Origin of the sequence: Novosphingobium marinum, from assembly GCF_013408095.1 — a bacterium.
Classification (GTDB): domain Bacteria; phylum Pseudomonadota; class Alphaproteobacteria; order Sphingomonadales; family Sphingomonadaceae; genus Novosphingobium; species Novosphingobium marinum.
Map to the genome: position 1 here is coordinate 109108 of NZ_JACBZF010000004.1, position 113073 is coordinate 222180.

Sequence of the window (113073 nt, forward strand, 5' to 3'; positions counted from 1 at the left end):
AGGAAATGGCGCGAAACAAGCGTTAGTTAAGCGCAAGCGCGCGGCGGAGGGGCATTGCCCGCTCCGCCAGGCTGTCCCTCCGGGTCAGTTCGCTACTTCGTCGACCGTCCGGTACCAGACCATCTCCGACTTCCAGCCACGCCGCTCGGCCAGCGTCTCGAACTGGTCGGCCCAGTTCGAACTGCGGTTACCGCCATCGCTGGTCAGCAGTTCGCCGGGAAACGGTCCCTGGCCGGTCAGCATCAGGATTCCCGACCAGCCCGAATGCGTCGTGTTGAGCGTGAACCGGTAGCTGTCGTTGCCCAGCGCCTCGACGTTCTGGAGGATCACGTCCTTGTTCGGCGCGAACTGGATCATCTCGCCCGATTCGTTGAGGCCGATCAGCGTCATGTCCTCTTCGAGCCCGCCGAGGTCGAGCGTGAATACAGCCTGCGCGCCGAGCTTGCCCGCATCTGCTCCGGCATTTCCGGGCAGGACGCTCATCTCGAACTTGCGCTGCTTGACCGAAAGCCGCTGGGAGCCTTCCGCGCGGATGTCGTCGAACACTTCGACCGGGCGGCAGAAGTTCGCCGGGATCGGAGACACGTCGCTGAAGTCGATGACCGGCGCTTCGAGACCGACGCGGCGAAGCGCCTGCTCGATGCTGTCCATCGCCGACGCCGAACGGCCCGAAACGCCACGCAGCGACAAGGAAATCTGGTTGCCGTCGGCGTTGACCTGCGATGTGTCGAGCCAGCTGCACGGAATGTCGTGCACCATGCCCTCGATCGTCTCGTTGGCGGCCTGCAGCGGGTTTTCCGGTGGCGGGGGCGGCGGCCCCTCGGCCACGGGCCCGCCCGCACCGGCGCCTGCGGTCGCGGCGTCGTCGCCGCCGGTGAAGAAGACGAGGCCAAGTACGGCGAGCAGCGCGATCACGCCGCCGCCAATGACGAGACCCTTGTTCTGGTCGAACCAGTTGCCTTGCGCGCCGCCGGGCATCGGCCCCGGCGGGACCGAGCGGCCGGACGCAGTGAATTGCCGCCCCGTAGCCTCGCCGAGCAGGTGGAGGACTTCCTCCATCGACTGCGGACGATCCTTGGGATCGGGCTGCAGCATCTTCTGCAGGACCGGCTGCAATTCGGCGGGCGCTTCGGAGACATCGACGCCGGCGCGCCGCTTGTCCACCGCCTCGACGAGCGTCGCGCCCATCTTGACGTCCTTGCCGGTCGCCACGGCAAGCAGCGTGAGCGCCAGCGAATAGACGTCGGTCCAGGGGCCCACGTTGCGATTGAAGTCGCCGAGCTGTTCGGGCGCGACGTAGTTGAGCTTGCCCGCGAAGCCGTCGCCGACGATCGTCTGGCCCGCCGCGTCGAGATCCTTGGCGATGCCGAAATCGATGACCTTCGCGCGTTCGAGGCTGTTGCCTTCGAGCATGACGTTGTCGGGCGAGATGTCGCGATGGATCGCGCCCAGGTTGTGCGCGGCGCCGAGGCCCTCGGACAGCTTGCACAGCAGGCCGATCATGTCCTCGGTCGAGGCATCGAGGCTGGCCAGCTGGTCGGAAAGGTTGGTGCCGTCGATGTAGTCGGTGACGATGTACAGGACGCCCAGGTTCGGCTCCTGCGCCAGCACGCGGTACTGGACGAGGCCGGGGTGGCTGAGCCGCGTGAGCGTGCGCGCTTCCTTGCGGAACATCGCCTGCACCTGCTCGTCCGCGGCGAGATGCGGCAGGATGACCTTGATCGCGACGCGCTCGTCGGTGTTGACGTTGACGCCCTCGAACACCTCGCCCATGCCGCCGCGCGCGATGAAGCGACGAACCTCGAAGATGGAGTTGAGGCAGTCGCCGATCTGGATCTGGCGCGCCGCCCCGGCAAGCTGCGGGTCGATGCTGGGCACGGCCGAAGTGCCGGTACCGTGCGAGCCAAGCGGCACCGCCGATACGCCCGGCGCCGGAGCGGCCTGCGGCGGCATGGACGTTTGCGGCGGCATCGATGTCTCGGGCGGGGTCGATGTCTGCGGCGGCGCGTCGGCCGGCGGGGCGTCGGGCGTCGCCGGCGGCTGGGCGACCGGCCCGTCGTCCGCGCCTGCGGGAGTGTCGGCCGGCGTCGGCTGATCGGGTTCGGGCGGCGTCGGTTCGCCATCCTCGCCGGCCGGGGTCTTCGCCGGTCCGCCGGGGAGCGATCCCGGAAGGGGACTGAACACCGTCCGGTCCTCGCCGGGCGGCGGCTTGCCGTTCTTGTCGTCGCCGCTCACGAAGCTTCTCCGTTAGTCGAAAGGAGGGTGGGTTCGCGCAGGCCAACAACCGTCACGGTGACGTTGTCCGGCGCGCCATGTTCAAGGCATTCCTCTACCAGCGCCTCGCTGGCGTCGTGGCCCCTGGTCCGCAAGAGCTCGACTATCCGGGAAGAGTCGAGCACGCCGTGCAGGCCGTCGCTGCACAGGAGAAACAGGTCGCGCGATTCCACGACGTCGCGGATCGCATCGATCTGGAGGTGCTCCTCGACCCCGACGGCGCGCGCAAGCACGTGCTTCATCGGGTGGTCGACCGCTTCCTCGGGAGTAAGCAGCCCGCGTTCGAGCAGCGCCTCTATCTGGGTGTGGTCGCGGGTGAGCTGGATGAGATTGCCGTCGCGAAACAGGTAGACGCGGCTGTCGCCCGCCCAGAGCACCGCGAATTCGTGCCCGCGCACGACCAGCGCCACGAACGTGGAGCCCATCTGGCTGCCCATTTCCTGAGACTTGTCGAAAATGATGCCGTTGGCGGTATGCACGGCGTCGGCCACGGCATCGCAGGCGCCTTCGAAATCCTCGGGCACGTCCGCCGCCGCGAGCGTTTCCGCGATCGTCTGCGAGGCGAACTGGCCGTTGGTGTGACCGCCCATTCCGTCCGCCACTAGCCAGACGCCCAGACTGGGTTCGCTGAAGTGGCTGTCCTCGTTCTTGCTGCGCACGTTGCCGACATGGGTGGCCGCCGAATCGTCGATTATCATCTGCTGCGTCACCCGGCCATCTCCAGCATGGCGGCGACGATACCGGTGGGATAGCGATCCGCCTCGACGTGGGCCGGCCCCTCCTCGCCCAGCAATGCCCATGCCGGGGAATCGGGAGCCCACGGGAGTTCGGCGGGCACGAGTTCCGCCTCGTGCAGGTCGGACGCTTCCCAGCCATGCTCGAAAGCCTCGTGCAACGCGGCAAGGCAGGCGCCCGAAACGGCCGTGGCCTCTTCGGCATCGCGCGCAGGTGCCGCAAGGATTATCGGAAATTGTCGCCCCACGCGGTCTACTGAAGCACATAATGCTCCGCCGCTCCATAGTCCTTCCGGGTCGCGGTCGACAAAATTGCAGGCAGGTGCGGCCATGTAACGGTCGTTGAAATCGTCGAATGCCGACTGGGCCGTTTCCATCTGAACGGACAGCCAGGCGTCCAGCTGGTCGCGGAACGCGTGATCTATTCCACGCGAAACGAAGTCACCCTGCGATGGCAATTTGCCGAAAAGCCAACGGCTTACAGGACGACCGGACATCGAAAGCTCCATACGCCACCGCCTCGGATGAACGGGTTGTGCTTGTCGGGCAGGCTCACGCGGAAGACGACCGACTTCGCCCCCTGTCCGAACGTCGCGTCGATAGATTGCGGTCCCGTGTTCTCCAGCCGGGCATTGTCCATGAGGCGGAAAAGCGCCCAGGGCCCGCTTTCACGAATCCGGTCGACGACCTCGGGCTTGGCCGCTTCGGCCTCGGGCGGCGCGTACATGGTGAGCGATGCCTCGGGCACGCCCCCCTGCGCCGACCAGACGAGCGGGCGCTCCTCCATCTCGTCCTTTTCGAAGCGGTAGCGCGTGCCGCCCGCATTGAGGTCGACGAGGGTCACGTCCGCACCGAAGGTCTTCGGCTCGATCTTCACGGCGATCCCGGCAACGAGGAGATCCCGCAACTTGCGCGCCTTGGCGAATTCGTCGGGACTGGACGGGGAGAGGTTCGCGGTCTGCGGCGATTCCTCGTTCCACCGCCAGATCGGTCCGCTCATGTCGAGCAGGGGCACGATGCGCTGCTGAACGAAGGCATCGAGCACGCCGTTCATCGCGAACACGCGCTGCACGTCCAGCAGCGACGCGTCCTCCTCGGCAGCCCCGAAGAACGGGTACTTATCGGCCGTCGCGGTCTGGCATTCGGGCAGGATCTTTTCCGAATAGGCTTCGGTCAGCGCGCCCTGCGCGGTGCTGACCGTGGCGGTCGCCCCGCCTTCCGCGGCCGAGGCCACGAAATCCTGCAGCAGCGGCGGCGCACCGCCGGCGGCCGTCGCCACGCCGCCCATCGCCATCGCCATCTGGCCCTGCGCCGATTCGGACCCCATGCTGCCGCCCGCGATCTTGGCGGAAGTCACCGCCGAGCCGGCCTGCCGGATCGACTTGACGAACTCGTCGAGCGGACCGGGGTTCTTGCTGCTGCCGACGTACTGGTGGATGTCCCCGAAGTAGGTCGAAATCTCGGTGCCGGCGTCGAAGCCTTCGGCGCCGCCAGCCGAGCCGACACGCTGCGCGCGGCGGATCGACCGGCCCATGCGCGTGTAGTCGAGCCGCTCCTGGACGATCTGGCCGACCGCGTTCGCCGCGCCGCTTTCTCCGAAAGTCGTATGCTTGCGCAGGTCGAGCAGCAGGATCTTGAGCGGCGACGGCTGCTTGGTGAAGGCACCCAGCGCCGCCGGGTTGTTGAAGTAGTCCGCCGGCTTTGGCGTGGTGATCACCTTCTCCCACGCCTCGATGTAGTCGCGGGCGTAGAGCCGCGCGACGTTCGGGCGTATCTCGGAGATTTGCAGCATCGTGCCCTCGGTCTGCGAATCCTCGCCGAGCACCCAAAGGTCGTTGCGGAAATCCATCGAGACCGTCGTCAGGCCGATCCGGTAGGCCTTGGTGAAACCGTCCTTCGTGAAGAAATACGGCACCTCGAGCTGCATTACCTCGTCGCCGTTGGCGAAGGCCTGCGCATCGCCCGCAGCCAGCGCCGACGTCGCGCGCCAGGGCGCGCCGCCCGAGGCCAGCGCCTTTTGTTTCATCACCGCATAGGCGCGGTCCGCCATGCTGAGCGTCTGCAATGCTGCGCGCGCCGAGGCGATCGTCTGCCCGTCGAGCGGCGCCTTGCGTCCGCCCTCCCAAGAGCTGGCAAGGCCATCCTCGTCCTCGAGCAGCGCGTTGAGATGCTCCTCGAGCTGCTTGCGCACCGGCGCCTGGTCGGCACCGGGGTACATCTCGAATTCCCAGTCGGCCGTGACCCACGACTTGACCGTGCCCTTGTCCATCGGCCCGAGGCCGCCGAGCATCATGTAGGCCTTGAGCGGCTGGTAGAGCTGCATCGGATCGGACGCGTTTGCCGCCATGTATTGTTCGATACGCAGGAGGATGCGCGGCAGCAGGATCCGGCGCAGCGCGTCGCGATAGCTTTCCTGCGCCTGATCGGCGTGGCTGCTCTGGAACAGGCCGAAGCGCATCATCAGGCCCGGCGCGCCCTTACGCTTGTCGGTATAGCCCTGCGGCAGGTTGCGCAGCTCGTTCAGGATCGGAAGCACCTGGTCGAGCTCGGGATCGGTATCGCGCACCTCGACGAGATCGACACCGGTCGACCGGATCGTCCCGGCAAGCGAGTGCGTCTTCTCGTTGAGCTCGGACAGGAATGCGCGGTTGTTGAAGAAGCTGATCGTCCACAGTGTCAGCACCAGCGCGGCTATCGTGGCGATGGCCGCGGACCCGACGATGAGCTGGCGCTGCTGTCGCCGCCGTGCCGAGGGATCGGCGGTGACGAGGCCGGCCTCACCGAAGGCGACCTCGGTCATCAACCGGTTGAGGAAATAGGTGCGTCCCGACTTCGCCGAAGCCTGCGTCGTCGACTGGAAGGCATCGGCGACGCCCGCCAGGATGCGGTCTAAAGGCGCGCCTTCCTGTACGCCGCTGGTGAAATAGAATCCGCGCAGGGTCGCTGTCGGCGTGTCGCCCTCGACGAAGGCGCCGTCGATAAACCGCGCCAGGCGGCTGCGCAGCGCGGCTAGCTGTGCCGGGTAGCCGAGGATCAGGCTGCGGCGCGCGTGGTCCACCTCCTCGAACAGGCGCTTGGCCTGCCGTTCGCTTTGCGCGTTCACGAGCTGGTCGAATTCGGAGACGATGTCGTCGATGGAGGGATTCTTGTTCTCTACCGGCAGGGTCGCCCCCAGCACCGCGCGCCGTCCCTCGACGTCGAGATCGTCGTAGTATTCGCAGAAGCCCGCGATGAGGTCGGCCTTGGTGACGAGCAGGTAGACGGGGACCGACACTTCCAGCTCGGAGCGCATCTCGATGAGCCGCCGCCTGACGAGCGAGGCGTGCCGGTCGAGTTCGGCGCGGTCGGACTTGACGAGTTCGTCGACGCCGATGGCGACGATGACGCCGTTGATCGGAGACAGCGGCCGGTGCTTTTTCAGGAGCGAGAGGAAACTCTTCCACCCCTGCGTATCGACCGATGTGTCCGAATCCTGCGTGGTGTACCGACCGGCGGTATCGACCATCGCGGCTTCCTCGGCGAACCAGAAGTCGAGGTTGCGCGTTCCGCCGACGCCCTTCACCGACTGGTCGGCGAACGGGAAGCGAAGCCCGGAATTGAGGAGCGCGGTGGTCTTGCCCGCACCCGGCGGGCCGATGATGACGTACCAGGGGCGGCTATAGAGATAGTCGCGCTTCTTGCCCGACTTCTCCTTCAGCGAGGCGAGCGCTTCCTTCATGCGCTCGGCAACGGCGGCGGATTCCTCGTCCTCGGCGGTGGGGGTGGCCAGTTCCTTCTCGATCGCCTCGGCCGCCTTGCGCGCCTTGCGGCGGCGCCACCAGGCCCAGAACAGCCAGAGCGCGACGATCGAGACGCCGATCGTGATGCGGATCCACATGGGCCGCATCGACAGCACGAAGAAGGGCAGGCCGACGCACAGGGTCAGCACCAGCAGCACGACGGCGAGCCCGGTCAGGAACCACCAGCTCTTGAAGAAACGCTTCATCTCTTCTTCTCCCGGTCCCGTTTACCTGCGCCGCGGCACGACGACTTCGACGCGGCGGTTCTTGCTCTTGCCCTCCGCCGTCTCGTTGGTGGCGATCGGTCGTGCATCGCCGTAGCCTTCGACCGAGACGCGGCCCGGCTGCGACACCTCGCTCCTGATGATGCCCGCCACGGTTTCGGCGCGTGCCTTCGAAAGCGCGGTGTTGTCGGGGAAGGCCAGCGTCGCGATCTGGTCGCTGTCGGCATGGCCTTCGACCTTCACGTAGCCTTCCTCTTCCTCGACCGCCTTGCCGATGCGCGTGAACAGCGCGGCGCGCCCGGGTTCGAGCTGGTCTGAGCCCGATTCGAACAGCTGGCCGATCGTCGTGCGCACGCGGACGGTGGAGGCGTCTTCCTCGACCACCACGAGACCCTCGTTGATCTCGGGTTCGAGGAAGCCCTTCAGGCGCGATGCCTGCGCGCTGTCAGCCGACGGCGGCGGCGCGGTGCCTTCGCGCGAGAGGCGCAGCGGCTCGCTGGGCGTGATGTTGTTGATGCCGTCCCACGGATCGGACCCGCTCGCCATCAGCAGCAGGCGAAGGATGATGTAGATCAGCAGCAGCCCCGCAACCGTCGCGGCGGCGATCAGCATCACCTTGTTCCACAGGCCGACCTTGTTGAGCGGCGCGTCCGCGCCCTTCCAGTGCGGCGAGATGACCTGCTGCGACAGCGAGCGAGGGTGTTCGAGCGCGCCGTAGAGGTTGTGAATGATCTGCTGCAGTCGCGCGCGCCCGTCGGGCATGACGCGGAAGCGGCCCTCGAACCCGGCGGCAAGGCAATCGGCGAACAGCTCGATCAGCTCGGCATTTTCGGCGGGCCGGGCGAGAAGCTGGTCGACGAGCTGCCAGAACCGGTCGCCGCCGATGTTCTCGCGGAAGAACATGACGACGAGGCTTCGCCGCGCCCACTCTGCCCCGTCCTGGCCGATGTTGGGCAGGTTCTGCGCGATGTCGTCGACCGTGGCGCAGAGCGCGTAGCGCGCGCGCATGCGCACTTCCTCGGGATAGGCGGGAGCAATGGCCCGGTCGTAGGCGGCGATGCGCTCGCTCGCTTCCTTGTGGAACGCGGGCATCGAGATACGCGCCCGGCCCGAGCGGACGCTGGCCGCCAGCGCAAGCACCGCCGACGCTTCCATGACCAGCAGGCTGCGCGATTCGCGCGCCAGCTTGGGCGTGGGAATGTCCTCGTCGTTGAGGCGATGCTGCGACTGGACGAAGGCGGCCTCGTTCTGGCCCGCGCCGACGAAGCCCGGCGGCGGGTTGTCGTAGAACATCGGCGTCTGCGGAGGTGCGGCCTGCGGCGGCGGGGGCTGCGGCGTGCCGAACTGCGGCGGCGGCTCGTACCCGCCGGTCCCCCAGTTTTGCGGGGGAGGAGGTGGCGGCGGAGGCGCGGCGCCGGCGCCGCCCTGCTGCCCCTGTCGCATTCCCGAAAGCGGCGATGGCCGGAAGACCGTGCGGTTGCCGCCGCCCGAATTATTGTCGCCGCTCATCGTGACGTTCCCTTAACGCACCACAATTCCATCTTGAGCTCAGGCCAGTCGCCCGCGACGTGCAGGCCCATCGCCGTCGACGTCGCGAAATCGCGCCAGTCCGGCACGCCGCGGTCGAGCTCGAAATAGACGAAGCCCGGCAGCACGCGCAGTTGCGGCGGCGGCGTCGGCGTGTGGCGCAGCGGGACGCCGGGAAGCGCCGAATCGACGATCTGGTTCATCTTCTCGACCGCGCCCAGCTTGGCGACCGAGGGGAACAGCCCGCGCACCTCGTCCGCCGACGCGGCCGCGCGAACCGCGAGGAAGAAATACCCGTGCTGGTAGAGATTGCGGTCGACGATGGGCGAGACCCACGCGCCCGGCCCCGCCTGGTCGAGCGGAAGCTGGACGGTCGAGCGGTCGAACACCGCCGACAGCATCGACTGGAGCAGGTCGAACAGCGGCTCGAAGGTGCCGCGCAGGTCCTCGTGATCGTAGGGCGGGAGCGTCGGTGCCTTGCGCTCGGGCTTGATGCCCGTCGCGATTTCCCCGGCAAGGCTCGCCAGTTCCTCGTAAAGACGCTCGGGATGGACGACCGGCAGGCTCTGCAAGTGGCGCAGCACGGGAATCCAGCGGTTGAGCGCCTGCAGCAGCAGGAAGCTCTTGAAGGTGTCGGACCCGCCATCGGTTGCTTCGGCGGCGCGCAGCGCGAGCTCGTCGGCGCGCTGCGTGCACCGGCCCAGGATGTCGTCGAGCCCGTGCTCGAGCGGGTAGGCGGCCGCGATGTCCTGGACGGGCGGGATGTAGCGATCATCGAACATCACCTTGGTGCCCTGTAACTCGCGGACATGGACGAGGCCGCACAGGACGCGTCCGTAGGTCTGGTCGCGGGTGACGCCGTAGGTGAGGTTGGGCCAGGCTAGTTCGAGCGGCTCGCTGTCGCGATCGGCGGAGAAATTGTCGACCACGCTGGCTTCGCCGACGACGTAGCGAATCTCCGGCCGGACATCCTCGGCTTCGGCGAATTCCTGTGCGCCGCCCTGGGCCGTGGGCAGGGTGAGGTAGATTGTCGCGTCGCGGGTGTCGCCGGGAACCTCCAGCGGCGGCGGCGGCGGCTGGTCACCGGGTATGGAGAACACGGTGCCATCGGGCATCACGCCCCGCGCGCGCGTGATCGTGAACTTGCCCATCTGGGCCAGTTCCTCGTCGAACTGGACCTCGGTAAGGCCCCAGGAATAGGGCCGGATCATCTCGGCGCGCGCGCGCAGCCGCGAATCGAAGGAACGGTCGGCCTGCTGGAAATGCTGGGGGCGCAGGAACTGCCCCTCTCTCCAGGCGACGCGATTGTTCCCCGACATGTAAGTCCCCCGAGCCTCGTTCCAATTAGTAAAGCACAGCTTCACCGGAAGCGAAAGGAACGTTATAGCCTATTCGACTGGTCTGCTTGGCGATTTGGGGCAACGGGGAGAAATTATGGACGAGATTTCGTTCGACCCCCGCAGTTGGGCCGGTCGCGATCCCTCGAAAAAGGATGCGACGAAAAAGCCGGACGCAGAAGACTCGACCGATTCGCGTGAGAGCCTGCCCGAGATGTGGCGGGGTGTCGCGTCTTCGCCTGCCCAGCCTTCGAGCGCCACCTCCGCCGCGCCCGCCGAGCCCGCTGCACGGCCCGCAACCCCTCCCGACGACGCGGCGGCTGTTGGCGCCGACGCCGGAAAGTCCGCCTCGCTCGGCCGGATGCCGATCATGCTGGGCGCATCGGCGGCGCTGCTTGCCGGTGCCGCGGCGCTGGCCTGGTTCACGCGCGAGCCTCCCACGCTCGAAGCGGTCCCGGTCGTCGCGGACGCGGGCGCACCGGTCGAGGCCCTCCCCGCCGCCGCACCACAGGAAGACGGTCCGATTCCGGTCGAGCGCGCGCTCAACCTCGCCGATCCGGGCGACCTGTTCGCCGCTCTCGCCTCGATGCACATTCCGCCCGAGGAGGCCGATGCCGCTGCCCGCGCCGCCGCAAGCCTGCTGAGCGCACCCGGCAACATCAAGGCCCGCATCACGCTGCTGCCGGCAGGCGAAGGCTTCACGCTCGACAGCATCCATGCATCCTATGCCGACGGGTCGGGCGCCGCGATCATGCGCGATGCCTCAGGAACGTTCACGGGGCAGGCGATCGCCGCCGAGCTGACCAGCCGCGTCACCGTCCTTCGTGGCGAGCTCGACAGCGAGAGCTTCTACAGTTCGGCGGTTTCGGCCGGTGTCATCGACACGCTCATTCCCGAATTCATCAATGCCTTCGCCTACGACTTCAACCTCGCGTCCGAAATCGAGGCCGGCGACACTTTCGAGGTCGCCTACGAGCAGGCGGTCAACCAGGAAGGCGATGCGGTCGGCCAGCCGCAGCTGCTGTTCGCCTCGCTCACCACCAAGGACAAGAGCCTCGACCTTTATCGCTTCCAGCTGCCCGGCGGGAAAGTGGGCTGGTACGATGGCAACGGCGCGCTGACCCAGCGCGGCTTCATGCGCACCCCGATCGACGGCGCGCGCATCAGTTCCAAGTTCGGGATGCGGTTTCATCCGGTGCTGAAGTACAACCGGCTCCACGGCGGGGTCGACTTCGCTGCCCCCACGGGCACGCCGATCTACGCCGCAGCGGCGGGGACGGTCGTTTCGGCGACGCCCAGCCGGTGCGCGGGTAACATGGCGATCCTCTCGCACGACAAGGGTTACCAGACCCGCTATTTCCACCTCAGCCGCTATGCCGACGGGCTGTCGGCGGGCTCACCGGTCCAGCAGGGCCAGACGATAGGCTTCGTCGGCAACACCGGGACATGCACCACCGGCCCGCACCTGCACTACGAAGTGCATGTCGAGGGCAAGAAGATCGATCCGCTTTCGGTCAAGACCGCCGACAGCGAGCGCAAGCGCATCGACGGCGACGCTCTCGCCGCCTTCCGCAAGGAGCGCGACCGCGTTGACGTCGCCCGCGCGCAGCAGAGCTACTAGGCCGGCGCGGCCTGCGGGTCCCGAACCCCGCCGGGCCTGGGCAATGCGAACAGCGGCACTATCAGCGCGACGAGCACCAGCGTCGTGCCGATGCTGGTGTTGAGCCCCTCGCCCCCGCCGCCCCACAGGACCGCGCCCGCAAGCTCGAAATCGGCGACCGACCCGAACGGTCCCGAACCGGGATTGGGGACAAGCCCGAGGCCGAGGTCCTCGGTCGCGTTCCATGCGACGTGCGCGCCGACAGGAGCGGCCAGCCCGCCGCTGCGGTCCGCCAGCGATCCGAACAGGACGCCTGCAAGCACGATGTTGACGAACGACTGCCAGTGCACCGGCCCGCTGACGAGATGGAGGACGGCGAAGAGGAAGGCGGCGAGCAGGATGCCGGCAAAGGGCGTGACCAGCTTGCCGAGCACGCGCTGGAGCCAGCCGCGCACCAGCACTTCCTCGGCGCCGGCCTGGACGACGATTACGCCGAGGCCGCCAAGCAACGCTGCTATGCCCGCGCCTCCCGCCGGCCCCGTGACGACTCGCCCGTTGAGCCAGGAAAGCGCGAATGCGAGCAGCAGTCCCGCGACGCCGATGGCAAAGCCAGCAGCACTCCAGCCGACCGGCGCATCGCCCGCGCGAAGGACGCGAACGCGGCACAGCCAGCCCAGTCCCAGCGCCAGCAGCGCGAGCGGAAAGAACAACAGGAGGTAGAAGACCGCCGCTGCCGCGAACTCGCCTTCGACCGGGACGTAGGCGAAAGCGTAGGGAGCGCCCTTGATCCAGCCCCAGGTGGCAGCGAGCCCCAGCGGTATCGAAATCCAGCGACGGATTGCCAGCGAACCGCTTTCCGGCCCGACCGGCGCTTCGCCCGGAACTGTTTCGGCAGTGTCGGCCATCGTGCCCCTCCCCGACATCGGGGAGGATTATGCCAGCCCCGCGCCGACAGGCAAGGTCAGAGCGACGGCGTCATCGCCTTTCGGGGAAAAAGTCGGGGCTGGCGCGCGGCTTACTTGCCGACGCCGGCCGGCACGAGATAGCCGCCGCACGAACCGGTGTTGGCGCAATAGCGGTCCTGCAGGTAGGCGCGGTCTTCCTCGTACTTCTTCTTCGCCTCGCGATAGTCCGAGAAATGCACGCCATCGGGGTTCGAGGCAGCATGCTCGGCCATCATTTCCTTGTAGAACTTCTGCTGGCTCTGCGGCGAGAAGCGCTGCTGACCGGCAACCTGCTGGTTGTACAGGTTAGTAATCGCTTCCTGGTGACCGACCATCGAACGGGCAAAGCCGTTCATCTTGTTCTCGTAATAGCTGGCAAGCGCCGAGAGGCACTCGTTGATCTTCACGACGCGGCCGAGGCTGTCGGGCACCGCCTGGAAATCCTCACGGCAGGAAGGATATCCTTCGGCCGGGAACTTCGGCGTGGCGGGCATCTGCGGCAGCGCGGCGCGATCGTGCACGGTGTTGGCCGAAGCGGAGATAAAGGCCAGCGAGTTGGGATCCTCGTCGTTGCCCGGGAAGGAGGGCCCGGCCTGCGACGACGGCGCGGGTCCGGCTGCCGGAGCGGGCTTGGGCTGGACCATCGCGGTGCTTTCCGGCAGCGGCTTGGGCGCCGGCGCGGCGGCCATCGGAGGCGGCGTCACCGCCTTGGGCGCTGGCGAAGGAGCTGGCGTTGGAGCAGGAGCGGCAGCGGCGACCGACGTCGAAGACTGCGAGCCGGAGAGCTGGACGATGCGCTCGTTGGCGATCTTCGCAAAGACACCGTTGGGGAAGCGGTTGAGATAGTCCTGGTAGTCCTCGACCGTGTTCTTCGCATCGGCGTACTTCCAAGCGTAGGCGTCCGCCAGGCCGGCGGCCGCCGACGAGGCGTTGCCCTGTTGCTGCGCGGCCGATTGCGGCGGGTTCACGAGGAAGAATTCCTGCCCGCCGATGCTCATGTTCGTCCACGGGGTCTGCTTGCCGCCCGTCTCGTTGAGGACGTCCTCGCGAACGACCGAGCCGAGGCGATGGATCGACAGGCCCGGTTCGGGGAGACGTTCGGAAAGGGCGCGGGCAAACGGCGAGTTGTCGCCAAGACCGTCGGTCGCGACCTGACCGCTGGCTGCGGCGAAGAGGACCAGTGCGCCCTCCACCTCGGTTTCGGCAAGGCCGCGCGGAACCGAGCGAACCGCCGATTGCCAGTTGCTGCCGAAAGGATTGTTGCGGCACGCGTCGAGGACCACGATGCGGTACTGGGCACCGGCCAGAGTCTCGAGAAGGCCGTCGAGCTCGATCGCCTCGAAGCGCAGGTCGCGCGATTCCATCAGCGAGGCGTCGACGGGCAGAACCCAGTTGCGCCCGGCGCTCTCCATGCCGTGACCGGCATAGTAGATCATCGCGACCTCGGCGCCGTCCGCCTGCGAGCGGAAGTCGCGCAGAGTCTGGTCGAAATTGTCCTTCGTCAGGTTCTCGACGAGAGTGACCTTGAACCCGGCCTTCGCCGCCGACGTCGCCATCAGCTTGGCATCGGCCACCGGGTTGGGAAGGTAGCTGGTGTTGGCGTACGCGGAATTGCCGATGATCAGCGCGGCACGGCGCGCGTTGGCCGGTGCCGAGATCAACAGGGCGACGACCAGCGCGAGGCCGGCAAGAACCATGAGGCGATAGGTCGGACCAAGAGGACCGGAACGGGCGAAAACTGACATTTCAATACAGCAGCCTCTGCAGAAGAGGCCGTCCCTCAAATCGGTTAAGTCGCGATTCACTCCCTAATAGCGCAATTTCGCTTTCAGGTTAACTGCCTTTTTCTGTCGGGGGCCGGCGCGTCTCCCGCCGGGACAACCCCGATGCGGGGACTTAACGAAGTCGTCGCAAGTTGCGCCACGGGTCCGGCAGTGTCCTCCGAAGTACCGGATCATGACATTGCACGGCCCTTGTCGCTATGTACCTATGGCCCAATTGGATTTTTGTGGTTATGAACCCGACGCACAATAGGGTCGTACAGCGGGCAGGGAGTCACGAATGCGCGGAATTATCGCGAGCATGGCGCTGGCTGTTGCCGGCGCGGCCGGTATTGCCGCATCGCCTGCAGAAGCCCGCTCGCGCGCCGAGATCGAGCGGTGCGCGGCGCTCCAGCCGATCGACGAACGCCAGATCGTCCGCCAGACGGGCGTCGAGATACCGCGCAATCCCCGCGGTCTGCGCCGTGCGCTCGAACGCACCATCGATTCGAATCGCCAGGTGCTCGCGGTCGAAACACTGAGCGGCAAGACCTATTGCCTCGACATTCGCCGGATGGCCTCGATCTCGAAGCTCGACATGAAGCAGGACGGGCGCTTCGTCACCTTCGACTGGGAAGGCTACGCGCCGAACGGCTATCGTTCCGATGGAGCGATACTGATCGACCGCTGGGGCGACGGGCGGCATGTCGACGTTGGCGGAACACCGGGTTTTTCGCCTTCCGGACAGCTCGTGGCGGCGGTGCACCAGTCGAATTACGCCTTCACCGCGCTCGAGGGCCTCGGTATCTGGCGGATTTCGCCCGGCGGCATCGAGGAAGTCGCGCACGTTATCAACATGCCGCAACTGTTGGACTGGCGGGTCGACGGGTGGCGCGGCGAGAATTGCCTCATCCTTTCGGGGGTACGGTTCAGTTCGGTCCCGCTCGAAGTCGGCGATCTCTCGCAATATCAGCGACTTCAGTACGTGGCGCGCCAGAACGGTGCCAGCTGGGAAGTCACCTATGCCCAGACCGGCGGCTGCCCCGGCTGAGTTCGCTTCCGGGCAGTAGTGACCTTGCCTTAAATCAATTTACGTAAGACAATAAGTGTGTAAACGGATCGCTCCGGCGGCCCGCGCGTGCCCGCGCGGCCGCGTCGCGACCGGCACGGAGGAAACTTGGAAGATCAGCGCGAGAAACCGCCGTTGCGCATCGGAGACAGGGTCCCCGGCTTTGCCGCGCGCAGCACGCAAGGACCCGTCGAGCTTGCCCAGTTCCGGGGGCGATGGCTCATCCTGTTTTCGCACCCTGCCGATTTCACGCCGGTATGCACGAGCGAGTTCGTCGCGCTCGCGAGCGCCGCGGACCGGTTCCGCGCGCTCGATTGCGCGCTGATGGGACTGTCGGTCGACAGCCTTTACGCCCACATCGCCTGGATTCGCCTGATCTGGGACAGGTTCGGGGTTCGCGTAGACTTCCCGATCATCGAGGACCCGACGCTGGAGATCGCCCGCGCCTACGGGATGCTAGGGCGCGAGGCCTACGACGCGGCATCGGTGCGCGCGACCTACTACATCGACCCGGACGGCATCCTGCGCGCGACGGCCTGCTACCCGGTGACGGTCGGTCGCTCGATCGACGAGATGCTGCGCATCCTCGCCGCGCTCCAGCGCGTGCAGGACGGAACCGCGCTCGCGCCTGCCGACTGGAAGCCCGGTTGCGACTTGCTGAGGACACCCGAGGAGCAGATCGAAAAGGCGCTTTCGCCCGAGGGATCGGCGGACTGGTTCTATTCCACCATCCCGGACACGTCCGGGTCGGGGAGCGAGCGATGACCGGCGACGACGCCGCGCAACTCGAGGAGCGCGCCGAACTGTTGCGCGCGCTCGGCCATGCGACCCGACTCCAGATCCTCGGCACGCTTGCCGGTCGCGAGCTTTCGGTGGGCGACATCGAGGGCGAGACGGGGATCGGACAGCCCGGCCTGTCGCAGCAGCTTGCCGTCCTGCGCAAGGTGGACCTCGTCTCCACCCGGCGCGACGGCAAGCAGGTGATCTACAGCCTGGAGGCGGACAGGTTGCGCGAAGTAGCCCGGTCGCTGGCCGGACTGGCCGGTATCGAGCAGGGCGAGCGCGGGGAAAGCCATGCCGAACGCCTGCGGCGCGGCGGCGGGGCGGCAGTGTTCGCCAAAGTGGGCCAGGACCGGTTCAGCCCTTGAGCCAGAACCGCAGGAGGTAGGCGACCGCGCCGAGCACGGTCACGCTCGCGCCCCAGATCGCCGCCATCCAGGCAAGTCGCTTCCACAGCGGCGCGCGGTCCGCATCGAAAGCGTCCGCCTCCGGGGCGTCGACCTCGACGCGCGGCGGCGGCGTCTTGCTCAATGGTAACCCTCGTCGCCGACCTTGCCGCGAAACACCCAGTAGGCCCACGCGGTGTAGGCGATGATCAGCGGCATCGTGATCGCGACGCCGACCAGCATGAAAACCTGGCTGCGCTCGGGCGCGGCGGCGTCCCAGATGGTCACGTCCGGCGGCACGACGTAAGGCCACATGGTGAAGCCCAGCCCCGCCATGCCGAAGAAGAACAGCAGCAGGGACAGCCAGAACGGCTTGCTGTTCCGGTCCTTCGCCACCGCGCGCAGCATCGATACGGCAACGATCGCGGTCAGGATCGGCACCGGGGCGGCGAAGTAGATTTCCGGCTCGGTCAGCCAACGCTCGGCGTATTCCGCGTTGAGGAAGACGTTGTAGAGGCTGACCGTGCCCATCAGCACGAGCGTCGCCCACGCCGTACGCTTGGCGAGCTTTCGCGCATGCGCCTGCGGCGGCCCTTCGAGTTTCCAGATCAGCCACGCCGCGCCGAGCAGCGCATAGCCGGCAACGGTGCCGAGCCCGGTCAGCAGCGTGTAGGGCGTGAGCCAGTCGAACCAGCTGCCGGCGTAGGCGCGATCCTCGACGGTGATGCCCTGCAACAGCGCGCCCAGCGTCATCCCCTGCGCCAGCGCCGCGGCGAGCGAGCCGAGCGTGAACGCGCCGTCCCAGAACGGCCGGTGGGCCGGATCGCGCCAGCGGTACTCGAACGCGACACCCCGGAAGACGAGGCCGAGAAGCATCGCGATGATCAGCGGATAGGTGGCTGGCAGGACGATCGCGTAAGCAAGTGGAAACGCTGCGAACAACCCGCCCCCGCCCAGCACCAGCCAGGTCTCGTTCCCGTCCCAGACGGGCGCTATCGAATTCATCGCCTTGTCGCGCTCCGGCCCCGGATCGAATGTCGGGAACAGGATGCCGATGCCGAGGTCGAACCCGTCCATGACCACGTAGGCAAACACCGCGAAGGCGATGATGAAGGCCCAGATGACCGTCAGGTCGAAATTTACCGCCATCAGCGCAGCTCCCTGTCGGCGACGGCTTCGCCCTTGCTTTCGCGGGTCGGGTCCTGCGTCGGTCCGGGCGTGATGCCCGCGGTGCGGATCGGACCCGTATCGCCCCGCTTGACGCCGACTTCGCCGGTGTGGGGAACCTTGCCCATCAGCCGCAGGATGTACCATGTGCCGATGCCGAAGACGGTGAAATAGACGACGACGAAGGCCAGCAGCGAAGTCGCCACCGCCGGCGCTGCAAGCGGCGCGACCGCGTCCTCTGTCCGCAGCAGGTTGTAGACGACGAAGGGCTGGCGTCCGACTTCGGTGGTGATCCAGCCGGCAATGACCGCGACGAAGCCCGATGGCGCCATGACGAGAGCGGCGCGGTGCAGCAACGGCCAGTCATAGAGCTTGCGCCGCAGCCGTGCGAGCAGGCTCCAGGCCCCGAGACCGAGCATGGCGAAGCCGATCGCGACCATGATCCGGAACGACCAGAACACGATCCCTACCGGCGGCTCCTCGTCGTCGGGTATCGTGTCGAGCCCGGCCAGCGGCGCATCGAGATCGTGCTTGAGAATGAGCGAGGAGAGCTTCGGAATCTCCAGCGCGTACTTCACTTCCTTCGCCTCGCTGTCGGGAATGCCGAACAGGATGAGCGGCGCGCCGTCCGGATGGCTTTCGAAATGCCCCTCCATCGCCATGACCTTCTGCGGCTGGTGCTCGAGCGTGTTGAGCCCGTGCATGTCGCCCGCGAAGATCTGGACCGGCGCGACCAGCGCGGCCATCCACATCGCCATCGAGAACATCTTGCGCGCGTGAACGCTCGTCCGGTCGCGCAGCAGGTGCCATGCGCCCACCCCGCCGACGACGAAGGCGGTGGTCAGGTACGCGGCGATCACGGTGTGGACGAGGCGGTACGGAAAGCTGGGGTTGAAGACGATCTCCAGCCAGGAATCGCCGGGAAGGTACTGGCCGTTGCCGCCCATGACATGGCCGACCGGCGTCTGCATCCAGCTGTTGACGGACAGGATCCAGAAGGCCGAGATGAACGTGCCCGCCGCGACCATGCAGGTCGCCGCGAAGTGCAGCTTGCGTCCCACCCGGTTCATCCCGAACAGCATCACGCCGAGAAAGCCCGCCTCGAGGAAGAACGCGGTCAGCACCTCGTAGGCCATAAGCGGACCGATCACCGGCCCCGCCTTGTCGGAGAAGACCGACCAGTTGGTCCCGAACTGGTAGGACATGACGATGCCCGAGACGACGCCCATCGCGAACGCGATCGCGAAGATCTTCAACCAGTACCTGAACAGGTCGAGGTAGACCGACTTGCCGGTTTTCAGCCACAGGCCTTCGAGCACCGCGAGATAGCTCGCCAGCCCGATCGAGAACGCCGGGAAGATGAAATGGAAGCTGACGGTGAACGCGAACTGGATTCGCGCCAGCAGCACGGCGTCTAGGGCTTCGAACATTGCGAGCCGTTCCTTAGCCGATCAGCGGACAAAGCGACACTGCACAGGATGCAAGTCAGCTTGCCTTCCTGCATCCTGCGACTTGCGCCAGCGATAGAACGTCTTTTCTGAGATGCCGACTTCGCGGCAGCTTTCGACCACGCCCTTGCCGCCGGCCACGAGGCGGACGATGCGGCGGCACTTTTCCTGCTTGTCGGGAATGGCGTTCACAGCACCGCGCTCCCGCTCTGCCAGAGCATGTACGCAGCGACCACGAAGATGAGGGCGGCGAAGACGGTGGTCAGCTGCCCCTGCCCCGAAAGCCGCTTGGCAAGCATCGTGCCGCCATAGCCGCCGGCGACGCCGCCCGCGATGAAAACGGCGGCGAGTACCCAGTCGACAAGGCCCGAAAGCGCGTAGTTGAACGCTGTCGTCAGCCCGAAGGCGGTGACCGCGACGAGGCTCGTGCCGACCGCGTTGATCACCGGCATCGAAGTCGAGGCGACGAGGCCCGGAACGATGAGGAAGCCGCCGCCGATCCCGAAAAAGCCGGAGAACACGCCAGTGCCCAGTCCGTAGCCGAGAACCCTGGGCGCATTCGTGCGGTTGCACTGCGCACCCGGAATGCCCGGGTTGTTGCGTCCGCGCAGCATGAGCACGCCTACCGCGATCATCACCAGCGCGAACAGGAACAGCAGCTTCTGCCCGTCGAAATTCTTGCCGAGCGTCGAACCGGCAAGCGCGCCGACAATCCCCGCGCTCGCGTACATTGCCCCGCAGCGCCACTTGACCGTGTGCTCGCGCGCGTGGCTGAGGAGGCCGGAGGCGGCGTTGACCGCGACGGCGAGCGCGCTGGTCCCGATGGCGACATGCGGGCTGCGCACGCCGACGAGGTAGACCATCAGCGGCACGGCAAGGATCGAACCGCCGCCGCCGACAAGGCCGAGCGTGAAGCCGACGAGCACGCCCGAAAGGCCGCCGAGCGCCAGATGGAGGGTGTCGATCACCGTCGTTGTCCGGTCAGTAGAGCGGCATGGGGTTCACGAGCCATTCGCGCCCCTTCAGCATGCCGTGCCAGTAGATCGGCGGAAGAGCGTCGGCCTTGAGGTGCCAGGCAAGCCGCGAGGGCTTCGTCCCGTTGATCAGCCATTTCGGCAAAGTGGGCGAAACCTTGCCGCCATAGGCGAACTCGGCGAGCACGATCTTGCCTCGCTCGACGGTCAGCGGGCAGCTTCCGTAGCCGTCGTAGCCTGCTTCCGGCTCACGCCCGGCAAGCGCGGCAAGGACGTTGACGGCGACGACCGGCGCCTGCTTGCGCGCGGCGGCGGCGGTCTTGGCATTGGCCGTATTGCCGCAATCGCCCAGCGCGAAGACATCCGGGTAGCGCGTGTGGCGCATGGTCGCCTGGTCGATGTCGACGTAGCCTGCCTCGTCTGCGAGGTCGCTCGCGGCGACGAGGGGATGTCCCTTCTGCGGCGGGCAGACGTGGAGCATGTCGAAGCGGCGGGTCACTTCGCCGCTTTCGGTGCGGAAGGTCGCTTCGCGCGCCGGCCCGTCGACCGCGACGAGGTTCGAGCCGAAGTTGAGGCCGATGCCGTAGCGATCGACCGTTTCCATCAGCGCCGGGACGTAGTCGGGCACGCCGAACAGTACGCTGCCCGCATTGTGAAACTCGACTTCGATGCTGCCGAGGTGTCCCGCCTTCTCCCACTCGGAGCACGACAGGTACATCGCCTTCTGCGGCGCGCCGGCACACTTGATCGGCATCGGCGGCTGCGTGAACAGCGCGCGGCCCGACTTTATCTGCTGGACGAGACGCCAGGTATAGGGTGCCAGGTCGTAGCGGTAGTTCGACGTCACGCCGTTCCTGCCGAGCGCCTCCTCGAGCCCAGTGATTTCCTCCCAGGCGAGGCGATTGCCGACCGCGACGACGAGGACATCGTAGCCGACCTCCCCTCCGCCATCGAGGTGCACCGTCTTGTTCTCGGGGTCGAAGCCGGCCGCGCCCGACCGGATCCACTTCACGCCCCCGGGCATGACTTCGGCCATGGGGCGAGCGGTCTGGTCGAGCGTGAAGACGCCGCCGCCCACCATGGTCCAGCCGGGCTGGTAGAAATGCACCGCGCTCGGCTCGACGATGGCGATGTCGAGGCCGGGCCTGCGCCTGATCATCGAGGCTGCCGTCGCGATGCCCGCCGAGCCGCCACCGACTATCACGACGGAATGGCGTGCGGTGCCGCCAGGTCCGATCGGCGCGCTGCGCACCAGTTCGGCCAGCTGGCGCGAACGGTTGCCGGTGCGGCAGAAGGCAAGCACCGGCTCGGGAAGCCCGGACAGGGCGTCGGCGAAGGCACCCGCCTGCAACTCGGCCGTCATGCCTCCGCCGACCGGGATGTAGCGCGTCTCCAGCCCCGCCGCCTTCGCTGCGGCCTCGATCGCGGACCATGCGGGCTGGCCGGGTTCCTCGTCGTCGGGGCGGTTGCAGATCAGCGAGCGGAAGCCGTTTTCCTCCAACGCGGCAATGTCGTCGAGGCCTAGCTGCCCCGCCACCGCAAGGCGGGGCGTCACGAAATCGATCTGCATGTCTTCGGTCCTTTCAGCCCTGCCCGCGGCTTTCGGTCATGCGGAAGATGGCCATGCCCGCGAGCATCGCCGTCACGAAGACGAGCGCGGGCAGCGGGTTCACCGCCAGCGAGGAGATGGCCGGTCCGGGACAAAGGCCGGAGAGTCCCCAGCCGATGCCGAAGAGCACCGCGCCGCCGATCAGCCTGCCGTCGAGCCGGGTCGTGCCGGGAAGCGCGAAGGCGTCTTCGCAGACGGGCGCGCGCATCCGGCTCTGGATCGCCCAGGCCACCGCCATGATGATGACCGCGCCGCCCATGACGAAGGCCAGCGTCGGGTCCCAGCTTCCGAAGAAATCGAGGAAACCGCGCACGCGTGCCGGGTTCATCATGCCGGAAATCGCAAGGCCCGCTCCGAAGAGCGTACCGCTGACGAGCGAGACGATGGACGTGCGCATCACCAGCCTCCCCCCGCCGCGTTGACGATGGCGACCGTCGCCACGCCGCTTGCAATGAACGTCAGGGTCGCGACGATCGACCGGCGGCTGAGCCGCGACATGCCGCACACGCCATGTCCGCTCGTGCAGCCGCTGCCGAGCCGCGTGCCGAAGCCGACTGCGATGCCGCCTGCGACCAGCCACCATAGCGACGGCGGGAAGGTCGCCTCGATCGTGCTCACCGCCCCGACGACGATCGCACCGGCGATCAGGCCGAGCACGAACAGGGCGGCGGTGAAGCGCGAAGGCCCGCTGTCCGAAAGGCCCGTCGCGCGCGCCGTCAGGCCGCTGACGCCCGCGATGCGGCCCGCGCCGAGCAGCATCAGCGCGGCGGCGAGGCCGATCATGATGCCGCCGATGAAGCCTTCGAGCGGCTGCGCCTGGGGAAATGCGGCGAGCATCAGACCGCGTTCACCGGGATCTTGATGTAGCTGACGCCGTTGTCCTCCGGATCGGGCAGGCGTCCGCCGCGCATGTTTACCTGGACCGACGGCATGATGAGGTTCGGCATGGCGAGCGTCGCGTCGCGCTCGGTCCGCATCTTGACGAACTCGTCCTCGCTCACCCCGTCGCGCACGTGCACGTTCTCGTCGCGCTGCTGGCCGACCGTCGTCTCCCATGCGTAGACGTCGCGGCCCGGCGCCTTGTAGTCGTGGCACAGGAACAGCCGCGTCTCGCGCGGGAGCGAGAGAAGCCGCCGGATCGACTGGAAAAGCTGCCGCGCATCGCCGCCCGGAAAGTCGGCCCGCGCAGTGCCGAAATCGGGCATGAAGATCGTGTCGCCGACAAAGGCTGCATCGCCGATGACGTAGGCCATGTCGGCGGGCGTGTGCCCCGGCACGTGCATGGCTATGGCATCGAGCTCGCCGATCGCGAAGGTATCGCCGTCGACGAAAAGATGGTCGAATTGCGAGCCATCGCGGGCGAATTCGGTCCCGGCGTTGAACATCTTGCCGAAGACGTCCTGCACCCGGATGATGTCGCGCCCGATGGCGAGCTTTCCACCGAGTTTCTGCTGCAGGTACGGCGCTGCCGACAAGTGATCGGCGTGGGCATGCGTCTCGAGCAGCCACTTCACTTTCAAATTCTTGCTATTGATATATTCGATGATGAGGTCGGCGGACGAGAAGGTCGTACGGCCCGACGCGGAGTCATAATCGAGCACCGAATCGATAATCGCCGCCTCGCACGTGGCGGGGTCGTGCACGACATAACTGACAGTATACGTGGCCTCATCGAAAAAGCCTGCAATCGTGGGCTTCTTGGCCCTGATTTCATTGGCCTGGCCAACGATCGCGGTCGCTTGTCCGACCACGTCGTCACCGGTCTGCTTGCTGGACATCGCATTTCCTCTCGCGAAATCACTTTACGAAACTATGTATATGTATATTTTGCGAGGCGTCAAGTGTGCAAGGTGCGCTCCGGCTGCGCCGGGCGGGTCAGAGAAAGCGGCGCACCTCGGCCACGAAGCGTTCGGTCCGGTCGTGATGAACCCAATGGCCGGCACCGTCGAACAGCACGGTCCGCGCATCGCGGAAGTGCGCCGCGCGCCCGTCCTCTTGGGGGTTGGAAGCCCAGCTTTCGGCGCCATAGACCAGCAGGACCGGGCATTCGACCGCACGCCAGAACGCCTCGCGGTCGTGAAGTGGCGTCTCCCCGGGAGAGGGGTCGCGCGCCCGGTCGTCGAATTTCCAGCCGAAAGTGCCGTCGGGATTTTCGCGCACGCCATGTTCCGCCAGATGCCGCGCGGTCTCCACGGGCAACCGGGGATGCATCGCCTTCATGCGCGCCACCGCCTCCGCGATCGAGCCGTAGCGACGCGGCGTTCGGGCCAGGTTGCGCGCGCGCCGGTCGAACCAGTTCCGCCAGCGCCGCGCCACCGGCTCCGCCTCGCGCTTGCGCGAAATCGCCGGAGAGGAGCCCAGCCCCTCTATGGCGACGATCCGGCGCGCTTTCTCGGGATATAGCGCCGCGTAGCGCAGCAAGATCGCCGCGCCGAGCGAATGGCCGACGAACGTCACGTCGCCGCCACCCAGGTGCTCGATGAACCGGGCAAGGTCGAACACATACTGAGCAAATCCGTAAGCGCCATCGGGCGACCAGGCGCTGTCGCCGTGTCCCCGCAGGTCGATCGCCACCACGTGCCACTCTTCCCGCAACACGCGCGCGACGTCGTCCCAGCTGCGCGCATGGTCGAGCTGGCCGTGGACCAGCACCAGCAGCGGCGCGTCCCGGTTGCCCCAATCGACGTAGTTCAGCGCTAGGCCTTGCGAGGTGAAACTGAAGCGCGCGGGATCGTGCTCGGCCATCGCATCGTTCTAGGGCGGAATTGCCGACAGGCAAGCAAACGGACTGGCGCGCGGGCCACGGCGCGGTATCAAGGTGGCATGACCGATTTCGTAGGCCCGACCTCGCACAGCTTCGTCTCGCAGCGCACCCGGCTCCATTACCTCGACTGGGGCAACCACGAAGCGCCGCCGCTGATCCTTGTCCACGGCGGGCAGGACCACGCGCGTACCTGGGACTGGACGGCAGAGGCGATGCGCCGCGACTATCACGTCATCGCGCCCGACCTGCGCGGCCACGGCGACAGCGAGTGGTCCTCGGACGGCAGCTACGGCATCCTGTCGTGGGTATTCGACCTCGCCCAGCTAATCGACGACCTTGGGCTTGCGCCCGTCAACATCGTCGCCCATTCGCTCGGCGGCGCGATTTCGCTGCGCTACACCGGGCTGTTCCCCGACAAGGTGCGCAAGCTCGTCTCGATCGAGGGCAGCGGCGCGGTCCCGCGAAAGATTCACGAATACATGTCGGCCCCGGTCGAGGAACGGCTGACCCGCTGGATTGCCGAGCGCCGGCGACTGGCGAAACCGTCGTATCGCTATCCCGATGTGCCCAGCGCCATCGCGCGCATGCGCGAGGCCAATCCGACGCTGACCGCCGAACAGGTCCGCCACCTCGCGCTCCATGCCGTGCGCCGCAACGAGGACGGGACGTTCAGCTGGAAGTACGACCGCTACACCCGCAACCTGGCGTCCTTTGCCCTCTCCGATGCCGACAGCATCCGGTTGTGGCAGCAGATCGAGTGCCCCGTGCTGCTGTGCTGGGGAAACAAGAGCTGGGTCGACGATCCGAACAGCGACGGCACCGCAAGGCATTTCAGGGACGTGCGAACAGCCGAATTCGACGCCGGCCACTGGCTGCACCACGATTGCTTCGACGATTTCGTGGCCCTCGTCCGCCGCTTCCTTGCCGAGGGCTGAGGCCATGCGCGCCAAGCCAGATTGACCGCCCCGCACCGCTGTGGCAATCGCCGGCCACGCCGCCGCTGCGCGCGGGTGTAGCTCAATGGTAGAGCAGCAGCTTCCCAAGCTGACGACGAGGGTTCGATTCCCTTCACCCGCTCCAATAAAATCAATGCCTTACGGCGTTGAGCCCATCAGATCCTTCCAACATTTCGCGAAAATCGGGCAAAAATCCTTCCAACATGGGCGATTGTTGGAAGACCTAGATTAAGCCCTTGAAAGCTTTACTAAACAACTAAATCAGCAGAAGCCTCCTAAGCTTAGCTGCCTTACCGATGGGTTCGGATAGTGTTTTTCTGAATCACAACGAACATCCTTCGATCGTTGTCGCCATTGCCGCACTCCCATTCGTGCAAGATGAGCGAAAGCGCCTTTCGCAATCGCTCGACCGCCCGAGATTCGCGACACTTTTCAAACCGCAGAATGCTTAGTGTTTTGAATCGCCGTTGTCCGACACCGGCCCGCTGGGCGATAGACTTGAAGTCGGAGTCAAAGGTAACCAAGATCGCATGGTTCGCTTGGGCTACAGCCGCAACGAGAGTGTCTTTCGAACCCTTCGCAATGCGGTCTTCGAGAAAGATGACTTCGTAGCCCTCTTCTTGAAGAAACCTGCCGACGCTTCGAGGGACACCCTCGTCCAGAAAAAAGCGCATTACTGGCGCGGCGTTCACGCTGCCTTTTCGAGCTTATGCTTTAAAGCTGCGCGAACATCCTTCGCCGTCAAGCGAGGATACTCATCGATAATCGCTTCAATCGAGAACCCATCCTCGTGCAACCTCTGGATCGAGATCACCGGTATCCTTGTTCCGGAGATGATTGGCGCTCCACGATGGACGCCCTTCTCCACGACTACCTTCCCGAAATCTCCACGGTCGCGAGACTTCATCGCACGAATTTCATCTCCAGTCTCAGCGATTATCTCTACGAGTTCATATTCTTCTACATACTGCCCAGACACGACCTCTCGTGCTCGACCAGTTTCAGGTTCATCGAAGACGACCTTCCTATCCCAAACACGCAATTTTGTTTGGGTCCAAAGATCATCTCGGAGGTGTGAAAGCCGTTCTGCAACCTTTCGCAGATGCTGTAGCGGCACGCCATTGCGCACTCGCAGCATCTCTAGCGTACGGAGGGCAACGATATCCTTAAACGAGTAAAACTTGCCGTAAGGCCCAGGAGCATTCGCAATAAAGCTTGGTGCGAAAAACCCAGTCTTCGCCCAATAGCGTAGACGCCCTATGGAAAGGCTCGTCAGTTTGCTGGCTTGGTCTTCGCTAAAGGCAGCAATGACGTTGTCGATATCGAGCATCACTCCCTCCTATCAAAGCTTTGGCAAAATCGCCTTTGGGTCGAAGTGCTATCGAATGCACCGCCCCCGGATGAAGCACTGTCTTGGCAGCTACGCAAGCATGATCCTTCCAACAAAGTAGGCAATATTATCGAAAATTGGAAGGTTTTCGTCCCGCAAACCCGCAGAAATGCGTCAACCTGCCACCTTCCCAAGCTGACGACGAGGGTTCGATTCCCTTCACCCGCTCCACGCAAGCACTGGACGAATCCCCCCGAGACATAATATTACGCCGCTTTGAAATCGGAGCGACGGCACATGACCTCGTCGACGGCCTGGGACAGGATCGACCAAAACAAGTTCGCGGACGAGGAGACGGTTGTCGCCGGGCTGCTCGACAAGGTTCCGCTCGACCCCGACGAGCGCCAGCAGGTCTGCGCCGAGGCCGTGAGGCTGGTCGAACGGGCGCGGCAGGCGGGGGCGCACGGAGGGCTTGTCGAGGGATTCCTGCAGGAGTTCTCGCTCGGCTCGGCCGAAGGCACCGCGCTCATGTGCCTTGCCGAGGCGCTGCTGCGCGTTCCCGACAGCAAGACGCGCGACCGGCTGATCGCCGAGAAGATCGGATCGGCGAACTGGGCCAGCCATCTCGGCCAGTCGGAAAGCATTTTCGTCAACGCCTCGACCTGGGGGCTGATGCTGACCGGCCGCCTCGTCCGCCACGACGAAGAGGCCGAGGAGGATACGGCCGGCTATGTGCGCCGGCTTGCGGGGCAGCTTGGCGAACCGGTGATCCGCCGCGCGGTGGCCACTGCCGTGCGCATCATGGGCGAGCAGTTCGTGCTGGGCCGCACCATCGGCGACGCGCTTGCGCGGGCGCGGCGCGAACACATCGTCTGCTCTTTCGACATGCTCGGCGAAGGCGCGCGCACCGATGGCGACGCCGAGCGCTATGCGAAGATCTACGGCGATGCGATCGATGCCGTCGGCAAGGCTTCGGGCGCCAGCGGACCGGAAGCGGGCCACGGCGTCTCGGTAAAGCTGTCGGCGCTCTGCCCCCGTTACGAGGCAGTGCATGAAGAGCGTGTGTTCGACGAGCTTTACCCGCGCCTCCTGACGCTGGCGCAAAAGGCCGCCGCGCACGACCTCAACCTTGCCATCGATGCCGAGGAGGCCGACCGCCTCACCCTGTCGCTCAAGCTGCTCGGACGGCTTGCGCGCGAGGAATCGCTCGATGGCTGGACCGGCCTCGGCTTCGTCGTCCAGGCCTATCAGAAGCGCGGCCTCGAAGTGATCGGCGCGCTCGACGACCTTGCCCGCGAAACCGGGCGGCGGATCATGGTGCGCCTCGTCAAGGGTGCGTACTGGGACAGCGAGATCAAGCTGTCGCAAGTGGCCGGGATGCCCGACTACCCCGTATTCACCACCAAGGCGGCGACCGATGTCTCCTACATCGTGTGCGCGCAGGCGCTGATCGACGCCTCGCCCCGCCTTTACCCGCAATTTGCGACGCACAACGCCCATACCTTCGAGGCGGTGCGCTTCATGGCGCGCCGCGCGGGCGTTCCGATCGAACACCAGCGGCTGCACGGCATGGGCGAATCGCTCTACGAGGGCGCGCAGCAGCTTCACGGCGACCTCATGGTCCGCACCTACGCGCCGGTCGGCGGGCACGAGGAACTGCTGCCTTACCTGGTCCGGCGGCTGCTCGAGAACGGAGCCAACAGCTCGTTCGTGCACCTGCTCCTCGACGACGAGGTGCCCGCCGAGCACGTCGCCAGCGATCCCGTCGCCGAACTGCTTGCAGGGCCGAAACGTCACCCGCGCATCCCGCGCCCCGCCGACATCTACGGCGCCGAGCGGGCCAACCCGCCGGGGCTCGACTGGAGCCAGCGGGCGATGCGCGAGGCCTCGCTCTCGGCGATCGGCGGCCTTGCCAGCCAGGACCTTCGCGCCGGGCCGATCATCGGCGGCAAGCTGCGCGAGGGCGAGACTACCGACATCCGCAATCCGGCCGATACCCGGCAGAAGCTGGGCCAGGTGGCGGCGGCTACTCCCGAACATCTCGACGAGGCGGCGGCGCTGGCAAGAAAGGCGCAAATCAAATGGGACCGCAAAGGCGGCATCGAGCGCGCCGTCACCTTGCGCGCGATGGCCGATGCGCTGGAAGGCGCGCGCGACCGGCTGCTCGCGCTGCTGACGCTGGAGGGCGGCAAGACCGGCCCCGACGCGGTCGCCGAGTGGCGCGAGGCGATCGACTTCCTGCGCTATTACGGAAGGCTGGCCGAACGGCAGTTCGCCGGGCTGGAGCGACTTCCCGGTCCGGCGGGCGAACGCAATTTCTTTCGCCACATGGGGCGCGGCACGTTCGCCTGCATATCGCCGTGGAATTTCCCGCTCGCGATCTTCACCGGGCAGATCGCCGCGGCGCTTGCCGCGGGCAATGCCGTGATCGCCAAGCCTGCCGAGCAGACCCCGCTGATCGCCGCCGAGGCAGTTCGGCTGTTCCACAAGGCGGGGCTCGACCCAAACCTGCTTCACCTGCTGCCGGGCGAGGGAACGGTGATCGGATCGGCGCTCGTCGCGCATCCGGGGATCGACGGCGTCGCCTTCACCGGCGGCACGACCACGGCGCGGGTCATCAACCTGTCGCTGGCCGGGCGCGAGGGGCCGATCCTGCCCTTCATCGCCGAGACCGGCGGCCTCAACGGCATGTTCATCGATACCAGCGCGCTGCGCGAACAGGTGATCGACGACGTGCTGCATTCGGCCTTCGGCTCGGCGGGCCAGCGCTGTTCGGCGCTGCGCGTGCTGTTCGTTCCCGCCAGCAAGGCCGACGCGCTGCTCGAAGGACTGGCCGGCGGGCTTGCCGCGCGCGTCGTCGGCGATCCGGCGCTGGCAAGGACCGATATCGGACCGGTAATCGACGGCGAGGCACTGGAGGCGCTCGAAGCGCACGTCCGGCGGCTGGAACGCGAGGCGCGCATCGTCGCGCGCCACCCGGTCGCGAACGACAAAGGGCATTTCTTCGCCCCGACCATTGCCGAAATCGACGCGCCCGACTTCCTCGACAAGGAGGTGTTCGGGCCGATCCTGCACGTCTGCCGCTATCGCGCCGGGCAACTGGAGGAGACCGCGCGGCGCTTCGCGGCGAGCGGATACGGCCTGACGCTCGGCATCCACAGCAGGCTCGAGGGGTTTGCAAAACGAATCCGGAACTACGTCCCGGCAGGCAACGTCTACGTGAACCGCACGATTACCGGGGCGGTCGTCGGCGTGCAGCCGTTCGGCGGGCTGGGGCTTTCCGGGACCGGCCCCAAGGCGGGCGGGCCGAATGCATTGCTGCGCTACGCCAACGAGCAGGCGATCTCGCGCAACATCATGGCAGAAGGCGGCGATCCCGCCCTGCTCAAGCTGTAAGGGTAGCCGGTCTCAGGCGAAGAAGATGAAGTTCCAGCCCGCATCGGCGTCGCTGGCGACATTTCCGTCGAGGAACAGCGGTTCCTCGAACGCTTCAAACAGCTCGCTGAGCGCGTCGGTACCGACGAGGACGTCGTCCCCGGCCTTCGCCTTGTCGTCTTCGAAGATGAACTCTTCCGCCATTCCCGTCACCGTCAGATTCGCATTGTCGCTTGCGAGGCGCGCCCTTTAGCGCGTTCCGTCACCGATTTCGATAGGCCATTTCGCAAAATCTTGCGGACAGTTGCAATTGCGTCGCTTCGTGCGACGCAATTGCGGCAATCATGTCCATGACTTCGGGAAACTGGAGCGGGCGAAGAGATTCGAACTCTCGACCCCAACCTTGGCAAGGTTGTGCTCTACCCCTGAGCTACGCCCGCTCTGGCGTTTCGCGGTCCGCTGCGTGAAGCTGTCCGGACCGGGGTGAGGCGCGCGGTTAGCATCGGTCCCGGTGCCCTGCAAGCGGAAAATCGCCTGCCCGCAGGGCTTTCGCCCCGATCTTGCCGCTGCCCCGCTTTCACCCTTCACAATTGGCCGGAAAGGCCCAAATTGGTTCCTGAACATACGGCAACCGAACGGAGGAATCGCCTTGGCTAGCGCTGGTCTCAGCATCGACGAACAGAAGGCGGTGGAACGCTTCCGCACGCAAGTCGCAGAACCGTCGATGACGAAGCTCGTCATCCTCGATTTCTGGGCCGAATGGTGCGGGCCGTGCAAAGCGCTGGCACCCGTGCTCGAAAAGGTCGCCGCCGAATATGCCGACAAGGGCGTCGTGCTTGCCAAGGTGAACGTCGACGAGGAACAGTTCATCGCCTCGCAGTTCCAGGTGCGCTCGATCCCGGCGGTGTTCGCACTGTTCCAGGGACAGCCCGTGGCCGACCTGACCAATGCCCGCAGCGAATCGCAACTGAAGGGCGCGCTCGACCAGTTGCTGGAGAAGCTGCCGGTCGAGGCAGGCGCGGCGATGCCCGGTCAGGAACAGCCGCAGCAGGACATCGCGCCGTTGCTCGCAATGGGCGACGAAGTGCTGGCGGGCGGCGATGCGGAACGCGCCGCCTCGATCTTCGCGCAGATCGCCGAGATGGCGCCCGACAACGCCGAGGCACACGGCGGTCTCGCGCGCGCCCTGATCGAGGCCGGCATGTATTCGGAGGCGGAGAGCCGACTTGCCGCCCTTCCCCCGGAAGTCGCCGACGATCCTGCGATCGAGCGCGCGCGGTCCGCGCTTCAACTTGCGCTCGACAAGCCCGACGACACCGAGCTCGAGAACCTGCGCAAGGCCGCCGCCGAGCGTCCCGCCGACATGGACGCGCAGCTTTCGTTCGCGACCGCCGCATTCGCCGCCGGCGAGCGCGACGAGGCCGCCGACACGCTCCTGACCATGATCGAAACCGACCGCGAATGGAACGAGGGCGCGGCGAAGGCGAAGCTCCTCCAGATTTTCGAGGCGGTCGGGCTGGAGGACCCCTGGGTTGCGGCGAAGCGGCGACGGCTTTCCACGATCCTGTTCGGTTAAGGCCGGCGCATGGCCGGCAAGGCGCAACGCATCACGATCTTTCCGCTGTCGGGCGCGGTGCTCTATCCCGGACTGCAATTGCCGCTCCACATCTTCGAGCCGCGCTATCGCGCGATGGTCAGCGACTCGCTCGCGCGCGATCGCCGGATCGGGATGGTCCAGCCGCAGCGGCCCGAGGAGGGTGCGCCGCTCTTCGCGATCGGATGCCTTGGGCGGATCGACGATGTCGAGGCGCTCGAGGACGGACGCTTCAACATCGTGCTCGGGGGAGAGAAGCGTTTTCGCATCGTCGGCGAACTCGATGTCTCCACCCCCTTCCGCCAGGTCGAGGCCGAACTGATCGAGGAACCGGCGGGCGAGCACCTCGCGCCGGTCGAGCGCGCCGGGTTCGAGCGCGAGGCTCGCCGGTTCGCCGACGCGCTGGGCTACGGGGTCGACTGGGAATCGGTCTCGCGGCTCGACGACGTGTCGCTGATCAACGGGGTCAGCCAGGTCGTGCCCTTCGACAACGCGGCCAAGCAGGCCCTGCTCGAGGCACCGGACGTCGCAGCGCGGTGCGAGCTTCTCGTCCAGCTCATGCAGTTCTTCCGGCGCCGCGGCGACGACGACGACAGCGAGACGATGCAGTAGCGAAGAAGCTCAGGCGAGGATCGTGCCGCGCAGGCCGTCGATCACGTATTGCGCGGCGAGCGCGGCGAGGAGCACGCCAAGCAGCCGGGTGATGACCGCCTCCACCTTGTCTCCCAGCAGCCGCATCAGCGGCCCCGCCGCGACCAGCGCCACCAGCGTGACGATCAGCACGGCGGCGAGAGCGCCGAGGATGACGAGCGTCGCCTCGGTCCCCTGTGCGCGGGACATCAGCAGCATGATCGTCGCGATCGATCCGGGTCCGGCCAGCATCGGCATCGCCATGGGGAAGACCGAGACGTCCTCGACCTCGTCGGCGATCAGCTTTTCGGCCCGCTCCTCGCGCCGCTGCGAGCGCTTCTCGAAGACCATTTCCAGCGCGATGAGGAACAGCATGATGCCTCCCGCGATGCGAAAACTGTCGAGCTGGATGTGCAGCGCGGCAAGCAGGGCCTCCCCGAAGATCGCGAAGACGAGCAGGATCGCCGCCGAGATGAAAGTCGCGCGGATCGCCATCGCGCGTGCCGCCCTGGGCGCGGCGTTGCTAGTCAGCCCCGCGAAGATCGGCGCACAGCCGGGCGGGTCGATCACCACGAAAAGCGTGATGAACGCGGAAACGAACAGTTCGATCATTCAGCCGGTGCAGCTTTGCGCCGGTTTGCCGTTGGAACCGAGCGGAGGATCGACACGGCGCGTGACGACGGTTTCCATCGCCTGCCTTTCCGCATCGTAGACGCTGACGGTAACGATGCGGCCGCACCACGGATCGACGCGGGTCGACCAGCGCAGGGTGCCGTCCGTGCTCGCGCCGCCGCGCTGGATGCCCTCGACCGGATCGGCGGCGGCGAGCGCGGGCGGCAGCGGGCCGCAATCGGCAACGGTTCCCGCCAGCATCTCGGGGGTTTCGAGCGGCTTTGCCAGCTTGCCCGTATCGCGCATCACCCACTTGTACTCGCCGTCGGGCTGGAGCTGCCAGACGCCGACGAAGTAGCCCCTCGTGCCGTCGCTGCCCTGCCATGCGCCCTCTGCCGCGCCGAGCGTGCCGTCGCAGCTTACCCACGAGACGTGCGGCCGCCATGCATCGGGCTTGACCGGGTTCGGCCTGCCGTTCAGCCACTGGCGCGCGAGCACCGGCTGCGGCACGAACATCACCGCGCCTTCCGCCGCGAAATCGCCCAGCGCGGTCCATTGCCCGTCGGCCTCGGCCAGCAGGTTGGCGGCGACTTCGGCGCCGATGATCTCGGTGGGATTGGCGTAGGACTTGCCGGCGACCTGCGAGGCGGGCCCGGCGATCTGCTTCTGCGCGGAGCCGGACTGCGGACCGGCGGCGCAGCCGGCGACCAGCAGCGCGAGCGGCAGCGAAAGGGCGGACAGGCGGGACGGGACAGACTGGCGAGACTCGGCAAACCTCATAGCGATCCTTCCTCCAACGCGATCTTCTCGTTGCGGTGCGCTGCGACGATGGTGTTGCGCAGCAGGACCGCGATTGTCATCGGGCCGACTCCGCCCGGCACCGGCGTGATCGCACCGGCCACCTTCGCAGCCTCGTCGAAATCGACGTCGCCGACAAGCCGCGTCTTGCCTTCCCCGGCAGCGGGGACGCGATTGATGCCGACGTCGATCACCGTCGCGCCGGGCTTGATCCAGTCGCCCTTCACCATCTGGGGCCTGCCGACCGCGGCGACGACGATGTCGGCGCGCCGCACGACTTCGGGCAGGTCCCGCGTCCGGCTGTGCGCCACGGTCACGGTGCAGCTGGCGGCGGTGAGGAGCTGCGCCATCGGCTTGCCGACGATGTTCGAGCGCCCGACGACCACGGCATCAAGGCCCGAAAGGTCCCCCAGCCGGTCCTTGAGCAGCATCATGCAGCCGAGCGGCGTGCAGGGCACGAAGCCGGGCTGGCCGACCGCGAGGCGGCCCGCGTTGACGACATTGAAGCCGTCCACGTCCTTGTCGGGATCGATCGCGGCGATGACCTTCAGCTCGTCCATGTGGTGCGGCAGCGGCAGCTGGACGAGGATGCCGTCGACGGCGGGATCGCGGTTCAGCCGCTCGACCAGTTCGAGAAGCTCGGCCTCCTGCGCCCCGGCGGGCAGGCGGTACTCGAAGCTTTCCATGTTGCAGGCGATGGTCTGCCTGCCCTTGTTGCGCACGTAGACCTGGCTCGCGGGGTCTTCTCCCACCAGCACGACGGCAAGCCCGGCCTTTCGTCCGGCAGCCTTCGCGAACGCGGCGGCGACTTCGCCGACCCGCTCGCGAAGGCCGGCGGCAAAGGCCTTGCCGTCGATCAGGTCCGCGCTCACGCCATCGACCTCGCCACGTTGGTGAGGACGATCAGCAGGATTTGCAGGATGATGATGAGCACGAGCGGCGAGAAGTCGATCGAACCTGTGCTGGGCAGCACGCGCCGGATCGGTCTCAGCACCGGTTCGAGCAGCGAGTTGATCGAGGTGTAGACCCCCATGATGAACTGGTTGCTCGTGTTGATCACGTTGAAGGCAAAGAGGAGACCGATCACGAACTGGATGATGATCAGCATGACCAGCACGTTGACCAGGAGATCGACGATCTGGATGAGGGTATAGAGAAACAAGGGGTGGACCTTCGCTATGAAAGGATGGGCGTGTTTTGCCTTCCCCTAGCCGACCGGGTGCGCGCCCGGCAAGCGCATGTGCGTGCGGCTTCAGCGGGCTGGCGTGCTTTCAACGATGCGCCAGGAAAGCTGTTCCTCGCTCGCGCCCGGCACGTCGTTCGCACGGCGCAGCCTGATCGTGCCTTCCTGCACTGTCCGCTCGCCGTCGCGCAGCGTCGCCGGAACCTCGTAAAAGAGCGACCCTGCCGCCCCCTCGACTCTGCCCCTGCCGGTGACGAGAAGAGGCTCCGAAAGACTTGCATACATGTTCTCGAGCCGCTCGGCGGTCATCCCGCGCGAGGCGCGCCATGCCTGAGCGGCGGCGGGCCAGTCGCGCGCCCGGATCGCGCTGGCGTAGAACCGCAGCAGCCGGTCGGGATCGTCGCGCGAACGAAGCGCCGCGAAATCGAGCATCGCTGACGGCACGCGCGGGCTCTCGCTAGCGATGCCCGAGGGCACAGCATCGAAGTTGTCGTGAGGCGAGGATGACACCCACTGACGCTCGGGCGGCGCGGGAAGGTTCGCGGGATCGCCTTCCTCGCTGACGGTCACGAGCTCGTCGGACGGGTCGCCTTGCTGCCCGCATCCTGTGGCCAGTGCCAGCAGCGCGAGCGAAGCCATTGCCGCGCGGATCATGCCGCCCGGATCAGCGTGCCCGCGCCCTGCGACGTGAACATTTCGAGCAGCATCGCATGCGGCACGCGGCCGTCGAGCACCACCGCCGCCTCGCACCCGGCCTCGACCGCGTGGATGCAGGTCTCCAGCTTGGGAATCATGCCGCCCGATATCGTGCCGTCGTCCTTCATCCGCCCGATGTCGGCGGGCGTCAGGTCGGTGAGGAGCGTGCCCTGCTTGTCGAGCACGCCCGACACGTCGGTGAGCAGGAACAGCCGCGCCGCCCCGAGCGCGGCGGCGATCGCGCCCGCCATCGTGTCTGCGTTGATGTTGTAGGTCGCGCCGTCCTCGCCAGCCGCGATGGGAGCGATCACCGGGATCATTCCGGAAGCGGAGATCGTCTCGATGATGCGCGTGTCGACATGGTGCGGCTCCCCGACGAAGCCGAGATCGAGCACCTTCTCGATATTGCTGTCCGGGTCGCGGCTCGTCCGGCTGAGCTTGCGCGCGGTGACGAGACCGCCGTCCTTGCCCGAGATGCCGATCGCCTTGCCGCCCGCGCCCGAAAGCCAGCCGACCAGTTCCTTGTTGATCGATCCCGAAAGGACCATCTCGGCAACCTGCGCGGTCGCCTTGTCGGTGACCCGCAGGCCATCGACGAAGCTCGATTCGACGCCGACCTTCTTGAGCATCGCGCCGATCTGCGGGCCGCCGCCGTGGACGACGACGGGGTTTATGCCCACCGCCTTCAGCAGCACGACGTCCTGCGCGAAATCGTGCGCAAGGTCGGGATCGCCCATCGCGTGGCCGCCGTACTTCACCACGAAGGTCCGCCCTTCGTAGCGCTGGAGGTAGGGCAGCGCGTCGACGAGGGTTTCGGCCTTGGCCAGCATGGCGGGATCGTTGGCAGCGCTCAAAGGAAGATCCTCCGGTCGAGATGGCGGCCGAGGGCGACCGCGAACTGGATGAGAAAGGGCACGAGGACGAGGCTGAGGACGACCTTGGCCATCATCTGCCCGGCAAGCAGCGGCGCAATGGGAAACTCGCCCCAGAATGCCACCGTGATGAAAATGAGGGTGTCGACCACCTGGCTCAGCGCCGAGGCGATACCGCCCCGGATCATCAGCCACAGGCTGCCCCCGTCGCCCGCCCCGCGCAGCCGCGAGAAGATCGCCACGTTGAGCATTTGCGATACGCCGTAGGCAAGCGGGCCAGCCGCCATGATCCGGAGGTTCTGCGACAGCACCTTGTCGAAGGCGGCCAGCCAGTCGGCGGGCATCGTCTGCGCGGCCGGAAGCTGCAGGACGAGCGCGATCAGTGCCATCGAACTCAGGAGCGGCAGGAAACCCCACAGCACGAGCTTGTTGGCGATCTCCCGCCCGTGGAGCTCGGCCACCGCGCTCGACAGGATGACGAGGACGAGGAAGGCGAAGATTCCGGACTCCACCGCAAGCGGGCCGAGCGCGACCTGCTTGAACCCCAGCACCCCGGCGATGACCGTCATTCCCCCGTAAAGCAGCGCATAGACGAACAGCGACCGGGCGATGGCGGGCTTGTCGATCAGATCCATTCGCGCGCGATAGCCGCTGGCGTGCCCGTAGGAAAGTGGGGCAAACCGGCGTGCGCCCCTCGCGCTGATCGCAATCGGGCCTTAAGAACCGTTTGCGAAGGCCAATCCCGGAGTACGCCCGCGCCATGTCCATCCTGTTCAGCCTGGTCGGCATCGCGCTGATCCTGGCTGTCGCCTTCGCGCTGTCATCGGACCGCAGTGCCATAAGGCTGCGCGTGGTCGGCGCCGCGTTCGCACTGCAGGCCGGGTTCGCCGCGCTCGTCCTCTACGTCCCGGCAGGCCGCGCGGTGCTGCGCGGAGCCGCCGCCGGGGTGGAGAGCCTGCTCGGCTATGCGCAGGCCGGCGTGAACTTCCTGTTCGGCCCGCTTGCCTCGCCAGAGATCGGCGGCACGAGCTTCGCCATCGCCGCGCTGCCGGTAATCATCTTCTTCGCGTCGCTCATCTCGATCCTCTACTACCTCGGCATCATGACCCTCGTCATCCGCTGGATCGGCGGCGGGCTCGAGAAGATCACCGGCATCAGCAAGGTCGAAAGCCTGTGCGCTGCGGCCAACATCTTCGTCGGTCAGAGCGAATCGCCGCTGGTGATCCGGCCCTACCTCGCCGCGCTTGCACCCTCGCAGCTCTTCACGGTGATGACCGTTGGCCTTGCCGGCGTCGCGGGGACGATCCTCGCGGCCTACGCCAGCATGGGAATCCGGATAGACTACCTCGTCGCGGCGGCCTTCATGTCGGCGCCGGGGGGCATCCTCATGGCCAAGATGATCATGCCCGATCCGCGCATCGCATCCGATCCGGAGAGCGCCGATGCCGTCGCCGCGGAGGAGCCTCCGCCCGCCGGGATGACCGCCGCCGCGCTCGACCGCGCCGACGTCAACCTCCAGCCCGGCGTCCACCCCGACGAGCCGGTGGCGGTGGAGCACGACGAGGAGCGGCCGGCGAACATCATCATGGCCGCGGCGCAAGGGGCGCAGACGGGGGTGAAGCTTGCCGTTGCGGTGGGTGCGATGGTGCTTTCCTTCGTCGCGCTGATCGCGCTCGCCAACGGCATCGTCGGCTGGATCGGCGGGCTGTTCGGGATCGGGGGCCTCACTTTCCAGCAGATCATCGGCTATGTCTTCGCACCAGCGTTCTGGCTCCTTGCCGTGCCCGACTGGGGCGAGGCGATGCGCGCGGGCGGGCTGTTCGGCACCAAGATCGTGCTCAACGAATTCGTCGCCTTCATCGAGTTCGGCGCGATGGAGGGCCTGTCGGAACGGACCGTGGCAGTGGTGACCTTCGCGCTGTGCGGGTTTGCGAACTTCTCCTCGATCGCGATCCAGATGGCGGTGACCGGGGGGCTTGCCCCCAACCAGCGCCCGATGATCGCCAGGCTCGGCATGAAAGCGCTCGCCGCCGGGAGCCTGTCCAACCTGATGAGCGCGGCGCTGGCCGGGCTGTTCCTCGGGCTGTGACGGCGCTGGACATCTTCTCCGAGCCGGACGGCGCGACGATGGCGCTGGTGGCGCTGTGGTCGCTCGTCATCTTCTGGGCGGGCTACCGCCTCGGCGGCGCGCGCGAGCAGCGGGGCCACCCCTACGACCGCGACAGGATGCAACCGCCGCGCATGCCGCTCGATCCGCCGACGCTCTCGGCCGAGGCGCGCGCGGAGATCGAGGCCGCGATCCTGGCGGGCGAGAAGATCGAGGCAATCCACCTCATGCGCCGCCACACCGGGCTGGGCCTTGCCGAATCGAAAGGCCAGGTCGAAGTGCTGGCCAGCCGCCTCAAGGCCGCCGGCCGGCTCTGAAACCTTATTCGCCCGCGACGCCGGTTGGCTCGACGGGTACCGCTACGTCCTCGACTTCGGAGTCCGGCAGCGTCACGGGCACCTGCTCTTCGGCGGCCATCGACTGGCCGAGCTCGGTATCGCTGGTCTTGCTCATGTCGACGTCGGCGGGATCGGGGCCGGACGCGGTATAGACGATCCACGCGACGACGAGGATCGCAAGCGCCGCGATCATGACGATCCAGAACTTGTTCTTCGGTTGCGGAGCGGGGTCGGCCATGGTTTCCTCCTGTTGGCGTTTCAAGAGCAACGCCGCGTCCTTGCGGCAGGTTCCGTCTCGCTGGACGGGTGACAACCGGCAACACCTGTGTTAGAAAAGCCACATCGCACGCACACTTGCATGTAAGCGCGTGCGACCGGGAGATACGCCGCCGGGCCGCAAGGTCCCGCCGCGCTTCCGCTTACGTTACTTCTGGAGCCTCCTTCTTGGACCTCAACGAACTCTACGCACGACACCAGACCTCGCTGATCCGCGCTGCCGACACCGACGACGACAGCGAGCGCGATCGCCACAATGCCGAGGCCGACGCGATGGCCTCGTGCATCGAGGAACGCCGCATCGCCCGCGGGGCCCGCGCCGCCCCTCTGCTGCCGGCCGAGCAGGTCTGAACCTCCTCGCGCATCGGGGCGTGACGTCCGCGCCCCGATGACGTAGCCTGCTGCCCAGGCAACACGGAGGGCAGGCCATGGACGACAACCGACCCAACCCCGAACCCTATCCCGGCGAGCGAGGCCCCGACCCCCGCCCGGAAAGCGAGACACGGCCAGCAGCCGGCCCGACCTCGGGTTTCGACTTCAACAATCCCACGATCATCAGCCTGCTCTACCTCTCGTCGTTCTTCATCGGGATAACGTCGATCGTGGGCGTCGTGCTCGCCTACGTCTGGAAGGGCGAAGCGAAGTCGGCCTGGGAAGCCTCGCACTACGAATACCTCATCAACACCTTCTGGATCGGCCTTGTCGGAGCGGTCATCGGCGTGGTGCTGATCATCGCGCTCGTCGGCCTCATCATCCTCCCGCTTGTCGCGGCGCTGGTCATCGTGCGCTGCGTGATGAGCATGGTGAACGCCCAGAAGCACCAGCCGATGCCCAACCCGGGCACGTTCCTGATCTAGCTTCCGACACCGGCCCGATTCGATTTCTTGTCGGGGTTTCGGCACCGGCCCTCTCCCCACCCGAAGTTGACGAAGTTTACACCCTGTCGCCCTTCCCTGCAGCGGCGAATCGCCTGTATTTCCGGGCGATTCGCAATCGCGCGCGAAGTTGACAGTGCGTTGGAGCGAAACAACGAAACGCGCGTCCTGCTTTGCGAAACTTGCGCAAATCATAGCCGCGACGCACTGTGTAGGACAGCGCGGCTTGCACATGCCTCTGCCCGTCGCAGGCGCGGCATTCCGCCCTTGCGCGGCGTCATGACAGTCGAAAGGCTTGGGCCCGCGACGTGGGAGTCGCACAAGCATTTGTGAAATCTTAAGTATTCGCCCGCAGCCTCCGACAGAGAGGGGAAACGGGCCGAAGGAAATGGGGTCGTGGGTATCCTGACTATTCGCAAGCACCAGCGTTTCGCTGTGCGCACCGGCGCACACCTGTCCCGCACGTCGGAAGGCGACAACCTCGACGGCCTGCTCGTCGAGCTGTGCCTCGGCGGCTGCCGCATCGGCGGCATCGGCGAGAAGCCGCCCAGTATCGGCGAACAGGTGCGGGTCGAGGTGGACGGCTTCCGCCCGATCGAGGGCGACGTGCGCTGGTCGGGCGAAGGCGCGGTCGGCGTCCGCTTCCCCGTCCCGCTCCACACCTACGAGCTCGACAGCCTGCTGCGCCTGTGCCGCGGGGCGGCCGACGACGAACCGATGCGCGCATACGGGTAAGCCTTCCCCGCTCTCGCTGGTGATCGAGATCGACGGCTTCAGCCACGAGGTTCGCTCCGACGCCGCGCGCGACGCGTGGATGGCCCGGCACGGCTACCGCGTCCTGCGCTTCACCAATGACGACGTGCTCGGCACTACCGAGGGCGTGTTCGTCGCGATTTGCAAGGAAGTGGCGAGGCTGAGGGCGGAAAAGCCCCACCCCTGACCCCTCCCGAAGGCGGGAGGGGGACCCCGACTTCTCCCCTCCCGCTTGCGGAGGGGCGGGGGGTGGGTTGTCGCGACAACCGTCAGCGCGACACTATCGACCGGGTCCAGGTCCGGCCCGGCATTACCGAGATATCGATGGGCAGCACGCTGATCCCCGCGGAGATCGTGTAGGCGACGCCCACCACCTGCGGCGTGTAGCGGCCCGCGGCGGCAAGGGCGGAGAGCATGCTTCCCACCCTGCCGCTGATCCCGCCCGTTGTCGGCGTGGGGGTAAGCCCGCCGGGCGGCGCGGTGAGGAGGAGCGATCCGCCGATACTGACGATGCCGGCATCGACCGTCACCGATATCGCGATCGAATCGCCGGCGAGCACGCTGGGCGCGGGGCCGAACAGGTACCCGATCTGCACTCCGCCCGATCCGCCGATGTTGGTGACGAGGCCGATCGAGATCGAGCCGTAAAGCCCGATGTCGAAGCCGGGATGCTTTCGCCACATGTAGATGCCCCCGCCCAGCGAGTAGGCCACGCCCGCGCCCCCGCCGCCGGTCAGCCCCTCGGTGAAGGTGTAGTCGCGTACAGACGGCATCAGCGCGCCGGGAATGCGGCCGAGCAGTTCGAGGTTCGCGCCGGCGCCGATCCGGTCGCGCGCCTGCTGGGCGATCCGGCCCTTCTGGTTGCCGGCGGCGGAAAGCGCGGTGATCGCGCCGCCCAGCACCGTTTCCTCGCCCATCGAGGGCGGTTTTCGCTGCGGGATGGTTATCTTGCGGGCGGTCGAGAAATCGAGGCCGGTCCAGCCCCGGAATCGGATCTTGAAGTTTTCAGGCACGCGCAGCCTCCTTGCTGATGGCACACGCGACCCCGGTTATGTTTATGGCAGCAGCTTTCGCGCGCGCGTGCGCGAAGGCAAGCGGCGAGCGGCAGGACGCGCGAATTCGCCGACGTGATGGTGTACGTTCCCGTGATCGACCGACTTTTCCTGATCGACTTGCGTCGATTACGGTGAGTTTCCTGATCGACTGACGTCGATGCGGCACCGGCCCTCTCCCCCAACCCGCCAGCGGGAGGGGCCGGGGGTGGGCTGCGGGTCTATCCGTCCCTGTACCGCCCGCAGGTCGTGGGGTTGAGGCTGGCGGCGAGCATCGTGCCGCCGCCCTCGAGCGCGAAGCGGACGTAGATCGTCACCTCGTTGGCTTCGAGCGGGGTGCCGAGGTAGTGTTCGGGGCAGACCTTGCGCAGCACCGTCTCGGCGCGCATGTCCGACCCGAAGGCGGGCGTCTCGTCGTCCCCGAAGCGCGTATCGACGACGATCTCGACCCGCCGCCGCGCGGTATCGTACGTCCGCTCGCGCACGTTCCAGGAAATGCCCTTGCCGCCGGGCAGCGATCCGGTCAGCCCGTCGTAGACCCCCAGGCTCGTCGCCTCCAGATAAGCCTCCCGCTCCCCCTCGCTCGCCGCGTCATAATCGAACGGCGCGGGAGTGCAGGCGGCGAGGGTGGCGAAATAAATGAGAAAAAATGATGATGGGCGGAGCACGCTTCACCCTTTATATTCTAGCAAGCCAATTTCATCAACTCTAGCATCTTGGATTGCATCGGTCTGCATTTGCTCCTTTACTTCTTCTATGATCCTCTGTCTTATATTTTCTCTCACATTGACTATAGAATTATCCAAGTCAGAGGCTGTAGCTTCATAACCCTTGATTAATGGACCAATAATATTGTTGGACTTCGCATATTCTTTTAGTATATTTGAAACCAAACTTTTCGTGAAGGTCCATGTCAATACCTTTGATAAGAAGGTTTGATCTTTGCTTTGTTTCAAGGTAGATATTATGTTATTTAGGTCCCCAATAGCCTTAAAGCTATCTATCTCTCCTGAATTTACGAGAGCAGAAAGACAGCAAATTATCTTATCGTATAATGCATCTATCTTGTAATCACGGGCCGCCTGCTCTATTATCTTATCTGCATCGAAAATTGAGTCTTCAGTGTCTGGGAAGCCCCAGTTTTCATGAACAAGATCATGGTAGTTATCTATTATACATTTCAAATGGGCTAGCCAGATTCCGCTGCCTTTGCTGTGGCTACTCTTGTAAAGTTGACACTTCTTCAAGAAATCCGTCAGCCAAGTTGGGTGATGCTCCCTAGCGATAACATCTTTCAATGCATGCAAAGACTGCAGAAGGTTACTATTAGCAAGATCAATAGTATTTTGATCTGTCCCGACAATAGCAAGTAATAGCTTTTCAAGTCGATCTTTTACATCACTGTGGCGCTCTTTAATCAAAGCCATAATGTAGGCGGCTTGAGATTGGCTAACCATCGTAGGTCACTCCGCCGCTTGCGTGGCGCTCCCTTCGCCGAACATGTCGGGTTCGCTGCCGTCGTCGGTGTCCTCGGTGTCGTTGGCCTTCGCGTTGCGGCGCTGGTCGAAGTTGGCCCAGACGGTGTTCCAGTCGCCGCGGGTGGCGCCCTTGGAATACTCGGTGGCGCGCGTCTCGAAAAAGTTGGCGTGCTCCACGCCGTTGAGCAGCGGGGTGAGCCAGGGCAGCGGGTGCTCCTCGATCATGTAGATCTCGGGCAGGCCGAGCTGGCGCAGCCGCCAGTCGGCGATGTAGCGGATGTAGCGCTTGATGTCCTTGGCGGTCATCCCCGGCACAGGCCCCTGCTCGAACGCAAGGTCGATGAAGGCGTCCTCCAGCCGCACCGTCTTCTGGCAGGCGTCGATGATGTCTTCCTTCACCGTCCTGGTCAGGCAGCCGCGCTCCTTGACGAAGGCGTGGAACAGGCGGGTGATGCCTTCGCAGTGCAGGCTCTCGTCCCGGACAGACCAGCTGACGATCTGGCCCATGCCCTTCATCTTGTTGAAGCGCGGGAAGTTCATCAGCATCGCGAAGCTGGCGAAGAGCTGCAGCCCTTCGGTAAACCCGCCGAACATGGCGAGCGTGCGGGCGATGTCCTCGTCCGAATCGACCCCGAAGTTCTGCAGGTAGTCGTGCTTGTCGCGCATCTCCTGGTATTCGAGGAACATGCCGTACTCGCTTTCGGGCATGCCGATCGTGTCGAGAAGGTGCGAATAGGCCGCGATGTGCACCGTCTCCATGTTGGAGAAGGCGGTGAGCATCATCTTCACCTCGGTCGGCTTGAACACGCGCCCGTACTTGTCGTGGTAGCAATCCTGTACCTCGACGTCGGCCTGCGTGAAGAAGCGGAAGATCTGCGTCAGCAGGTTGCGCTCGTGGCTGGAAAGCTTCTGCGCCCAGTCACGGCAATCCTCGCCCAGCGGCACTTCCTCGGGCAGCCAGTGGACCTGCTGCTGGCGCTTCCAGAACTCGTACGCCCAGGGGTATTCGAAGGGCTTGTAGGTCTTGCGGGCTTCGAGAAGGGGCATCGCGGTCTGGCCTTTCCGGGTGTTCTGGACGCGGGTGGACGGACCTTCCCATGTAATGCCTGAACGCCGCTCTCGCCACTGGCGCGCGCGCGCAATCCACACCTTGGAGCACGGCGGGCGCAAGTGCGCGGGAATGCGGGACAAATCGGGAACTCTCTTGCGCCCTTACCCGTTCAATCCCTGAGGAATTTGACGGAGGAGACCCCCATGACAGCCAAAGGCGAACTCGAACCCACCGATTCGCGGCGCGTCACCGGCACGAAGCCGGGCAAGGAGCGCCCCTGGCACGAACTGGAGGACGTCGCGCGCGGCCGCGGCTCGGAATACGAGCCCGAGGATTCGCGCAACGTCACCGGCACCGCATCGACCCCGAGCGGCAGGTGGACCGACGACGGACGCGACACGCCCGACGCCGAAGGTCGGACCCGCAAGCGTCCGACCGGGGATGAACCGCCCGCGACCGACCCGCAGCGAAAATAGTTTCCGCTTTCATTCAGGAACATGCCGCCATGCGATGCGTAGTAGCATGACAGGCGGCGAAACCCGGTGCATACAGAAGCGGGTCGCTGCCGGAACGGAGCTTTGAAGCACATGGCCTCAGCCGCACGAAAACCCGAGCGTTTCCAGACGCAGGCAGGCACTATCGAGCAGGGCATGGAAGTGGTCGACGCCGACGAAAAGCACGTCGGGATCGTCGACAAGGTCGCCAACGGCCAGATCGCGCTCAGCCGCGCGGACGAAACCGGCGGCGAACAGACATATATCCCGCTTTCGCTGATCGACGGCATCGGCGAAGGCAAGGTCATCCTGGCCGGACGCGGCGACGCCTCGTTCGGCGTGGAGGCCGCGCACTAAGGACGCCCTTCGAAAAGGGTCGCACAAACCCCCGGTGTTGAACAGCCACCGGCGGGGAACGCCCCTCCGCTATCCGGCGAGGGGCGTTTTCCTTTGGGGCGTATGTGTTGCGCCTCAGTCCCAGAACCAGCGCGGCGACTGGCGGCGATGCTTACGGTTGAGCCACATCCGCACGTAAAGCCACAGCCCCGAAAACGCGAAGAACAGGAGCGCGATCCCCGACAGGATCGATATCGCGATGCCGACCGGACCGAAGCTGTCGCCCGAATGCAGGTGGTGGAACAGGCCGACCAGCCCGCGCACGCTGCCCTCGGGCGGTGGCGGGCGGCAGCGCCAGCCCTCCGGACATTCGAAGGCCGGCGGCGGTTCCGAAGCAGCAGCGGTCGCGGCGCTCTCCGCCACGGGCCACAGCGCCGCCCAGTGACTGAGCAGCCCCGTCGCCGCGATCCAGAACAGGAATATACCGAAGAATACCGAAAGCCAGCGATGCCACTTGCGCACGAACCACCCCTTGTTGCGACTTGTTCGCAAGAGCAAGAGCGGTTTTTCGCGAGCAGTTCAAGTATCAAATTGTCGCAAGCGCTGCGCTGACCCCGGCTCACCCGGAACTACCTGCCGCAGACTCCGGTCGGCCCGGCCCTGCCCGGTCAGTTCAGGTCGGGATCGGCAACCTCGACACCGAGCGGGATCTGGCTATGCTGCACCACGTCCCAGTCCTCGTGCGAGAGGCGTCGCAGCGTACTGGTGCACAGCGCGTGGTACTCCTCCTCGCCGCGCTTCGCGTGCGCGCGATAGGCAATCACGATCAGGCCTTCCTGGGGACGTTCGACGCGCTGGTTGCGAAACTCCACGCTTTCCCAGCGCGGCGTTCCCGCGACAGCCTTCGTCGCGGCCTTGCCGTCGAAAATATAGGGCGTTGCGGGCAGCGCCATGACGCAATCGTCGCTGACGCGCTCGCGGTAGACGTCCTCCCCGCCGGTCCACAGGTCGCTTTCGAAATTCCAGATGCGCGCATCTTCCATGAGGTGCTCCTTCGATGAAGTTGGTCCTGTCAGGCAACGCACGAGCGGGGCTCGGGGTCCGGGATTTCCGGCCGTGACCGGGCTCCTCCGGGCGTGGCTCCACGAACCGTTTCCCAGCTGCGACAAGTACTGGAACGAATTGCCGTTCCTAACCGTTATATTAACGTAAGTAATTGAAACAACAACGAAAGGACGCCCCTCATGTTTGAGAAGCTGCGCATCAAGGAACACATGGAAGTCACCGATCACGCCGGCCAGCACGTCGGAACCGTGGACGAAGTCGAGGACGAACGGATCAAGCTGACCCGCACCGACAGTGCCGACGGCGCGCACCACTTCGTCGCGCTCGACAATGTCGAAAAGATCGACGACAACCGCATCTACCTGAAGCAGGGTACGCCCATCCCGATGGGTGCCGGCGCGAACTGATGGCCGCGACATTTTCGTGATATTGGCTGTTCCATCGGACAGTCCGAGACCCCGGTCCCCCCTCGTGGGAGCCGGGGTTTTCACGTTCCGGACCGGTTCCCCGTAAGTGCGGGCTGCCTCGGCGGCACGCAGCGGGGGATGGCAACGAAAGAAACACTTGCCGCAAGATATTTAGGCTGCACTATGGCGCGCTTGTTACCAGCGGGGCGATACCGGACAGGCGATGACCACCACGACAGCAGAACAGGGCGCCTTCGCGGCCGCATTCGAGCGCGCGACGGGACCGATCGTCAATGTCTCCGACTTCGTGTGGGGCGGCACCTGGAACGGGCAGGAAGTCATCCCGGTCCCGCCGATGGTGCTGATCCTGCTCGGCATCGGTCTTTACATGATGGCGGGGCTGCGGTTCTATCCGCTGCGTTTCCTGCCCGCCGCCTTCGCCGGCCTTTTCCGCAAGACCGAGAAGAAATCCGAAGGTGAGATTTCGCCCTTCGCGGCGCTGTCCACCGCGCTTTCGGGGCAGGTCGGCACCGGCAACCTCGCCGGCGTCGCCACCGCGATCACGCTCGGCGGGCCGGGCGCCATCTTCTGGATGTGGATCACCGCCCTCATCGGCATGGCGCTGGCCTTCGCCGAGGGCTCGCTGGCGGTGCGTTTCCGCGAGCGCGGGCCGGACGGCCACGTTCGCGGCGGTCCGATGTCGTACATCATGCTCGGCCTCGGCGGAAAGTGGAAGATCCTCGCGATCCTGTTCTGCCTCGGCGCGCTGTTCTCCGCGCTTGTCACCGGCAACGGCATCCAGGCGAACAGCTTTGCTGACTCGGTCAACGAGCTCACCGGGCTCGACGAATGGATCGGCGGCCTGATCGCCGCGATCGCGGTGTTCATCGTCATCATCGGCGGCATCAAGTCGATCGGCGCCATCGCCGAGAAGGTCGTGCCGATCATGGCGGGCGCCTACATCGTCATGGCGATCATCGCGGTAATCCTCAACATCCAGGACATTCCCGAGACCTTCGGCCGCATCTTCCACGGGGCGTTCAACGCGCAGTCGGCCAGCGGCGGCTTCCTGGGGGCGGCGCTGATCGTCGCGATCCGCGCGGGCGTCGCGCGCGGGCTCTATTCGAACGAGGCCGGACAGGGTTCGACGCCGATGGCTCACGCCGTCGCCGAAACCGACGATCCCGCTTCGCAGGGCCGCTACGCCATGCTCGGCACCTTCATCGACACGATCATCATCTGCACGATGACCGCGCTCGTCATCCTGACCGTCGAGGGCAACTTCGTGCACACCGACGCCGCGACCGGCGCGACCGAGGCGGTGCGCCATGCCTGGCAATCCGACCTTGCGGGCTTTGCCATGACATCGGGCGCGTTCGCCGCGGCCTTCCCACTCGAGATTATCGGCATCCCGTTCGGCACGCTCGTCGCCTCGCTGGCGCTCGTCCTGTTCGTGTTCACCACGCTGCTTACGTGGAGCTACTACGGCGAACGCGCGATCACCTTCCTCTACGACCAGTTTCCGGGATCGAATGCGCGCGGCGAGAAGACGCTGCACCTCATCTGGCGCACCGTGTGGTGCATCGTCATCTGGATCGGATCGTTCGCGCCGCTCGGCTTCATCTGGCGACTGGGCGACATCTCGAACGCGGCCATGGCGCTGCCCAACCTGATCGCGCTCGCCGCACTGTCGGGCTTCGTCTTCGCGCTGGCGCGCGGGGAGAAGGTGACCGGGCGCGGCGAGGCCGAACCGGGCGTTCGATTGGACGCGAAAACAAGCGATTAGGTCGCACTTCCGGTCGGCAGCGGGCACGCGCGAGCGGAACTTTCGCGGCGCTGTCGCATTGTCCGTAAGCAAAGGCGCCGACGCATCTCGCGGCGGGCCAAGGACGATTGCCGCCAAATGACGATGACGACATTGCAGGTTTCCGAAGGCGAGGAAGCGCGCCTCAAGGACGCGTTCGAAAACTGGGTGAAGGACCCGGAGTTCCCGTGCGTGGGCGCGAAATCGGCGCTGGCGCGCGGGACGCTGCGCACCGTGGTCTGCTGGTCGGTCGAAAGCGGCTGGGACGACCTGCGCATGCATCGCGAGCTGATGGCCTGGGCGAAGGAGTACAAGAAGGATCCAGGTCTGTTCCGCAGCCTCGCCTTCCTCTTCGCGCAGGCGCCCGCGATGAACGAGGAGCGCTTCGAAAAGGCGATGTGGGCGCGCATCCAGTCGCTTGCCGACAAGGACGCCTGGCTGGCCCAGCCGCTCGACAGCCGGGTGAGCGGCGATCCGCAGGACCCGCACTTCTCGCTCAGCTTCGGCGGCGAGGCGTTCTTCGTCGTCGGACTCCATCCGGGCGCGAGCAGGCCCGCGCGCCGGTTCGAGCGGCCTGTCATGGTCTTCAACCTCCACGACCAGTTCGAGCAGCTGCGCGAGGAAGGCCGCTATGAGAAAATCCGCGAGACGATCCTCGGTCGCGACGCGGAACTGGCCGGATCGGTCAACCCGATGCTCGCGCGGCACGGCGAGGCGAGCGAGGCGCGGCAGTACAGCGGTCGGCAGGTCGGTGACGACTGGAAATGCCCCTTCCACGATCCGCGCGCGGCAAAGGCAACGTCCGGCGAATGAGCGAGACGACGCGCATCCCGCCCCGTTCCGGAACCGCCTTCGAACTGGCGAAGGGACGACGGCTGACGGTGATCGATCCCGAGGGCGTGCAGGTGTCCGACCTCCTTGCCTTCAGCCGCGCCGACCTGCGCGAGGTAATCAGCAACGGCCGCACCTTCGATTACGAGGAGACGATCCGGCTGGGCCGGGGCAACCGCCTGTGGTCGAACCGGTCGAACCCGATGCTCGCCATCGAGGAGGACAGCGTCGGCTGCCACGACTTCCTGCTCACCCCGTGCAGCAGGGCGACGTTCGAGCACTTCTATCCGGACAAGCCCGTGCATCGGGGCTGTTTGGGCAACCTTGCCGAAGCGCTCTCGCCGTGGGGCATCGGCGAGGACGACATCCCGGTCGCTTTCAACTGCTTCATGAACGTGCCGGTCGCGCCCGACGGATCGGTGCGCGTCGATCCGCCCGTCAGCAGGCCCGGCGACCGGATCGTGCTGCGCGCCGAAATGGACCTGGTGATCGGGCTGACCGCCTGCTCCGCCTACGATTCGAACGGCGGCAGCTTCAAGCCTATCGACTACCGCATCGACTGACGCGGCCGCGCCGGGGGTTGACCTTGCGTGGAAGTCGCTTCATTATTGCTATTGATAATCGTTCGCACTAGTGCGACAGGGTGAGCGATTGCTATATGCCGAGGGAGCCCGGAACCACATGTACGAATTCGTCGACAGACCGCTCGCCCGGATGGACTACGGCGCGCGCTTCCTCGTCTTCTCGATGCGCATGTGGGTGTCCTCGCTGGGCCGAAAGCAGTGCCCCGCCTCGGCGGTCGCGCCGGGCTTCGCGAAATGGGGCATGATGGCAGGTCTGCAGGCATTCCACCGCGCGATGCTGCTGCTCAACCGCGACGGCCTCGAACAGCTCGGCTTCTGCTCGCTGAAGTGCAACCACGTGTCCGAGCACGAGGCGATCCTGCTCACGCTTGCCTGCGACCTCGGCGAAGGCCGCGCAGCCCATGCGCGCGAGACGCTGGCCTTGATCGTCGCCGAAGACAGCGTCGAGGACGTGCTTGCCGGCATCGCCCAGACCGTCGCCGCTATGGGAACCGCCCGCATCGCCCCGCAGCGCCCGGCACTGGCTCCGAGGGACAGCGACAGAGGCTAGGCATTTTCACTTTCCTCCACCGGCGCGACGTCGACCGAGAGGAACATCGTCTGCTGCGCGCTGCCGTGGAATACGCCGCCCAGCGGCGACACGTCCGAATAGTCCCGGCCCATCGCGATGAAGATGTGGCTTTCGTTCGCCAGCTTGTCGTTGGTCGGGTCGAAGCCCACCCAGCCGAGATCCTCGCCGCACCACAGCGCAACCCAGGCGTGCATGGCGTCTGCGCCGACCATGCGCGGCTGGCCCGGCGGCGGGAGCGTGCGAAGGTAGCCGCTGACGTAGGCGGCGGGAATGCCGCAGGCGCGTGCGGCGATGATCATGACGTGCGCGAAATCCTGGCAGACGCCGCGCTTCTTCGCGAAAGCCTCGCCCGGCTGGGTATCGGCGAAGGTCGCGTTGCTGTCGTACTCGAACTGATCGTTTATCGCGTGCATCAGCGCGTGCCCGGCGTCGAGCGCGGGACGGTCGTCCCCGAGCCACTCGCGGCCCCATCGCGCGATTTCGGCGTCGGCACCCGCCATCGGAGAGGCGAAGAGGTACGAGGCCGGGCACGCCTTGCCGAGGTCGGGCAGCTTCAGCGCCCGCTCGCGCACCTCGCGCACAGTCGGGCTGGGCGTGGAGCCCGCATCGATGCCGCTGTCCTCCACCTCGACGGTAAAGGTGCTCGCGATCTTGAGCTGCGTGATCGCATCGCGCACCACCAGCCGCGTTTCGTTGACGACGTACGCGCCCTCCTGGTCGACCCGCGTCCAGGGCAGCGGATCGACGCTGAGCAGGTAGTCGCTCACCGTCTCGCCCGGCCATGCCGCCGGTCGCAGCCGCAGGTTGAGCTGCGCCAGCCGGATCGGCGACGCGTACTGGACGGTCGTGTTGTGCGAGACGCGGTAGATCACGAAAGCAGCCCGCTGCGCACCTGCAGTTCGGGCTTCTCGAACTGCAGAAAATAGCGCGTCGAGATCGCTTCGGAGAGCGCCGTCAGCCGCCCTTCGAGGTCCTGCAGCGTCTGCGGACCGACCTGCCCGGCAGTAGTGGTCTGGAGCGGGGCGAGTGCGCCGCGCGCCTGCCGCAGCGGCTCTTCCGGCAGGGTCTCGGCTCCGAGCTGCGGCAGCGCGACGAGATGCGCGACAAGCTCGCCGAGCTGGAAGGCGAGCGAGCGCGGGTTGTCGGGATCGAGCAGCACGAGGTCGAGCACCGGGTCGCGCAGCGGCACCGTCAGGTATCGTGAACGATAGACGATCTGGCTGTCGGTCAGGTCGAGCAGGATGCCGAGCGCGTCGTCGAGGTCGTTCGCCTGCGTCAGGCGGCTGGCGATGCGGCAGGTGGCCAGCGCGCGCTCGATCCGGCGGCCCATGTCGAGGAAGCGCTGCGCGGGCCCGCGCGTCATGTTCTCGCAGATGAGGCCCGAAAGCGATGCGAACCGCTCGAGCAGGGTGCGCGTTGCGTTGAGCATTGCCGCCGGGCGCGATCCGTCGACGTGGGGCATCGGGCGCTTGGCGATCGCCCAGAAATCGCGCGACAGCCGCTCGCGCAGGACGAGGCCGACCTCGTGCGTGCGGGCGAGCAGGCTGGCGACACCGCCGGGCAGGTTGTCCTCGCGCAGGGCCGCGGCGCAGGCCTGCGGGAAAGGCATGTCCACCGCGTCCCTGCGCACCGCGCCCCAGTCCGCCAGCAGCGCGACGAGGCTGCGGCGAAGCTGCGGATCGCGCGCGTAGTTGCCGTCGACCTCGATCGTCGAGCCGAGGATCGAGCGTACGATGCGCACGGACATTTCCGCGCGTTCGAGGTAGCGCCCGAACCAGAACAGGTTGTCCGCCGACTGGCTGGCAAGGATGCCGCCGCCGCGCGTTACCTGCGCATCCGATTCGAGCACGGTGGGCGACTGGCGCACGGGCGGCGCATCGTCGACGATGCAGACATCGGCGGAAAGCTCGCCCTCGCCCATCAGCGAGTTGGGTAGCGCGTCGCTGGCCGAAAGCCGCGCGAAACCGCCGGGCATCACCCGCCAGTCGCCGCTGCCGGTCCGCGCGACGAACGCGCGCAGCGTGAACGGGCGCGGCTGCAGCGTGCCGTCGATCAGCGCGGGCGTGGTCGAGAGGTGGACGATCTCCTGCCCGACGTAGTCCATCGGCCGGCGCCGCATCGCATCGGCAAGCGCGGCGCGCTCCTCCGCGCCGAGATCGATGCCCGGCACCGGCGCGACACCTTCCAGCGCCTCGACCGGCCTGCCGAACGCGGGTCGCACGGTAAGTTCGTTGAGTCGCTTCATCACCGCGTCGGCCTCGGCGGCCTGACCGCACCACCAAGTCGCGATGTTGGGCAGGATCGGTTCCTCGCCCATCAGCTTGCGGCACAGGCGCGGGAGGAAGGCGGAAAGCGCGGGCGATTCGAGTACTTCGACACCCGGCCAGTTCGCCATCTCGAGCCCACCGCGCGCCCATGCGTCGAACAGGTTGGCAACGCCCAGTTCGGAGCCGGAATCGAAGGTCAGCGGGTCGAGCGAATTGGTGTTCACCCAGCGCCACAGGCCGTCGACGCGTTTCGGCCCGGCGATGGTGCGCACATAGAGCCGGTCTCCGTCGATCACGAGGTCCCGCCCCTCGACCAGCGGCAGGCCGAGGTAGCGGGCAAGGTGCGCCTGCTCCGAATAGGTCTGGTTGAAGCGGCCCGGCGTCATCAGCGCGATGCGCGGACGCTCGCGCTGGCAGTCGCGCGCAAGTCCCTCGCGCAGGTCCTTGAAGAACCCGGCGAGGCGGCGTGCGTGAATCTCGGACAGCAGCAGGTCGGTCATCCGCGCCATCGCCATCCGGTTCTCAAGCGCGTAGCCGATCCCGGTCGCCAGCCGCACCCTGTCGGACAGTACCCGCCATTCGCCGTTGGGGCCGCGCGCGAGGTCGGCGGCGTAGATGTGAAGGTAGTGGCCGCTCTTGGGGCCGACCCCCATCATCTTGCGCGCGAAGAAGGGGCTCCCGGCGACGGCGGCGGCGGGCAGATTCCCTTCGCGCACCAGCGATTGCGAGCCGTAGGCGTCGGCAACGACCTTTTCGAGCAGCGTCGCGCGCTGGACGAGGCCCTTCTCGACGCTCGACCATTCCTGCGCCCCGATGACGAGCGGCATCGGCGTCAGCGGCCAGCTTCGCTCGTCGGTGTCGCCGGTGATGCGGAAGGTGAGGCCGAGGTCGGCGATCTGGCGCGCGACCTGCTCGTCGAGCGACGCGCCGCCGTGCTGCGCAAGCGCCGCCAGCCCGCCCGCCACGCTGCGCCACTTGTCGGCGACGGGCGCGGCGGCGCTGGCATAGAGGTCGCCCCAGGCACCGCTTGCCGGGTATGCGGACAGCCAGTCCTGCGCCGAGCCGGCGTCGACCTTCTCGTCAGCCAGCACGTGGCGGGCGCCTCAGGTCGAGCGAGTGGCGGAATTCGCCGGGCAGTTCCTCGGGCGGGATCGCCTGCGCGCCGGGCGAATGCCCGTGCGGCTGGAACCGCGCCTTGCGCCGCGCTTCCGCCTCGTAGCCGTTGATCGGCACGTCGTCGTAATTGCGCCCGCCCGGATGCGCGACGTTGTAGACGCAGCCGCCCAGCGAGCGTCCGTTCCAGGTGTCGAGGATATCGAAGGTCAGCGGCGCGTGCGCGTCCATCATCGGGTGCAGGCATTCGGCGGGCGCCCAGGCCTTGTAGCGCACGCCGCCCACGCCCTCGCCCGGCGAGACCATGGTGAGCGGCACGCGGCGACCGTTGCACGCGATCACGTGACGCCCCTCGACCAGCCCGGCGGCGCGCACCTGCAGCCGCTCGGTCGAACTGTCGACGTAGCGCACGGTGCCGCCGATCGCGCCGGTCTCTCCCAGCACGTTCCACGGTTCGAGCGCATGGCTGATCTCGAGCGAGACGCCCCCGCCCTCGATCTCGCCGTGGACCGGGAAGCGGAACATGCGCTGCGCCTCGAACCAGGCCGGATCGAAATCGTAGCCGGCGTGGCGCAGGTCCTCAAGGACGTCGAGGAAGTCTGCCCAGACGAAATGGCCGAGCATGAACCTGTCGTGCAGCGCGGTGCCCCAGCGGACCAGCGGCCCGCCCTGCGGCTGCTTCCAGAACCACGCGGTGAGCGCGCGCAGGAGAAGCTGCTGGGCCAGCGACATCTTCGCATCGGGCGGCATCTCGAACCCGCGAAACTCGACGAGGCCGAGCCGGCCGGTCGGGCCGTCGGGCGAGAACAGCTTGTCGATGCAGATTTCGGTGCGATGGGTGTTTCCCGTGACGTCGACGAGCAGGTTGCGGAACAGCCGGTCAACCACCCACGGCGCGGGTTGTTCCTTGTCCGGTCCCGGCACCTGCGCCAGTGCGATCTCCAGCTCGTAGAGGCTGTCGTGCCGCGCCTCGTCGATGCGGGGTGCCTGGCTGGTCGGGCCGATGAACAGGCCGGAGAACAGGTAGCTGAGCGAGGGGTGGCGCTGCCAGTAGGTGACGAAGCTCTTCAGGAGGTCGGGCCGCCGGATGAAGGGAGATTCGAGCAGGCTCGGCCCGCCGAGCACGATATGGTTGCCCCCGCCCGTACCGACCGAGCGCCCGTCGACCATGAACTTGTCGGCGGTCAGCCTGCATTCGCGCGCGCAGTCGTAGAGCGTCTCGGTGATCGCCACCGATTCCTTCCAGCTCGCCGCCGGCTGGATGTTCACTTCGATGACACCGGGATCGGGAGTTACCTTCAGGACGACGAGGCGAGGGTCGGGCGGCGGCGGATAGCCCTCGATCCGCACCGGTGTGCCGCGCTCCTCGGCGACCTTCTCGACCGCCGCGACGAGCTCGAGGTAGTCCTCCAGCCGCTCGGTCGGCGGCAGGAACACGGAGAGGTGGTCGCCCGCCGGTTCGACCGTCATCGCGGTGCGCACCGCGCCCTCGATGATCGTCTGCTCGACGCGCTCCTGCGAGCGGTCGTCGGGCGCGGCGACGCGCTCGGAGCGCTGGCGCGGATCGCCCACGGGTGCGCGTTCGTCGCGCACCTCGTGCCCGCGCTGCACCGCCTGCTCGCGAAAGTCGGCGAGCGGCTCGCGCGGCTCGGCAGTATCGCGCGGGTGGATGTAGGGGTAGTCCGACGGCGGCACGTAGGGCAGCGAACCGAGCGGCAGGCGATAGCCCAGCGCGCTGTCGCCCGGTACCGCATGGAGCGCGCCGCGACGCACCTTCCACTGCTCGCTCTTCCAGCGCGGGATCGACTGGTCCGCCGCGTTCCAGCGCTGGATCGGCAGCGCGAAGCCGACGGGCCGGGACAGCCCGCGCTCGAACGTGCGCATGAAACGCTGGCGAACCTCGGGATCGTCGAGTTTCGGATCGGCGGGATCGGTGTTGTCGGGCAGCTCGGCTTCCTTGACGATCCAGCTGACCGCGTCCTCGTAGACCGGCTGCACGTAGTCGGACTCGACGCCCAGCGTCGCCGCGGCATCGGCGAGGAAGGCGCTCGCCGTTTCGGCATCGGGGCGCGAGGCGTCCTTTGCTTCCGGCTCATCCGACTCGCCCGGCAGCTTCTCGCCCGCGATCAGCAAAGGGTCGCGCCAGATCGGCACGCCGTCCCTGCGCCAGTAGATCGAATAGCCCCAGCGCGGCAGGCTCTCGCCCGGATACCACTTGCCCTGCCCGTGGTGGAGCAGTGAGCCGGGCGCGAACTTCTCGCGCAGCAGGCGGATCAGCTTGTCGGCATAGGCGGCTTTCGTGGGCCCCACCGCCTCGCCGTTCCATTCGGGCGCGTCGAAATCGGAATCTGCGATGAAGGTCGGCTCGCCGCCCATCGTCAGGTTCACCGCGCCGTCATCGAGAACGGCATCGACCTTGTCGCCGAGATCGAGCAGCGCCTGCCAGCGCGCATCGGTGAACGGCTTGGTGATGCGCACCGCCTCGGCGATGCGGCTGACATCCATCGCGAAACTGAAGTCGACTTCGGCGGGCTCGGCGAGGCCCTCGATCGGGGTCGCGGAGCGGTAATGCGGGGCGGCGCATAGCGGGATGTGCCCCTCGCCCGCGAACATGCCCGAGGTGGCGTCGAGCGCGATCCAGCCCGCGCCGGGCACGTAGGCTTCCGCCCAGGCGTGCAGGTCGCAGATGTCCTGCATCACGCCCTTCGGCCCCTCCTTGGGGATGACGTCGGCGACAAGCTGGATCGAGTATCCCGAGACGAAGCGCGCCGCGAAACCGAGGCGGCGGAGCAGCTGCACCAGCAACCACGCCGAATCGCGGCACGATCCGGTGCCGGCCTCCAGCGTTTCCTCGGGCGTCATGACGCCCGGCTCCATGCGGATGACGTAGCCGACGCGCGTCTGCAGCTGCCGGTTGATCTCGACGAGGAAATCGACCGTGCGCCCCTGGTACCCTGCGTGCCCGGCGACGAGCTCCTCGAACAGAGGGCCCTGCTCCTCGGTCTCGAAATAGGCCGAAAGGTCCGACTTCAGCGTGTCCGAGTAGGTGAACGGATATTCCTCGGCATCGGGATCGACGAAGAAATCGAACGGGTTGATCACCGCCAGTTCGGCCAGCAGGTCCACCTCGATCGAGAAATGGTCGACCGGATCGGGAAAGACGATGCGCGCCTGCCAGTTGCCGTGCGGGTCCTGCTGCCAGTTGAGGAAATGCTCGGGCGGGCTGATCTTCAGCGAGTAGTTCGGCACAGCCGTGCGGCTGTGCGGCGCGGGGCGCAGCCGGATCGTCTGCGGGCCGAGCTTTACCTTGCGGCTGTAACTGTAGCGGGTGAGGTGGTGGAGTGCTGCCTTGATCATCGCGCGCGATTGTGCGCCAATCCATGCTGCGCCGCAACGACGTTCGGGATATGCTCCAGTTCGGCGTTCGCCTTTGACGGGGGGCGGCGCGATGCTTCACAACTGTCACCATATTGTAACACGGTTGCCGGATGCGATAACGACCGATGCTTGAAACGACAGAGACAGACGGCGAGGACGGCCCCGCCCGCCCGGCGCCCGAGGGATGCCCGGGCGACGACTGCCGCTACTTCAACCGCGAACTGAGCTGGCTCGCCTTCAACGAACGCGTGCTGGCAGAGGCGAGCAACCGCGATTACCCGCTGCTGGAACGGCTGCGCTTCCTGTCGATCTCGGGCAGCAACCTCGACGAGTTCATGATGGTGCGCGTCGCCGGGCTTGCCGGGCAGGTGCGCCGCCAGATCGAGGAAATCTCGATCGACGGGATGACGCCGTCGCAGCAGCTTACCGCGATCCACGAGAAGGTGCTCGAGCTCGAGATGGAGCAGCAGCGGTCGTGGGCCGAGCTCAAGGACCTGCTCGCCGACCAGGGAATCCGCATCATCGGCGACGAGCGCCTCGATTCGCCGCGCGAGCGGTGGCTTAAGGAATTCTTCCTCGAACACATCATGCCGGTGCTCACCCCGCAGGCGATCGACCCGGCGCACCCGTTCCCGTTCGTCGCCAACCAGGGCATGGGCGTCCTGTTCTCGCTGAGCCGCGTCTCGGACGACGAGCCGGTGATGGAGATGGTGCTGATCCCGCCCGCGCTGCCGCGTTTCGTGCGCGTGCCGGGGGACGAGGCGGTCTACATCAGCGTCGAGGACCTCGTCTGCCGCCACGCCGAATCGATCTTTCCCGGCTTTCGCGTCCACGGCCATGGCGTGTTCCGCATCCTGCGCGACAGCGACATCGAGATCGAGGAAGACGCCGAGGACCTCGTCCGTCACTTCCGCTCGGCGATCCAGCGCCGGCGGCGCGGGATGGTCATCGTGCTGCAACTGCAGGGCAAGTTCGACCCGGCGGCCGAGGAACTGCTGCGCAACCAGCTCGGCCTCGACCGCGCGCTCGTCATCAAGACCGGCGGCCTCATCGGCATGACCGGGCTTTCGGTGATCGTCGACGAGGACCGCCCCGACCTCAAGTTCGAGCCGTACTCGCCCCGCTATCCCGAGCGCATCCTCGAGCATGACGGTGACTGTTTCGCGGCGATCCGCGAGAAGGACATCGTCATCCAGCACCCCTACGAAAGCTTCGAGGTGGTGATCGATTTCCTGCGGCAGGCCGCGTCCGATCCCGACGTCGTCGCGATCAAGCAGACGCTCTACCGCGCGGGCAAGCAGTCCGCCGTCATCGCCGCGCTGATCGCGGCGGCAGAGGAAGGCAAGTCGGTCACCGCCGTCGTCGAGCTCAAGGCCCGCTTCGACGAGGAGCAGAACCTGATGTGGGCAAGCCAGCTCGAACGGGCGGGCGTGCAGGTGATCTACGGCTTCGTCGACTGGAAGACGCATGCGAAGGTCTCGCTCGTCGTGCGGCGCGAGGGCGAGGGATACCGCACCTACTGCCACTTCGGCACCGGCAACTACCACCCTGTCACCGCGCGCATCTATACCGACGTGTCGTTCTTCACCGCCGACCCCAAGGCCGGGCGCGACGCCAGCCGGCTGTTCAACTTCATCACCGGCTATGTCGAGCCGCGCCGCACGGAGATGCTGTCGATCTCCCCCATCGGCCTGCGCGACAAGCTCTACGAACGCATCGACGTCGAGACCGCGAACGCAAGCAACGGCAAGCCAGCGCAGATCTGGGCGAAGATGAATTCGCTGACCGATCCCGACCTGATCGACAGGCTCTATGCCGCCAGCAATGCGGGGGTGGAGATCATCCTCGTCGTGCGCGGCATCTGCTGCCTGCGACCCGGCATTCCCGGCCTGTCCGAAAACATCACGGTCAAGTCGGTCATCGGCCGCTTCCTTGAACACAGCCGCATCTGGGCCTTCGCCAACGGCGCGGACCTGCCCAACCGGCGGGCCAAGGTCTACATCACCTCGGCGGACGGGATGAGCCGCAACCTCGACCGCCGGGTCGAACTGCTCGTGCCGATGCGCAACCGCACGGTTCACGACCAGGTGCTCGGCCAGGTGCTGCTCGCCAACCTGCTCGACAACGAACAGAGCTGGCTGCTGGCGCCCGACGGGCACTACGAGCGCACCGATCCGGACGACAATCCATTCAACGTGCACCGCTATTTCATGACCAACCCCTCGCTCTCCGGACGTGGCGGCGCGCTGTCGAGCGGACGAAAAGTTCCCAAACTTGCACTGAGGCGTGGAAACATCTGACCGCCCGCGCCCGTTCGGATGGACAGGCATACCCGCAAGCAGGCAGGCATACCCGTCATGAACGACAGCCACGCGATCATCGACATCGGATCGAACACGGTGCGCCTCGTTGTCTATGGCGGCCCGCCCCGCGCGCCGGCCGTGCTGCTCAACGAAAAGGTCACGGCAAGGCTCGGCCGCGAACTGTCGCAGACCGGTCGCCTCCCCGAGAAAGGCGTGGAAGTCGCGCTTGAGGCGCTCACCCGCTTTGCCGCGCTCGTCAGGCTCATGGACGTGCGCCACGTCGACGCGGTGGCGACGGCGGCGGTGCGCGATGCCGCGAACGGCCCCGAATTCCTCGCCGCCGTGCGCGATCTAGGCTTCGAGCCGTCGCTCCTGTCGGGGATCGAGGAAGCCTGCATCAGCGCGCTCGGCGTCATTTCCGCTTTCCCCGAAGCCGACGGCGTCGCGGGCGACCTGGGCGGCGGCAGCCTCGAGCTGACCGCGCTGGGCGGCGACGAATGCGAGCATGCGGTCAGCATGCCCTTCGGCACGCTGCGCCTGCCCGACCTTCGCGAGGGCGGTGCGGCGCAGTTCGGCGCGACGGTGCGCAAGGCGCTGAAGAACGCGAAGTTCAGCTACGGCAAGGACCTGCCGTTCTTCATCGTCGGCGGATCGTGGCGCGCGCTTGCCCGCTACGCCATGCAGATCCGCGGCTGGCCGCTCGACGACCCGCACGGCTTCGAACTCACCGCCGGGGAAGCGCTGGCGGTGTGCAAGCCGCTCTCGCGCGGCAAGGTCGAGGAGAGCGTGACCGGCATTTCCTCCTCGCGCATGGCGAGCCTGCCCGACGCGGCGGCGCTGCTCGAGGTGCTGGTGCGTCAGATCGGACCGTCCTCGGTCATCTTCTCGTCCTGGGGCCTGCGCGAGGGCCTGCTGTACCGCCGCCTCGAACCGAGCCTGCGGCGGCAGGACCCGATGCTCGCCGGGGTAAGCGCATTTGCCGGCCAGTTCGGCATCTCGCCCTCGACCGCGACGATGGTGGCGGGATGGACCTCCGACATCAGCGAGAGCAGCAACGAGAAGCTGCGGCTCGCCGCCGTGATGCTGGCGCTGGCATCGATGCGCAACGAGCCGAACCTGCGCGCCGAACTCGCCCGCCGCTGGGCGCTCGGCAAGCGCTGGATCGGCCTCGACGCACGCGGCCGCGCACGGCTCGCGATGGCGGTGCTGGCCAACGCCGGCGAATGCGCGATTCCCGAGGAATTCTCGGTCCTCACCAGCGAAGAGGAACTGCACGAGGCGGTCGGATGGGGCCTCTCCACCCGGCTGTGCCGCAAGCTGACCGGCTGCTCGGCCTCGGCCATCGCCAACACCGCCCTGAGGCGGGAGGACGACCGGATCGTACTCTCGCTGCGCGAACCGGCGCAGGCGCTGTACGGCAACGCGGTCGCCAAGGACCTCAAGCTGCTCGGCGAATGGTTCGGTTGCGATTACGAGGTCGAGACCCTGACCGCCGACGCGCTGCTGGATTAGCGGTACGGGGGACGTTGCCTGTACCGGGTCTGGCACCGGGTTTCCTGTTTGATCGACTTGCGTCGATTGCGGTGTGTTTTTGATCGACTTGCGTCGATGACGGCACCGGCCCTAGTCGAGCAAACTCACCGATTCCGCGATGGCGGCGATGCCGCGCTTTCCCTCGATGCGGTCGAGCTGGACCACGATATCGATGACCGAGGCCGCGTATTCGAGCGTTTCGGCGCGGGTCAGGCCGATGCCGGTCTGCATCGCCATCAGCCCGATCTGGTCGAGCGCGCCGCGCGGTGTGTTGGCGTGGACGGTGGAGAATGATCCGGGGTGCCCGGTGTTGATCGCGCGCAGGAAGCTCACCGTCTCGCCGCCGCGCAGTTCGCCCAGCACGATCCGGTCGGGCCGCAGCCGCAGCGCCGCCTGCAGGAGGTCGTTGGCCGAAACCTTGGCCTCGCCCAGCTCGCCCTTCACCGCGATCAGGCCGACGCCGTTCGCGCCGGGCAGCTTCAGCTCCGCCGTATCCTCGACAAGGACGACGCGCTCGTCACCGGGGATTTCGTGGAGCATGGCGTTCAGGAAGGTGGTCTTGCCGGTCGAGGTGCCGCCCGAGATCAGGATCGTGCGCCGCCGCCGGATCGCCTCGCGCAGGAAGGCGATGGGTTCGGCCATCGCGCTTGGCATCGGCTCTTCGGGTTGCGGCACGATCGGGCCGCGGTCGTAGGCGTCGAGCGGCAGTTCGAGCAGGCGGTGCCGCCGGATGGCGAGCGCCCAGTGCGAGCGCGTCGCGGGCGGGCCGACGAGCTGGATGCGCGCGCCGTCGGGCAAGGTTGCGGCCAGCAGCGGATGTTCGCGGTTGATGCCCTGGTGACTGACCCGCGCGACCTGCTCGGCCAGCCGCTGGAGCAGCCGGTCGTCGAGTTCGGGAAGGTCGATGCGCTGCATGCCGGGATGCGCCGCGTCCTCGACCCACAGCTCGCCGGGACGGTTGACGAGAAGCTCGGTCACGGTCTCGCGCTCCAGCCATTGGCGCAGCGGCGCGAGGTAGGCATCGAGGTAGACGCTGCGCGGCACCTGCGCAGGCGGCGACATCGCCGCGCCCTCGGCCTGCGGCTGCAGGGGCGTGACCGTTCCCGTCATCACGAGACTTTCGAGAAATCGAGGTCCTTGGCAGTGAACACGCGGATCGGCTCGCCCTGACGGACGCGCACGGTCGGGCCCATCTGGCCGTTCTGCTGGACCGCCGCCGCTGCCGCCGACTGGCCGCCGCCCGCGATCACCACCCCGGCGTTGCCGGTAAGCGTGGTCAGGCCGCCGATGACCGAAAGCAGCATCGCCGAGCCGAAGCGCTGGAAGAAGTGGCTGTTGACCTTGCCGGCAAGGCCCGTCTCGCCGCCGAAGCCAATCGCGGGCGAGGCAAGGTCTACCGACACCCCGTCGGGCCGGATCAGCCGCGTCCAGATCACGAACGCGCGCTTCTGCCCAGCCTGCAGCCCGCTCTTGTACTGCCCGATCAGGCGCGAGGAGCGCGGGACGAGGACGCGGGTGCCGTCGAACGAGCGCACGTCGGTGCTGACGACGGCGCGCACGTAGCCGGGCACGTCGGTGTTGATCGCGGTTTCGAGCACCGCCGGGATCAGCGTGCCCTGCGTGACCGTGGTCTTCGGATCGAACGAGGCGCTGGCGGTCGCGGTGGTGCCGGTGCTGACGCCGAGGCGCGCGGCGAAATCCTCGTTGCTGCTGCCCTTGCCGAGTTCTCCGGGCGCGGCTGGCGAGCCTGCCGAGGGACCGGGAAGCGCGCTGGCGTCGAAGACCACGGTGGGCGAGGACAGCGGATTCGCGGCCTGCGCCGGGCCGACCGCGTTCTGCGGCGGGTTCGAATAGACGGGGCTGGGCGCGGGCGCCGCCGGGGACGAGACGCGCGGCGTGTTCGGTATGTTCTGCGGCGCGGCCTGAGGGACCTGCGCCGGGGCCGGGGCGGGAACCGCCGCCGCCTGCTGCGGCTGCGCCTCGCCCGTGTTGCCGTTGCGCGCGGCGTCCATCGACCACAGCGTCACAGCGCCGAGCGCCGCGACGATGAGCACGCCGGCGGCCATGCCCAGCCCGTCGCCCTTCTTGCGCTGGCTGACCTGCGGCAGGACATTGCGGGTCGAAAGGTCGATGACTTCCGCGCCCTCGCCGCCCTGGCCCTCGCGCGGGTCGCGGTCGTTGGCCGGGTCGAGGCGGCCCGTGCGGACCTTGCCGATGGGTTTGGCGTTCAGCATGGCTCAGTTCCCCCTGCCGGGATTGGGTCCGATATCGGCGGCGGCGACTGCCGGTCCGCCGCCGTTGCGCGCGCGTGACGGGCCTGCCGCCGGGCGCGGTCCCGCGTGGCGGAGCTCCGCCCTTGCCTTGCCGGTGCGCAGCACGATTAGGTCGGGCACGTCGTCGATCACGATGGTGCCTTCGCGCACCGCGAAGTTGACCGGCCCTTCCTCGCCCTTGTCGTTGACGACGAGGATCGCGGGCAGCGCGCGGTCCACGCCCCAGACGAGGTACGTTGCGTTGCCGTCGTCGTAGATGCGGTCGGGCACCAGCTTGGCATCGCCCTTCTTGCGCCAGGCGAAGTTCATCTGCGCCGGATCGACCGGCTCGAGTCCCGGCTCCGCTCCGATCGCGCCCGCCTCGGCCGAATTGAGCGCGGCAAGCGAGGGATCGGGCTGCGCGTCGGGCCGCTCGGGCTGGTTCTCGTAGGTGAAGCGCAGCATGTAGACGGGCCTGGCGCTCGCCGAGGCGACGAGGTCGAAGAAATAGGTGTGCCGGTCGGTGATGACTGTCATGTTGGTGCGCGCGTTGGGGCCGAGCGGCTTCACGAACAGCGTGTCGGCGCGCTTGTTGGGCGTGATCTGCCACTTCTCCGAATCGCCGACCGCGACGTTCTCGATGTGCTCGCCGTCGCCGAAGACGACGGTCGCCTGCACGCCCGCCTTGCCCTCGATTCGCACGACCTCGTCCTGGTCGAACTCGTGGTGGACGAGACGCGGGTCGCGGTCCTGTGCAGAGGCGGGCGCGGCAGCGAGCAGTGCTGCGGCGGCGCAGGTTGCGGCAAGGATGTTGCCACGGATCATCGGATCATCTCCCTGGAAGCTCTCGAACCGGCGCCTGCAGAGTGGGCGCGGAAACGGCTGCCGATCCCGCGCGCGCGCTGGCGGGCGATGGGAGGCAGCGAACTCGATTGCGGCGCGGCGGCATGCGTGACGACGGTGCGCCGCTCGGACGTGCGCACCGCGCCCTGCTGGCCCTGCACGGTCTCGACCGCCGGGCCGCTCGCCGATGCAAGCGCGCGTGCGCGCTGTGCCGAACCGCCCGACGCGGCGGCAACGGACTGGCCCTGCGCGGTTTCGGTGACGGTGTGCGTCGAGATCGGCGGGGCGGCGCGGTCCGTTACAGGCTTTTCGCCAAGGCCGAAGACCTGCCAGCCCGAGACGATCGCGGTCGCGACCTTGATGACCATGATCATCAGCGCGCAATGCACCGACGCGATGAGGAACAGCGCCATCGCCGCGCGGCCGTTGATGCCTTCGAGGCCCCCGAGCGCGCTGATCACGGGCGCGGCCATCTCGGTGGTCAGGCCGCCGCCGAGCACCACGAACAGCGGCACGATGGCGGTGAGGACGACGCCGCGCAGCCAGCCGGCGGTCAGCCCGCGCGTGCCCGAGAACAGCGCGAAGACGACGAAGACCGGACCGAGCGCGAGCAGCACGGCAAGCGCGATGCGGGCGGTGACGAGTATGCCGACGGTGCCGAGAAGCAGCAGCAGCGAGGCAAGCCACATGAGGTTCGAGGGCGTGAACGTGCCGCCTTCCCCTTGCGCCTGCCCTTCGGTGCCGCCACCCGCCAGCTTAGATATTTCCTCGATCGCGGCGAAGATGATGTCGATGCGGTCGGCGAAGATCTGCGTCGCCGATCCTTTCGCGCCCATCAGGATGCCCGCGATCTGGTCCGGTCCGCCGACCGCGAGGTTCCAGACGACGCCCTGGTAGGCGATCCAGCTCGTCGCGAAAGTCAGGACGAGGCCGAGCGTCAGCATGCGCGGGGTCAACGCCGAGATGCCGAGCGTGGCGCGCCCGGTCAGCAGCGAGATCGCGAAAAAGGCGATGTAGAGCGTCAGCAGGATGGTGAGCACGGGCGCGAGTGCGCCGCCCGCGCCGAACAGGCGTCCGAAGGCGGCGGCGGTCATCTCGCCCGCCATGCAGTCGACCGCGCGCAGCGCGGGCGCTGCCCCGGCGGATGCGCCGGCGACAAGGGCGTCGCAGCTCACTCTGCAGCCTCGGTCCAGAGCGCGTCGTCGCTTGCCTCGCCCGGCCACATCTCGCCGGTGAGCGCCGGGTACCAGGCGGCGGGCGCCTCGCCGTATTCCTCGCGCAGGCGGTCGAGCTTGCGCACGGTGCTTTCGCGGCCCGACAGGACCTGCAGCACCTCGGGCATGCCCGAAAGGTCGAGCCGGACGACGACCGAGCTGTCGGACTGACGGATGAGGAAGCAGCGCGAATGCGCGGGCAGCGAGCGGATCACGTCGAGTTCGTGCTGCGACAGGCCGAAGCCGTCGCAGTAATCCTCGGCCCTCGCGCGCGAGTTAGGCATGAACAGCATCGTCGCGGTCTGCTCGACCAGCGCGGTCGCGATCTTCGAATCGAGCGCGTCGCGCGCCGACTGCGTGGCGAAGCCGACGAGCGCGTTGCGCTTCCTGAGCGTCTTGAGCCAGTCACGGATGCGCGCGGCGAACACCTCGTCGTCGAGCGCCTTCCAGCCCTCGTCGATCAGGATCATCGTCGGTTCGCCGTCGAGGCGCTCCTCGATCCTGTGGAACAGGTACATCATGACCGGCGTGCGCAGCCGCGGGCTTTCGAGAAGCGCGGTCATGTCGAAGCCGAGCACGCGCGCGGAAAGATCGAGCCGGTCCTCGTCGTTGTCGAACAGCCAGCCATGCTCGCCGCCCTCGATCCAGGCCTCCAGCCGCGAGGCTAGATCGCCCGGCTGCGGGCGGCGCGATCCGGCAAGCAGTTCGCGGAAATGAAGGAGCCGGCGCAGCGAGGCATCGTTGGCATAGGCTGCGTCGACCGCGCCGGCGATCGTCGCGCTCTCCTCCGCTCCGTCGGCCTTGAGCAGGACGCACAGCCAGTCGCGCAGGAAGGCGCGGTTGGCGGGCGTGTCGGGCAGCGCGAGCGGGTTGAAGCCGGTGGGGTGCCCCGCCGCGATGCGGCTGTAGGTGCCGCCGATGCCGCGCAGGAAGACTTCCGCGCCGCGATCCTTGTCGAACAGGATCGTGCGCGGGCTGAACTTCTGCGCCTGCGCGGCAAGGAAGTTCATCACCACCGTCTTGCCCGAACCCGACGGGCCGATGACGGTGAAGTTGCCAAGATCGCCCTGGTGGAAATTGAAGAAATAGGGCGTCGAGCTGGTCGTCTGGAACAGCGTGACCGCATCGCCCCAGTGGTTGTCGGTCGCCTGCCCCATCGCGAAGCCGTGCAGCGAGCCGAAGCACGCCATGTTCGCCGAGGAGATGAGCGCGCGGCGCACGATGTAGCCCTCGTTGCCCGGAAGCTGGCCCCAGAACGAGGGTTCGAGGTTGACGTCCTCGCGCACCGCGACAGCGCCGGCATCGGCCAGCGCGGCGGCGCACGACGCGGTTGCGTCGTCGAGCGCCTCGAGCGTGCCGGTGCGCACGAGGACCGAGAGGTGGTGATCGCCGAACGCGACCGCGCCGGTGCCCAGCGAATCGCGCGCGGCCATCATCTCGCGCCGCTCGGCCATGGCCTCCTCGTCGGCGGACTTCAGGCGGCGGATGGCCAGGTCGATGCGCTCGCGCGAAAGCTGGCGGTCGGACGGCGCGTAGCTTTCGGTCAGCACCAGCTCGCACGGCAGCCGCAGCAGGCTGTCGGTGAGGCCGGGCGCGGTGAAATCGGGATAGTCCTTGAGGCTGACCATCGCCGCGAAGCTCGCCCCCGAACTGCCGCGCAGCTCGAGCGCGTCGAGGCCGAACGACGCGCGGCGGTAGGGCAGCATGTGGCCGATGTCGGTGCCGTCGGACGGACGCCGCACCGGGCGCATCTCACCGTTGTACAGCGCCGAGAGCAGTTCGAGCACTTCGGAGCATTCGCCCGCCGGGGCATCGTAATCGCCGAGCAGGCGCGCGCCATAGGGCGACAGCGCGGCAAGCAGCGAAGTAGCGGCAGCGCGAAGGGCGCGCACGTCGCCGATATCGGCCTCGATCGCGGTGTCGCGCTTGCGCTTCATCCGGCGCGAAAGCTTCTCGGCCCAGCCCGCCTTGCCGCGCGCGGGGCGGCGGACGAGAGTGACGAACTGGTCGTTCACGAACAGCGCGCCGCCCGCCATCTTCTCGCGCCAGCGCGCATCGATGTGGGCCGCGAGCGAATCCTCGAACTCGGCATCGAGCTCGACATCCACGCGGCGGCGGATGACGTGGTGGTACATGACGAAGCGCGAATCGAGCACCGAGCGCAGCAGCACTTCGCGCGTCGCGGCATGGGCGTTGAGTTCCTCGGCATCGGCGGTCTCGAACGCCAGGCCGGGCACCATGAGCGAGAGCATCACCGAACCGTCGCGCAGCAGCACGACGTTCTGGTCGACCAGGGCGAGGTAGGGAAGCCGGTCTCCTGCCAGCGCTTCCTTCTTCGCCCAGCCGCCAAGGTCCCCTATGGCGAGCTTGCCCATGTCCCGTCGCCCTCCTTCAGGCGGAGTAACTGTTGCAGCCCCATCGCTGCCAGTTCTTCACGCGCGGACACTTGCTGACCCTGGTGATCCAGAGGTCGAAGACCCGCGGTTCGCGCAGGCACGCAAGGTAGCCCACGCCGTGAATCGCAAGCGCCGCCGGCAGCGCGAGGAAGCTCTTCGTGATGAGGAAGATCTCGGTGGTGACGGCGGCGTTGATGATGAAGAAGCTGTACGTCACGCCCGCGAACATCTGCGGGCGGGTAAGCGCGCGATGGACCGGGAAGCGTGACAGGTCCACGAAGCCTCAGCCCGCGGTGGCCTGGATGCCCGACACGATCGCGCCGGCACCGAACAGGATGAAGCAGCCGATGATGACGGTCGCGCCGAAGCGCCAGTTCATCCGGCCGGTCAGCATCATGAAGCCGACAGCGGCGACGGCCATGACCGCAACGGCGGTGGCGACGTTGCCGAGCAGCGTGCCCTGCAGCCAGCCGAGCGCCGACACGATCGGGCCGGAACCGGCAGGATCGCCGCCCTGCACCGCCTGCGCAGCGGCAAGCTGCGGAAAAATCGAAAGAAAAATGGCCGCCATCGCGCTCGCGAAACGGCCGAATCCTGTTTTGGTACGAATCATCGCGCCCTCCATTGGGGCGCAATGCTCCGGTTACATGACAGCCTTGTGACGGTCCGGTCGCGCAGCGGCGCGGACCGCGAAAGGCTTTATATTATAGGCCGGCTCAGCGCGCGGCGAAGGTGCGCTGCGTCGCGAGCGAGCGGATCGCCAGCGTGGCGGCGCGCTTCGAGTCCATCCAGCGGCCGTCCGACAGCTCGAGGTCGTAGCGCCTGTCGCTGTTGGCGGCAGCGAGGTAATATTCCATCGCCTTTTCGTTCTGGCCCATCCGCTTGTGCGCGGTGCCGAGGTTGATCAGCGCGGAAGGATCGTCGGCCGCCAGTTCGTCGTTGGCGCGGATCGTCTCGATGGCATCGGCGGCCCGGCCCTGCGTCAGTTCCTCGAAACCGACGTCGGTCTCGGCATAGACCGGCTCGTCGAAGCCCGGGACACTGATCGCCTGCAGCATCATCGCTGCGATCATCGTGGTGGCAGGCATGGCATCATCCTTTTTCTCGTTATCGTTGCAATGTCCGGGAGTTTCCGCCCGAAACACATCGATTACAAGAAAATGCCGCAACTGTCATAAAAGTGCAATGTTGGCGTGAACCGCCCTGATTCGGGCGAGTCCGGACACGTCCCTCGCTCTCGTCATGCGATGGTCGCACGAATGTTACAGTTCGTGTCATTCAACCGAAAACAAACTGTCACGGAGCCTCTCTACACGGCGAAACCGCGACGGCGGAGTCGCCGCGTCGTTCGACCTTCAAGGGGGACTCATCGTGAAGAATATCCATGGCTTGCTGCTCGTCGGTTGCAGCGCCCTAGCGCTCGCCGGCTGCGGTCCGAGCGAAATCGCATCGCCCGGTACCGGCGGTGACGTAATCATCAACAACCCGGCTCCCACGCCGACTCCGACCCCGACGCCGACGCCGACCAGCTCGCTGGTCACGCCCGCGAACGGCTGCCCCACCATTGCCGACGCGCAGGGCCTGACCGACGAGGGAACGATCTCCGGCCCGACCGGCGAGTACCGCGTCTGCGCCATGCCGGCGCGCTTCAATGCTTCCTCGACGCTGCCTTTCGTCGAAGGTCTCGTCTACCGCATGCCGGGTCGCGTCGACGTCGGCACCGACGGCGGCCCGACCGCCGACGATTCGGACGGTCTGAGCGACACCGACGTCACCCTGACGATCGAGCCGGGCGCCATCGTCTATGCCAGCGGCTCCTCGTTCCTGATGGTCAACCGCGGCAACCAGATCCAGGCCAACGGCACCATGTCGCGCCCGATCATCTTCACCAGCCGCGACAACATCCTCGGCCTCAACAACGCGAACTCCTCGGGCCAGTGGGGCGGCGTCGTCCTCGGCGGCCGCGCTCCGGTCACCGACTGTATCGCGCCGAACGCCACGCCGGGCACGATCAACTGCGAACGCCAGGTCGAAGGCGCGGCGCAGCCCGCCCTGTTCGGCGGCGCGACTCCCGACGACAGCTCGGGCAGCATGACCTTCGTCCAGATCCGCTACTCGGGCTTCGTCCTTTCGGGCGACAACGAGCTGCAGTCGCTGACCACCGGCGGCTCGGGCTCGGGAACCACGCTCGAGAACATCATGAGCTACAACAGCTCGGATGACGGCGTCGAATTCTTCGGCGGCCGGGTCAACGTGAAGCGCCTGATCGTCGTCGGCGCCGAGGACGACTCGCTCGACACCGACACCGGCGTCAAGGCCAACATGCAGTACGTGATCGCGATCCAGCGCCCCGGCGCCGGCGACACGATCATCGAGGCCGACTCGTCCAACGCCGCGATCGAGGACACCCCGCGCCAGAACACGCAGATCTCGAACGCGACCTTCGTTCACCAGAACGACGCCGCCTCGCAGGTCGTGCGCATCCGCGGCGGCGCCGACTACGCGCTGGTCAACACGGTCATCGCGGCGCCGAACTCGACCTGCCTGCGCATCGACGATCCGGAAACGATCCGTGCGGCCAACTCCGGCCTCGACGACGTCGGCCCGCCGGTGTTCGAATCGCTGGTCCTGGCCTGTGCCGATCCGTTCCGTTCGGGCGGCGACGTCACCGAGCAGGAAACGACCGACATCTTCAATGCCGGCTCGAACAACAACGCGAGCTTCACCAGCACGCTGACCAACCTGTTCATCAACGGCAGCAACGAAGCGGGCGTCGCGGTCTTCGATCCGACCCAGCTTTCGAGCTACTTCGATGCGGTGAACTACATCGGTGCGGTCCGCGACAGCTCCGACACCTGGTACCAGGGCTGGACCTGTGACTCTGCCACGGTGAACTTCAACGGCGGCAGCGCCTGTACCTCACTGCCGGTCTACTGACCTGACAGTAAATTCGGGGGGAGGCGCCGGCCGCGTGCTGGCCCTCCCCTCTCGTTTTTCCGCCGGCGAAACGGCCGGGTCGTTTTCGGACCTGAAACTTTAGGGGGTCACTTTCATGTCCACTGGCATGTCCACTGGAAAGCAGCTGGCAGGGCTGCTCCTGCTCACCACCGCGCTGACGTTCCCGGGGGCGGCCATCGCCCAGGGTTCCGTCGGAGCGCCGAACACCGGTGCAGAGGGCAGTGCCCCGACCGATCCCAACGCCGACGAGAACCTCGTCGACCAGGTCCAGGGCGTCGACAACGAGCCCGTCGAGGACACCTACGAGGAGCCCGACATCTCGATCCCGGGCGGCGGCGGCGACATCATCGTCACCGGCCGGCGCATCCGCGACGTGACCCGCTCCTCGACGCAGGTCATCTCGGTCCTGACCAACGAGCAGATCGCCCGTACCGGCGAAGGCGACATCGCGGGCGCGCTCGGCCGCGTCACCGGCCTTTCGGTGCAGGGCAACGGCTTCGTCTATGTCCGCGGCCTCGGCGACCGCTATTCGCTCGCGCTGCTCAACGGCCTTCCGCTGCCATCGCCGCAGCCGCTCAGCCGCGTGGTCCCGCTCGACATCTTCCCGACGAACATCGTCGCGTCCTCGCTGGTCCAGAAGACCTACTCGGCCAACTTCCCCGGCGAATTCGGCGGCGGCGTGATCAACCTCACCACCCGCGCGGTTCCGGAGGAATCGTTCGTCAAGATCAGCGCCGGGATCAGCGGCGACACCGAGACGACGGGTGGCGACGGCCTGGCCTACTACGGTTCGGAGCTCGATTTCCTGGGCTTCGACGACGGCACCCGCGACGTGCCGCCCGCGCTGCAGGCGTTCCTCGACAGCGGCGCACGCATGTCGGACCTCGGCGTCGACCAGCAGGCGATCGCCAAGGACCTCATCAACCCGCAACTCGTCGTGATGCAGAAGATCCCGAATCTGCCGCCGAACTGGTCGGCCTCGATCACGGCGGGCACCGCGTTCGACGTGGGCGACGGTCGCCTCGGCGTGATCGCGACGGCATCGGTCAGCAACAAGTGGCGCAATCGCTTCGTCACGCAGCAGACCGCGGCGAACGTCGACCTCGACCTCGACACCGATTTCCGCAACGTGCTGACCGACAACCGCATCCTGGTGAACGCCCTTCTCGGCTTCGGCCTCGAAATCGGCGAGCACAAGTTCCGCTGGACCAACCTCTACATCCGCGACACGCTCAAGCAGTCGTCGCTTTCGGTCGGCGAAGATTTCCAGGACGACCGCTCGAAGCAGATCCAGGACACCGCCTGGTACGAGCGCCAGCTGCTCGACACGCAGTTCGTGGGCGAGATGGAATTCGGCGATTTCGACGTCGACCTGCGCGCCGGTTACGCGCAGACGCAGCGCGAGGCACCCTACGAGTACCAGTTCGAGTACGTTCGCACGAACAACCCGAACGACCCGACCGGCGATCTTTTCCTCAACGTGCTCGATCGCCAGCGCGGCAACGCGAGCGTGACGTTCTCGGAACTGAAGGAAGACCTCTACTACGGCGGCATCGACTTCAGCTACCCGCTGACCGACTGGCTGCGCGCGACGGTGGGCTATGCCTATACCGACACCAGCCGCTATTCGGAACGTCGCCAGTTCTTCTTCGACGCCTCGACCGACTTCGAGGACGGCGTCGGCTCGCTGATGCCGCTCTACCTGCTCGGCGACGCGATCATCGAGTACTACGACATCGGCCTGATCGAGACGACGCAGGCCGACCCGGCGTTCCAGGCCGACCTCGAGATCCATGCCGGCTACGGCCAGGTGCGCATCGAGCCGGGCAGCGGGATCACCGTCGACCTCGGCGTTCGCTACGAGGATGCCAAGCAGTCGGTCGATCCGGTCGAGGTCTTCGCGGTCCCGATCAACTCGGCCAGCTCGACCCAGATTGCCAACGACTACTTCCTGCCCGCCGGTACGCTGACCGTCGAGTTCGGCGACGGCTTCCAGGCGCGTCTTTCGGGATCGAAGACCATCGCGCGGCCCCAGTTCCGCGAGCTGATCTTCCAGACCTACTACGATCCCGACACCAACCGGCAGTTCAACGGTAACCCGCTGCTGCAGGATTCGGAACTGATCAACGGCGAAGCGCGGATCGAGTATTACTGGGGTTCGGGCCAGAAGTTCAGCCTGGCTGGTTTCTACAAGGACATCGACAACCCGATCGAGGCGTACTCGAGCTTCTCGGACAACGAGCGGATCACCAGCTTCGCCAACGCTCCGAAAGCCACGCTCTACGGTGCGGAGGTCGATCTCCAGTACAACTACGATCTCTACGACTGGGGCGGCTGGTTCGACACCAAGCGGCTCGTAGTGGTGGCCAACTACACCTACACCAAGTCCGAGATCAAGGTCGGCGACGGCGACACCACCTTCGTCTTCCCCGGCGGCGAGCGTCCGGCGACCGACTTCTTCATCGACGGCGTCCCGCTCACCGGCCAGTCCGACCACATCGTCAACCTGCAGCTCGGCGTCGAGGACCTCGACCGGCTGCAGCAGTTCACCGTCCTGCTCTCCTACGCCAGCAAGCGCGTGACGAGCCGCGGCACGAGCGGACTGCCCGACATCATCGAGAATCCGGGCCTGCGCCTCGACTTCGTCGCCCGCGAGGAAGTCAATTTCATGGGGCAGCCGATCGAGCTGAAGTTCGAGGCGCGCAACATCACCGGGCGCGACCACTTCGAATACCAGTCGAACGGCACCACCCGGATCGAGATCAACTCCTACGACGTCGGAACGTCCTTCTCGGCTTCGGCCTCGATCGAGTTCTGACCCGGACGGGAGGGACCTGCCCTCCCCAGACACCTTGAGGCCCGGTCACTCCTCGGGAGCGGCCGGGCCTTCCTGTTGGGATGGGTAGCGGAGAGCGCCGGGCAGGCCGCGGCCGCCTTCGCTGTTCAGGCGACGTCGGACCTGGCTTCGGCGACCTGGTCGAACACGTAGCCGAGCGAGCGCACGGTGCGCAGCGGGTTGCCGGCTCCGGCAGAGCGCAGCGCGCGACGCAGGCGGCCGATCCAGACATCGACGGTCCGCTCGTCCACCGGCGGTTCCTGCTTGCCGAGGGCGGCGATCAACTGTGCCCGGGTGAAGACGCGGCCCGGATGCTCCGCGAAGTAGCGCAGGAGGCGGAATTCGTTGGGCATGAGCGAGATCGGCTTGTCCTGCCAGCGCGCCTGGAAGGCGGCGAGGTCGATGGTCAGGTCGCCATGCCGCACCGCCTTGAGCGCGCTGCCCGGCTCGCGGTCGAGCACCTTGACCGAAAGCACCCGGTCGAGGAGCGCCGTCCGGTCGATCGGGCCGATCATGTAATCGTCGGCGCCGGTCCTGAGCGCTCGGCGCTTGTCCTCGGCGTCGTCCTCCTCGAGGATCATGGTGATATGCGCCTGCGCGGTCAGCGGGTCGCTGCGCAGCCGCCGGACGAGTTCGAGGCCCGAAATGTCGGGAAGCACCCAGTCGACGAAAGCCCAGAGCGATCCTTCGAGCAGCGGAAGTTCGGCAAGGCTGTCCCACATGTGAAAGACGAGCTGCATCTCGCCGTGTTCGAACGGCGCGATTCCGCCCTCGGGCTCTCTCGTCAGTAGGATGTCGATATGATGCATCGCCGCCCCGGTCCCCGGTGATGCCCGCTTGTGCATCGGGTACATGACGGAAAGGTGACGGATCGATGACCGATGCGTGAAACATTGCACAAAGGCGTGCTCCTTATCCACAGTTGTCACCGAACCGCCTTCAATTTGTCATCGGTTCGACACCCGCGCCCCGTACCCGCGAGCCTGAGACAGGCAAAAGCGAGTGCGCCATGCTCGACAAGGACCGCGCCGGACTGGCCGAACAGGCCCTCAGGGCCGCATCGGGAAGCGATTTTCCCAAGTGGCTCGACCTTCCGGAACCCAAGTCGTTTCGACCCAAGCGGAAGTACCGGACGGTGTGGATATCGGATGTCCACCTCGGCACGCGCGGCTGCAACGCCGGGATGCTCGTCGATTTCCTGCGATCGATCGAATGCGAGACGCTCTACCTCGTCGGCGACATCGTCGACGGCTGGCGGTTGCGCAAGGGCTGGTACTGGCCCGACGCACACAACGAGGTCGTCCGCCGCATCCTGAAGATGGCCCACCGCGGCACGCGCGTCGTGTTCATCGCCGGCAACCATGACGAGGTGCTGCGCGACTATGCGGGGATGACCTTCGGGGGCGTCGAACTCGCGCTAGAATCGGTCCACGTGACCGCGGACGGACGGCAGCTGCTGGTCACCCACGGCGACGCCTTCGACGGGGTGGTGCTCTACGCGCGCTGGCTCGCCTTCCTGGGCGATGCCGCCTACGGCCTGCTGCTGCGCTCAAACATCTGGTTCAACGCGATCCGCCGCCGGCTGAAAATGCCGTACTGGTCGCTCTCCGCCTACATGAAGAAGCGCGTCAAGAACGCGGTGCAGTTCATCTCCAGCTTCGAGGAAGCCGTCGCGCACGAGGCGGTGACGCGCGGGCTCGACGGAATCGTCTGCGGCCACATCCACAGCGCCGAAATCCGCGAGATCGCTGGCATCACCTATTACAACGACGGCGACTGGGTCGAAAGCTGCACCGCGCTGGTCGAGGATGCGCACGGCGCGATCACGATCGTCGACTGGGCCCGGGTGACCGCCGAGAGCGAAGCGCAGCGCGCCGTCGAGAAAGCCGCCATGGATGCGGCATTGAAGGAACCGGCCGAATGAGACTCGCCCTCGCCACCGATGCGTGGTTCCCGCAGGTCAACGGCGTCGTCCGCAGCCTTTCGGCGACGGTCGCCGAACTCGACCGGCGCGGCTACGAAGTCGAGCTGGTTACCCCGCAGCGGTTCCTGACGGTGCCGATGCCCGGCTATCCCTCGATACGGCTGGCGATGGCGCCGCGTTTCGGGCTGCGCCGCATGCTCGACGCCTACGAGCCCGACATCGTGCACATCGCCACCGAAGGCCCCATCGGCTGGAGCGCGCGCGGCTGGTGCCTGTCGCGCGGCGTGCCCTTTACCAGCGCCTTCCACACCCGTTTCCCCGACTACGCCAGTGTCCGCACCGGGATCAGCGCCGAACGGTTCTGGCCGATCATGCGGCGGTTCCACGGGCCGAGCCGGGCAGTCCTCGTCTCGACCGAGAGCCTGTCGCAGGAACTGGCCGCGCGCGGCATCGCGCATACCAGGCGCTGGAGCCGGGGCATCGATCACTGGCTGTTCCGTCCCGGCGGCGACCTGCACGAGGCGATGGCCAAGCTGCCCCGTCCGATCCTGCTCAACGTCGGCCGCGTCGCGCCCGAGAAGAACATCGAGGCTTTCCTCGATGCCGAGGTCGAGGGCAGCAAGGTCGTGGTGGGCGACGGTCCCGCGCTCGACGAACTGCGCCGGCGGTACCCGGACGTGCATTTCCTCGGCTCGCTCTCTGGCGAGGAGCTGGCGGCGGCCTATCGCACTGCGGACTGCTTCGTCTTCCCGAGCCTCACCGACACCTTCGGCCTGGTGGTCATCGAGGCGCTGGCGAGCGGCGTGCCCGTCGCGGCCTACCCGGTGACGGGTCCGATCGACATCCTCGGCCCCGGGGGACGCGGCGCTGACGGTGCGCTGGCACGGCCCGCCGCAGCGGTGGGCGAGGACCTCGCGACCTCGATCCGCACGGCGCTCACGCTCGACCGCGATGCGGCGGCGGCGCTGGGCAGGCAGTACAGCTGGGAAAACGCGACCGAGCAGTTCCTCGACGCGGTCGAGGGCGCACTGGCCGATCACCGCGCCGGCCAGGTCCTCGAGCCCGCCTGAAGCGCGACCGGCGGGGAAAGCCCCGCCGGCGCTCATCCGAACGTCAGGACACGTCCATCGCGTAACCGGCGGCCCGCACGGTGCGGATGGGATCGACTTCGCCGGGGCGATTGATCGCCTTGCGCAGGCGCCGGATGTGGACATCGACGGTCCGCTCGTCGATGTCCGAATCCATGCCCCAGACGCCGTCGAGGATCTGCTGGCGCGAAAGGACGCGGTTGGGCCGTTCCATGAAATAGGTGAGCAGCCGGAACTCGGTGGGGCCGAGGTGCAGCGCCTCGCCTGCCCGGCGCACGCGGTGCGATGCCGGGTCGAGCTCGATCTCGCCGAAGCGCAGCGAATTGCCCGCCAGCGACGGGCGGCTGCGGCGCAGCAGCGCCTCGACCCGCGCCATCAGCTCGCGCGTCGAGAACGGCTTGGTCACGTAGTCGTCCGCCCCGGTCTTCAGGCCCCGGATGCGGTCTTCCTCCTCGCCGCGGGCGGTGAGGATGAGGATCGGGATGCGTTCGGTTTCCTTGTCCTTGCGGATCTGGCGGCAGACCTCGATGCCGGGAACCTGCTCGATCATCCAGTCGAGGATGATGGCGTCGGGTTCCTGCTCGCGCACCATGACGAGGGCTTCCTCGCCGTCACCGGTACTGCGGACCTCATAGCCTTCGGCACTGAGGTTCCAGGTGAGCAGGTCGCAAAGCGCGCTGTCGTCTTCAACGACCAGTATCGAGGGGTTCATCCGGTTCCTCATCGTAGGTGTCGGGTATATCGCGATCTGAATGATGATATTCCCCGGTGGCGGCGAAGTAGACCATCTCGGCGACATTCGTCGCATGGTCGCCCACACGTTCGAGGTTGCGCGCCACGAACAGGAGTTGCGCCGCGCTGGAGATCGTTGCGGGATTTTCCATCATGTAGGTGACGAGATTGCGGAAGATCGAGTTGTAGAGGTTGTCGACCTTCTCGTCGCGATCGATCACCTCGACCGCGAGCAGCGCATCGCGCGCGCCATAGGCATTGAGCACGTCGCGGACCATCGACTGCGCGATCTCGGCCATCACCGGAATCAGCGCCAGCGGCTTGATCCGCGCCCGCCCCTCGACCTCCCGCACGCGCTTGGCGATGTTCTTCGAATAGTCGCCGATGCGCTCGATGACGCCAGAGATCTTGAGCGCGGCGATGACCTCGCGCAGGTCGTCAGCCATCGGCGCGCGCAGGGCGATGATCTTGACCGCCAGCCTGTCGACCTCGGCCTCGAGCGCGTCGATCCGCGCGTCGTTGTTGACGACCTGCCGGGCAAGGTCGTGATCGTGGCGGGTCAGGGCATCGACCGCGTCGCGGATGGCGACTTCGGCCAGCCCGCCCATCTCGGCGATGAGGCCGCGAAGCTGACTGATCTCGTTTTCGAAAGACTTGACTGTATGATCGACCATTCGCGCGTCCCCCTCAGCCGTAACGGCCGGTGATGTAATCCTTCGTCCGCTCTTGCTGCGGATTGGTGAAGAGATCCGACGTATCACCATACTCGACCATCTTGCCGAGATGGAAGAAGGCGGTCTTCTGGGACACGCGCGCCGCCTGCTGCATGGAGTGGGTGACGATGACGATCGCGTAACGCTCCTTTAGCTCGTCGATCAGTTCCTCGATGCGCGCGGTGGCGATCGGGTCCAGCGCGGAGCACGGCTCGTCCATCAGGATGACTTCGGGGCTGACCGCGATGGCGCGCGCGATGCACAGCCGCTGCTGCTGGCCGCCCGAAAGTGCTGTGCCCGCGTCCGAAAGGCGGTCCCTGACCTCTTCCCAGAGGCCGGCGCGCGACAGCGACTTCTCGACGATTTCGTCCATCTCGGCCTTGCCCGCGGCAACACCGTGGATACGCGGGCCGTAGGCAACATTCTCGTAGATCGACTTGGGAAATGGGTTGGGCTTCTGGAAGACCATCCCGACGCGGGCGCGAAGCTGCACCGGGTCCATCCTCGAGATGTCCTCACCGTCGAGGTCGATCTCGCCGGTCACCCGCGCGATGGGGATCGTGTCGTTCATCCGGTTCAGCGAGCGCAGGAACGTCGACTTCCCGCAGCCCGACGGGCCGATGAAGGCGGTCACGTGGCCGGTGTCGATGTCGATCGACACATCGTCGATGGCCTGCTTCGCGCCGTAATACACGTCGACGTTGCGCGCGCTCATTTTGGGAGTGTCGGTCATGTCCTACCAGCGAACCTCGAACTTGTTGCGCAAATAGATGGCAAGGCCGTTCATGGCCAGAAGGAAGACCAGCAGCACGATGATCGCCGCCGACGTGTTCTGGACGAACGCGCGGTCGATCTCGTCCGACCACAGGAATATCTGCATCGGCAGGACGCTGGCCGGGTCGGTTATGCCATCGGGCGGAGTGGCGATGAAGGCGCGCATGCCGATCATCAGCAGCGGCGCGGTCTCGCCAAGCGCGCGCGCCATGCCGATGATCGTGCCGGTCAGGATGCCGGGCAGCGCCAGCGGAAGCACGTGGTGGAACACGGTCTGCACCGGGCTCGCCCCCACGGCGAGTGCCGCGTCGCGGATCGAGGGCGGCACCGCCTTGATCGCGTTGCGGCCCGAGATGACGATGACCGGCATCGTCATCAGCGCCAGCGTGAGACCGCCGACGAGCGGGGCCGAGCGCGGCAGGCCGAAGGTATTGATGAACACCGCTAGGCCGAGCAGGCCGAAGATGATCGAGGGCACCGCCGCCAGGTTGTTGATCGAAACCTCGACAAGGTCGATCCACCTGTTCTTGGGCGCGAACTCCTCGAGGTAGATCGCCGAGAGCACGCCGAGCGGGAACGACAGAGCCAGCGTCACCGCCATCGTCAGCAACGATCCCTTGAGCGCGCCCCAGATGCCGGCGGTCGACGCGTCGGTCGAGTCCGAACCCGTCAGGAACTCCCAGTCGAGCCCGCCCAGCCCGTTCTTCAGCATGATGACGAGCAGCAGCACGAGAAACGACAGCGACAGCACGATCGCGCCGAGGCCGAGCAGGCGAAAACGCCTTTCCGCCTTGTTCCGGCGCGCGATTCGGCGCGCCATCTGCTCCGTGTCCCAGACGCTATTCATAGGCTTCCCTGAACCGCTTCACGACGCGCAGCGCGATGATGTTGAGGATGAGGGTGACAACGAACAGGACAAGGCCGAGCGCGAAGGCGGAAAGCGTCTTGGCGCTGTCGAATTCCTGGTCGCCGGTCAGAAGCTGCACGATCTGGTAGGTCACCGTCGTCATGCTCTCCAGCGGGTCGACCGAGAGGTTGGCGGCAGCGCCCGCGGCCATGACGACGATCATCGTCTCGCCGATGGCGCGGCTGATCGCCAGCATCACGCCTGCAACGATGCCAGGCAGCGCGGCGGGAATCAGCACCTTCTTGATCGTCTCGGACTGGGTCGCGCCCATCGCCAGCGAGCCGTCGCGCATCGACTGCGGCACCGCCGCGATGCTGTCGTCCGCCATCGAGGAGACGAACGGGATGATCATCACGCCCATCACCAGCCCGGCGGCAAGCGCGCTTTCGGTCGAGGGGTTCTGGTACCCGGCCGACGCGGCGAGGTCGCGGATCATCGGAGCGACGGTCAGCGCGGCGAAATAGCCATAGACGACGGTCGGCACGCCCGCGAGGATCTCGAGAGCGGGCTTGAGCCACTTGCGCACGCGCAGGTCGGCGTACTGGGTCAGGTAGATCGCGCTCATCAGGCCGAGCGGGATGGCGACGATCATCGCGATGACCGCGCCGATGTAGAGCGTGCCCCAGAACAGCGGGATCGCTCCGAAGCTGTCCCCCATGTCCGGCCCGGTGGCGTTGGCCGGCGACCAGTGCGTGCCGAGCAGGAAGTCGATCGGGGAGACCTCGGCGAAAAACAGCCCGGTCTCGTAGACCAGCGAAGCGACGATGCCAAAGGTCGTCAGGATAGCGACGAGCGAGGCGACGAGCAGCACGAGCATGACCCCGCGCTCGACCCGCGTTCGGGCGGGAAAGGCCGCCTTGATCCGCGTGTAGGCATAGGCCCCGCCGATGAACCCGAAGAGCAGCACCACGATCGCGCCATAGATGTCGTAGCGGGTCTGTGCCTCGCGCATCGGTTCGGCCAGCTGGACCGACAGGGGATTGAAGAAGCCGGCGTCGGGGTTGTTGGCAAGGTTGCGCGCTTCGCCCAGGACGGTGGCGCGCTCCATCGGGGATTCGGGAAGCTGCGCCGCTGCCGGATCCTGCAGCACCGCGTTCTCGATCAGGCCCGGTTCGATGGAGAGCCAGACCCCCCAGGCGGCCAGCGCCGGGACGATCGTCCACAGCGCCATGTGCCAGCCGTGGTAGTTGGGCGTGGCGGCCAGCGAACCGCGCCCGGTATACATCAGGCGCGCCCGCCCCCTGGCCACGAACCAGCCGACGAGGCCGAGCGCGACCAGAAGGATCAGGACGAAAGTCATGCCGGGCGCGCGCCGTGCCTCACTTCAGGTCTTCGGCAGAGATCGTCGTCATGTTGGCGATGACTTCGGCGTTGCGCGCGCGAACGTCCTCGGGAGCGATGACCATGCCCTTCTGCTTGAGGTATCCGTCCGGTCCCCAGGCATTGGGCCATTCGCGAACGAACGCCTCGAGACCCTTGATCGGCCCCATGTGCGCCTTCTTGACGTAGATATAGAGCGGACGCGCGCCCGGATAGCTGAAGTCCGAGATCGTTTCGTAGGTCGGCTCGATCCCGGACATCGGAATGCCCTTCAGCGTATCCATGTTCTCCTCGAGGAAGGAGAAGCCGAACACGCCGACCGCCCTGGGGTTCTGCGAGATCTTCTGGACGATCAGGTTGTCGTTCTCGCCCGAATCGACATAGGCACCGTCCTCCCGGATCTGCGTGCAGATCGCTTCGTGACGGTCCTCGTCGCTCTCCTTGAGCCTGACCATTTCGGGATTGGAATCGCAACCCTTGGCGAGGATCAGTTCCTCGAGCGCGTCGCGCGTGCCCGAGGTCGACGGCGGGCCGTAGACGAGAATGGGGATGTTCGGCAGCGACGGATCGACGTCGTTCCAGTTCTTCGCCGTGTTCGGCTCGCCATAGGGATTGGCGGCCAGCGCCTCGTAGACGTGCTGCGGCGTGAGTTCGATGTCGGGTCCGCCCTGCGCTTCGCCGAAGGCGATCCCGTCGATGCCGATCTGGATCTCGACGATATCGTTGACGCCGTTGGCCTGGCACTGTTCGAACTCGGAAAGCTTCATCCGGCGAGAGGCATTCTCGACGTCCGGGTGCGCCGATCCGATGCCCGCGCAGAACAGCTTCATGCCGCCGCCGGTGCCCGTCGATTCGATGACCGGCGATTTTCCGCCCTGCTTGCCGACCTGCTCCGCAACCGCGGTCGCGAAAGGATAGACGGTGGAGGAGCCGACGGCGCGCACGAAATCGCGCGGACCTTCGGACGAGCCGCCGCCCGAACCGCCGCACGCCGCAAGGCTGGCCGACAGCAACGCGGCAACGCCCAGAGACTTAAAGGATTTCATTGAAAGGATACCCCCGTAGGCTTGTGGGCGCATTATTGGCAGTCTGTGACATTGCCATGACACCCCTTTCGCGCGAACCGAAGGGCAGTTTCCACCCCGCGAATCGCGACCCGTTCAGTGCCTGCTCCCGATAGTCGCAGACGGCTCAGAAATCGACCTGCGCGCGCATCCCGAATGCATCGACGGCATAGGATCGCGAACCGGCAGGGTTCGGATAGACGGCACCGTCGTATTCGATGTGGCCGTAATCCAGCATCAGGCGCGTCCATGCGGTCGGCGTCCAGATCAGCGATATCTCGTAACCGTTCTGCGTGCCGCCGGAGATGCCTGCATCGACAAGGTCGAGGTAATCGTAGCGCACATTGACCTGGATCGCGCCGATGCCGCCCTCGCCCACCGGATTTTCGGGCTTCACCCGGTCGAACACGCCCGGCTTGTAGCCACGGCGGTCACCGCGCGTCAGGAAGTAGCCCGCCTCGACATAGGCACCGAAAAAGGTCGGGTCGGCGAAGTCTGCGATACGGTCGGTTCTCTGCCAGGATGCTTCGGAAGCGACATGGAACGGACCGGCGATGGCCGCCGCTTCGAGCCCGTATCCGGTTTCGGCGAGAGCAAGGAGCGCCCCGGTATCGACGAAGCGCGTGCCGGTGAAGTGGACCATCGGTCGCTGGCGATAGCGCACGCTGTTGACGTCGGAGTCCTGGGCGATGTCCGTGTAATGGACGGACGCACCGAAGTGCAGTTGGGCATTACCGAATTTCGGCATCACCACGACGCGGCCGTCCGCACCCCAGTTGCCGTTCGGCAGGTCCTCGAAATTGTCGGTGAAGAGGCCGCCCTGGACGAGCACGATGCCTGCCTCGTACTGCGCCGAAAGACCGACGCGGCGCTCGAACCCGAATGCATCGGTAAAGGCGGCGCGTTCCATGAAGCTGTTCGACAGGCTGCTGGTAAGTTCGTCGAGACCCTGGAAATTGTTGTGCTGGCCGGCGGTCAGCTTCACGTCACCCGATTTGTAGGTCAGGATGCCGTCAGTGATCTGCGCATCGGCACCGGCGAAATCGACCTCGAACTTGTAGCCGAAGCCTCCCGGCATCGTTCCCTCGACTCCAAGCCGGGCGCGGCGCACCTCGTTGGCGAAACCGTCGGCCACCCGTTCGGAATCGAAGGCATCGATGAATCCGGCATCGAACTGCAGGCGACCGCGCGGCTTGAAGCTCCAGCCGTCGCTCGTCGCGATTTTCGGCGCGCCCTTCCACTCGACCTTCTCGGGACGGGCAGGCACGGCGGCAGCCGCCTCGGCGATCGCCTGCGCGCTTGCAGCGGTCTGGGCGGCGCGGGCGGTTTCGGCCTTTGCTGCGCCAAGTTCGCCTTCGAGCTGCTCGATGCGGTCGGCCATCCGCTCCATCTGTGCGCGCATCTGCGCCAGTTCGGCCCGGATCGCCTCTGCATCGGACGCCTGCGCATACGCGGGTGTGCCGATGCCGAGGGAGATGGCGACGATGCCGGTCGAGCGGAAGAGAAACGTAGCCGGGCGCGAAGCTTTGTGAAGGTAATGTGACATTTCGCCGACGCCAGTATGACTGTCAGATGACGTATTTATGACACCCGTATCGAAACCGGTCCGAGGTCAGTTTTTCCGAAGCGGCAGCATCATCGAGGCGGTCGTCCCCTTGCCGGGGCGGCTGGCGATATCGAACCTGCCGCGGTGGCGCTCGACGATGTGCTTGACGATCGACAGGCCGAGGCCGGTGCCGCCCGCCGCGCGGCTGCGGCTGGTATCGGCGCGGTAGAATCGCTCGGTCAGGCGCGGGAGGTGCTCGGGAGCGATTCCCGGCCCTTCGTCGCGGACGGCAACGAGCAGCCAGCCGGTCGCGGTAGCCTCGAGGGTGACGGTGACAGGCCCCCCCGCTTTCCCGTACTTTCGGCCGTTGTCCATGAGGTTGCGCAGAACCTGCGCGAGCTGCCCCCTGTCGCCGGAAATTTCGGCGCTGTCGCAGTTGGCCTCGACCCTGATCTCGGTACCGTCGCGGAATTCGCCCGCCGTCTCGCGCGCGACGACGACCATGTCGACGGTGTCCGAAGGAACCTCGTGCTTGATCGCCTCGATCCGCGACAGCGACATCAGATCCTCGACCAGCGCCTGCATGCGCTGCGCCTCGTGCCGGATGGTCTTGAGGAACTTCTCGCGCGTCGCCTCGTCGCCGCCCGCGCGCGTATCGAGCAGCGTCTCGACATAACCGAACACGGCGGCGAGCGGGGTACGCAGCTCGTGGCTGGCATTGGCGACGAAATCGGCATGTGCGCGCGCCACCGAGACCTGGACCGAAAGATCGTAGAGGCTGATCAGGCGCTCATCGTTACCGAGCACGAAGACATCGATCTCCCACTCGCTGCCGCCGACCGAGAGGCCGCTGACGTTGGCGGTGCCGCCGGTATCGCTCATGATCACGGCAACGGCATCGGGATCGCGGATAGCGATGCGCACGTCCTGCCCCGCGATGTGCGCGCCGAGCAGCGCCTTGGCCGCCGCATTGGCAAAGCTGACCTGCCCGTTGGAAACGGTTAGCGCGGGCGTGCGCAAGTGTTCGAGGAGCTGGACGCCTTCGAGAGCCATGGCCCGCTCATAGGGCGCGGGATTGCAAAGTGAAAGCGTCGTCACGCGACTGTCGGCAGACGGTCACCTTCGCGCGCCGGCACGGCTTGCGGCCAGTCGGGAAAGGGAACTAGCGCCCGTCGCCGCCCGTTGTTATGCTGCATCTGCGAGCATGCCGCCGCAGCCGGATCGGGAGTCCATCCACATGACGCCAGGCGCCATCGCCGCCCGATGATCAGTTTCACAGCCGATCGCCTGCTTCTCTTCGGCGCCACGGGCGACCTGGCCCAGCGCATGCTGCTCCCCTCGCTCGCCGCGCTCGACGTTGACGAGCTGATCCACCCCGACCTCGAGATCATCGGCACCGCGCGGTCGGAACTCGACGACCAGGGTTTCCGCAATTTCGCACGTGAGGCGCTCGAGAAGTTCCTGCCTGCCGACCGGCGCGGCAGCATGGCGACGTTTCTCAACCGCCTGACCTACCAGCCCGTCGATGCCTCGACGCTCGAGGGGTACGAAGCGCTGGCAAGGAAGGTCGGCGAGCCGAAGGAGGGCCTCGCGATCTTCCTGTCGACCGCGCCCAGCCTGTTCGAACCGACGATCCAGGGCCTCAAGCATGGCGGCCTTGCTGGCGAGAAGGTGCGCATCGGCCTCGAAAAGCCGCTCGGCATAGATCTCGGGTCGAGCTGCGTCATCAACGATGCGGTCGCCACCGCCTTCCCGGAGCGTCGCACGTACCGGATCGACCATTACCTCGGCAAGGAAACGGTCCAGAACCTCCTCGCGCTGCGCTTTGCGAACCTGATGTTCGAACCGCTGTGGAATTCGACCCACATCGATCACGTCCAGATCACGGTCGCCGAAACCGTCGGGCTGGAAGGCCGTGTCGGCTTCTACGACGAGGCCGGCGCGCTGCGCGACATGGTGCAGAACCACATGCTCCAGCTTCTCGCGCTCGTCGCGATGGAGCCGCCGGTCAGCTACGATGCCACCGCGGTTCGCGACGAGAAGGTCAAGGTCCTGCGCTCGCTGCGCAAGGTCACCGCCGCAGAGACCGTCACCGGACAGTACCGCGCGGGCGCGATCAAGGGCGAGCCGGTGCCGGGCTACGACGAGGAGCTGGGCCGCGATTCGGACACCGAGACCTTCGTCGCGATCAAGGCGCACATCGACAACTGGCGGTGGAAGGGCGTGCCTTTCTACCTGCGCACCGGCAAGCGGCTGCCCCATCGCACGACCGAGATCGTCGTGCAGTTCCGCTGCGTGCCGCACTCGATCTTCTCCGGGCGCGGCGCGAGGAGCGAGCCCAACCGGCTGGTCATCGGCATCCAGCCGGAGGAGAACATCTCGCTGTCGCTGATGGCCAAGGTGCCGGGGCTCGACCGCGAAGGCATCCGCCTGCGCGCCGTACCGCTCGACATCGCCATGCCCGATGCCTTCGCCGGACCGCAGCGGCGCATCGCCTACGAACGTCTGCTGCTCGACCTGATCGAGGGAGACCAGACGCTGTTCGTCCGCCGCGACGAGGTCGAGGCGCAGTGGGACTGGGTCGATGCGATCCGGGCAAGCTGGGAGGAACAGGGCCAGACACCGAAGACTTACACTGCCGGAAGCTGGGGACCGTCCGCCGCGATCGCGCTTGCCGAGCGCGACGGCGTCACCTGGCACGAATAGCGCCCGCATCTCCCGCAAGCGGACATGCGCGGCGCGGCAGAGGGCACAGGAGTAACGCCGATGAGCAACCTCGATCCACGGATCGCCCGCGTCACCGAGCGCATCGCCGCGCGTTCGCGCGACAGCCGGCAGGCCTACCTCGACCTGATGGACCGCGAGGGCGACCGGCATGCCGACCGCAACGCCGTGCTGCCCTGCTCGAACCTCGCGCACGGATTCGCCGCCGCCGGCGAGGACAAGGAATCGATCGCTTTCCGTCGCGGCCCCAACATCGGCATCATCACCGCCTACAACGACACGATCTCGGCGCACCAGCCCTACGGGCGCTACCCCGAGCCGATGAAGCTCTACGCGCGCGAGATCGGGGCGACCGCGCAGGTCGCCGGCGCGACCCCGGCGATGTGCGACGGGGTGACGCAAGGCGCGGACGGCATGGAACTTTCGCTGTTCAGCCGCGACGTCATCGCGCTTGCCGCCGCTGTCGGCCTGAGCCACGCGATGTACGATGCGGTCGCGCTGCTCGGCATCTGCGACAAGATCGTGCCCGGCCTGCTGATCGGCGCGCTGCGTTTCGGCCACCTGCCCGCGCTGTTCGTGCCCTCCGGCCCGATGCCGTCGGGCATCGCCAACAAGGAGAAGCAGCGCGTCCGCCAGCTCTACGCCGAGGGCAAGGCGACGCGCGACGAGCTGCTGGAAAGCGAATCGAAAAGCTACCACTCGCCCGGCACCTGCACCTTCTACGGCACCGCCAATTCCAACCAGATGATGATGGAGTTGATGGGGCTGCACATTCCCGGCGCCGCCTTCGTCCCGCCCGACACGCCGCTGCGCCGCGAACTGACCCGCGCCGCCGTACATCGCCTCGCCGCGATGGGCCGCGACGGCAATGACTATCGCCCGCTCGCTCGCCTCGTCGACGAAAAGGCCATCGTCAACGCCGCGGTCGGCCTGCTCGCGACCGGCGGATCGACCAACCACGCGATCCACATCCCCGCCTTCGCGCGCGCGGCGGGCGTGCTCATCGACTGGCAGGACATGGCCGAACTGAGCCGGGCCGTGCCGCTCCTTTGCCGCGTCTATCCCAACGGTTCGGGCGACGTGAACCACTTTCACGCCGCCGGCGGCATCGGCTTCGTCGTGCGCGAACTGTCGGGCGCGGGGCTGATCCACGACGATGTCGTGACCGTCTCGGAAGGCGGCATGGGCGACTACGCGAAGGAGCCGGTACTTAAGGACGAGAAGCTTTGCTGGACCCCCTCGCCCGACAGTCCCGGCGACGAAGCGATGCTCGGCTCGGTCGCAAAGCCGTTCATGGCGGACGGCGGCATGCGGCTCGTCGAAGGCAATCTCGGTCGCGCCTGCTTCAAGACCAGCGCGGTCGAACCCGAGCGCTGGACGATCGAGGCGCCGTGCCGCGTGTTCGAGACCCAGGAAGCCGTGGCGCGCGCATTCGCTGCAGGCGAACTCGACCGCGACGTGATTGTCGTCGTGCGCTTCCAGGGGCCGCGCGCCAACGGCATGCCCGAACTTCACAAGCTGACCCCGCCGCTAGGCGTGCTGCAGGACCGGGGCTACAAGGTCGCGCTCGTCACCGATGGCCGCATGTCTGGCGCGAGCGGCAAGGTCCCAGCCGCGATCCACGTCACGCCCGAGGCGCTCGCTGACGCAGACGGAAACTGGGGTCCTCTCGCCTTCCTGCGCGACGGCGACGTCGTGCGCCTTTCCGCCGAGGAAGGCACGCTCGCCACCACCGCCGACCTTGCGGGCCGCGAGCCGTTCCCCGCCCCCGTACCTGCGCAGGGCATGGGACGCGAGCTGTTCGCGATGTTCCGCGCCAACGCGGGCGGCGCCGAGCAGGGCGGGTCCTCGATGCTCGAACTCGCAGGGCTTTGAGGATGGATCTCGTCGCGCTCGATATCGGCGGCACCAACGCGAGGTTTGCCGTCGCCACGATCGGCGGGAACGGGGAAATCGCGCTCGACGAGCCGATTACCCTGCCGACGAGCGATTACGTCAGCCTGCAAACCGCCTGGCAGGAATTCGCCAAACGGCTCGGCAGGGAGCCGCCGAAGCATGCCGCCATCGCCATCGCCGGACCGGTGACGGGCGAAACGGTGCGAATGACCAACAACAGCTGGACGATCCGGACCCACGCGCTCGACGAGCAGCTCGGCCTCGAGACATTCACCGTCCTCAACGATTTCGCCGCCGTCGCGCATGCCGTGGCGCGCGTACCAGACAGCGAGTTCTGCCACCTCGCCGGCCCCGATACACCGCTGCCGAAAGAGGGCACGATCAGCGTGATCGGCCCCGGTACCGGCCTCGGCGTCGCGCATTTCCACCGCTTCGAGGGCGGCTACCACGTTCAGGCGACCGAGGGCGGGCACATCGACTTCGCTCCCGTCGACGCAGTCGACGACGCGATCCTGGCCCGCCTGCGCAGCCGCCACCGCCGCGTTTCGGTGGAGCGCATCGTGTCCGGTCCGGGGATCGTCGACATCTACCACTCCCTCGCCGCGCTCGAGCGCAAGTCGGTCGCCGAACTCGACGACCGCACGATCTGGCAGCAGGGCGTCGGCAACGAGGACCCGCTGGCGGCGGCGGCGGTGGAACGGTTCTGCCTCTCGCTCGGCAGCGCGGCGGGCGACTACGCGCTTGCCCACGGCGCGGGCGGCGTCGCCATCGCCGGCGGCCTCGGCTACCGCATCCGCAACACGCTGCGCCAGTCGGGCTTTGCCGAGCGGTTCCGCTTCAAGGGCCGCTACGAACAGATGATGGCGGGCATTCCCGTCAGGCTCATCACTCACCCGCAGCCGGGCCTGTTCGGCGCGGCCGCCGCCTTCGCGAAGGAGCACGCATCGTGAACGATACCGCAAACGGGATCGAGGCCATCATGCGCATGGCGCCGGTCATCCCGGTCCTCGTCATCGACGACGCCGACCATGCGCTGCCGATCGCACGGGCGCTCGTCGCGGGCGGACTGCGCGTGCTGGAAGTCACGCTGCGCACCGATGCCGCGCTCGACGCGATCAAGGCGATGAAAGAGGTCGATGGCGCGGTTGTCGGCGCGGGCACGGTTCTGTCCCCCGACGACCTCGACGACGTGATCGAGGCCGGGGCCGAATTCGTCGTCTCGCCGGGGCTGACGACTAATCTTGCCCGCGCGGTCCACGACGCCGAACTGCCGTTCCTGCCCGGCGTAGCAACGGCAGGCGACATCATGCGCGGGCTCGACGAGGGGCTCGACCGTTTCAAGTTCTTCCCGGCCGAGGCTTCGGGCGGCATCGCCGCGCTGAAAGCCATCGCCGCGCCTTTCGGCAAGGCGCGCTTCTGCCCCACTGGCGGCATCACCCAGGCCTCCGCGCCCGACTGGCTGGCGCTCGACGCCGTGCTCTGCGTCGGCGGAAGCTGGATCGTGCCCAAGGGGCCGCCGGACACCGCCGCGATCGAGAAAGCGGCGCGCGCCGCTTCGGGGCTGGGCGCATGAGCGGGGTCGCCGCCCTTGTCGAGCGCCTGCAGGACCTGCACGCACGCACCGCCGAAACGCCGCTGTTCAACCCCGTCTTCCAGCTCGCGCTCGAGCTGTCGCGCAAGCTCGAAAGCGGCGAGCTCACGCTTGACGATATCGCCGGATATGTCGACGAGATGGAGGCCGAGGGCCTGCGCGCCCGCGCCGCGCGGCTCGACCGGATGCTCTCTCCGGTGGCGCCCGGCGCGAACGAGGCGAAGCTGCGCGCGCTCGCGACCGAGGAGGATTTCGCCGCCTTCGCCGCGCACTGGCAGCGCCCCCACGCCCACATCGTCTTCACCGCCCACCCGACCTTCCTGCTCAGCCGCGCCCAGCGCGATGCCGTCGCCGCCGCCGCATCGAGCGGAAACGGCGGCAGCGAGACGATCGAGGTTCCCGAACACCAGCGCGACGCGATCACGCTCGACTACGAGCACGATGCCGCAATGGCCGCCATCGAACGCGCGCAGGACGCCCGCGACCGGGTCAACGGCCTGCTTTTCCGGGAAGCGGCGGGCAAGTGGCCGAAGCGATGGAAGAGCCTTCAGCCGATGCCGGTGCGCTTCGCCACCTGGGTCGGCTACGACATGGACGGGCGCACCGACATCGGCTGGTCCACCTCGATCCGCTACCGCCTCGACGAGAAGGCGCGGCGACTTTCGCGCTATGCCGCGGCGCTGAAGGGCATGGAGCCCGAGATTGCCGAGCGGCTCGAGCGAGCGGCAAACCATACCCGCGACATGGCCGATCGCTTCGCCGGTGACCTGACCGCGCCCGACGATCTTTCAGCCGCCGCCAACGCGCTGACCGCCGACCATCCCGACAAGCTGACCAGCCTCGGCCCGACGATCTCGGAGCTGGAGAACGAGGCCAGGCTTGCCGGGCCGGACACCGCCCGCGATCTCCTGACACTGGCCGCCGCGATGCGCGCCGATGGCCTCGGCATGGGCTGGATTCACTTCCGCGTGAACAGCTCGCAGCTCCAGAACGCGATCCGCCGCCGCATCGACCCGGAAGGCAAGCTCTCGCTTTCCAGCCAGGCCGCGCTCGTCAAGATGCGCGAGCTACTGGCCGAAGCGAAGCCGCTGCATTCGAATTTCGCTGCGCTCGCCATCGAGAACAGCACCGCGATCCGGCAATTCCTGGCGATGGCGCAGATCGTCCACCACATCGACGGCGATGCGCCGATCCGCATGCTTGTCGCCGAATGCGAGCAGCCCTCGACCGTGCTGGCCGCGCTCTATTTCGCACGCCTGTTCGGGATCGAGGAGAACGTCGACGTCTCCCCGCTGTTCGAGACCGAGACCGCGCTGGAGCATGGTGGGCGGTTTCTCGACGCGCTGCTGTCCGAGGATGCCTACCGCGACTATGCCAGGAAGCGCGGACGCATCTCGATCCAGACCGGATTTTCGGATGCGGGCCGCTTCGTCGGGCAGATCCCGGCGGCGCTCGCCATCGAGCGGCTGCAGGGCCGCATGGCCGAAGCGATGGTGGCGAACGGCCTGACCGACGTATCGGCGCTCATCTTCAACACCCACGGCGAGAGCATGGGGCGCGGCGCGCATCCATCGTCTTTCGAGGATAGGCTCGCATGGCCGATGTCGCCGTGGGCGCGGCGACGGTTCGTGCGCGCGGGGATCAGGCTCGAACCCGAAGTGTCGTTCCAGGGCGGCGATGGCTACCTCTGGTTCGGCTCGCCCGAACTGGCCTTCGCAACGCTCACCCGCTTTGCCGAGATGCCGCCGTGCGCCGCCGACCCGTCGGTCCCCACCGACCTGTTCTATCGGCGCACCGACCTCAGTCTCGATCTCTACCGCGCGATCCGGGGCGTGCAGCAGGATTTCCTGCACAGCCGCACCTATTCGCGCGCGGTCACCGCGTTCGGCCTCGGCATGCTCAACGATACCGGGAGCCGCAAGTCGCGCCGCCAGTCGGACCTTGCCGCCGACCGCGAGATGAGCCTGCGGCAGATCCGGGCGATCCCCCACAATGCCGTGCTCCAGCAACTGGGCTACCCCGTGAACCTGATCGCCGGGGTCGGCACCGCGGCAGAGGGCAACCAGGAGGAGATCGCCGGCCTGCTGCGCGACAGCGAGCGCGGGCGGCAGATCGTGAGGCTGGTGCGCGCGGCCAACGCGCTCGCCTCGATCAAGACGGTCGCGGCCTACGGCGAACTGTTCAACTCTGCCTACTGGGCGAGCCGCCCCTATCGCGGCAACGAGCAGCACATTTCGGACGCCTGCCTGACGCTGGCCGAATACCTTACCAAGGACGACCGCACCGGCGTCTTCCGCCGCCTCGCCTCCCGCCTTCGCGTCGATGCGCTCAAGCTTCACCGCCTGCTCGCGCTCATTCCCGACGAGGCGCCGATGCCCGAGCGCGAACAGACCAGGCGCAGCCTGGGCGTTCTCCAATCGCTGCGGCTGGCGCTTCTCAAGCACATGTTCCTGCGCGCCGTGATGGTGCCGCCGTTCAGCCGGGCCAACGACATCAGCCGCGACGACGTGCTGGAGATGTTCTTCACGCTGCGCACCGAAGACGCGCTGGCCCAGCTGCGCCGCGCCTTTCCGACGAGCTTCCCGCGTATCGAGGATTTCAGCGTCGACCTGCCCTCGGACTACCCGGACAGCGATGCGGCGGGATATGCCGCGATCCATCGCGACTTCATAGAGCCGATCGACCGCGCCCACGCCTTGGGCCTGCGCATCACCACCGCCATCGCCAACGAGTTCGGCGCGCACGGGTAAACCGGGCCCGATTAGCGCCGTTAACTTTTGCTGGCAGCCAGTCCCGCGATGAAACGGCGGGGCACGGCGCTCTGGCGACTCGCGCCGTTAGGCACGATGTTGTATTCTCGCAATTTACCGGAAACGAGTTCGAGTCTCTGCCATGTCCTTTCCCGTCAACGGAAGAGCCCTTCTCGCCCTGACCTTCACGGGCCTTGCCGCGACCGCCGCCATCATGCTTTCGCAGGATCCGCCCGACCGCTCGGTCGACCTGGCCGGACAGCAGGTCGCGATGGAAAGCGAAGGAACCGCACAGGCGCTTCCCGGCATCAACGAGGCGAATGCCGCCGAGGCCGTTGCCGCGCAGCAGCCGGACCTCAACGACCCCTTCGTGGTCAAGCGCATCCTGCCGATCGACGGACCGATCAGATACGGCGAGTGGCACTGGGACGAGACCGGCGTTCCCGATGGCCCCATCGTCATCACCGTCGATCTCGAGGCGCGGGTCCTCTCGATCTTCCGCGACGGGCACGAGATCGGCGCCACTGCCGTCCTGCTCGGCACCGAGGAAAAGCCTACGCCGACCGGCGTATTCCCGATCACGCAGAAGAAGAAGGATCACGTCTCGAACCTCTACGGTGCGGAGATGCCCTATATGCAGCGGCTGACCGACGACGGCATCTCGCTTCACGGCAGCCAGGTCGAGTGGGGCTATGCCAGCCACGGCTGCATCGGAATGCCCGAACCGTTCGCTGCAAAAGTGTTTGAAAAGACCAAGTTAGGCGACCGGGTGTTTATTACTCGCGGCAAGATGGTCGGTTTGGGCGATTCACTGGTCGATTCCTGATCGTAAATGATGCATGGTGCATTCTGCCGAAGACGGTAATCCCGGCCCCCCTTCGATAAGCACGGGATTTTCTTTCGGAGCGAACGCCGGAAGAGCCGGGGAAGCAATCCAGGGTAAATTACGGGCCACCCTGGATTGCTTCGCCCCAGCTTTCTTAAGTTAAATCACGAACTTGTTCGCCTCTTCGGCGCTCTGGTCATGGCCCAGCCAGCGGGCGTGGGCCGCACCACGAGATCGGCGATGGAGGCAGGTCCACCGGCTACGAGCGCCTCGAAGACTCGGGCGACGGTTCCGCCGCGCGGAGGATCGCCCCCCAGGTCCCCGACCATTCGTGACAGGACGCGCAGCGCCACTGCCTTCGGGGCCTGCGGCCGGTAGACCAGCGCAATGCCGTCGCGGCGGACGCATTCGCGCCACTCGCGCCGCGCGGCCCATTCGATCGCCGCATCGGCATCGGCAAGGTTCGCGGCACAATCCGCCACCGCCGAAACGTCGAGCCAGTCGGCACCGGCCAGCGCCTTGCGCAGCCGCGCCCGGTCGAAGCGGTCATCCGCGTTCGACGGGTCTGCCGCTGCCCGGATTGCGGCGCTCTCGACGATCCCCGCAAGCTCCTCCCGACGCCAGTCGAGGAGCGGACGCACGAGCAGGTGTGCGGTTCCGGGGACGGCGGTGCGCCCGCGCGTTCCGGCAAGCCCCGCCACCCCGCTCCCCCGGTTCAGCCGAAGGAGCAGCGTCTCGGCCTGATCGTCGGCATGATGCCCGGTGGCAAGCGCCGCGAGTTCGCGCCGCATGAGCCATTCGCCGAGCGCTACATAGCGCGCCGCCCGCGCCTGCGACTGCAGGTTGCCCTCCGCCACCGTCACCGCGAGGATTTCGTGCGGAATGCCGAGGTCACCGCACAGCACCGCGGCCTGCCGGGCCTCGTCCGCGCTTTCGGCACGCAGCCCGTGATCGACGGTCGCTGCCTCGACCCGGCCGGGCAGGCAGGCCGCTGCGAGCAAGAGGAGGGCGGTGCTGTCCGGCCCGAACGACAACGCGATCCCGATCCGCGCGTGCGGATCGGCGACTTCGGGCCAGACCGACGCAAGCGAGGCAGCGAAGCGCCCGGCCTGCTCCGTCGTCACTCCCGGAACGTCATCCCGAACAGTCGAGCCCGGAGCGGGTGGCATCGTAGAGCCCCTGCAGGCGTCCTGCCGCCTCGGCAGCGTAGCTTTCGCTGAATTCGGCGAGTGCGATGCAGGCGCGGTTGGTGTCGCCCAGCCGCTTCATCGACACGGCCAGGTAGAGCAGGCTGTCGGGCGCACGGCCAGCCCGCTTGTCGGCCTGGTAGTTCTGGAGGAACCATTTCGCCGCCTCGCGCGCGTCCCCGGCATCGAGGTATGCGCGGCCGAGCAGGTTGCGACCCCAGCTCGCGCGCCAGTGATCGGGGTACTTGTCGACGAAGATCTTCAGCTGCTGCTGCGCTTCGGGATAGAACCCGGCCTCCCACAGGCGGAAGCCGTAGCTGTAGGAATCGTCCGCCGGATCGTCGGTCGAGGGCCGCGCGACCGCGCTGACCGCCTCGACCCTGCCGGACGAAGGCGTCGCCGCAGCGGGGGCGGGACGGGCCGCCGCCGAGGCGCCGCCGCTCATCGCGTCGAGGTTGCTTTGCGCCGCGGGTGGGGGAGCCGCGGCCGGCGTTGGCGTGGCGGCAGCCGTCGTCGCGGCTTCGGTTCCCGCCGCGACGCTTGCCGGGGCGGCGACCGGAGTTGCCGGGCCGAGGCGCGTTTCCATCTGCGCGATGCGGTTGGTGTTTTCCTCGACCTGACCGGTCAGCCGCGCCATCTGCGCCTCGAGCGCGTCCATGCGCGTCAGGATATCGGTAACCGCCGAAGTGCTGGCCGGCGGAGTGTTCCCGCCCGAGGACTGCGCGGTGATCTCGGGCTCGAAGAAGCGTCCGTCGGCGCCGGGGAAGACCTTGCGCTGGAGAGCGCGCACTTCGGCCTCGAGCTTGCGGATGCGCGCCTCGTCGCCCGATTGCGCCTGCACCGGCACACCTGTTCCGGCGACCGCGAGCGCGGCGAGAGCCAGCGTTGCGGAGCGGAAGCTGCGGCGTCCGTTCGGTCTTGTCATGCTCTTCGAATTCCTCCCTCGGCGTGGTGTGCGATCCGAACGTGCCAAATCGCGCCGAAACCCCCGATTAACCAGTTTTGCCCTGAAACCGATTGCCCAATGCTCCGGCCCTTGTCGAGGCCCGGTCACTCGGAATCGGTGGAATCTTCATCGTCTGCGCCCGGTATCGGCTGGACCACCGGTATCGACGTGGTTCGCGGCGAAGGCTGCTGCGCCGCTTCCGCCGCCGCCTTGGGGCGCGGCGACGATGGCGCCTTCGGAGCAGGCGATGGAGCCTTCCTCGCCGCCGGCGAGGGCGACGGAGATGGCGATGGCCGGGCTTCCTGCGCCGGTGCCTGGCTCGGCGTCGTCGCGGGAGCGGTGTCGCCAGCCGCAGGGGCGCTGTCCTCGCGCGCCAGCAGCGCGGCAGCGGTGACCGGCCTGTCCTTTATCGTCACCGGTCCGTCGGCGAGCCTCGGGACACGCCGTCCGCCGACTGTGATCTGCAGCGCGTCGGGACGTGCGGTCCAGATTTGCGGACCCTCCGCATCGGCAGGGACCGTATAGCTTTCGCCTTGCGCCATCTGCTTCTGCATCAGCTGGTCGCCGTTCGCGTCGTAGAACTTCACCCAGATGTTCGGTTCGAGCGCAGTGAAGACTACCGGCTGCGATGCGGCCGCAGCGGCGAAATCGTCCGGCGCGTCGGAAGCAGCCGCGCTCTCGACCACAACGACATCCTCCGCCTCGGGTCCCGGCAGTTCGCCGGCGGGGGAAAGGAAGCTTCGCCAGAAAACGTAGATCAGTGCGATGACGACAAGGCCTGCGATGGCCGCGATCCACGCGAGGCCGCCTCCCGGAACGCGTGCCGGGTCGCCCGGCTCAAAGGTCTCTGCGTGCCGTCGTTCCTCGCGGAAATCGCCTGCGGCAAGCTCGTCCCGTACGCTGTCGGCAACGGCATCCTCGTCGACCCCCACCGCGCGCGCGTAGGTGCGCGAGAAGCCGATCGCGTAGGTCTTGCCCGGCAGGTCCTCGAAGCGATCTTCCTCGATCGAGATGAGGTGCCGCTCCGCGATTTTCGTCTGGGCCGCTATGTCCTCGCGGCTGAGCCCGGCGGCTTCGCGCGCGCGGCGAAGACGCGAGCCGGTCGACTCGAGTTGCAGTTCTTCAGGCTCTGATACTGTTTCGTCCATTCCGCTCCCGCCCGGAAATGGTGCATTGGCGACCGCGCGCAGACAACGCGTCGCGGCGGGCAAAGTCAACCGGGAAGCCGCCCTCCGAAGTGGATTATAATAGGTTAACCCTTGCGCTGCACCCCGCGCATCACTCGGTGAGGATTTCTCGCTCGTTGGCCCATTCGGTCAGCGTCGCGCGCATGTCGGCCGGGGGCGAGGACAGCCAGCCGTTCATCGCCTCGCCGATCTCGTTCACATCGACGCGCCGGACGAGTTCCTTGATCGGACCGACCGAAGCGGGCGTGATAGACAGGCGATGGATGCCGAGCCCGATGAGGGCCAGCGCCTCGAGCTGCCTGCCGCCCATTTCGCCGCAAACGCCCAGATCGACCTCGCTGCCGGAAAGCCCCGCGACGATGCGCCTCAGGAACCGCAGGATGCCGGGGCTGAGCCAGTCGTAGCGTTCGGCAAGCTTCGGGTTCGAGCGATCCGCCGCGAACAGGAACTGCGTGAGGTCGTTCGTCCCGATCGAGAGGAAAGACAGCTTGGGCGCCAGGATGTCGAGCTGCTCGGCGATCGCCGGCACCTCGAGCATCGCGCCGAACCGGATTTCCTCGGGCAGGACCTTCTTCTGGCTTTTCAGGAAGGCCAGCTGGCCGTCGAAGACGTCCTTCGCGGCGTCGAACTCCCAGGGTTCGCTGACCATCGGGAACATGACGTTGAGGGTACGTCCCGCCGCCGCCTCCAGCAGCGCGCGCGCCTGCGCCTTGAGCAGGCCTTCGCGTTCGAGTGCGATGCGCAGCGCGCGCCAGCCCATCGCGGGGTTCTCCTCGACCTCGCCGTCGTCGTGCCGCAGGTAGGGCAGCATCTTGTCGCCGCCGATGTCGACGGTGCGGAAGACGACCGGCTTGCTGCCCGCCGCGTCCATCACGTCGCGATAGAGCCGCGTCTGCCGCTCGCGCGCGGGAAGCGCGGCGGACACCAGGAACTGGAACTCGGTGCGGAAAAGGCCGATGCCGTCCGCGCCGGTCAGGCTTAGGTTGGTGACGTCGTCGCGCAGCCCGGCATTGATCATCACCTGGATGCGCGTCCCGTCGCGCGAGAACGGTTCGACCTCGCGAAGCTTGGCATAGGCCGCCTGCCGCTCGCGGCTTTTGGCGAAGCGCGCCTCGAATGCCTCGACCATCGCGGGCGCGGGCCGCGCGGTCACCATGCCCTGGTCGGAATCCAGCAGGAGCTCGTCGCCCTCGCGCACGGCAGTGCGCAGGCCCCGGACGCGGCCAAGGACCGGCACGCCCATCGCGCGCGCGACGATCACGACGTGGCTGGTGAGCGAGCCTTCCTCAAGCACGACCCCCTTCAGGCGCCGCCGGTCGTATTCGAGAAGTTCGGCCGGGCCGAGGTTGCGCGCGATCAGGATCGTGTCGCGCCGCAGGCCCATCGTGGCGGCAGTGCCGATCTGGCCGGACACGATGCGCAGGAGCCGGTTCGACAGGTCCTCAAGGTCGTGCATGCGGTCGGCGAGCAGCGGGTCGTCGATTTGGCGCATGCGCATGCGCGTGCGCTGCTGCACGCGCTCGATGGCGGCCTCGGCGGTCAGGCCGGAATCGATCGCCTCGTTGATGCGGCGGATCCAGCCTTCGTCGTAGGCGAACATCTTGTAGGTCGCGAGCACCTCCTCGTGCTCGCCGCCGACGCCGAACTCGGCCTGGCTCGCCATGCGGTCGATCTGGTCGCGCATCTTCTCGAACGCCATGATGAGGCGCTGGCGCTCTGCCTCGGTGTCCTCGGCAACGACGTGCTCGATATTGACGCGCGGCTGGTGATAGACGGCGGCCCCGATGGCGAGGCCCTTGACCAGCGTCAGGCCTCGCAGCAGCTCCGGCCCGGTCTGCGCGGGGGTAAGCCCGAACTGCTCGTCGCCGTCGATCAGCTCGGCGTTGGAGATGAGTTCGGAAAGCACCATCGCCACCGTCTGCAGCGCCTCGATCTCGACGTCCTCGTAGCGGCGCGGATCGACGTGCTGGACGCACAGAACCCCCACCGCGCGCTCGCGCCGGACGATGGGTACGCCTGCGAACGAGTGGAACTTTTCCTCGCCCGTTTCGGGACGGTACGAGAAGTCGGGGTGGGCCGCGGCCTCGGCCAGGTTGAGCGTTTCGTTACCGTCGGCGATCGTGCCGACAAGGCCCTCGCCGACGCCGAGGCGCGTGACGTGGACGGCTTCCTGCGCAAGGCCGCGCGTCGCGAACAGTTCCAGCATGCCCTCGCGCAGCAGGTAGATCGAGCAGACCTCGCTATCGAGCCCCTCGCCGATCACCTCGACCACCGTGTTCAGCTTCGCCTGCGCAGCGCTGCGCGACGCCATCACGTCGTGCAGGCTGGTCAGGATCTGCCGGGCGGCTGCTACACCGCTCGAGGTCACGGGTTGGCCGGTCATGCCTTCCGGACTACCGCAAAGCCGGGGCTTTGGGAACGCACGTATGTTTCATCGTGCCGGACTTTTCCCGGCGAGACCGCTGCGGGGGAGAACCGCCGTTCAGTGGCGTGCGAGTTCTTCCTTGAGGCGCAACTTGCGCTTCTTGAGGCTTTGGACCACCGCATCGTCAGGCATCGGGCGGCTCAGTTCCTCGTGGATGCGCCGTTCGAGACCGGCGTGCTTGAGCTGCAGGGCGCTGACATGCGAAGTTTCCATCGATGGTCCTCCTATTGGCGTTCGCGCGCCGGACCTTGTTCGACGTGGGTGCTTGACGATTCAGCCGTCACCGACTCGGCGCCAAGCAGGTTCGGCGCGATTGTCATCGAAACATAATCGACCTATCTTGCGAAGCACCTAATTTAGGCTAATCGGCGAGGCGCTGCACTGTTGCGGCAAGTCGGGATCGGGGTTTTTCGGGCGTGACCGAAGAGGAACTGCGCAAGCGCCTGGAAGCATTGAAGATCGAGCATCGCGACCTCGACGCGGCCATCGACGCGCTGACCGAGGCAGGTCCGGCGAACCAGCTGCAGGTCGCGCGCCTCAAGAAGCGGAAGCTCTCGCTCAAGGACCAGATCGCGATGATCCAGGATTACCTGATCCCCGACATCATCGCCTGACGGCGGACCGGCGCCCCGCTGCCCGGCAGGTTTCGCGCCGCGTTTTCTGTCCCGCAACGGCACAGTCCCGAATTGAACTGTTTATAACGCAGCGGGACCATTGCTCCGGGGGCGAAGCGGACAATAACGGATTGCCGTATGTCCGAGCCGGCCACCATCAATCCGCGCATCGTCGAAAGCCTCTATTGCGAGGGGCTCGTCCTGTCCGACGAGGTGCGCGACGCGTTCTCGTTCTCGGGAAGGCTCGACAAGGTGGGCGAGGAGGAAGACCTCGCGCGCGTGGCGCTGTCGTGCGAGGGCCTGCGCACGACGACGCGGATGATGCATGCCGTCGCGTGGCTGCTCAATCACCGCGCCTATTTCATGGGCGAGCTTTCCGAATTCCAGCTTCGCCGCCACGGCAGGCTTGCCCCCGATCGCAGCGAGTCCGACCCCGAGCAGCTTGCGCTGCTGAGCCCCGAGACACGCGAACTGGTGCGCGCCACGCAGCGCTTCTACCAGCGCCTCGTCCGCCTCGATCGCGGCTGGCGGCAGCGCGATGCCGGTGCGCCGAGCGCGATCAGCGCGCTGCGCGAGCGGCTGGAGCGGCGCGTCAACGGCTAGGCCAGGTTAGACAGGGCAGTGCGCCAGAGGGCGAGCCTCTGTTCGCGTTCGCTCTGCCCCATCGTCGGTTCGAATTCGCGTACGGACCCGCGCATCGCCGCTGCCGCCTCGCCCAGCGAAGCGAACAGCCCGGCACCGTAGGCAGCGAGCATCCCGGCACCGAGCGCGGTGGTCTCTACGAAGTCCGGCCGCTCGACGACGAGGTCGAGCACGTTGGCCATGTCCTGCGCCATCCAGTCGTTCGCACTCATCCCCCCGTCGATCCGCAGCCGTGTCCACTGCGCACCGTCTGCGGCGAACGCGACTGCGAGGTCGTGGGTCTGGTGCGACATCGCCTCGAGCGCGGCCCGCGCAAGGTGAGCCCGTGTCGCCGCGAAGCTCAGGCCGGAAATGCTGGCGCGAACGTCGGGCCGCCAGTGCGGTGCGCCGAGCCCGGCCAGCGCGGGCACCACGACCACGCCGGCATTGTCCTCGACAGAGCGCGCAAGCACTTCGGTCTGCGCCGCGTCGTCGATGACGCCGAGGCTGTCGCGCAGCCACTTGACGAGGCTGCCCGCCACGAACACCGACCCTTCGAGCGCATAGGCGCGCTCGCCCCCGACCTGGGCGAGCACCGTCCCGACAAGGCGATGGCGCGATCGCGGCACTTCGCGTCCCATGTTGGTCAGCACGAACGCGCCGGTTCCGTATGTCGCCTTGGTATCGCCCGGTTCGAGGCACGCCTGCCCTACCGTCGCGGCCTGCTGGTCGCCTGCAAGCCCGCTGATCGGCAAGGGAGCGCCGAACCATTCGGGGAGCGCCTCGGCAAGATCGCCGGCGTTGTCCGAAACCTCGCCCAGCGCGGCGACGGGCACGCCGAACAGGTCGCACAACCCGGCATCCCAGGTCCGGCCCGCCAGCGGCAGGAGGCACGTGCGGCTGGCGTTGCTCGCATCGGTCAGGAACGCTCCGCCCGTCAGCTTCCAGACAAGCCAGCTCTCGACGGTTCCCAGAGCCAGGTCGCCCGAGCGCGCAGCCGCCGCCACGTCGTCCGAATTGTCGAGCAGCCAGCGCATCTTGGTAGCCGAGAAGTAGGGATCGAGCAGGAGCCCGGTGCGTTCCTGCACGACCGTCTCGTGCCCCGCTTCGCGCATTTCGGCGCAGAGCGGCGCGGTGCGACGGTCCTGCCAGACGATGGCGCGATGGAGCGGCTTTCCGGTCCGGCGGTCCCACGCGACCACGGTTTCGCGCTGGTTGGTGATGCCGATGCAGGCGATGCGGTCGCCGCCCCCGCCCTGCGTCGCGACATTGCGGCCGCATGCAAGCGCAGCCTGCCAGATCTCCCCGGCGTCGTGCTCGACCCAGCCGGGCCGCGGATAGTGCTGGACAAGCTCGCGCTGGGCAACCGCGCGCATCCGCCCCTCGCGATCGAAGAGCATTGCGCGCACCGAGGTGGTGCCCGCATCGATCACGAGGGTCAGGTCGCCTGTCGGGTTCATCGCATCCTCCGTCGCGCCCCGTCTGCCTCCTGCGCCCGCGCCTGTCGATAGGGCCGCGAACTCGACACGAGGCGCTCGCGGCCCCATATGCGCGGGACTATGACCGCCGAACATCCGCCGCGCCCCTACGGAACGTCCGAAAGGCTCGAACCGCTCGTCCGCCGCGTACTGGCACGCAACCCCTCGCCCTTCACCTACACCGGCACGCAAAGCTACGTCGTCGGCGCGGGAGACGCGGTGGCGGTGATCGATCCCGGCCCGCTGGAGGAAGAGCACCTCGATGCGCTGGTCGAGGCGGTGGGCGACGCGCGCATTGCCGCCATCTGCTGCACGCACACCCACCGCGACCATTCGCCCGCCGCAGCGCCGCTGGCCGAGCGGACCGGAGCGCCGATCGTCGGTTGCGCCCCGCTTGCACTCAGTGACGAGGGGCCGCGTCTCGATGCCTCGTTCGACGATGCCTACCGCCCCGACCGGGTGCTCGGACACGGAGAGAGCGTCGAGGGTCCGGACTGGACGCTGACCGCCGTGGCGACGCCGGGACATACGTCGAACCACCTGTGCTTCGCGCTGGAGGAAAGCGGCGCGCTGTTCACCGGCGACCACGTGATGGGCTGGTCCACGTCCGTCGTCGTGCCACCCGACGGCGACATGGCCCAGTACATGGACAGCCTGAAGCACCTCCACGACCGGGAGGACCGCGTGTACTATCCGGCCCACGGGCCCGCGGTGGAGAAGCCGCGCCAGCTGGTGCGCGGCATGATCGGGCACCGCCGCCAGCGCGAGAGGCAGATACTCCGCCAGCTCGAACAGGATCGCGGCGTCATCGAGGACATGGTCCCCCACATGTACAAGGGAACCGACGAGCGCCTGTGGCCCGCGGCGGGCCGGTCTGTACTCGCCCACCTCATCGATCTGGAACGCAGGGGCGAAGTCGCGCGTTCGGGTAATGTATGGACGCTGACAACCTGACCGGCGCGCAAGCGCCCCTTGCCGACAGGAAGGAAAGACCCCTCGCCCGCGTGCAGACGCTGCCGTGGCTGCTTTTCATCCTTGTCGTGGCGCTGTGTGCCTGGCTGGCATGGGAAGCGTTCGGGCCGCAGGAAACCGGCGATCCGCTGGGCACCAGCCTTGTCGCTTTCGAAAAGCAGAACCGCCTGACGGTCTTTTCGGCGCAACTCGCGCCGGTCGTGGCTGCCGAGGACAGCCGCCTCATGGGCTTGGTCAAGTCGCGGCAGGTCGCGGTGATCCCGTCGCGCGTCGACTATACGCTCGACCTGTCGAAGATGAACCGCAACCGGCTGGACTGGAACGCGGAAACGAAGACGCTCGGTGTGCTCCTGCCGCCGCTCACAGTGGGCAAGCCCAACCTCGACGAAGCGCGGGCGCAGTACCTGCGCGAAGGCATCTGGATCAGCCGCGACGCGCAGGACAAGCTGAGCCGCAACAACACCCGGCTTGCCGAACGGCAGGCGCTGGAACAGGCCGCCAACCCGATCCTGATGAACATGGCGCGCGGTGCAGCCAAGGATGCGATCCGCCAGAACCTTGCGATACCGCTGCAGGTCGCCGGCTTCGGCGATGTCGAGGTGACCGTGCGCTTCGAAGGCGAGCCGGCACCCGAAGCCGCTGCCGAATGATGCTTCCCCACACGATGCGCCGGGTGTAATAGCCCTCCTTCGGGTTGTCGAAGGAGGGAGCGATGGCCACGGCCTCGGGAATACCTGCACCGATACACGATGCCGAGCGCGCGGAGCGCCGGTTCTTCCTCGCCCTGTCTTGCCTGATCGCCGCGATCATCGTCGCGGGCTTTTCGGTGAACCTCGCGATGGGACGTTCCACTTTCGCGGTACCGGCAGCCTACCACATCCATGCAGTCGTTTTCTTCGGCTGGGTCGCGCTGTTCCTCGCGCAAAGCGGCCTTATCACGGCGGACAACGTCGCGCTGCACCGCCGTCTGGGCATGATCTCGATCGTCTGGGTGCCGCTGATGGTCGTCACGGGTATCGTCATCATGATCGTGGTGATGCAGCGTACCGGGGGACCGTTCTTCTTCGACCAGAACGAATTCGTGGTCTCCAACATCCTGCACCTCCTCCTGTTCGCCGCGCTGGTCTTAGCCGCGCTGAGGCGAAGGCGCTACACCGGCTGGCATCGCCGCTACATGCTGGTCGCAATGGCGATCCTGAGCGGTCCGGGCCTTGGCCGCCTGCTTCCCATGCCGCTCATGATCCCGCACGCCTGGAGGCTGATGACGCTCTTCCTGCTGATCTTCCCGGTGATTGGCATGATCCGCGATAAGCTGCGCCGCGGCAGGGTTCATCCAGCGTGGTGGTGCGGCACGGGCGCGGTCGTTGTCACCCAAATCGTGGCAGACCTCATCGCCTACAGCCCGGCGGGTATCGCGCTTACGGAGTGGCTGGTCGCCGGGACGCCCGGCGCCGGGCGACCGATGGAAGCGTTCCTGCCGCCGGGTTTCGCGATGTAATCGCTTGATCGGCGGGCGTTCCGACGCCATCTCGGCAATCGAAAGGAAAGCCATGACCGTCCAGCCTGCCGAAAGCCTCTCCGGACTCGACTTGCGCGAGGAAATCGACCGCCTGCGCAAGGAGCGCAAGGTGGTGATCCTTGCCCACTATTACCAGAAGCCGGAAATCCAGGACCTTGCCGATTTCGTTGGCGACAGCCTCGAACTGAGCCGCAAGGCCGCCGAAACCGACGCCGCGGTCATCGCCTTCTGCGGCGTCAAGTTCATGGCCGACACCGCCAAGATCCTGAGCCCCGAAAAGATCGTCGTGCTGCCCGACCTCGAAGCGGGCTGCAGCCTCGAGGATTCCTGCCCGCCGCAGAAGTTCAGGGCGTTCCGCGAAGCCCATCCCGATCACATCGCGCTCACCTACATCAACTGCTCGACCGAGGTTAAGGCGCTGTCCGACGTCATCGTCACGTCCTCCAGCGCCGAGACCATCCTCGAGCAGATTCCCGAGGAGCAGAAGATCATCTTCGGCCCCGACCGTCACCTCGGCGCCTATCTCAACCGCAAGTTCGGGCGCGACATGCTGCTCTGGCCCGGCGTGTGCATCGTGCACGAGGCCTTCAGCGAGACCGAGATGCTCAAGCTCAAGGCGCAGCATCCCGACGCGCCCATCGCCGCGCATCCGGAGTGCCCGGCACACATCATCGACCATGCGGACTACGTGGGTTCGACCAGCGGCATCCTCCAGTTCGCCAAGACGATGGAAGGCGATACCCTGATCGTCGCGACCGAACCGCACATCATCCATCAGATGGAAAAGGCGGTTCCGCACAAGACCTTCATTGGCGCGCCCGGCGCCGACGGTAACTGCGCGTGCAACATCTGTCCGTACATGGCGCTCAACACGCTCGAAAAGCTGTACCTGGCGCTTCGCGACCTCGAACCGCGCATCGAGATCGAGGAAGACTTGCGCCTCGCTGCGAAGAAAAGCCTCGACCGGATGCTCGAAATGGCGGCGGGCACGATCGGCAAGGGAGACCTCGGCCGCGCCTGAGGCGGGAACCGGCGGGCGGTTCGCGGGCTAATTCCCCGACAAGGGGGAATACATGATCGCCCGGCTCCGCTCCATCTGGTTCTCGATCAACGCAAGCTACTGGTTCTACCCGGCGCTGTTCGCCGCGGCGGGTCTCGTGCTTGCGTTCGGCCTCGTCTACGTCGACCGCATCTGGGCGTCGGAGTGGCTGAGCACCATCGAAGCGCTCACGCCCGCACGCCCCGACGGCGCATCGAACATGCTGACCGTGCTGGCCGGTTCGATGATCGGCGTCGCCTCCACGGTCTTCTCGATCACCATCGCCGCCGTCGCCTACGCCAGCGGCACCTACGGCCCGCGCCTCCTGACCAACTTCATGGAGGACAAGGGCAACCAGCTCAGCCTCGCGACGTTCATCGGGACCTTCGTCTACGCGATCACCGTGCTGCGCAGCGTCCGGTCCGAGGACGAGGCCCCGATCGTGCTGACCGGCGCGGCGGCGCAGGGACCGCCGGGCTTCGTGCCGCAGCTGTCGCTTCTCGTCGCCTTCGGGCTGATGATCCTGTCGGTCGCGGTGCTCGTCTATTTCCTCCACCACATCCCGTCGAGCATCCGCATCAACACCGTGCTCGAGAACATCGGCAAGCGGCTGCTGGCGATGATCGAACACCGCTTTCCGGACCCCAACAAGGGCCCCGCGCCCGAGGTCGACATGCCCGATGGCACCGCTGTCCTCGCAACCTCGCGCGGGTACATCCGCCTCCTCGAAATGCAGCAGCTGAGGGAGCTGGCCGAGGAGCGCGGGATTTCCATCGGGCTTTCCGTTCGCGCGGGGGACTTCGTCTATCCGGGCATCACCATCGCGCATCTCGATTGCGGCGATTGCGACGACGACCTGGCCGAGGCGGTGCGCGACTGCTTTGCCCTCGGCGGATCGCGCACGCCCGAGCAGGACCTCGAATTCTCCATCGACGAGCTCGTCGAGATCGCGCAGCGTGCGCTGTCACCGGGGATCAACGACCCTTTCACTGCGATCACCGCAGTGCACTGGCTGTCCGCCGCCACCGCCGAACTCGGCCAGCGCGAATTGCGCAATCCGGTGCGCGGCGAGCGAGAAGAGGACGACCGGCTGGGGGCGCTGGTCCCGCTGCAGGACGACTTCGACCATTTCGTCGCGCGCGGTTTCGGCGCGACGCGCTCGGCGATCGCCGCCAGCCGCCTTGCGGCGCTGGTCACGCTCGACGGGCTCGCGAACGCCGGCAGGCTGATCGACGACGAGAGCCGCCGCGCGACGCTCCTGCGCGAGGCCGGGCTGCTGCTGGCGCAGGCGGAGAAAAGCCTGACCGGCCCCGACCTGCACGAGGTTCGCGCCCGCCACGTCCTGACGAAGCGCGCGCTCGAGACCTGAGCAAAGAAGAACCCCGCCGCTCCGAAGAACGACGGGGTTCCGTCCCCGACCAAGACCCGGAAAAAGCCGGTCAGGACCTCATCTGTTCAGGCCGGTCAGCCGAAGTAGATGTCGTTGGTGGTGATCGTTGCACCGTTGTCGAAGGTCAGCGTCAGGTCGACGTTGCCGTCCATGTCGAAGTCGGCGGTCATGAAGCCGGCGCCGATCACGATGTCGGTGCCCGCCTCGGTGCCGAGCCACGACAGGTCGATCAGGTCGCTTCCGCTTTCGAAGTCGGTGATCGTGTCGTTGCCGCCGTGCTGGAAGATGAACACGTCGTCACCGCCGTTGCCGGTCAGCGTGTTGTCCACCTCGTTGGCGACGATGATGTCGCGGAAGTCGCCACCCACAGCATTCTCGATCACCGTGCCGTACGCGATCGAGATGTTGTCGTACTGGTTGGCGCCGACGTCCGAGTGGCCCCAGTCCCATTCGATGTACTGCTCGATACCGATCTGGTAGCTGCCGTCCGAGCGGAAGCCGCCGAAGGCATAGCGGTCGATGACGGCATCGATCGTGCCCTGGTCGAACGGGGTGTAGTAGTCTTCCCATCCGTAGGTGAACTCGATCGCGTCGTTCAGCGGCTGCATCGCTTCTGCCTGGAATTCCGGCGTCACGTCGCGCTGGCCGCCCGACGAGAACTGGCCCTGGTTCAGGTTGATCAGCACCGAGGAATTGAAGCCCGACATGTCGAGCGTGTCCTCGCCGCCCGCGTCGTAGATCGACAGGTACGGGTAATCGTTAAGCGAGAAGTCGTAGACGTCCTTGTCGGCGGTCGAGTTGAAGCCGTAGACGGTGTCGTCGGCACGGGTGTCCGGATCGGCGCCGTACTTGGCCTGCGCGGTCAGGATGTCGTGAACGAGCGGGGTCTGCGGGTTGTTGAAGAAGAACGTGCCCCAGTTTACGGCGATCTGGCCGGTTTCCTGGCCGGACCAGTACGACATGATCGAGTACTGCTCGGAATCCTGTGCGTACTCGGCATAGTTGGTGTAGCTGAGCGGCAGGTCCGGATCGTAGTTGTAATCGCCCGGGTGAGACAGGCCGATCGCGTGACCCAGTTCGTGGACGATCGTCGTCGCCCCGTAGCCGCCGAAGCTGAGGTTGGCGTTCGTGTAGTTGCCCTCGAAGATCAGGTTGCCCTCGTCGTCGAAGTACGAAGCCGCATCGGCAATGAAGACGTCGCCGAGGTACTTGTAGCCGTACTTTTCGCTCGGGTAATAGGCATACGCCTGCGCCGGATCCCAGCTGTTGGCGAACTGGATGTCGGCGCCGCGGCCGTTCACTTCGCGGAATTCGGGAGCGACGATGTCGTCCCACAGGTCGATCGCGGTGCGCGCATACTCGACCTGGTCCGGACGGAACGCCGAGAGGCCTTCGCCCGCCGTGAAGCCGTAGTTCGGGTTGTTGTAGATCGAGATCAGGTCCTGGCCTTCCTTGAGGAAGGTATAGGTGATCGTGTTGCTGCCGGTGACCTTCTGGTTGTATCCCGAATCGATCTGGTCGATCACGCCGTCAAGGTCGAGGATCGGCTTGTCGCGGAAGGTAAAGCCCGGATAATCGTCGAGCGTGAAGTCCGCCGGCCCGTGATCGGTGCCTTCGTGGTTGAGAACGCTGGTCGGCGTTCCGAGCGTCTCGAAATAATCGATGCTCGGCGCGTCAGTGAGTTTCAGCTTGGGCATTTGGTCCCTCGTTTTATCGCCCCACCCGGACGGGGCCTGTATGGTTTCTGAAAGCCCGGTCGGCAATTTTAGAACAATGCAGTCTCCAATTCCGCCGGGCACCTTTTCAGGATGAGCGAGAGGTTAACGCCGAAGTCGGGGTTGCCTATGCTAAAGTGAACATTAACCGTAACTTTGCAATATTGTTACGCGCGGACGGAAACGGGAGAACGAAATGTCCGTTGTCTCGCTCGCCGCTCCGGGCAGTACGGCCCCTCGCACCGACTTGGCGATTCGCGAGGAGGAGACGCGGGACCGGAGCGCTGCTTCAGGTCGCTTCGGCCGCTTGCCCCCTCGTCTTCCACAGCGACCAGCCGATGCCGCCGCCGATCAGCGCGAAGGTCACGCCCAGGCTGGCCGCGGGCGGAAACTTGGCCCCGCCGAGCAGGAAGTCCGCGACAAGGATCTTCGATCCGATGAAGACCAGCACCAGCGCCAGCGCGTACTTCAGGTACTCGAAGCGATGCACCATCGCTGCCAGCGCGAAGTAGAGCGCCCTGAGGCCGAGGATCGCCATGATGTTCGAGGTGTAGACGATGAACGTGTCGGTCGTGATCGCGAAAATCGCGGGCACCGAATCCATCGCGAAGACGAGATCGGCGATGTTGATGACGACAAGCGCGAGGAACATCGGCGTCGCGGCCCACACCAGCCTCCCCTTTTCGGGATCGTGCTCGCGCACGAAGAAGTGCTGTCCGTGATGCTCCTTCGTCACGCGCATGTGTGTCGAGATCCAGCGGATTACCGGGTTGTTGCCGATGTCGGGGTCGTGGTCGCTGGCGAACAGCATGCGCACGCCGGTCGCGATCAGGAACGCGGCGAACAGGTACAGCACCCAGTAGGCATTGGCGATCAGCGCGGCCCCCCCGGCGATCATCAGCCCGCGCAGCACGATCACCGCGAGGATGCCCCAGAGCAGCGCGCGGTACTGGTATTTGCGCGGCACCGCGAAAAAGCCGAAGATCATCGATATGACGAAGACGTTGTCGATCGACAGCGCCTTTTCGATGAAGAAGCCGGTGTAGTACTGCATCCCCAGATCGGCCCCGCGCTCGATCCAGATCCATACGCCGAACAGCAGGGCTATCCCGATGTAGAAGGCGGACAGGCGAAGCGATTCGCCGACGCCCATCTCCTTGTCCTCCTTGTGCAGGACGCCCAGGTCGAAGGCGGTGAGCGCGAGGACGATCGCTGCGAAGACGAGCCAGAACCACAACGGCGTGCCGAGCCAGTCGGCCGAAAGAAATTCCATGGATGCAACCTGAAAAAGGGAGTGGGCCGGCGCCCTAGGGGAAGCGCCGGCCCACAAGAGGGGTTAAGTGATGTCAGGCCGCTGCGAGCGGCTTCGAAAGCCTGGCCAGTGCGCGACGCAGCGAGAGTTTCCGGTGCCTCAACCCGGCCAGCAGCGCCGGGTCGGACTGCGGCCGTGACTCGGCAAGGCGCAACGCATCGTCGAGACGCTGCAGGCGCTCGAGCAGTCGGTAGAAACGAAATGACATAAAGGCTCCTCGATCGAACTCGATTGCAATGTTCGATCGGATGAGCCGACGCGCAGACCCTTGGCACCGGGGTTGGGGGTAGGGGGAACAGCGCCCGGGTCCGGTGCATCGGCTTCATCCGATGCGGTCCGACATCACGCGCCCGTCGCCACGAGTGGCCGACGAAACGCGCCAGAGGGGCCCGGCCCGCATGGACGATATTAGGTTTCGGCATCGCCCTTTTCAAGTGGCCGGCAAGACGATTTCGTGCAGTTTCGGGGCGCATGCGAGATGTTTTGTGACGCCTTAACCGGTTTGGCCTATTGAACTCGCCATGAAGACGAAGCGAACCATGCTCCTGAGCGCCGCCGCGCTTGCCGCGCTCCTCCCCGCCGCCAATGTCGGCGCGCAATCCGGCCCGTACACCGTCGTCGAGACCGGGCGCGTCTACCAGCGGCTGCAGGACGCGGTGAACGCCATCGGCAACGGTCTCGGCACGATCCGGATCGCCTCGGTCCGCGCCTCCGACTGCGCGGTGCAGGAGGGCGGCGACATCGCCTACGTCGCTGCGGAGCCGGGCCGGGCCGTGCTCGACGGCGTGGCGTGCGAGGGCAAGGCGGCGCTCGTCCTGCGCGGGCGCAGCGCCAAGGTGGAAGGCCTGGTGTTCTCGAACATTCGCGTTCCCGACAAGAACGGCGCGGGGATACGGCTTGAACAGGGCAACCTCGCGGTGACCCAGAGCTGGTTCCGCGACAGCGAGCAGGGCATCCTGACCGCGAACGACCGGGCGGGACGGATCGCCATCGACAAGTCGACCTTCACGCGCCTGGGCACCTGCGAAGGCGGCGGCGGCTGCGCGCATTCGGTCTACGTCGGCGATTACGGCGCGCTCTCGGTCACGCGCAGCCGGTTCGAGCAGGGGCGCGGCGGGCATTACGTCAAGACCCGCGCGGGCGAAGTCTCGATCCTCAATTCGAGCTTCGACGATTCGAGCGGCAAGGGCACGAACTACATGATTGACCTCTCCGCCGGCGCGACCGGGCGGATCGCGGGCAACTGGTTCGTCCAGGGCCGCGACAAGGAGAACTACTCGGCCTTCATCGCCGTTGCGGCCGAAGGCGCGACCAACAGTTCGGACGGGCTCGTGGTGACCGACAACGACGCCCGCTTCGCACCCGGCGTCTCGCGTCGCAGCGCTTTCGTCGCAGACTGGTCGGGCGCAGACATCACGATTTCGGGCAACGACCTTGCCACCGGCCTCGCCCGGCTCGAGGAACGCTGATCAGCCGTAGGCGGGCGAGTAGACGATCACCCCCCCGGCTGCCGGACCGTCAAGTATCATGACCTGGAGGTAGGGGTCGAGCGGTCCCGGATAGCTGATCGCATCGGGCCGCGCGAAACCGAACCGCGCATAGTATCCCGGATCGCCGACCACGGCACAGCCGGCAGCGCCGCGTTCGCGCAGGACCTCGATGCCCCGCGTCACGAGCGCCGAGCCGATGCCCTCTCCCTTGCGCAGGGGATCGGCCGAGAGCGGCCCCAGACCGAACCATCCTTGTCTCGTGTCGCCGATCGTCACCGGCGAGAAGGCGATGTGGCCGACGATCTCGCCCGATGCGGTTTGCGCCACGAGCGACAGGGCAAGTTCTCCCCGCTCGCGCAATCGCTCGATGATGCGCGGCTCGGAGCCGCTGCTGTGCGGATGATCGGCGAAGGCGGCGGCAGTTACCGCCGCGATCGCGCCTTCGTCGCCGGGCGCTTCTTCGCGGATGGACCAGTCACGGCTCACAGCAGGTGCCCCGTCCGGTCGCGCTTGGTGGCAAGGTACCGCGCGTTGTGCGGGTTTGGCGGCAGCGAATGCGCGACGCGTTCGACCACCTTCACCCCCTCGGCCTCGAGCGCGGCGACCTTGCCGGGGTTGTTCGTCATCAGCCGGATCGCGCCGACGCCCAGCAGGTCGAGCATGCGTGCCGCGACCGGGAAATCGCGCGCCTCGCTCGGCAGGCCGAGCCGGTTGTTCGCATCGACGGTATCGAAACCCTGGTCCTGCAGGCGATAGGCGCGAAGCTTGTTTATGAGGCCGATCCCCCGGCCTTCCTGACGCAGGTAGAGCAGAAGCCCCCAGCCTCCTGCGCCGGCCTGCGCCGCCATGGCTCCGAGTGCGGCGTCGAGCTGGGGGCCGCAATCGCACTTCAGGCTGCCGAGGATGTCGCCCGTCAGGCATTCGGAGTGGAGCCGGACGAGCGGCGGCTCGTCCCCGTCCTGCCGGCCGATGACCAGCGCGACGTGCTCGCGCATGTCGTCGGCGGAACGGAATGCGACGATCTGCGCATCCTCGCACGCCGCCACGGGCAGCTTCGCGCGGGCGGCGATCCGCAAGTGGCCGGTATCGGACCACGCGCTCATGTCGGACGGATACACCGCCTGCGCCTCCCCCACCGGGTCGGGCTCGACAAGGAACGCGGGCAGAATCCCCGCGAGCCGCCCCAGTTCCATCGCGCAGGTCGCGGCGGCAAGGTCGTCGATGTGTTCGGCGGCGAAGGGTCCCTTCAGCGGATGCCGCAGGTCGAGCGCCGGATCGGCGACGGCCCGGGCGAGTTCGAGGTCGAAGGGTTCGGCTGCACGGATCAGCACCGGCTCCTCGGGCACAGCCGCTTCCTTCTGGTTGGCAAGCTTGAGCGAAATCGCGCGGGCGGAGGAGATCAGCATGCATGGCGCGCGCGCGTCCTCCGCGAAGCCCGTTTCCGCCGGAAGCAGCGTGAAGGCATCGCCGACCCGGATCGGCCAGCCGTGGCGAAGCGCGTCGAGCGCCAGCGCCACGCGCCGCGACGCGGCAGGGTCTTTCCCGGTCCGCACCTCGCTCAGAGGTCGAACTCCGTGACGAGCGGCACGTGGTCCGAGGGCTTTTCCCAGCGGCGCGTGTCCTCGACGAACGTGTGCGCCTTTGCCTGCGCGACCAGTTCGGGCGAGGCCCACATGTGATCGAGCCTGCGGCCGTGGTCCTTCTGCCGCCAGTAGGAACGGTAGCTCCACCACGAATAGTTGCGTCCCGGGGGCGGGATGAAGTGTCTTCCCAGATCGACCCAGCC

Annotated in this window: 109 protein-coding genes and 2 tRNA genes (2 of these 111 cut by a window edge); 43 read left to right on the top strand and 68 right to left on the bottom strand. The window is 66.7% G+C overall.

What is annotated here, in order from left to right:
* Nucleotides 1–26: the final stretch of a type VI secretion system-associated FHA domain protein TagH gene (gene tagH, locus FHS75_RS11955; RefSeq protein WP_179407926.1), read on the top strand. Its footprint begins 1651 nt before the window's first position; only the last 26 of its 1677 coding nucleotides appear in the window; the start codon falls outside the window, past its left edge; its stop codon occupies nt 24–26.
* 58 nt (nt 27–84) lie between these two features.
* On the opposite strand, the gene FHS75_RS11960 is transcribed toward tagH, so the two are convergent.
* The 6 genes from FHS75_RS11960 to tssK are packed head-to-tail and all read right to left on the bottom strand — an operon-like array spanning nt 85 to nt 9857.
* Nucleotides 85–2235 (bottom strand): serine/threonine-protein kinase, encoded by a 2151-nt coding sequence (locus FHS75_RS11960; protein WP_179407927.1) that lies wholly within the window; start codon nt 2233–2235, stop codon nt 85–87.
* A complete protein-coding gene (locus FHS75_RS11965; protein ID WP_229735577.1) occupies nt 2232–2984 on the bottom strand; it encodes a PP2C family protein-serine/threonine phosphatase in 753 nt (250 codons plus the stop codon). Before FHS75_RS11965 ends, FHS75_RS11960 begins: the two co-directional genes overlap by 4 nt.
* Entirely contained in the window at nt 2981–3505 is a 525-nt protein-coding gene (tagF, locus tag FHS75_RS11970) for a type VI secretion system-associated protein TagF (RefSeq protein WP_179407928.1), read from the bottom strand. The genes FHS75_RS11965 and tagF overlap by 4 nt, the downstream gene beginning before the upstream one ends.
* On the bottom strand, nt 3487–6993 hold the full coding sequence (gene tssM / locus FHS75_RS11975; RefSeq protein ID WP_179407929.1) for a type VI secretion system membrane subunit TssM: 3507 nt from the start codon (nt 6991–6993) through the stop codon (nt 3487–3489). The genes tagF and tssM overlap by 19 nt, the downstream gene beginning before the upstream one ends.
* 21 nt (nt 6994–7014) lie before the next feature.
* A complete protein-coding gene (gene icmH, locus FHS75_RS11980) occupies nt 7015–8520 on the bottom strand; it encodes a type IVB secretion system protein IcmH/DotU (RefSeq protein ID WP_179407930.1) in 1506 nt (501 codons plus the stop codon).
* Nucleotides 8517–9857 carry a type VI secretion system baseplate subunit TssK gene (gene tssK / locus FHS75_RS11985; RefSeq protein WP_179407931.1) on the bottom strand — a complete coding sequence of 447 codons (1341 nt, stop codon included), beginning with the start codon at nt 9855–9857 and terminating at the stop codon, nt 8517–8519. Before tssK ends, icmH begins: the two co-directional genes overlap by 4 nt.
* Before the next feature lie 115 nt (nt 9858–9972).
* Between tssK and FHS75_RS11990 the strand changes: the two genes are divergently transcribed.
* Complete coding sequence (locus tag FHS75_RS11990) at nt 9973–11496, top strand: M23 family metallopeptidase (protein WP_179407932.1); 1524 nt, start codon at nt 9973–9975, stop codon at nt 11494–11496.
* Here FHS75_RS11990 and FHS75_RS11995 read toward each other — a convergent pair.
* Together FHS75_RS11995 and FHS75_RS12000 are read right to left on the bottom strand one after the other, a co-directional pair.
* A complete protein-coding gene (locus FHS75_RS11995; RefSeq protein ID WP_179407933.1) occupies nt 11493–12380 on the bottom strand; it encodes a CPBP family intramembrane glutamic endopeptidase in 888 nt (295 codons plus the stop codon). The genes FHS75_RS11990 and FHS75_RS11995 overlap by 4 nt on opposite strands.
* 110 nt (nt 12381–12490) lie before the next feature.
* Nucleotides 12491–14164: a caspase family protein gene (locus tag FHS75_RS12000; protein ID WP_179407934.1), complete on the bottom strand. Its 1674-nt coding sequence runs from the start codon at nt 14162–14164 to the stop codon at nt 12491–12493.
* A 316-nt stretch (nt 14165–14480) separates the two neighbouring features.
* On the opposite strand from FHS75_RS12000, the gene FHS75_RS12005 reads away from it, so the two are divergent.
* The 3 genes from FHS75_RS12005 to FHS75_RS12015 all read left to right on the top strand — a co-directional run bounded on the left by FHS75_RS12005 (nt 14481) and on the right by FHS75_RS12015 (nt 16396).
* The gene (locus FHS75_RS12005; protein ID WP_179407935.1) at nt 14481–15230 is read left to right on the top strand and encodes a hypothetical protein; all 750 of its coding nucleotides are present in this window, start codon (nt 14481–14483) and stop codon (nt 15228–15230) included.
* A 126-nt stretch (nt 15231–15356) separates the two neighbouring features.
* Entirely contained in the window at nt 15357–16013 is a 657-nt protein-coding gene (locus tag FHS75_RS12010; protein ID WP_179407936.1) for a peroxiredoxin, read from the top strand.
* Nucleotides 16010–16396 (top strand): ArsR/SmtB family transcription factor, encoded by a 387-nt coding sequence (locus FHS75_RS12015; protein WP_179407937.1) that lies wholly within the window; start codon nt 16010–16012, stop codon nt 16394–16396. The genes FHS75_RS12010 and FHS75_RS12015 overlap by 4 nt, the downstream gene beginning before the upstream one ends.
* Here FHS75_RS12015 and FHS75_RS18265 read toward each other — a convergent pair.
* The 10 genes from FHS75_RS18265 to FHS75_RS12065 all read right to left on the bottom strand — a co-directional run bounded on the left by FHS75_RS18265 (nt 16386) and on the right by FHS75_RS12065 (nt 24357).
* Nucleotides 16386–16559, bottom strand: coding sequence for a DUF2474 domain-containing protein (locus FHS75_RS18265; RefSeq protein WP_179407938.1), 174 nt, complete (start codon nt 16557–16559; stop codon nt 16386–16388). The genes FHS75_RS12015 and FHS75_RS18265 overlap by 11 nt on opposite strands.
* A complete protein-coding gene (cydB, locus tag FHS75_RS12025) occupies nt 16556–17563 on the bottom strand; it encodes a cytochrome d ubiquinol oxidase subunit II (protein WP_179407939.1) in 1008 nt (335 codons plus the stop codon). The genes FHS75_RS18265 and cydB overlap by 4 nt, the downstream gene beginning before the upstream one ends.
* A complete protein-coding gene (locus FHS75_RS12030; RefSeq protein WP_179407940.1) occupies nt 17563–19011 on the bottom strand; it encodes a cytochrome ubiquinol oxidase subunit I in 1449 nt (482 codons plus the stop codon). Before FHS75_RS12030 ends, cydB begins: the two co-directional genes overlap by 1 nt.
* Nucleotides 19012–19032: 21 nt before the next feature.
* Complete coding sequence (locus FHS75_RS12035) at nt 19033–19221, bottom strand: helix-turn-helix domain-containing protein (protein ID WP_179407941.1); 189 nt, start codon at nt 19219–19221, stop codon at nt 19033–19035.
* Nucleotides 19218–19997: a sulfite exporter TauE/SafE family protein gene (locus tag FHS75_RS12040; RefSeq protein WP_179407942.1), complete on the bottom strand. Its 780-nt coding sequence runs from the start codon at nt 19995–19997 to the stop codon at nt 19218–19220. Before FHS75_RS12040 ends, FHS75_RS12035 begins: the two co-directional genes overlap by 4 nt.
* A gap of 13 nt (nt 19998–20010) precedes the next feature.
* The gene (locus tag FHS75_RS12045; RefSeq protein WP_179407943.1) at nt 20011–21573 is read right to left on the bottom strand and encodes a bifunctional protein tyrosine phosphatase family protein/NAD(P)/FAD-dependent oxidoreductase; all 1563 of its coding nucleotides are present in this window, start codon (nt 21571–21573) and stop codon (nt 20011–20013) included.
* Nucleotides 21574–21586: 13 nt separating this feature from the next.
* Nucleotides 21587–22009: a DUF6691 family protein gene (locus FHS75_RS12050; protein ID WP_179408123.1), complete on the bottom strand. Its 423-nt coding sequence runs from the start codon at nt 22007–22009 to the stop codon at nt 21587–21589.
* Complete coding sequence (locus FHS75_RS12055) at nt 22009–22449, bottom strand: YeeE/YedE family protein (RefSeq protein ID WP_179407944.1); 441 nt, start codon at nt 22447–22449, stop codon at nt 22009–22011. The genes FHS75_RS12050 and FHS75_RS12055 overlap by 1 nt, the downstream gene beginning before the upstream one ends.
* Nucleotides 22449–23390, bottom strand: a complete 942-nt coding sequence (locus tag FHS75_RS12060) for an MBL fold metallo-hydrolase (RefSeq protein WP_179407945.1) — start codon at nt 23388–23390, stop codon at nt 22449–22451. Before FHS75_RS12060 ends, FHS75_RS12055 begins: the two co-directional genes overlap by 1 nt.
* Nucleotides 23391–23487: 97 nt before the next feature.
* A complete protein-coding gene (locus FHS75_RS12065; protein ID WP_179407946.1) occupies nt 23488–24357 on the bottom strand; it encodes an alpha/beta fold hydrolase in 870 nt (289 codons plus the stop codon).
* Nucleotides 24358–24435: 78 nt separating this feature from the next.
* Here FHS75_RS12065 and FHS75_RS12070 point away from each other — a divergent pair, with 78 nt between their 5' ends.
* Complete coding sequence (locus tag FHS75_RS12070) at nt 24436–25311, top strand: alpha/beta fold hydrolase (protein ID WP_179407947.1); 876 nt, start codon at nt 24436–24438, stop codon at nt 25309–25311.
* 71 nt (nt 25312–25382) lie between these two features.
* Nucleotides 25383–25456, top strand: a tRNA-Gly gene (locus FHS75_RS12075).
* Nucleotides 25457–25622: 166 nt separating this feature from the next.
* Here the strand turns inward: FHS75_RS12075 and FHS75_RS18270 are convergent.
* Together FHS75_RS18270 and FHS75_RS12085 are read right to left on the bottom strand one after the other, a co-directional pair.
* Nucleotides 25623–26006 carry a DUF5615 family PIN-like protein gene (locus FHS75_RS18270; RefSeq protein WP_188710066.1) on the bottom strand — a complete coding sequence of 128 codons (384 nt, stop codon included), beginning with the start codon at nt 26004–26006 and terminating at the stop codon, nt 25623–25625.
* A gap of 14 nt (nt 26007–26020) precedes the next feature.
* The gene (locus tag FHS75_RS12085; RefSeq protein WP_179407949.1) at nt 26021–26662 is read right to left on the bottom strand and encodes a DUF433 domain-containing protein; all 642 of its coding nucleotides are present in this window, start codon (nt 26660–26662) and stop codon (nt 26021–26023) included.
* Nucleotides 26663–26959: 297 nt separating this feature from the next.
* On the opposite strand from FHS75_RS12085, the gene putA reads away from it, so the two are divergent.
* Nucleotides 26960–30058 carry a bifunctional proline dehydrogenase/L-glutamate gamma-semialdehyde dehydrogenase PutA gene (putA, locus tag FHS75_RS12090; protein ID WP_179407950.1) on the top strand — a complete coding sequence of 1033 codons (3099 nt, stop codon included), beginning with the start codon at nt 26960–26962 and terminating at the stop codon, nt 30056–30058.
* A 12-nt stretch (nt 30059–30070) separates the two neighbouring features.
* Here putA and FHS75_RS12095 read toward each other — a convergent pair whose 3' ends face one another.
* A complete protein-coding gene (locus FHS75_RS12095; RefSeq protein ID WP_179407951.1) occupies nt 30071–30241 on the bottom strand; it encodes a hypothetical protein in 171 nt (56 codons plus the stop codon).
* Nucleotides 30242–30402: 161 nt separating this feature from the next.
* A tRNA-Gly gene (locus FHS75_RS12100) sits at nt 30403–30477 on the bottom strand.
* Nucleotides 30478–30686: 209 nt separating this feature from the next.
* On the opposite strand from FHS75_RS12100, the gene FHS75_RS12105 reads away from it, so the two are divergent.
* Nucleotides 30687–31613 (top strand): tetratricopeptide repeat protein, encoded by a 927-nt coding sequence (locus FHS75_RS12105; RefSeq protein ID WP_179407952.1) that lies wholly within the window; start codon nt 30687–30689, stop codon nt 31611–31613.
* Nucleotides 31614–31622: 9 nt separating this feature from the next.
* Nucleotides 31623–32243, top strand: a complete 621-nt coding sequence (locus tag FHS75_RS12110; protein WP_179407953.1) for an LON peptidase substrate-binding domain-containing protein — start codon at nt 31623–31625, stop codon at nt 32241–32243.
* A gap of 9 nt (nt 32244–32252) precedes the next feature.
* Here the strand turns inward: FHS75_RS12110 and FHS75_RS12115 are convergent, their stop codons facing one another.
* The 7 genes from FHS75_RS12115 to FHS75_RS12145 all read right to left on the bottom strand — a co-directional run bounded on the left by FHS75_RS12115 (nt 32253) and on the right by FHS75_RS12145 (nt 37057).
* Entirely contained in the window at nt 32253–32873 is a 621-nt protein-coding gene (locus FHS75_RS12115) for a MarC family protein (RefSeq protein ID WP_179407954.1), read from the bottom strand.
* Nucleotides 32874–33653, bottom strand: coding sequence for a hypothetical protein (locus FHS75_RS12120; RefSeq protein WP_179407955.1), 780 nt, complete (start codon nt 33651–33653; stop codon nt 32874–32876).
* Nucleotides 33650–34543, bottom strand: coding sequence for a bifunctional methylenetetrahydrofolate dehydrogenase/methenyltetrahydrofolate cyclohydrolase FolD (gene folD / locus FHS75_RS12125; protein WP_179407956.1), 894 nt, complete (start codon nt 34541–34543; stop codon nt 33650–33652). Before folD ends, FHS75_RS12120 begins: the two co-directional genes overlap by 4 nt.
* Nucleotides 34540–34833: a YggT family protein gene (locus FHS75_RS12130; protein WP_179407957.1), complete on the bottom strand. Its 294-nt coding sequence runs from the start codon at nt 34831–34833 to the stop codon at nt 34540–34542. Before FHS75_RS12130 ends, folD begins: the two co-directional genes overlap by 4 nt.
* 90 nt (nt 34834–34923) lie before the next feature.
* Nucleotides 34924–35508 carry a hypothetical protein gene (locus FHS75_RS12135; protein ID WP_179407958.1) on the bottom strand — a complete coding sequence of 195 codons (585 nt, stop codon included), beginning with the start codon at nt 35506–35508 and terminating at the stop codon, nt 34924–34926.
* On the bottom strand, nt 35505–36380 hold the full coding sequence (gene argB / locus FHS75_RS12140) for an acetylglutamate kinase (RefSeq protein ID WP_373285017.1): 876 nt from the start codon (nt 36378–36380) through the stop codon (nt 35505–35507). The genes FHS75_RS12135 and argB overlap by 4 nt, the downstream gene beginning before the upstream one ends.
* Nucleotides 36381–36400: 20 nt before the next feature.
* The gene (locus tag FHS75_RS12145; protein WP_179407960.1) at nt 36401–37057 is read right to left on the bottom strand and encodes a queuosine precursor transporter; all 657 of its coding nucleotides are present in this window, start codon (nt 37055–37057) and stop codon (nt 36401–36403) included.
* Between the two features lie 125 nt (nt 37058–37182).
* On the opposite strand from FHS75_RS12145, the gene FHS75_RS12150 reads away from it, so the two are divergent.
* Together FHS75_RS12150 and FHS75_RS12155 are read left to right on the top strand one after the other, a co-directional pair.
* Nucleotides 37183–38511: a NupC/NupG family nucleoside CNT transporter gene (locus FHS75_RS12150; RefSeq protein WP_179407961.1), complete on the top strand. Its 1329-nt coding sequence runs from the start codon at nt 37183–37185 to the stop codon at nt 38509–38511.
* Nucleotides 38508–38846 (top strand): hypothetical protein, encoded by a 339-nt coding sequence (locus FHS75_RS12155; RefSeq protein WP_179407962.1) that lies wholly within the window; start codon nt 38508–38510, stop codon nt 38844–38846. Before FHS75_RS12150 ends, FHS75_RS12155 begins: the two co-directional genes overlap by 4 nt.
* Before the next feature lie 4 nt (nt 38847–38850).
* Here FHS75_RS12155 and FHS75_RS12160 read toward each other — a convergent pair whose 3' ends face one another.
* Nucleotides 38851–39105, bottom strand: a complete 255-nt coding sequence (locus FHS75_RS12160) for a hypothetical protein (protein ID WP_179407963.1) — start codon at nt 39103–39105, stop codon at nt 38851–38853.
* Between the two features lie 206 nt (nt 39106–39311).
* Between FHS75_RS12160 and FHS75_RS12165 the strand changes: the two genes are divergently transcribed.
* The 4 genes from FHS75_RS12165 (at nt 39312) to FHS75_RS12180 (ending at nt 40958) form a co-directional block, all read left to right on the top strand.
* On the top strand, nt 39312–39494 hold the full coding sequence (locus FHS75_RS12165; protein ID WP_179407964.1) for a hypothetical protein: 183 nt from the start codon (nt 39312–39314) through the stop codon (nt 39492–39494).
* Between the two features lie 77 nt (nt 39495–39571).
* Entirely contained in the window at nt 39572–40000 is a 429-nt protein-coding gene (locus FHS75_RS12170) for a DUF4870 family protein (RefSeq protein ID WP_229735579.1), read from the top strand.
* A gap of 414 nt (nt 40001–40414) precedes the next feature.
* Nucleotides 40415–40753, top strand: coding sequence for a PilZ domain-containing protein (locus FHS75_RS12175; protein WP_179407965.1), 339 nt, complete (start codon nt 40415–40417; stop codon nt 40751–40753).
* Between the two features lie 19 nt (nt 40754–40772).
* On the top strand, nt 40773–40958 hold the full coding sequence (locus FHS75_RS12180; RefSeq protein ID WP_229735580.1) for an endonuclease domain-containing protein: 186 nt from the start codon (nt 40773–40775) through the stop codon (nt 40956–40958).
* 82 nt (nt 40959–41040) lie between these two features.
* Here the strand turns inward: FHS75_RS12180 and FHS75_RS12185 are convergent, their stop codons facing one another.
* The 4 genes from FHS75_RS12185 to FHS75_RS12200 all read right to left on the bottom strand — a co-directional run bounded on the left by FHS75_RS12185 (nt 41041) and on the right by FHS75_RS12200 (nt 44348).
* A complete protein-coding gene (locus tag FHS75_RS12185; RefSeq protein WP_179407966.1) occupies nt 41041–41784 on the bottom strand; it encodes a hypothetical protein in 744 nt (247 codons plus the stop codon).
* 260 nt (nt 41785–42044) lie between these two features.
* A complete protein-coding gene (locus FHS75_RS12190; protein ID WP_179407967.1) occupies nt 42045–42491 on the bottom strand; it encodes a hypothetical protein in 447 nt (148 codons plus the stop codon).
* 3 nt (nt 42492–42494) lie between these two features.
* The gene (locus FHS75_RS12195) at nt 42495–43280 is read right to left on the bottom strand and encodes a hypothetical protein (protein WP_179407968.1); all 786 of its coding nucleotides are present in this window, start codon (nt 43278–43280) and stop codon (nt 42495–42497) included.
* Nucleotides 43281–43286: 6 nt separating this feature from the next.
* The gene (locus tag FHS75_RS12200) at nt 43287–44348 is read right to left on the bottom strand and encodes a ribonucleotide-diphosphate reductase subunit beta (protein ID WP_179408126.1); all 1062 of its coding nucleotides are present in this window, start codon (nt 44346–44348) and stop codon (nt 43287–43289) included.
* Between the two features lie 207 nt (nt 44349–44555).
* Here FHS75_RS12200 and FHS75_RS12205 point away from each other — a divergent pair, with 207 nt between their 5' ends.
* Together FHS75_RS12205 and FHS75_RS12210 are read left to right on the top strand one after the other, a co-directional pair.
* Nucleotides 44556–44828, top strand: coding sequence for a hypothetical protein (locus FHS75_RS12205; RefSeq protein WP_179407969.1), 273 nt, complete (start codon nt 44556–44558; stop codon nt 44826–44828).
* 111 nt (nt 44829–44939) lie between these two features.
* Nucleotides 44940–45203 carry a DUF2171 domain-containing protein gene (locus tag FHS75_RS12210; RefSeq protein WP_179407970.1) on the top strand — a complete coding sequence of 88 codons (264 nt, stop codon included), beginning with the start codon at nt 44940–44942 and terminating at the stop codon, nt 45201–45203.
* A 114-nt stretch (nt 45204–45317) separates the two neighbouring features.
* On the opposite strand, the gene FHS75_RS12215 is transcribed toward FHS75_RS12210, so the two are convergent.
* Nucleotides 45318–45740, bottom strand: coding sequence for a PepSY domain-containing protein (locus FHS75_RS12215; RefSeq protein WP_308420098.1), 423 nt, complete (start codon nt 45738–45740; stop codon nt 45318–45320).
* 110 nt (nt 45741–45850) lie between these two features.
* Complete coding sequence (locus FHS75_RS12220) at nt 45851–46225, bottom strand: DUF4440 domain-containing protein (protein ID WP_179407971.1); 375 nt, start codon at nt 46223–46225, stop codon at nt 45851–45853.
* A 201-nt stretch (nt 46226–46426) separates the two neighbouring features.
* Between FHS75_RS12220 and FHS75_RS12225 the strand changes: the two genes are divergently transcribed.
* The 5 genes from FHS75_RS12225 (at nt 46427) to FHS75_RS12245 (ending at nt 50423) form a co-directional block, all read left to right on the top strand.
* The gene (locus FHS75_RS12225; protein ID WP_179407972.1) at nt 46427–46654 is read left to right on the top strand and encodes a DUF2171 domain-containing protein; all 228 of its coding nucleotides are present in this window, start codon (nt 46427–46429) and stop codon (nt 46652–46654) included.
* A 223-nt stretch (nt 46655–46877) separates the two neighbouring features.
* On the top strand, nt 46878–48440 hold the full coding sequence (locus tag FHS75_RS12230) for an alanine/glycine:cation symporter family protein (protein WP_179407973.1): 1563 nt from the start codon (nt 46878–46880) through the stop codon (nt 48438–48440).
* 117 nt (nt 48441–48557) lie between these two features.
* Nucleotides 48558–49271, top strand: a complete 714-nt coding sequence (gene gntA / locus FHS75_RS12235) for a guanitoxin biosynthesis heme-dependent pre-guanitoxin N-hydroxylase GntA (RefSeq protein ID WP_218845238.1) — start codon at nt 48558–48560, stop codon at nt 49269–49271.
* A complete protein-coding gene (locus tag FHS75_RS12240; protein ID WP_179407974.1) occupies nt 49268–49852 on the top strand; it encodes a DUF1989 domain-containing protein in 585 nt (194 codons plus the stop codon). Before gntA ends, FHS75_RS12240 begins: the two co-directional genes overlap by 4 nt.
* A 118-nt stretch (nt 49853–49970) precedes the next feature.
* On the top strand, nt 49971–50423 hold the full coding sequence (locus FHS75_RS12245) for a hypothetical protein (RefSeq protein ID WP_179407975.1): 453 nt from the start codon (nt 49971–49973) through the stop codon (nt 50421–50423).
* Here the strand turns inward: FHS75_RS12245 and FHS75_RS12250 are convergent.
* From FHS75_RS12250 to FHS75_RS12260, 3 genes are read right to left on the bottom strand one after another with little or no spacing between them, the layout of a single operon-like run.
* Entirely contained in the window at nt 50420–51316 is an 897-nt protein-coding gene (locus FHS75_RS12250) for a transglutaminase family protein (RefSeq protein WP_179407976.1), read from the bottom strand. The genes FHS75_RS12245 and FHS75_RS12250 overlap by 4 nt on opposite strands.
* Nucleotides 51313–53799, bottom strand: a complete 2487-nt coding sequence (locus tag FHS75_RS12255) for a circularly permuted type 2 ATP-grasp protein (protein ID WP_179408129.1) — start codon at nt 53797–53799, stop codon at nt 51313–51315. Before FHS75_RS12255 ends, FHS75_RS12250 begins: the two co-directional genes overlap by 4 nt.
* Nucleotides 53792–57181 (bottom strand): transglutaminase family protein, encoded by a 3390-nt coding sequence (locus tag FHS75_RS12260; RefSeq protein WP_179407977.1) that lies wholly within the window; start codon nt 57179–57181, stop codon nt 53792–53794. The genes FHS75_RS12255 and FHS75_RS12260 overlap by 8 nt, the downstream gene beginning before the upstream one ends.
* 146 nt (nt 57182–57327) lie before the next feature.
* Here FHS75_RS12260 and FHS75_RS12265 point away from each other — a divergent pair, with 146 nt between their 5' ends.
* Together FHS75_RS12265 and FHS75_RS12270 are read left to right on the top strand one after the other, a co-directional pair.
* Nucleotides 57328–59502, top strand: coding sequence for an RNA degradosome polyphosphate kinase (locus FHS75_RS12265; RefSeq protein WP_179407978.1), 2175 nt, complete (start codon nt 57328–57330; stop codon nt 59500–59502).
* A 57-nt stretch (nt 59503–59559) separates the two neighbouring features.
* Complete coding sequence (locus tag FHS75_RS12270) at nt 59560–61017, top strand: Ppx/GppA family phosphatase (RefSeq protein ID WP_179407979.1); 1458 nt, start codon at nt 59560–59562, stop codon at nt 61015–61017.
* Between the two features lie 111 nt (nt 61018–61128).
* Here the strand turns inward: FHS75_RS12270 and virB11 are convergent, their stop codons facing one another.
* From virB11 to FHS75_RS12310, 8 genes are all read right to left on the bottom strand, one after another.
* A complete protein-coding gene (virB11, locus tag FHS75_RS12275; RefSeq protein ID WP_179407980.1) occupies nt 61129–62148 on the bottom strand; it encodes a P-type DNA transfer ATPase VirB11 in 1020 nt (339 codons plus the stop codon).
* Nucleotides 62148–63272: a TrbI/VirB10 family protein gene (locus FHS75_RS12280; RefSeq protein ID WP_179407981.1), complete on the bottom strand. Its 1125-nt coding sequence runs from the start codon at nt 63270–63272 to the stop codon at nt 62148–62150. Before FHS75_RS12280 ends, virB11 begins: the two co-directional genes overlap by 1 nt.
* 3 nt (nt 63273–63275) lie before the next feature.
* Complete coding sequence (locus tag FHS75_RS12285; RefSeq protein ID WP_179407982.1) at nt 63276–64115, bottom strand: TrbG/VirB9 family P-type conjugative transfer protein; 840 nt, start codon at nt 64113–64115, stop codon at nt 63276–63278.
* Nucleotides 64112–65308 (bottom strand): TrbL/VirB6 family protein, encoded by a 1197-nt coding sequence (locus FHS75_RS12290; RefSeq protein WP_229735584.1) that lies wholly within the window; start codon nt 65306–65308, stop codon nt 64112–64114. Before FHS75_RS12290 ends, FHS75_RS12285 begins: the two co-directional genes overlap by 4 nt.
* The gene (locus FHS75_RS12295) at nt 65305–67722 is read right to left on the bottom strand and encodes a VirB4 family type IV secretion/conjugal transfer ATPase (RefSeq protein WP_179407983.1); all 2418 of its coding nucleotides are present in this window, start codon (nt 67720–67722) and stop codon (nt 65305–65307) included. Before FHS75_RS12295 ends, FHS75_RS12290 begins: the two co-directional genes overlap by 4 nt.
* A gap of 16 nt (nt 67723–67738) precedes the next feature.
* Nucleotides 67739–68020 carry a VirB3 family type IV secretion system protein gene (locus FHS75_RS12300; RefSeq protein ID WP_179407984.1) on the bottom strand — a complete coding sequence of 94 codons (282 nt, stop codon included), beginning with the start codon at nt 68018–68020 and terminating at the stop codon, nt 67739–67741.
* A gap of 6 nt (nt 68021–68026) precedes the next feature.
* Nucleotides 68027–68314 (bottom strand): TrbC/VirB2 family protein, encoded by a 288-nt coding sequence (locus tag FHS75_RS12305; protein WP_179408131.1) that lies wholly within the window; start codon nt 68312–68314, stop codon nt 68027–68029.
* 145 nt (nt 68315–68459) lie between these two features.
* The gene (locus tag FHS75_RS12310; protein WP_179407985.1) at nt 68460–68831 is read right to left on the bottom strand and encodes a tetratricopeptide repeat protein; all 372 of its coding nucleotides are present in this window, start codon (nt 68829–68831) and stop codon (nt 68460–68462) included.
* 283 nt (nt 68832–69114) lie between these two features.
* On the opposite strand from FHS75_RS12310, the gene FHS75_RS12315 reads away from it, so the two are divergent.
* Together FHS75_RS12315 and FHS75_RS12320 are read left to right on the top strand one after the other, a co-directional pair.
* Nucleotides 69115–70680 carry a hypothetical protein gene (locus FHS75_RS12315; protein WP_179407986.1) on the top strand — a complete coding sequence of 522 codons (1566 nt, stop codon included), beginning with the start codon at nt 69115–69117 and terminating at the stop codon, nt 70678–70680.
* Between the two features lie 127 nt (nt 70681–70807).
* A complete protein-coding gene (locus FHS75_RS12320) occupies nt 70808–73519 on the top strand; it encodes a TonB-dependent receptor domain-containing protein (RefSeq protein ID WP_179408132.1) in 2712 nt (903 codons plus the stop codon).
* Between the two features lie 125 nt (nt 73520–73644).
* On the opposite strand, the gene FHS75_RS12325 is transcribed toward FHS75_RS12320, so the two are convergent.
* Nucleotides 73645–74346: a response regulator transcription factor gene (locus FHS75_RS12325; protein WP_179407987.1), complete on the bottom strand. Its 702-nt coding sequence runs from the start codon at nt 74344–74346 to the stop codon at nt 73645–73647.
* Between the two features lie 200 nt (nt 74347–74546).
* Between FHS75_RS12325 and FHS75_RS12330 the strand changes: the two genes are divergently transcribed.
* A complete protein-coding gene (locus FHS75_RS12330; protein WP_179407988.1) occupies nt 74547–75461 on the top strand; it encodes a UDP-2,3-diacylglucosamine diphosphatase in 915 nt (304 codons plus the stop codon).
* A complete protein-coding gene (locus FHS75_RS12335) occupies nt 75458–76531 on the top strand; it encodes a glycosyltransferase family 4 protein (RefSeq protein WP_179407989.1) in 1074 nt (357 codons plus the stop codon). Before FHS75_RS12330 ends, FHS75_RS12335 begins: the two co-directional genes overlap by 4 nt.
* 43 nt (nt 76532–76574) lie before the next feature.
* On the opposite strand, the gene phoB is transcribed toward FHS75_RS12335, so the two are convergent.
* The 8 genes from phoB to FHS75_RS12375 all read right to left on the bottom strand — a co-directional run bounded on the left by phoB (nt 76575) and on the right by FHS75_RS12375 (nt 84658).
* Complete coding sequence (gene phoB, locus FHS75_RS12340) at nt 76575–77261, bottom strand: phosphate regulon transcriptional regulator PhoB (protein WP_179407990.1); 687 nt, start codon at nt 77259–77261, stop codon at nt 76575–76577.
* Complete coding sequence (gene phoU / locus FHS75_RS12345; protein WP_179407991.1) at nt 77236–77955, bottom strand: phosphate signaling complex protein PhoU; 720 nt, start codon at nt 77953–77955, stop codon at nt 77236–77238. The genes phoB and phoU overlap by 26 nt, the downstream gene beginning before the upstream one ends.
* Nucleotides 77956–77968: 13 nt before the next feature.
* On the bottom strand, nt 77969–78727 hold the full coding sequence (gene pstB, locus FHS75_RS12350) for a phosphate ABC transporter ATP-binding protein PstB (RefSeq protein WP_179407992.1): 759 nt from the start codon (nt 78725–78727) through the stop codon (nt 77969–77971).
* Between the two features lie 3 nt (nt 78728–78730).
* A complete protein-coding gene (pstA, locus tag FHS75_RS12355; protein WP_229735586.1) occupies nt 78731–79615 on the bottom strand; it encodes a phosphate ABC transporter permease PstA in 885 nt (294 codons plus the stop codon).
* A complete protein-coding gene (gene pstC, locus FHS75_RS12360; RefSeq protein WP_179407993.1) occupies nt 79608–80975 on the bottom strand; it encodes a phosphate ABC transporter permease subunit PstC in 1368 nt (455 codons plus the stop codon). The genes pstA and pstC overlap by 8 nt, the downstream gene beginning before the upstream one ends.
* A gap of 19 nt (nt 80976–80994) precedes the next feature.
* Nucleotides 80995–82041, bottom strand: a complete 1047-nt coding sequence (locus tag FHS75_RS12365) for a substrate-binding domain-containing protein (RefSeq protein ID WP_179407994.1) — start codon at nt 82039–82041, stop codon at nt 80995–80997.
* A 145-nt stretch (nt 82042–82186) separates the two neighbouring features.
* Nucleotides 82187–83605, bottom strand: coding sequence for a porin (locus FHS75_RS12370; RefSeq protein WP_179407995.1), 1419 nt, complete (start codon nt 83603–83605; stop codon nt 82187–82189).
* Nucleotides 83606–83671: 66 nt separating this feature from the next.
* Complete coding sequence (locus FHS75_RS12375; protein ID WP_179407996.1) at nt 83672–84658, bottom strand: sensor histidine kinase; 987 nt, start codon at nt 84656–84658, stop codon at nt 83672–83674.
* Between the two features lie 210 nt (nt 84659–84868).
* Here FHS75_RS12375 and zwf point away from each other — a divergent pair, with 210 nt between their 5' ends.
* From zwf to FHS75_RS12405, 6 genes are all read left to right on the top strand, one after another.
* Nucleotides 84869–86311, top strand: a complete 1443-nt coding sequence (gene zwf, locus FHS75_RS12380) for a glucose-6-phosphate dehydrogenase (protein ID WP_179407997.1) — start codon at nt 84869–84871, stop codon at nt 86309–86311.
* Between the two features lie 60 nt (nt 86312–86371).
* Nucleotides 86372–88204: a phosphogluconate dehydratase gene (gene edd, locus FHS75_RS12385; RefSeq protein WP_179407998.1), complete on the top strand. Its 1833-nt coding sequence runs from the start codon at nt 86372–86374 to the stop codon at nt 88202–88204.
* Nucleotides 88205–88206: 2 nt separating this feature from the next.
* Complete coding sequence (glk, locus tag FHS75_RS12390; RefSeq protein ID WP_179407999.1) at nt 88207–89175, top strand: glucokinase; 969 nt, start codon at nt 88207–88209, stop codon at nt 89173–89175.
* Nucleotides 89172–89798, top strand: coding sequence for a bifunctional 4-hydroxy-2-oxoglutarate aldolase/2-dehydro-3-deoxy-phosphogluconate aldolase (gene eda, locus FHS75_RS12395; RefSeq protein ID WP_179408000.1), 627 nt, complete (start codon nt 89172–89174; stop codon nt 89796–89798). Before glk ends, eda begins: the two co-directional genes overlap by 4 nt.
* Entirely contained in the window at nt 89795–92566 is a 2772-nt protein-coding gene (locus tag FHS75_RS12400) for a phosphoenolpyruvate carboxylase (RefSeq protein WP_179408001.1), read from the top strand. Before eda ends, FHS75_RS12400 begins: the two co-directional genes overlap by 4 nt.
* Nucleotides 92567–92708: 142 nt before the next feature.
* Nucleotides 92709–93392 carry a L,D-transpeptidase family protein gene (locus tag FHS75_RS12405; RefSeq protein ID WP_229735588.1) on the top strand — a complete coding sequence of 228 codons (684 nt, stop codon included), beginning with the start codon at nt 92709–92711 and terminating at the stop codon, nt 93390–93392.
* A gap of 164 nt (nt 93393–93556) precedes the next feature.
* On the opposite strand, the gene tilS is transcribed toward FHS75_RS12405, so the two are convergent.
* From tilS to FHS75_RS12430, 5 genes are all read right to left on the bottom strand, one after another.
* Nucleotides 93557–94561, bottom strand: coding sequence for a tRNA lysidine(34) synthetase TilS (gene tilS / locus FHS75_RS12410; RefSeq protein WP_179408002.1), 1005 nt, complete (start codon nt 94559–94561; stop codon nt 93557–93559).
* Entirely contained in the window at nt 94527–95504 is a 978-nt protein-coding gene (locus tag FHS75_RS12415; protein ID WP_179408003.1) for a tetratricopeptide repeat protein, read from the bottom strand. The genes tilS and FHS75_RS12415 overlap by 35 nt, the downstream gene beginning before the upstream one ends.
* A gap of 125 nt (nt 95505–95629) precedes the next feature.
* Nucleotides 95630–96673, bottom strand: a complete 1044-nt coding sequence (locus tag FHS75_RS12420; RefSeq protein ID WP_179408004.1) for a helix-turn-helix domain-containing protein — start codon at nt 96671–96673, stop codon at nt 95630–95632.
* 130 nt (nt 96674–96803) lie between these two features.
* Nucleotides 96804–99095: a phosphoenolpyruvate--protein phosphotransferase gene (gene ptsP, locus FHS75_RS12425; RefSeq protein ID WP_179408005.1), complete on the bottom strand. Its 2292-nt coding sequence runs from the start codon at nt 99093–99095 to the stop codon at nt 96804–96806.
* Nucleotides 99096–99194: 99 nt separating this feature from the next.
* Nucleotides 99195–99350, bottom strand: coding sequence for a YdcH family protein (locus FHS75_RS12430; protein WP_179408006.1), 156 nt, complete (start codon nt 99348–99350; stop codon nt 99195–99197).
* 203 nt (nt 99351–99553) lie between these two features.
* Here FHS75_RS12430 and FHS75_RS12435 point away from each other — a divergent pair, with 203 nt between their 5' ends.
* Both FHS75_RS12435 and FHS75_RS12440 read left to right on the top strand, forming a co-directional pair.
* Nucleotides 99554–99751, top strand: coding sequence for a YdcH family protein (locus FHS75_RS12435; RefSeq protein WP_179408007.1), 198 nt, complete (start codon nt 99554–99556; stop codon nt 99749–99751).
* 138 nt (nt 99752–99889) lie between these two features.
* The gene (locus tag FHS75_RS12440) at nt 99890–100354 is read left to right on the top strand and encodes a DUF1465 family protein (RefSeq protein ID WP_179408008.1); all 465 of its coding nucleotides are present in this window, start codon (nt 99890–99892) and stop codon (nt 100352–100354) included.
* On the opposite strand, the gene FHS75_RS12445 is transcribed toward FHS75_RS12440, so the two are convergent.
* Nucleotides 100351–101832: a glycerol kinase gene (locus FHS75_RS12445; protein WP_179408009.1), complete on the bottom strand. Its 1482-nt coding sequence runs from the start codon at nt 101830–101832 to the stop codon at nt 100351–100353. The two genes, FHS75_RS12440 and FHS75_RS12445, sit on opposite strands and share 4 nt — an antisense overlap.
* Before the next feature lie 99 nt (nt 101833–101931).
* On the opposite strand from FHS75_RS12445, the gene FHS75_RS12450 reads away from it, so the two are divergent.
* The 5 genes from FHS75_RS12450 (at nt 101932) to FHS75_RS12470 (ending at nt 106749) form a co-directional block, all read left to right on the top strand.
* Nucleotides 101932–102804, top strand: coding sequence for an MBL fold metallo-hydrolase (locus FHS75_RS12450; RefSeq protein ID WP_179408010.1), 873 nt, complete (start codon nt 101932–101934; stop codon nt 102802–102804).
* Complete coding sequence (locus FHS75_RS12455) at nt 102786–103472, top strand: DUF4230 domain-containing protein (RefSeq protein ID WP_179408011.1); 687 nt, start codon at nt 102786–102788, stop codon at nt 103470–103472. Before FHS75_RS12450 ends, FHS75_RS12455 begins: the two co-directional genes overlap by 19 nt.
* A 62-nt stretch (nt 103473–103534) precedes the next feature.
* Nucleotides 103535–104320: a hypothetical protein gene (locus FHS75_RS12460; protein ID WP_179408012.1), complete on the top strand. Its 786-nt coding sequence runs from the start codon at nt 103535–103537 to the stop codon at nt 104318–104320.
* Nucleotides 104321–104372: 52 nt separating this feature from the next.
* Entirely contained in the window at nt 104373–105362 is a 990-nt protein-coding gene (gene nadA, locus FHS75_RS12465; RefSeq protein ID WP_179408013.1) for a quinolinate synthase NadA, read from the top strand.
* Nucleotides 105363–105414: 52 nt separating this feature from the next.
* A complete protein-coding gene (locus FHS75_RS12470; RefSeq protein ID WP_179408014.1) occupies nt 105415–106749 on the top strand; it encodes a DUF2254 domain-containing protein in 1335 nt (444 codons plus the stop codon).
* Between the two features lie 95 nt (nt 106750–106844).
* Here FHS75_RS12470 and FHS75_RS17735 read toward each other — a convergent pair whose 3' ends face one another.
* From FHS75_RS17735 to FHS75_RS12490, 3 genes are all read right to left on the bottom strand, one after another.
* On the bottom strand, nt 106845–108467 hold the full coding sequence (locus FHS75_RS17735; RefSeq protein WP_218845239.1) for a M10 family metallopeptidase: 1623 nt from the start codon (nt 108465–108467) through the stop codon (nt 106845–106847).
* 307 nt (nt 108468–108774) lie between these two features.
* On the bottom strand, nt 108775–109758 hold the full coding sequence (locus tag FHS75_RS12485; protein ID WP_179408015.1) for a TerC family protein: 984 nt from the start codon (nt 109756–109758) through the stop codon (nt 108775–108777).
* A gap of 73 nt (nt 109759–109831) precedes the next feature.
* The gene (locus tag FHS75_RS12490; protein WP_179408016.1) at nt 109832–110005 is read right to left on the bottom strand and encodes a DUF465 domain-containing protein; all 174 of its coding nucleotides are present in this window, start codon (nt 110003–110005) and stop codon (nt 109832–109834) included.
* A gap of 313 nt (nt 110006–110318) precedes the next feature.
* On the opposite strand from FHS75_RS12490, the gene FHS75_RS12495 reads away from it, so the two are divergent.
* The gene (locus FHS75_RS12495) at nt 110319–111266 is read left to right on the top strand and encodes a right-handed parallel beta-helix repeat-containing protein (RefSeq protein WP_179408017.1); all 948 of its coding nucleotides are present in this window, start codon (nt 110319–110321) and stop codon (nt 111264–111266) included.
* On the opposite strand, the gene FHS75_RS12500 is transcribed toward FHS75_RS12495, so the two are convergent.
* The 3 genes in view from FHS75_RS12500 to FHS75_RS17905 are tightly spaced (at most 5 nt apart) and all read right to left on the bottom strand, a layout consistent with a single transcriptional unit that may run on beyond the window.
* The gene (locus FHS75_RS12500) at nt 111267–111773 is read right to left on the bottom strand and encodes a GNAT family N-acetyltransferase (protein WP_229735589.1); all 507 of its coding nucleotides are present in this window, start codon (nt 111771–111773) and stop codon (nt 111267–111269) included.
* The gene (gene ribA / locus FHS75_RS12505) at nt 111770–112840 is read right to left on the bottom strand and encodes a GTP cyclohydrolase II (protein ID WP_229735590.1); all 1071 of its coding nucleotides are present in this window, start codon (nt 112838–112840) and stop codon (nt 111770–111772) included. The genes FHS75_RS12500 and ribA overlap by 4 nt, the downstream gene beginning before the upstream one ends.
* A gap of 5 nt (nt 112841–112845) precedes the next feature.
* A protein-coding gene (locus FHS75_RS17905; RefSeq protein WP_229735591.1) for an exodeoxyribonuclease III crosses the window boundary here: on the bottom strand, nt 112846–113073 show its final stretch. 564 nt of this gene lie beyond the right edge of the window; only the last 228 of its 792 coding nucleotides appear in the window; the start codon falls outside the window, past its right edge; the stop codon is at nt 112846–112848.

Excerpts from the sequence above, each read along its gene's own strand:
- tagF (WP_179407928.1), bottom strand. The coding sequence starts at position 3,505 with ATGTCCGGTCGTCCTGTAAGCCGTTGGCTTTTCGGCAAATTGCCATCG.
- tssM (WP_179407929.1), bottom strand. The coding sequence starts at position 6,993 with ATGAAGCGTTTCTTCAAGAGCTGGTGGTTCCTGACCGGGCTCGCCGTC.
- icmH (WP_179407930.1), bottom strand. The coding sequence starts at position 8,520 with ATGAGCGGCGACAATAATTCGGGCGGCGGCAACCGCACGGTCTTCCGG.
- tssK (WP_179407931.1), bottom strand. The coding sequence starts at position 9,857 with ATGTCGGGGAACAATCGCGTCGCCTGGAGAGAGGGGCAGTTCCTGCGC.
- FHS75_RS11990 (WP_179407932.1), top strand. The coding sequence starts at position 9,973 with ATGGACGAGATTTCGTTCGACCCCCGCAGTTGGGCCGGTCGCGATCCC.
- FHS75_RS11995 (WP_179407933.1), bottom strand. The coding sequence starts at position 12,380 with ATGGCCGACACTGCCGAAACAGTTCCGGGCGAAGCGCCGGTCGGGCCG.
- FHS75_RS12000 (WP_179407934.1), bottom strand. The coding sequence starts at position 14,164 with ATGTCAGTTTTCGCCCGTTCCGGTCCTCTTGGTCCGACCTATCGCCTC.
- FHS75_RS12005 (WP_179407935.1), top strand. The coding sequence starts at position 14,481 with ATGCGCGGAATTATCGCGAGCATGGCGCTGGCTGTTGCCGGCGCGGCC.
- FHS75_RS12015 (WP_179407937.1), top strand. The coding sequence starts at position 16,010 with ATGACCGGCGACGACGCCGCGCAACTCGAGGAGCGCGCCGAACTGTTG.
- cydB (WP_179407939.1), bottom strand. The coding sequence starts at position 17,563 with ATGGCGGTAAATTTCGACCTGACGGTCATCTGGGCCTTCATCATCGCC.
- FHS75_RS12030 (WP_179407940.1), bottom strand. The coding sequence starts at position 19,011 with ATGTTCGAAGCCCTAGACGCCGTGCTGCTGGCGCGAATCCAGTTCGCG.
- FHS75_RS12045 (WP_179407943.1), bottom strand. The coding sequence starts at position 21,573 with ATGCAGATCGATTTCGTGACGCCCCGCCTTGCGGTGGCGGGGCAGCTA.
- FHS75_RS12050 (WP_179408123.1), bottom strand. The coding sequence starts at position 22,009 with ATGCGCACGTCCATCGTCTCGCTCGTCAGCGGTACGCTCTTCGGAGCG.
- FHS75_RS12055 (WP_179407944.1), bottom strand. The coding sequence starts at position 22,449 with ATGCTCGCCGCATTTCCCCAGGCGCAGCCGCTCGAAGGCTTCATCGGC.
- FHS75_RS12060 (WP_179407945.1), bottom strand. The coding sequence starts at position 23,390 with ATGTCCAGCAAGCAGACCGGTGACGACGTGGTCGGACAAGCGACCGCG.
- FHS75_RS12065 (WP_179407946.1), bottom strand. The coding sequence starts at position 24,357 with ATGGCCGAGCACGATCCCGCGCGCTTCAGTTTCACCTCGCAAGGCCTA.
- FHS75_RS12070 (WP_179407947.1), top strand. The coding sequence starts at position 24,436 with ATGACCGATTTCGTAGGCCCGACCTCGCACAGCTTCGTCTCGCAGCGC.
- FHS75_RS18270 (WP_188710066.1), bottom strand. The coding sequence starts at position 26,006 with ATGCGCTTTTTTCTGGACGAGGGTGTCCCTCGAAGCGTCGGCAGGTTT.
- FHS75_RS12085 (WP_179407949.1), bottom strand. The coding sequence starts at position 26,662 with ATGCTCGATATCGACAACGTCATTGCTGCCTTTAGCGAAGACCAAGCC.
- putA (WP_179407950.1), top strand. The coding sequence starts at position 26,960 with ATGACCTCGTCGACGGCCTGGGACAGGATCGACCAAAACAAGTTCGCG.
- FHS75_RS12095 (WP_179407951.1), bottom strand. The coding sequence starts at position 30,241 with ATGGCGGAAGAGTTCATCTTCGAAGACGACAAGGCGAAGGCCGGGGAC.
- FHS75_RS12110 (WP_179407953.1), top strand. The coding sequence starts at position 31,623 with ATGGCCGGCAAGGCGCAACGCATCACGATCTTTCCGCTGTCGGGCGCG.
- FHS75_RS12115 (WP_179407954.1), bottom strand. The coding sequence starts at position 32,873 with ATGATCGAACTGTTCGTTTCCGCGTTCATCACGCTTTTCGTGGTGATC.
- FHS75_RS12120 (WP_179407955.1), bottom strand. The coding sequence starts at position 33,653 with ATGAGGTTTGCCGAGTCTCGCCAGTCTGTCCCGTCCCGCCTGTCCGCC.
- FHS75_RS12135 (WP_179407958.1), bottom strand. The coding sequence starts at position 35,508 with ATGATCCGCGCGGCAATGGCTTCGCTCGCGCTGCTGGCACTGGCCACA.
- argB (WP_373285017.1), bottom strand. The coding sequence starts at position 36,380 with ATGCTGGCCAAGGCCGAAACCCTCGTCGACGCGCTGCCCTACCTCCAG.
- FHS75_RS12145 (WP_179407960.1), bottom strand. The coding sequence starts at position 37,057 with ATGGATCTGATCGACAAGCCCGCCATCGCCCGGTCGCTGTTCGTCTAT.
- FHS75_RS12150 (WP_179407961.1), top strand. The coding sequence starts at position 37,183 with ATGTCCATCCTGTTCAGCCTGGTCGGCATCGCGCTGATCCTGGCTGTC.
- FHS75_RS12160 (WP_179407963.1), bottom strand. The coding sequence starts at position 39,105 with ATGGCCGACCCCGCTCCGCAACCGAAGAACAAGTTCTGGATCGTCATG.
- FHS75_RS12170 (WP_229735579.1), top strand. The coding sequence starts at position 39,572 with ATGGACGACAACCGACCCAACCCCGAACCCTATCCCGGCGAGCGAGGC.
- FHS75_RS12195 (WP_179407968.1), bottom strand. The coding sequence starts at position 43,280 with ATGGTTAGCCAATCTCAAGCCGCCTACATTATGGCTTTGATTAAAGAG.
- FHS75_RS12200 (WP_179408126.1), bottom strand. The coding sequence starts at position 44,348 with ATGCCCCTTCTCGAAGCCCGCAAGACCTACAAGCCCTTCGAATACCCC.
- FHS75_RS12205 (WP_179407969.1), top strand. The coding sequence starts at position 44,556 with ATGACAGCCAAAGGCGAACTCGAACCCACCGATTCGCGGCGCGTCACC.
- FHS75_RS12210 (WP_179407970.1), top strand. The coding sequence starts at position 44,940 with ATGGCCTCAGCCGCACGAAAACCCGAGCGTTTCCAGACGCAGGCAGGC.
- FHS75_RS12220 (WP_179407971.1), bottom strand. The coding sequence starts at position 46,225 with ATGGAAGATGCGCGCATCTGGAATTTCGAAAGCGACCTGTGGACCGGC.
- FHS75_RS12225 (WP_179407972.1), top strand. The coding sequence starts at position 46,427 with ATGTTTGAGAAGCTGCGCATCAAGGAACACATGGAAGTCACCGATCAC.
- FHS75_RS12230 (WP_179407973.1), top strand. The coding sequence starts at position 46,878 with ATGACCACCACGACAGCAGAACAGGGCGCCTTCGCGGCCGCATTCGAG.
- gntA (WP_218845238.1), top strand. The coding sequence starts at position 48,558 with ATGACGATGACGACATTGCAGGTTTCCGAAGGCGAGGAAGCGCGCCTC.
- FHS75_RS12240 (WP_179407974.1), top strand. The coding sequence starts at position 49,268 with ATGAGCGAGACGACGCGCATCCCGCCCCGTTCCGGAACCGCCTTCGAA.
- FHS75_RS12245 (WP_179407975.1), top strand. The coding sequence starts at position 49,971 with ATGTACGAATTCGTCGACAGACCGCTCGCCCGGATGGACTACGGCGCG.
- FHS75_RS12260 (WP_179407977.1), bottom strand. The coding sequence starts at position 57,181 with ATGATCAAGGCAGCACTCCACCACCTCACCCGCTACAGTTACAGCCGC.
- FHS75_RS12265 (WP_179407978.1), top strand. The coding sequence starts at position 57,328 with ATGCTTGAAACGACAGAGACAGACGGCGAGGACGGCCCCGCCCGCCCG.
- FHS75_RS12270 (WP_179407979.1), top strand. The coding sequence starts at position 59,560 with ATGAACGACAGCCACGCGATCATCGACATCGGATCGAACACGGTGCGC.
- virB11 (WP_179407980.1), bottom strand. The coding sequence starts at position 62,148 with ATGACGGGAACGGTCACGCCCCTGCAGCCGCAGGCCGAGGGCGCGGCG.
- FHS75_RS12280 (WP_179407981.1), bottom strand. The coding sequence starts at position 63,272 with ATGCTGAACGCCAAACCCATCGGCAAGGTCCGCACGGGCCGCCTCGAC.
- FHS75_RS12285 (WP_179407982.1), bottom strand. The coding sequence starts at position 64,115 with ATGATCCGTGGCAACATCCTTGCCGCAACCTGCGCCGCCGCAGCACTG.
- FHS75_RS12295 (WP_179407983.1), bottom strand. The coding sequence starts at position 67,722 with ATGGGCAAGCTCGCCATAGGGGACCTTGGCGGCTGGGCGAAGAAGGAA.
- FHS75_RS12305 (WP_179408131.1), bottom strand. The coding sequence starts at position 68,314 with ATGGCGGCCATTTTTCTTTCGATTTTTCCGCAGCTTGCCGCTGCGCAG.
- FHS75_RS12310 (WP_179407985.1), bottom strand. The coding sequence starts at position 68,831 with ATGCCTGCCACCACGATGATCGCAGCGATGATGCTGCAGGCGATCAGT.
- FHS75_RS12320 (WP_179408132.1), top strand. The coding sequence starts at position 70,808 with ATGTCCACTGGAAAGCAGCTGGCAGGGCTGCTCCTGCTCACCACCGCG.
- FHS75_RS12325 (WP_179407987.1), bottom strand. The coding sequence starts at position 74,346 with ATGCATCATATCGACATCCTACTGACGAGAGAGCCCGAGGGCGGAATC.
- FHS75_RS12330 (WP_179407988.1), top strand. The coding sequence starts at position 74,547 with ATGCTCGACAAGGACCGCGCCGGACTGGCCGAACAGGCCCTCAGGGCC.
- FHS75_RS12335 (WP_179407989.1), top strand. The coding sequence starts at position 75,458 with ATGAGACTCGCCCTCGCCACCGATGCGTGGTTCCCGCAGGTCAACGGC.
- phoB (WP_179407990.1), bottom strand. The coding sequence starts at position 77,261 with ATGAACCCCTCGATACTGGTCGTTGAAGACGACAGCGCGCTTTGCGAC.
- phoU (WP_179407991.1), bottom strand. The coding sequence starts at position 77,955 with ATGGTCGATCATACAGTCAAGTCTTTCGAAAACGAGATCAGTCAGCTT.
- pstB (WP_179407992.1), bottom strand. The coding sequence starts at position 78,727 with ATGACCGACACTCCCAAAATGAGCGCGCGCAACGTCGACGTGTATTAC.
- pstA (WP_229735586.1), bottom strand. The coding sequence starts at position 79,615 with ATGAATAGCGTCTGGGACACGGAGCAGATGGCGCGCCGAATCGCGCGC.
- pstC (WP_179407993.1), bottom strand. The coding sequence starts at position 80,975 with ATGACTTTCGTCCTGATCCTTCTGGTCGCGCTCGGCCTCGTCGGCTGG.
- FHS75_RS12365 (WP_179407994.1), bottom strand. The coding sequence starts at position 82,041 with ATGAAATCCTTTAAGTCTCTGGGCGTTGCCGCGTTGCTGTCGGCCAGC.
- FHS75_RS12370 (WP_179407995.1), bottom strand. The coding sequence starts at position 83,605 with ATGTCACATTACCTTCACAAAGCTTCGCGCCCGGCTACGTTTCTCTTC.
- FHS75_RS12375 (WP_179407996.1), bottom strand. The coding sequence starts at position 84,658 with ATGGCTCTCGAAGGCGTCCAGCTCCTCGAACACTTGCGCACGCCCGCG.
- zwf (WP_179407997.1), top strand. The coding sequence starts at position 84,869 with ATGATCAGTTTCACAGCCGATCGCCTGCTTCTCTTCGGCGCCACGGGC.
- edd (WP_179407998.1), top strand. The coding sequence starts at position 86,372 with ATGAGCAACCTCGATCCACGGATCGCCCGCGTCACCGAGCGCATCGCC.
- glk (WP_179407999.1), top strand. The coding sequence starts at position 88,207 with ATGGATCTCGTCGCGCTCGATATCGGCGGCACCAACGCGAGGTTTGCC.
- FHS75_RS12400 (WP_179408001.1), top strand. The coding sequence starts at position 89,795 with ATGAGCGGGGTCGCCGCCCTTGTCGAGCGCCTGCAGGACCTGCACGCA.
- FHS75_RS12405 (WP_229735588.1), top strand. The coding sequence starts at position 92,709 with ATGTCCTTTCCCGTCAACGGAAGAGCCCTTCTCGCCCTGACCTTCACG.
- tilS (WP_179408002.1), bottom strand. The coding sequence starts at position 94,561 with ATGCCACCCGCTCCGGGCTCGACTGTTCGGGATGACGTTCCGGGAGTG.
- FHS75_RS12415 (WP_179408003.1), bottom strand. The coding sequence starts at position 95,504 with ATGACAAGACCGAACGGACGCCGCAGCTTCCGCTCCGCAACGCTGGCT.
- FHS75_RS12420 (WP_179408004.1), bottom strand. The coding sequence starts at position 96,673 with ATGGACGAAACAGTATCAGAGCCTGAAGAACTGCAACTCGAGTCGACC.
- ptsP (WP_179408005.1), bottom strand. The coding sequence starts at position 99,095 with ATGACCGGCCAACCCGTGACCTCGAGCGGTGTAGCAGCCGCCCGGCAG.
- FHS75_RS12430 (WP_179408006.1), bottom strand. The coding sequence starts at position 99,350 with ATGGAAACTTCGCATGTCAGCGCCCTGCAGCTCAAGCACGCCGGTCTC.
- FHS75_RS12440 (WP_179408008.1), top strand. The coding sequence starts at position 99,890 with ATGTCCGAGCCGGCCACCATCAATCCGCGCATCGTCGAAAGCCTCTAT.
- FHS75_RS12445 (WP_179408009.1), bottom strand. The coding sequence starts at position 101,832 with ATGAACCCGACAGGCGACCTGACCCTCGTGATCGATGCGGGCACCACC.
- FHS75_RS12450 (WP_179408010.1), top strand. The coding sequence starts at position 101,932 with ATGACCGCCGAACATCCGCCGCGCCCCTACGGAACGTCCGAAAGGCTC.
- FHS75_RS12455 (WP_179408011.1), top strand. The coding sequence starts at position 102,786 with ATGGACGCTGACAACCTGACCGGCGCGCAAGCGCCCCTTGCCGACAGG.
- FHS75_RS12460 (WP_179408012.1), top strand. The coding sequence starts at position 103,535 with ATGGCCACGGCCTCGGGAATACCTGCACCGATACACGATGCCGAGCGC.
- nadA (WP_179408013.1), top strand. The coding sequence starts at position 104,373 with ATGACCGTCCAGCCTGCCGAAAGCCTCTCCGGACTCGACTTGCGCGAG.
- FHS75_RS12470 (WP_179408014.1), top strand. The coding sequence starts at position 105,415 with ATGATCGCCCGGCTCCGCTCCATCTGGTTCTCGATCAACGCAAGCTAC.
- FHS75_RS17735 (WP_218845239.1), bottom strand. The coding sequence starts at position 108,467 with ATGCCCAAGCTGAAACTCACTGACGCGCCGAGCATCGATTATTTCGAG.
- FHS75_RS12485 (WP_179408015.1), bottom strand. The coding sequence starts at position 109,758 with ATGGAATTTCTTTCGGCCGACTGGCTCGGCACGCCGTTGTGGTTCTGG.
- FHS75_RS12490 (WP_179408016.1), bottom strand. The coding sequence starts at position 110,005 with ATGTCATTTCGTTTCTACCGACTGCTCGAGCGCCTGCAGCGTCTCGAC.
- FHS75_RS12495 (WP_179408017.1), top strand. The coding sequence starts at position 110,319 with ATGAAGACGAAGCGAACCATGCTCCTGAGCGCCGCCGCGCTTGCCGCG.